This is a genomic window from Falsiroseomonas sp. E2-1-a4 (genome assembly GCF_051433165.1).
Classification (GTDB): Bacteria; Pseudomonadota; Alphaproteobacteria; order Acetobacterales; family Acetobacteraceae; genus Falsiroseomonas.
Genome location: NZ_JBHMFS010000011.1, coordinates 1 through 110194 on the forward strand (window position 1 = coordinate 1; position 110194 = coordinate 110194).

At 71.1% G+C, this 110194-nt stretch carries 106 protein-coding genes and 2 pseudogenes (1 of these 108 cut by a window edge); 55 read left to right on the forward strand and 53 right to left on the reverse strand.

All coding sequences use genetic code 11. From position 1 onward, the window contains the following. The first annotated feature begins 118 nt into the window (after nt 1-118). From dnaJ to rpsO, 13 genes and pseudogenes are all read left to right on the forward strand, one after another. Nucleotides 119-1273, forward strand: a complete 1155-nt coding sequence (dnaJ, locus tag ACFHNC_RS13350; protein ID WP_437169715.1) for a molecular chaperone DnaJ — start codon at nt 119-121, stop codon at nt 1271-1273. Nucleotides 1274-1497: 224 nt separating this feature from the next. Beyond that, nucleotides 1498-2271 carry a 4-hydroxy-tetrahydrodipicolinate reductase gene (dapB, locus tag ACFHNC_RS13355; protein ID WP_437169870.1) on the forward strand — a complete coding sequence of 258 codons (774 nt, stop codon included), beginning with the start codon at nt 1498-1500 and terminating at the stop codon, nt 2269-2271. Beyond that, nucleotides 2268-2891 carry a DUF7002 family protein gene (locus ACFHNC_RS13360; RefSeq protein WP_437169716.1) on the forward strand — a complete coding sequence of 208 codons (624 nt, stop codon included), beginning with the start codon at nt 2268-2270 and terminating at the stop codon, nt 2889-2891. The genes dapB and ACFHNC_RS13360 overlap by 4 nt, the downstream gene beginning before the upstream one ends. Before the next feature lie 143 nt (nt 2892-3034). Continuing rightward, on the forward strand, nt 3035-4222 hold the full coding sequence (gene metK / locus ACFHNC_RS13365; protein ID WP_437169717.1) for a methionine adenosyltransferase: 1188 nt from the start codon (nt 3035-3037) through the stop codon (nt 4220-4222). Nucleotides 4223-4312: 90 nt separating this feature from the next. Next, a complete protein-coding gene (trmB, locus tag ACFHNC_RS13370) occupies nt 4313-5023 on the forward strand; it encodes a tRNA (guanine(46)-N(7))-methyltransferase TrmB (RefSeq protein WP_437169718.1) in 711 nt (236 codons plus the stop codon). 142 nt (nt 5024-5165) lie between these two features. Beyond that, nucleotides 5166-5804, forward strand: coding sequence for a ribosome maturation factor RimP (gene rimP / locus ACFHNC_RS13375; protein ID WP_437169719.1), 639 nt, complete (start codon nt 5166-5168; stop codon nt 5802-5804). Between the two features lie 10 nt (nt 5805-5814). After that, nucleotides 5815-7506: a transcription termination factor NusA gene (nusA, locus tag ACFHNC_RS13380; RefSeq protein ID WP_437169871.1), complete on the forward strand. Its 1692-nt coding sequence runs from the start codon at nt 5815-5817 to the stop codon at nt 7504-7506. After that, the gene (locus tag ACFHNC_RS13385; RefSeq protein ID WP_437169720.1) at nt 7478-8194 is read left to right on the forward strand and encodes an RNA-binding protein; all 717 of its coding nucleotides are present in this window, start codon (nt 7478-7480) and stop codon (nt 8192-8194) included. The genes nusA and ACFHNC_RS13385 overlap by 29 nt, the downstream gene beginning before the upstream one ends. A gap of 181 nt (nt 8195-8375) precedes the next feature. After that, nucleotides 8376-8525 (forward strand): annotated as a pseudogene (locus tag ACFHNC_RS13390) (translation initiation factor IF-2 associated domain-containing protein); the annotation flags it as partial. Next, on the forward strand, nt 8505-11330 hold the full coding sequence (gene infB / locus ACFHNC_RS13395) for a translation initiation factor IF-2 (RefSeq protein WP_437169872.1): 2826 nt from the start codon (nt 8505-8507) through the stop codon (nt 11328-11330). The pseudogene ACFHNC_RS13390 and the gene infB, both read left to right, overlap by 21 nt. A gap of 71 nt (nt 11331-11401) precedes the next feature. After that, the gene (gene rbfA / locus ACFHNC_RS13400; RefSeq protein WP_437169721.1) at nt 11402-11965 is read left to right on the forward strand and encodes a 30S ribosome-binding factor RbfA; all 564 of its coding nucleotides are present in this window, start codon (nt 11402-11404) and stop codon (nt 11963-11965) included. After that, the gene (gene truB, locus ACFHNC_RS13405) at nt 11962-12948 is read left to right on the forward strand and encodes a tRNA pseudouridine(55) synthase TruB (RefSeq protein ID WP_437169722.1); all 987 of its coding nucleotides are present in this window, start codon (nt 11962-11964) and stop codon (nt 12946-12948) included. The genes rbfA and truB overlap by 4 nt, the downstream gene beginning before the upstream one ends. 90 nt (nt 12949-13038) lie before the next feature. Then, on the forward strand, nt 13039-13311 hold the full coding sequence (gene rpsO / locus ACFHNC_RS13410; protein WP_342449475.1) for a 30S ribosomal protein S15: 273 nt from the start codon (nt 13039-13041) through the stop codon (nt 13309-13311). Nucleotides 13312-13484: 173 nt separating this feature from the next. On the opposite strand, the gene ACFHNC_RS13415 is transcribed toward rpsO, so the two are convergent. From ACFHNC_RS13415 to purH, 10 genes are all read right to left on the reverse strand, one after another. Beyond that, nucleotides 13485-14096 (reverse strand): hypothetical protein, encoded by a 612-nt coding sequence (locus ACFHNC_RS13415; RefSeq protein ID WP_437169723.1) that lies wholly within the window; start codon nt 14094-14096, stop codon nt 13485-13487. A gap of 113 nt (nt 14097-14209) precedes the next feature. Beyond that, nucleotides 14210-14404, reverse strand: coding sequence for a CsbD family protein (locus ACFHNC_RS13420; protein ID WP_437169724.1), 195 nt, complete (start codon nt 14402-14404; stop codon nt 14210-14212). Between the two features lie 72 nt (nt 14405-14476). Further along, nucleotides 14477-15835 carry an aspartate aminotransferase family protein gene (locus ACFHNC_RS13425; RefSeq protein WP_437169725.1) on the reverse strand — a complete coding sequence of 453 codons (1359 nt, stop codon included), beginning with the start codon at nt 15833-15835 and terminating at the stop codon, nt 14477-14479. Then, nucleotides 15828-16220: a RidA family protein gene (locus ACFHNC_RS13430; RefSeq protein WP_437169726.1), complete on the reverse strand. Its 393-nt coding sequence runs from the start codon at nt 16218-16220 to the stop codon at nt 15828-15830. Before ACFHNC_RS13430 ends, ACFHNC_RS13425 begins: the two co-directional genes overlap by 8 nt. 11 nt (nt 16221-16231) lie before the next feature. Then, on the reverse strand, nt 16232-17476 hold the full coding sequence (locus tag ACFHNC_RS13435; protein ID WP_437169727.1) for a NupC/NupG family nucleoside CNT transporter: 1245 nt from the start codon (nt 17474-17476) through the stop codon (nt 16232-16234). A 196-nt stretch (nt 17477-17672) separates the two neighbouring features. Further along, complete coding sequence (locus tag ACFHNC_RS13440) at nt 17673-18641, reverse strand: DNA recombination protein RmuC (RefSeq protein ID WP_437169728.1); 969 nt, start codon at nt 18639-18641, stop codon at nt 17673-17675. Between the two features lie 123 nt (nt 18642-18764). Continuing rightward, on the reverse strand, nt 18765-19373 hold the full coding sequence (locus ACFHNC_RS13445; RefSeq protein WP_437169729.1) for a carbonic anhydrase: 609 nt from the start codon (nt 19371-19373) through the stop codon (nt 18765-18767). An 18-nt stretch (nt 19374-19391) separates the two neighbouring features. Then, nucleotides 19392-19694, reverse strand: a complete 303-nt coding sequence (locus tag ACFHNC_RS13450) for a P-II family nitrogen regulator (RefSeq protein ID WP_437169730.1) — start codon at nt 19692-19694, stop codon at nt 19392-19394. 2 nt (nt 19695-19696) lie between these two features. Further along, the gene (locus ACFHNC_RS13455; RefSeq protein WP_437169731.1) at nt 19697-20671 is read right to left on the reverse strand and encodes a sodium-dependent bicarbonate transport family permease; all 975 of its coding nucleotides are present in this window, start codon (nt 20669-20671) and stop codon (nt 19697-19699) included. Nucleotides 20672-20733: 62 nt separating this feature from the next. Then, complete coding sequence (purH, locus tag ACFHNC_RS13460; protein ID WP_437169732.1) at nt 20734-22308, reverse strand: bifunctional phosphoribosylaminoimidazolecarboxamide formyltransferase/IMP cyclohydrolase; 1575 nt, start codon at nt 22306-22308, stop codon at nt 20734-20736. Nucleotides 22309-22461: 153 nt separating this feature from the next. On the opposite strand from purH, the gene ACFHNC_RS13465 reads away from it, so the two are divergent. Next, nucleotides 22462-23283: an NADPH-dependent oxidoreductase gene (locus ACFHNC_RS13465; protein WP_437169733.1), complete on the forward strand. Its 822-nt coding sequence runs from the start codon at nt 22462-22464 to the stop codon at nt 23281-23283. Between the two features lie 42 nt (nt 23284-23325). Here ACFHNC_RS13465 and ACFHNC_RS13470 read toward each other — a convergent pair whose 3' ends face one another. Further along, nucleotides 23326-24168: a DUF4886 domain-containing protein gene (locus tag ACFHNC_RS13470; RefSeq protein WP_437169734.1), complete on the reverse strand. Its 843-nt coding sequence runs from the start codon at nt 24166-24168 to the stop codon at nt 23326-23328. Between the two features lie 198 nt (nt 24169-24366). On the opposite strand from ACFHNC_RS13470, the gene ahcY reads away from it, so the two are divergent. Continuing rightward, entirely contained in the window at nt 24367-25782 is a 1416-nt protein-coding gene (gene ahcY / locus ACFHNC_RS13475; protein ID WP_437169735.1) for an adenosylhomocysteinase, read from the forward strand. 112 nt (nt 25783-25894) lie between these two features. Continuing rightward, nucleotides 25895-26242 (forward strand): hypothetical protein, encoded by a 348-nt coding sequence (locus tag ACFHNC_RS13480; protein WP_437169736.1) that lies wholly within the window; start codon nt 25895-25897, stop codon nt 26240-26242. Between the two features lie 24 nt (nt 26243-26266). Here ACFHNC_RS13480 and ACFHNC_RS13485 read toward each other — a convergent pair whose 3' ends face one another. From ACFHNC_RS13485 to ACFHNC_RS13515, 7 genes are all read right to left on the reverse strand, one after another. After that, nucleotides 26267-27142 carry a hypothetical protein gene (locus ACFHNC_RS13485; protein WP_437169737.1) on the reverse strand — a complete coding sequence of 292 codons (876 nt, stop codon included), beginning with the start codon at nt 27140-27142 and terminating at the stop codon, nt 26267-26269. Nucleotides 27143-27191: 49 nt separating this feature from the next. After that, nucleotides 27192-28319, reverse strand: a complete 1128-nt coding sequence (locus tag ACFHNC_RS13490) for a glycosyltransferase family 4 protein (protein WP_437169738.1) — start codon at nt 28317-28319, stop codon at nt 27192-27194. Between the two features lie 84 nt (nt 28320-28403). Then, the gene (locus tag ACFHNC_RS13495) at nt 28404-30110 is read right to left on the reverse strand and encodes a heparinase II/III family protein (protein WP_437169739.1); all 1707 of its coding nucleotides are present in this window, start codon (nt 30108-30110) and stop codon (nt 28404-28406) included. After that, the gene (gene rpe, locus ACFHNC_RS13500) at nt 30107-30775 is read right to left on the reverse strand and encodes a ribulose-phosphate 3-epimerase (RefSeq protein WP_437169740.1); all 669 of its coding nucleotides are present in this window, start codon (nt 30773-30775) and stop codon (nt 30107-30109) included. Before rpe ends, ACFHNC_RS13495 begins: the two co-directional genes overlap by 4 nt. Before the next feature lie 103 nt (nt 30776-30878). Next, nucleotides 30879-31100, reverse strand: coding sequence for a hypothetical protein (locus ACFHNC_RS13505; protein WP_437169741.1), 222 nt, complete (start codon nt 31098-31100; stop codon nt 30879-30881). Nucleotides 31101-31113: 13 nt separating this feature from the next. Next, the gene (locus ACFHNC_RS13510; protein WP_437169742.1) at nt 31114-31581 is read right to left on the reverse strand and encodes an Lrp/AsnC family transcriptional regulator; all 468 of its coding nucleotides are present in this window, start codon (nt 31579-31581) and stop codon (nt 31114-31116) included. Between the two features lie 98 nt (nt 31582-31679). Beyond that, on the reverse strand, nt 31680-33002 hold the full coding sequence (locus ACFHNC_RS13515) for an RsmB/NOP family class I SAM-dependent RNA methyltransferase (RefSeq protein ID WP_437169743.1): 1323 nt from the start codon (nt 33000-33002) through the stop codon (nt 31680-31682). A gap of 49 nt (nt 33003-33051) precedes the next feature. On the opposite strand from ACFHNC_RS13515, the gene ACFHNC_RS13520 reads away from it, so the two are divergent. Then, nucleotides 33052-34731, forward strand: coding sequence for an ArnT family glycosyltransferase (locus tag ACFHNC_RS13520; RefSeq protein WP_437169744.1), 1680 nt, complete (start codon nt 33052-33054; stop codon nt 34729-34731). Next, the gene (locus tag ACFHNC_RS13525) at nt 34728-35333 is read left to right on the forward strand and encodes a DedA family protein (RefSeq protein ID WP_437169745.1); all 606 of its coding nucleotides are present in this window, start codon (nt 34728-34730) and stop codon (nt 35331-35333) included. Before ACFHNC_RS13520 ends, ACFHNC_RS13525 begins: the two co-directional genes overlap by 4 nt. A 1-nt stretch (nt 35334) precedes the next feature. Here the strand turns inward: ACFHNC_RS13525 and ACFHNC_RS13530 are convergent, their stop codons facing one another. Both ACFHNC_RS13530 and htpX read right to left on the reverse strand, forming a co-directional pair. Beyond that, nucleotides 35335-35622 carry a hypothetical protein gene (locus ACFHNC_RS13530; RefSeq protein WP_437169746.1) on the reverse strand — a complete coding sequence of 96 codons (288 nt, stop codon included), beginning with the start codon at nt 35620-35622 and terminating at the stop codon, nt 35335-35337. 78 nt (nt 35623-35700) lie between these two features. Continuing rightward, nucleotides 35701-36639 carry a zinc metalloprotease HtpX gene (htpX, locus tag ACFHNC_RS13535; RefSeq protein ID WP_437169747.1) on the reverse strand — a complete coding sequence of 313 codons (939 nt, stop codon included), beginning with the start codon at nt 36637-36639 and terminating at the stop codon, nt 35701-35703. 175 nt (nt 36640-36814) lie between these two features. On the opposite strand from htpX, the gene ACFHNC_RS13540 reads away from it, so the two are divergent. Then, on the forward strand, nt 36815-37039 hold the full coding sequence (locus tag ACFHNC_RS13540) for a DUF1674 domain-containing protein (RefSeq protein ID WP_437169748.1): 225 nt from the start codon (nt 36815-36817) through the stop codon (nt 37037-37039). Nucleotides 37040-37279: 240 nt separating this feature from the next. Here the strand turns inward: ACFHNC_RS13540 and ACFHNC_RS13545 are convergent, their stop codons facing one another. Beyond that, nucleotides 37280-38449: an MFS transporter gene (locus tag ACFHNC_RS13545; protein ID WP_437169749.1), complete on the reverse strand. Its 1170-nt coding sequence runs from the start codon at nt 38447-38449 to the stop codon at nt 37280-37282. Nucleotides 38450-38594: 145 nt separating this feature from the next. On the opposite strand from ACFHNC_RS13545, the gene ACFHNC_RS13550 reads away from it, so the two are divergent. Then, nucleotides 38595-39305: an EAL domain-containing protein gene (locus tag ACFHNC_RS13550; protein ID WP_437169750.1), complete on the forward strand. Its 711-nt coding sequence runs from the start codon at nt 38595-38597 to the stop codon at nt 39303-39305. A gap of 1 nt (nt 39306) precedes the next feature. On the opposite strand, the gene acs is transcribed toward ACFHNC_RS13550, so the two are convergent. After that, nucleotides 39307-41250: an acetate--CoA ligase gene (gene acs, locus ACFHNC_RS13555; RefSeq protein WP_437169751.1), complete on the reverse strand. Its 1944-nt coding sequence runs from the start codon at nt 41248-41250 to the stop codon at nt 39307-39309. A 120-nt stretch (nt 41251-41370) separates the two neighbouring features. Between acs and ACFHNC_RS13560 the strand changes: the two genes are divergently transcribed. Continuing rightward, nucleotides 41371-42108 (forward strand): class I SAM-dependent methyltransferase, encoded by a 738-nt coding sequence (locus ACFHNC_RS13560; RefSeq protein WP_437169752.1) that lies wholly within the window; start codon nt 41371-41373, stop codon nt 42106-42108. On the opposite strand, the gene ACFHNC_RS13565 is transcribed toward ACFHNC_RS13560, so the two are convergent. The 5 genes from ACFHNC_RS13565 to ACFHNC_RS13585 all read right to left on the reverse strand — a co-directional run bounded on the left by ACFHNC_RS13565 (nt 42092) and on the right by ACFHNC_RS13585 (nt 44847). After that, the gene (locus tag ACFHNC_RS13565; RefSeq protein WP_437169753.1) at nt 42092-43099 is read right to left on the reverse strand and encodes a Bug family tripartite tricarboxylate transporter substrate binding protein; all 1008 of its coding nucleotides are present in this window, start codon (nt 43097-43099) and stop codon (nt 42092-42094) included. The genes ACFHNC_RS13560 and ACFHNC_RS13565 overlap by 17 nt on opposite strands. A gap of 174 nt (nt 43100-43273) precedes the next feature. Next, nucleotides 43274-43636, reverse strand: a complete 363-nt coding sequence (locus ACFHNC_RS13570) for a Rieske (2Fe-2S) protein (RefSeq protein ID WP_437169754.1) — start codon at nt 43634-43636, stop codon at nt 43274-43276. Beyond that, the gene (locus ACFHNC_RS13575; protein WP_437169755.1) at nt 43633-44118 is read right to left on the reverse strand and encodes a GFA family protein; all 486 of its coding nucleotides are present in this window, start codon (nt 44116-44118) and stop codon (nt 43633-43635) included. The genes ACFHNC_RS13570 and ACFHNC_RS13575 overlap by 4 nt, the downstream gene beginning before the upstream one ends. Before the next feature lies 1 nt (nt 44119). Then, nucleotides 44120-44557: an EVE domain-containing protein gene (locus tag ACFHNC_RS13580; RefSeq protein ID WP_437169756.1), complete on the reverse strand. Its 438-nt coding sequence runs from the start codon at nt 44555-44557 to the stop codon at nt 44120-44122. Continuing rightward, nucleotides 44557-44847 (reverse strand): YciI family protein, encoded by a 291-nt coding sequence (locus ACFHNC_RS13585; protein ID WP_437169757.1) that lies wholly within the window; start codon nt 44845-44847, stop codon nt 44557-44559. Before ACFHNC_RS13585 ends, ACFHNC_RS13580 begins: the two co-directional genes overlap by 1 nt. 92 nt (nt 44848-44939) lie before the next feature. Between ACFHNC_RS13585 and ACFHNC_RS13590 the strand changes: the two genes are divergently transcribed. From ACFHNC_RS13590 to ccmI, 7 genes are all read left to right on the forward strand, one after another. Beyond that, nucleotides 44940-45740, forward strand: a complete 801-nt coding sequence (locus tag ACFHNC_RS13590) for a heme ABC transporter permease (RefSeq protein WP_437169758.1) — start codon at nt 44940-44942, stop codon at nt 45738-45740. A gap of 148 nt (nt 45741-45888) precedes the next feature. Beyond that, nucleotides 45889-46035, forward strand: a complete 147-nt coding sequence (locus tag ACFHNC_RS13595) for a hypothetical protein (RefSeq protein WP_437169759.1) — start codon at nt 45889-45891, stop codon at nt 46033-46035. After that, a complete protein-coding gene (gene ccmE / locus ACFHNC_RS13600) occupies nt 46032-46550 on the forward strand; it encodes a cytochrome c maturation protein CcmE (protein WP_437169760.1) in 519 nt (172 codons plus the stop codon). The genes ACFHNC_RS13595 and ccmE overlap by 4 nt, the downstream gene beginning before the upstream one ends. Beyond that, entirely contained in the window at nt 46547-48523 is a 1977-nt protein-coding gene (locus ACFHNC_RS13605) for a heme lyase CcmF/NrfE family subunit (RefSeq protein WP_437169761.1), read from the forward strand. The genes ccmE and ACFHNC_RS13605 overlap by 4 nt, the downstream gene beginning before the upstream one ends. Continuing rightward, nucleotides 48520-49083: a DsbE family thiol:disulfide interchange protein gene (locus ACFHNC_RS13610; RefSeq protein ID WP_437169762.1), complete on the forward strand. Its 564-nt coding sequence runs from the start codon at nt 48520-48522 to the stop codon at nt 49081-49083. The genes ACFHNC_RS13605 and ACFHNC_RS13610 overlap by 4 nt, the downstream gene beginning before the upstream one ends. 127 nt (nt 49084-49210) lie before the next feature. After that, on the forward strand, nt 49211-49681 hold the full coding sequence (locus tag ACFHNC_RS13615) for a cytochrome c-type biogenesis protein (protein WP_437169763.1): 471 nt from the start codon (nt 49211-49213) through the stop codon (nt 49679-49681). Next, complete coding sequence (gene ccmI / locus ACFHNC_RS13620; protein ID WP_437169764.1) at nt 49678-50475, forward strand: c-type cytochrome biogenesis protein CcmI; 798 nt, start codon at nt 49678-49680, stop codon at nt 50473-50475. The genes ACFHNC_RS13615 and ccmI overlap by 4 nt, the downstream gene beginning before the upstream one ends. A 59-nt stretch (nt 50476-50534) precedes the next feature. Here the strand turns inward: ccmI and ACFHNC_RS13625 are convergent, their stop codons facing one another. Both ACFHNC_RS13625 and ACFHNC_RS13630 read right to left on the reverse strand, forming a co-directional pair. After that, a complete protein-coding gene (locus ACFHNC_RS13625) occupies nt 50535-52619 on the reverse strand; it encodes a YjbH domain-containing protein (protein ID WP_437169765.1) in 2085 nt (694 codons plus the stop codon). A gap of 227 nt (nt 52620-52846) precedes the next feature. Further along, nucleotides 52847-55558 carry an SLBB domain-containing protein gene (locus ACFHNC_RS13630; protein ID WP_437169766.1) on the reverse strand — a complete coding sequence of 904 codons (2712 nt, stop codon included), beginning with the start codon at nt 55556-55558 and terminating at the stop codon, nt 52847-52849. Between the two features lie 40 nt (nt 55559-55598). Here ACFHNC_RS13630 and ACFHNC_RS13635 point away from each other — a divergent pair, with 40 nt between their 5' ends. The 7 genes from ACFHNC_RS13635 (at nt 55599) to ACFHNC_RS13665 (ending at nt 63935) form a co-directional block, all read left to right on the forward strand. Continuing rightward, nucleotides 55599-57434 (forward strand): heparinase II/III domain-containing protein, encoded by a 1836-nt coding sequence (locus ACFHNC_RS13635; protein ID WP_437169767.1) that lies wholly within the window; start codon nt 55599-55601, stop codon nt 57432-57434. Further along, entirely contained in the window at nt 57434-58312 is an 879-nt protein-coding gene (locus ACFHNC_RS13640) for a hypothetical protein (RefSeq protein WP_437169768.1), read from the forward strand. Before ACFHNC_RS13635 ends, ACFHNC_RS13640 begins: the two co-directional genes overlap by 1 nt. Continuing rightward, nucleotides 58309-59496: an O-antigen ligase family protein gene (locus ACFHNC_RS13645; protein WP_437169769.1), complete on the forward strand. Its 1188-nt coding sequence runs from the start codon at nt 58309-58311 to the stop codon at nt 59494-59496. Before ACFHNC_RS13640 ends, ACFHNC_RS13645 begins: the two co-directional genes overlap by 4 nt. Next, nucleotides 59489-60124 carry a sugar transferase gene (locus ACFHNC_RS13650; RefSeq protein WP_437169770.1) on the forward strand — a complete coding sequence of 212 codons (636 nt, stop codon included), beginning with the start codon at nt 59489-59491 and terminating at the stop codon, nt 60122-60124. The genes ACFHNC_RS13645 and ACFHNC_RS13650 overlap by 8 nt, the downstream gene beginning before the upstream one ends. 91 nt (nt 60125-60215) lie before the next feature. Beyond that, the gene (locus tag ACFHNC_RS13655) at nt 60216-61409 is read left to right on the forward strand and encodes a DegT/DnrJ/EryC1/StrS family aminotransferase (RefSeq protein ID WP_437169771.1); all 1194 of its coding nucleotides are present in this window, start codon (nt 60216-60218) and stop codon (nt 61407-61409) included. After that, nucleotides 61396-62730, forward strand: coding sequence for a glycosyltransferase (locus ACFHNC_RS13660; protein ID WP_437169772.1), 1335 nt, complete (start codon nt 61396-61398; stop codon nt 62728-62730). The genes ACFHNC_RS13655 and ACFHNC_RS13660 overlap by 14 nt, the downstream gene beginning before the upstream one ends. Continuing rightward, nucleotides 62727-63935, forward strand: a complete 1209-nt coding sequence (locus ACFHNC_RS13665) for a glycosyltransferase (protein WP_437169773.1) — start codon at nt 62727-62729, stop codon at nt 63933-63935. The genes ACFHNC_RS13660 and ACFHNC_RS13665 overlap by 4 nt, the downstream gene beginning before the upstream one ends. A gap of 16 nt (nt 63936-63951) precedes the next feature. Here ACFHNC_RS13665 and ACFHNC_RS13670 read toward each other — a convergent pair whose 3' ends face one another. The 4 genes from ACFHNC_RS13670 to ACFHNC_RS13685 form a co-directional block, all read right to left on the reverse strand. Then, nucleotides 63952-64200: a hypothetical protein gene (locus ACFHNC_RS13670; protein WP_437169774.1), complete on the reverse strand. Its 249-nt coding sequence runs from the start codon at nt 64198-64200 to the stop codon at nt 63952-63954. Nucleotides 64201-64274: 74 nt separating this feature from the next. Continuing rightward, nucleotides 64275-64472: a heavy-metal-associated domain-containing protein gene (locus ACFHNC_RS13675; protein ID WP_437169775.1), complete on the reverse strand. Its 198-nt coding sequence runs from the start codon at nt 64470-64472 to the stop codon at nt 64275-64277. Beyond that, entirely contained in the window at nt 64469-64861 is a 393-nt protein-coding gene (locus ACFHNC_RS13680) for a Cu(I)-responsive transcriptional regulator (RefSeq protein ID WP_437169776.1), read from the reverse strand. The genes ACFHNC_RS13675 and ACFHNC_RS13680 overlap by 4 nt, the downstream gene beginning before the upstream one ends. Then, the gene (locus tag ACFHNC_RS13685) at nt 64858-67308 is read right to left on the reverse strand and encodes a heavy metal translocating P-type ATPase (protein ID WP_437169777.1); all 2451 of its coding nucleotides are present in this window, start codon (nt 67306-67308) and stop codon (nt 64858-64860) included. Before ACFHNC_RS13685 ends, ACFHNC_RS13680 begins: the two co-directional genes overlap by 4 nt. A gap of 174 nt (nt 67309-67482) precedes the next feature. Here ACFHNC_RS13685 and ACFHNC_RS13690 point away from each other — a divergent pair, with 174 nt between their 5' ends. Then, nucleotides 67483-68547, forward strand: a complete 1065-nt coding sequence (locus tag ACFHNC_RS13690) for a trypsin-like peptidase domain-containing protein (RefSeq protein ID WP_437169778.1) — start codon at nt 67483-67485, stop codon at nt 68545-68547. A 9-nt stretch (nt 68548-68556) separates the two neighbouring features. On the opposite strand, the gene ACFHNC_RS13695 is transcribed toward ACFHNC_RS13690, so the two are convergent. The 7 genes from ACFHNC_RS13695 to ACFHNC_RS13725 all read right to left on the reverse strand — a co-directional run bounded on the left by ACFHNC_RS13695 (nt 68557) and on the right by ACFHNC_RS13725 (nt 74563). Continuing rightward, the gene (locus tag ACFHNC_RS13695) at nt 68557-69414 is read right to left on the reverse strand and encodes an ABC transporter substrate-binding protein (protein WP_437169873.1); all 858 of its coding nucleotides are present in this window, start codon (nt 69412-69414) and stop codon (nt 68557-68559) included. Between the two features lie 84 nt (nt 69415-69498). After that, nucleotides 69499-70491, reverse strand: a complete 993-nt coding sequence (locus ACFHNC_RS13700) for a tripartite tricarboxylate transporter substrate-binding protein (protein ID WP_437169779.1) — start codon at nt 70489-70491, stop codon at nt 69499-69501. 135 nt (nt 70492-70626) lie between these two features. Further along, nucleotides 70627-71415, reverse strand: a complete 789-nt coding sequence (locus tag ACFHNC_RS13705) for an SDR family NAD(P)-dependent oxidoreductase (protein WP_437169780.1) — start codon at nt 71413-71415, stop codon at nt 70627-70629. Between the two features lie 2 nt (nt 71416-71417). Continuing rightward, complete coding sequence (locus ACFHNC_RS13710) at nt 71418-72308, reverse strand: 3-keto-5-aminohexanoate cleavage protein (protein ID WP_437169781.1); 891 nt, start codon at nt 72306-72308, stop codon at nt 71418-71420. A gap of 4 nt (nt 72309-72312) precedes the next feature. Next, entirely contained in the window at nt 72313-72621 is a 309-nt protein-coding gene (locus ACFHNC_RS13715) for a YciI family protein (RefSeq protein WP_437169782.1), read from the reverse strand. Then, a complete protein-coding gene (locus ACFHNC_RS13720) occupies nt 72622-73470 on the reverse strand; it encodes a dioxygenase (RefSeq protein ID WP_437169783.1) in 849 nt (282 codons plus the stop codon). It abuts the gene before it with no gap. Between the two features lie 61 nt (nt 73471-73531). Continuing rightward, nucleotides 73532-74563 (reverse strand): quinone oxidoreductase family protein, encoded by a 1032-nt coding sequence (locus ACFHNC_RS13725; protein ID WP_437169784.1) that lies wholly within the window; start codon nt 74561-74563, stop codon nt 73532-73534. Nucleotides 74564-74679: 116 nt separating this feature from the next. Here ACFHNC_RS13725 and ACFHNC_RS13730 point away from each other — a divergent pair, with 116 nt between their 5' ends. The 3 genes from ACFHNC_RS13730 to ACFHNC_RS13740 all read left to right on the forward strand — a co-directional run bounded on the left by ACFHNC_RS13730 (nt 74680) and on the right by ACFHNC_RS13740 (nt 76880). Then, entirely contained in the window at nt 74680-75735 is a 1056-nt protein-coding gene (locus ACFHNC_RS13730; RefSeq protein ID WP_437169785.1) for a LacI family DNA-binding transcriptional regulator, read from the forward strand. Further along, a complete protein-coding gene (locus ACFHNC_RS13735; RefSeq protein WP_437169786.1) occupies nt 75735-76580 on the forward strand; it encodes a metallophosphoesterase family protein in 846 nt (281 codons plus the stop codon). Before ACFHNC_RS13730 ends, ACFHNC_RS13735 begins: the two co-directional genes overlap by 1 nt. Nucleotides 76581-76679: 99 nt before the next feature. After that, entirely contained in the window at nt 76680-76880 is a 201-nt protein-coding gene (locus ACFHNC_RS13740) for a hypothetical protein (protein ID WP_437169787.1), read from the forward strand. A gap of 2 nt (nt 76881-76882) precedes the next feature. Here ACFHNC_RS13740 and ltnD read toward each other — a convergent pair whose 3' ends face one another. Continuing rightward, entirely contained in the window at nt 76883-77791 is a 909-nt protein-coding gene (ltnD, locus tag ACFHNC_RS13745) for an L-threonate dehydrogenase (protein ID WP_437169788.1), read from the reverse strand. A gap of 126 nt (nt 77792-77917) precedes the next feature. Continuing rightward, the gene (locus ACFHNC_RS13750; protein WP_437169789.1) at nt 77918-78337 is read right to left on the reverse strand and encodes a MarR family winged helix-turn-helix transcriptional regulator; all 420 of its coding nucleotides are present in this window, start codon (nt 78335-78337) and stop codon (nt 77918-77920) included. 73 nt (nt 78338-78410) lie between these two features. On the opposite strand from ACFHNC_RS13750, the gene ACFHNC_RS13755 reads away from it, so the two are divergent. The 7 genes and pseudogenes from ACFHNC_RS13755 to ACFHNC_RS13785 form a co-directional block, all read left to right on the forward strand. Then, nucleotides 78411-79448 (forward strand): 2,5-dihydroxypyridine 5,6-dioxygenase, encoded by a 1038-nt coding sequence (locus ACFHNC_RS13755; RefSeq protein WP_437169790.1) that lies wholly within the window; start codon nt 78411-78413, stop codon nt 79446-79448. After that, nucleotides 79445-80146 carry an alpha/beta fold hydrolase gene (locus tag ACFHNC_RS13760; RefSeq protein WP_437169791.1) on the forward strand — a complete coding sequence of 234 codons (702 nt, stop codon included), beginning with the start codon at nt 79445-79447 and terminating at the stop codon, nt 80144-80146. Before ACFHNC_RS13755 ends, ACFHNC_RS13760 begins: the two co-directional genes overlap by 4 nt. A gap of 4 nt (nt 80147-80150) precedes the next feature. Beyond that, the gene (locus ACFHNC_RS13765) at nt 80151-81395 is read left to right on the forward strand and encodes an acyl-CoA dehydrogenase family protein (protein ID WP_437169792.1); all 1245 of its coding nucleotides are present in this window, start codon (nt 80151-80153) and stop codon (nt 81393-81395) included. Then, nucleotides 81392-82783, forward strand: a complete 1392-nt coding sequence (locus tag ACFHNC_RS13770; RefSeq protein WP_437169793.1) for an AMP-binding protein — start codon at nt 81392-81394, stop codon at nt 82781-82783. The genes ACFHNC_RS13765 and ACFHNC_RS13770 overlap by 4 nt, the downstream gene beginning before the upstream one ends. Before the next feature lie 49 nt (nt 82784-82832). Then, nucleotides 82833-84170 (forward strand): LLM class flavin-dependent oxidoreductase, encoded by a 1338-nt coding sequence (locus tag ACFHNC_RS13775; protein ID WP_437169794.1) that lies wholly within the window; start codon nt 82833-82835, stop codon nt 84168-84170. Next, on the forward strand, nt 84167-85381 hold the full coding sequence (locus ACFHNC_RS13780; protein ID WP_437169795.1) for an MFS transporter: 1215 nt from the start codon (nt 84167-84169) through the stop codon (nt 85379-85381). Before ACFHNC_RS13775 ends, ACFHNC_RS13780 begins: the two co-directional genes overlap by 4 nt. Nucleotides 85382-85395: 14 nt before the next feature. After that, nucleotides 85396-86595 (forward strand): annotated as a pseudogene (locus tag ACFHNC_RS13785) (amidohydrolase family protein); the annotation flags it as partial. A gap of 37 nt (nt 86596-86632) precedes the next feature. Here the strand turns inward: ACFHNC_RS13785 and mdoH are convergent. Genes mdoH through ACFHNC_RS13800 form a run of 3 tightly spaced genes read right to left on the reverse strand, consistent with a single transcriptional unit; the run spans nt 86633 to nt 89674 of the window. After that, entirely contained in the window at nt 86633-88462 is a 1830-nt protein-coding gene (gene mdoH / locus ACFHNC_RS13790; RefSeq protein ID WP_437169796.1) for a glucans biosynthesis glucosyltransferase MdoH, read from the reverse strand. Between the two features lie 31 nt (nt 88463-88493). Then, complete coding sequence (locus ACFHNC_RS13795) at nt 88494-89267, reverse strand: hypothetical protein (protein ID WP_437169797.1); 774 nt, start codon at nt 89265-89267, stop codon at nt 88494-88496. After that, nucleotides 89264-89674, reverse strand: a complete 411-nt coding sequence (locus ACFHNC_RS13800; protein WP_437169798.1) for an ABA4-like family protein — start codon at nt 89672-89674, stop codon at nt 89264-89266. The genes ACFHNC_RS13795 and ACFHNC_RS13800 overlap by 4 nt, the downstream gene beginning before the upstream one ends. Before the next feature lie 88 nt (nt 89675-89762). On the opposite strand from ACFHNC_RS13800, the gene ACFHNC_RS13805 reads away from it, so the two are divergent. From ACFHNC_RS13805 to ACFHNC_RS13820, 4 genes are all read left to right on the forward strand, one after another. Further along, nucleotides 89763-90383 (forward strand): TetR/AcrR family transcriptional regulator, encoded by a 621-nt coding sequence (locus ACFHNC_RS13805; RefSeq protein WP_437169799.1) that lies wholly within the window; start codon nt 89763-89765, stop codon nt 90381-90383. Between the two features lie 60 nt (nt 90384-90443). Continuing rightward, nucleotides 90444-92912 carry a membrane-bound PQQ-dependent dehydrogenase, glucose/quinate/shikimate family gene (locus tag ACFHNC_RS13810; protein ID WP_437169800.1) on the forward strand — a complete coding sequence of 823 codons (2469 nt, stop codon included), beginning with the start codon at nt 90444-90446 and terminating at the stop codon, nt 92910-92912. A 90-nt stretch (nt 92913-93002) separates the two neighbouring features. Continuing rightward, the gene (locus ACFHNC_RS13815) at nt 93003-94214 is read left to right on the forward strand and encodes a hypothetical protein (RefSeq protein ID WP_437169801.1); all 1212 of its coding nucleotides are present in this window, start codon (nt 93003-93005) and stop codon (nt 94212-94214) included. Further along, nucleotides 94211-95122, forward strand: coding sequence for an EF-hand domain-containing protein (locus tag ACFHNC_RS13820; RefSeq protein ID WP_437169802.1), 912 nt, complete (start codon nt 94211-94213; stop codon nt 95120-95122). The genes ACFHNC_RS13815 and ACFHNC_RS13820 overlap by 4 nt, the downstream gene beginning before the upstream one ends. A gap of 9 nt (nt 95123-95131) precedes the next feature. Here the strand turns inward: ACFHNC_RS13820 and ACFHNC_RS13825 are convergent, their stop codons facing one another. Further along, complete coding sequence (locus ACFHNC_RS13825; RefSeq protein ID WP_437169803.1) at nt 95132-100267, reverse strand: two-partner secretion domain-containing protein; 5136 nt, start codon at nt 100265-100267, stop codon at nt 95132-95134. 142 nt (nt 100268-100409) lie between these two features. Between ACFHNC_RS13825 and ACFHNC_RS13830 the strand changes: the two genes are divergently transcribed. Together ACFHNC_RS13830 and ACFHNC_RS13835 are read left to right on the forward strand one after the other, a co-directional pair. Continuing rightward, nucleotides 100410-101081 (forward strand): nitroreductase, encoded by a 672-nt coding sequence (locus ACFHNC_RS13830; protein ID WP_437169804.1) that lies wholly within the window; start codon nt 100410-100412, stop codon nt 101079-101081. Further along, nucleotides 101078-102346, forward strand: coding sequence for an MFS transporter (locus tag ACFHNC_RS13835; protein WP_437169805.1), 1269 nt, complete (start codon nt 101078-101080; stop codon nt 102344-102346). Before ACFHNC_RS13830 ends, ACFHNC_RS13835 begins: the two co-directional genes overlap by 4 nt. A gap of 2 nt (nt 102347-102348) precedes the next feature. Here ACFHNC_RS13835 and ACFHNC_RS13840 read toward each other — a convergent pair whose 3' ends face one another. From ACFHNC_RS13840 to ACFHNC_RS13870, 7 genes are all read right to left on the reverse strand, one after another. Next, entirely contained in the window at nt 102349-102735 is a 387-nt protein-coding gene (locus tag ACFHNC_RS13840) for a DoxX family protein (protein WP_437169806.1), read from the reverse strand. 241 nt (nt 102736-102976) lie between these two features. Continuing rightward, complete coding sequence (locus tag ACFHNC_RS13845; protein WP_437169807.1) at nt 102977-103558, reverse strand: nitrile hydratase subunit alpha; 582 nt, start codon at nt 103556-103558, stop codon at nt 102977-102979. Next, on the reverse strand, nt 103558-103845 hold the full coding sequence (locus ACFHNC_RS13850; protein ID WP_437169808.1) for an SH3-like domain-containing protein: 288 nt from the start codon (nt 103843-103845) through the stop codon (nt 103558-103560). The genes ACFHNC_RS13845 and ACFHNC_RS13850 overlap by 1 nt, the downstream gene beginning before the upstream one ends. Further along, nucleotides 103842-104141 carry a nitrile hydratase gene (locus ACFHNC_RS13855; protein ID WP_437169809.1) on the reverse strand — a complete coding sequence of 100 codons (300 nt, stop codon included), beginning with the start codon at nt 104139-104141 and terminating at the stop codon, nt 103842-103844. The genes ACFHNC_RS13850 and ACFHNC_RS13855 overlap by 4 nt, the downstream gene beginning before the upstream one ends. Nucleotides 104142-104150: 9 nt before the next feature. Further along, complete coding sequence (locus tag ACFHNC_RS13860; RefSeq protein WP_437169810.1) at nt 104151-105104, reverse strand: SH3 domain-containing protein; 954 nt, start codon at nt 105102-105104, stop codon at nt 104151-104153. A gap of 73 nt (nt 105105-105177) precedes the next feature. After that, nucleotides 105178-106593 carry an amidohydrolase family protein gene (locus ACFHNC_RS13865; RefSeq protein ID WP_437169811.1) on the reverse strand — a complete coding sequence of 472 codons (1416 nt, stop codon included), beginning with the start codon at nt 106591-106593 and terminating at the stop codon, nt 105178-105180. Between the two features lie 43 nt (nt 106594-106636). Beyond that, complete coding sequence (locus tag ACFHNC_RS13870) at nt 106637-108205, reverse strand: ABC transporter substrate-binding protein (RefSeq protein ID WP_437169812.1); 1569 nt, start codon at nt 108203-108205, stop codon at nt 106637-106639. 130 nt (nt 108206-108335) lie between these two features. Between ACFHNC_RS13870 and ACFHNC_RS13875 the strand changes: the two genes are divergently transcribed. From ACFHNC_RS13875 to ACFHNC_RS13885, 3 genes are all read left to right on the forward strand, one after another. Beyond that, nucleotides 108336-109013 (forward strand): SIMPL domain-containing protein, encoded by a 678-nt coding sequence (locus tag ACFHNC_RS13875; protein WP_437169813.1) that lies wholly within the window; start codon nt 108336-108338, stop codon nt 109011-109013. A 203-nt stretch (nt 109014-109216) separates the two neighbouring features. Further along, entirely contained in the window at nt 109217-109612 is a 396-nt protein-coding gene (locus ACFHNC_RS13880; protein ID WP_437169814.1) for a hypothetical protein, read from the forward strand. A gap of 91 nt (nt 109613-109703) precedes the next feature. Then, nucleotides 109704-110194, forward strand: the 5' portion of a protein-coding gene (locus tag ACFHNC_RS13885; protein ID WP_437169815.1) for a GntR family transcriptional regulator. The gene runs 310 nt beyond the window's last position; 491 of the gene's 801 nt are visible here — the first part of the coding sequence; its start codon is at nt 109704-109706; its stop codon lies beyond the right edge, outside the window.

Below are 110194 nucleotides of genomic sequence, written 5' to 3' on the forward strand. Positions count from 1 at the left end.
AAGAAAAAGCCCTTCGGGGGTGGGTTTTTCCCGGTTTTAATGAAGTGGCTCCCTCGGCTCAAAAAGAACCCGGGCGCTGCCATGTTGACCACGCCGCCCCGCGAGGACCCTCGGGACCATGGCCAAACGCGACTATTACGAAGTCCTGGGCGTCGCCCGGGATGCGAGCGAGGAAGACCTGAAGAAGGCCTACCGCAAGCTCGCCATGCAGCATCACCCGGACCGCAACCGGGGCGACACGAGTTCCGAAGCGAAGTTCAAGGAAGCCAATGAGGCGTATGACGTCCTCAAGGATGCCGAAAAACGCGCCGCCTATGACCGCTTCGGCCATGCCGCCTTCGAGCAGGGTGGCGGCGGTGGCGGCGGGGCCGGCATGGGTGGCAACCCCTTCTCCGGCGGCTTCGAGGATATCTTCGAGGAGATGTTCGGCGGCCTCGGCCGTGGCGGGCGCGGCGGCAGCCGGGCGGCGGCCGGGCGGGGCAATGATCTGCGCCACCAGGTGGAAGTCACGCTGGAGGAAGCCTTCGGCGGCAGCAAGAAAACCATCCGTGTGCCGTCCTCCGTCGCCTGCGAGGCCTGCAAGGGCAGCGGCAGCGAAGGCCCGGCGGCGCAATCCGCCAGCACCTGCCCGACCTGCAACGGCGCCGGCAAGGTGCGGGCGCAGCAGGGCTTCTTCCTGATCGAGCGCACCTGCCCGACCTGCTCCGGCTCCGGCCGCATCATCAAGAACCCGTGCAAGGTCTGCGCCGGCCAGGGCCGCGTGCAGCGCGACCGAACGCTCGCCGTGACCATCCCGGCAGGCGTGGAGGACGGCACCCGCATTCGCCTGTCCGGCGAGGGCGAGGCCGGGCTGCGCGGGGCGCCGGCGGGCGATCTGTATGTGGATGTGGCGGTGCGCCAGCACGCCATCTTCCAGCGCGACGGCGCCAATATCTTCGTCCGTGTGCCGCTGCGGATGACGCAGGCGGCGCTCGGCGGGGGTGTCGAAGTGCCGGTCATCGATGGCGGTCGGGCGCGCGTCACGATTCCGGCCGGCACCCAGACCGGCGACCAGTTCCGGCTGCGCGGCAAGGGTTTTTCGGTTCTGCGGTCGGCCGCACGTGGCGACATGTATGTGCAGGTAGCGGTGGAAACCCCGCAGAACCTGTCGAAGCGGCAGCAGGAGCTGCTGGCCGAGTTCGAGGCCGAATGCGAGAAGACCGGCCGCAGCAACCCGGAGACGGAGGGCTTCTTCGCCAAGGTGAAGGAGTTCTGGGACGGGCTGGGCCGCTGAGGAGGCCTCGTCCGCACCATCTTGCATGAAGCGGGAAACCCTTCGCGTGTCGCCACGTTGGTTGCAGGTCATCGCATCCCCCCTGCGATGACAACTGGCAGGCGGCGGCGCGGAACTATGGTCCCACCCGCGTCGCCGCCCGCCCCCCCAACCCGCTCGGTCGCTTGACCCTGCCACCCCCCACGGGCAGCCTCGGCGCCTTGCCTGAGGGGCCTTCACTCATGATCCGCATTGGCATCGCCGGCATCGCCGGACGCATGGGTATGCTGCTAGCCGAGGAGGTGCGGCGCGCCGGCGCCACGCTGGCCGGCGGCACCACCCGCCCCGGCAACCGCCCGCCTTCCGACGCCACCGCGCCGCTGCTGGGGGATGCGGCGGCGCTGTTCGCCGCCAGCGACGTGGTCATCGACTTCACCCATGCCGAGGAAGCCGTGCCGCACGCCATCCTCGCCGCGCACCATGGCGTGCCGCTGGTGCTCGGCTCCTCCGGCCTGTCGGCGGAGCAGACGCGAGAGGTGGCGGAGGCGGCGGCGCAGGTGGCCGTGGTGCACGCCGCCAATTTCGCCCCCGGCGTGAACCTGGTGCTGGCGCTGGCCGAAAAGCTGGCCGCCGCGCTGCCGGCCGAGGGCTACGATGCCGAGATCGTCGAGATGCACCACCGGCAGAAGGTGGATGCCCCCTCCGGCACCGCGATCGCGCTCGGCCGCGCCGTGGCGGCCGGGCGGGGCATGACACTGGAGGAGGCCGGAATGGAGAGCGGGCGGCACGGCCATACCGGCGCGCGGGCAACCGGCACCATCGGCTTCGCCGCACTCCGCGGCGGCCAGGTGATAGGGGAACACACGTTGCTGTTTGCCGCGGCGACGGAACACATCGCGCTGACGCATCGCAGCTTCGACCGACGGTCCTATGCCGTGGGCGCGGTGCGCGCGGCGCAATGGGTCATCGGCCGGAAGCCCGGGCTGTATTCCATGATGGACGTGCTGGGCATGCGATGAGCGTGCCGGGCTGGGATGCCGCCGCGCTGATCGCCGCGACCGGTGGCGTGGCCTGGCACCTGGCGCCGGAGGCTGCATTGCCCATGCTGCGCCGGCACGGCCTGCTTTCGGCGGCAGCCCTGGTGGCGTTGTTCGAGGTGCCGGAGCCGGAGGCGACCCGCCTGCTGGAGGTCAATCGGGACCGTTTCACCACGTTGCGCCACCCGCTGCACGGAGAGGTGGAACTGCGGCGCCAGCAGATGTGGGACAGCAAGCTGGGGCCGGCTCTTGCCGGCAGCGGCACCACGCCGGCGCAGTGGCGGCGCCACATCAACGGCCATGTGTTCCTCTGGCTGGACGCGGCACGGGTGGCGGGTTTGCGCGCGGCGGATCCGAAGCGGCCGCAGGTGGCTCTGCGTGTCGACCTGCGGCGCCTGCTGGAACGGCATGGCGCCGCGGCGCGGCTCACGCCGATCAATACCGGCGCCGTGCGGCATCCGCGGCATCGCCGCAGCCTGGGCGATTGGCATCGTCTCGGTGCCTATGCCGATCCACGAGGCCGCAGGCCGGTGGAACTGGCGATCCCCGACGGGGTGCCCGGGCTGGCGGAATTGCTCATCGATTCCGGGCCACAACCCTGACGTGCGGGCGGCGTATCAATTGCGGCCCACCCGCCTTGACCCCGCCACATCGCACTGCAATACGCCGCTGTCCCGGATCCACCGGGCTGACTAGCCAGGCCGGGGCGAACCGGCCCTCCCGCGACAAGAGGCCGAATCACGCCATGCGCGATAAGGGCGAATACCTTTTCACGTCCGAGAGCGTTTCCGAAGGCCACCCGGACAAGGTGGCGGATCGCATCTCGGATACCGTGCTCGACGCCTACCTCTCGGCCGACCCCTATGCCCGCGTGGCTTGCGAGACTCTCGTGACCACCAACCGGGTGGTGCTGGCCGGCGAAACCCGTGGCCCCGGCTCCGTCACGCCTGAATTGCTGATGCACCTGACGCGCATGGCAATCCGGGACATCGGCTATGAGCAGGAAGGCTTCCACTGGCAGAACGCCAGCATTGAATGCCACCTGCACGCCCAGTCCGCGCATATCGCGCAGGGCGTGGACGCGGCCGGCAACAAGGATGAGGGCGCCGGCGACCAGGGCATCATGTTCGGGTATGCCTGCACCGAGACGCCGGAACTGATGCCGGCGCCGCTGTACTACGCCCACCTGATCCTGCGCCGCATCGCCGAGATGCGCCGCGCCGGCGACCTGGCCGTGGCCGGGCTGCTGCCGGATGCGAAGTCCCAGGTGACGCTGAAGTATATCGACGGCAAGCCGGTGGGCGCGACCAGCGTGGTGGTCTCGACCCAGCATGAGGAAGGCCTCGACCAGGCCGAGATCCTGCGGATGATCCGCCCGATCATCGAGAGCAGCCTGCCCAAGGGCTGGATGTGCCCGGACAACGAGCTGTATGTGAACCCGACCGGCACCTTCGTCATCGGCGGGCCCGACGGCGATTGCGGCCTGACCGGGCGCAAGATCATCGTCGATACCTATGGTGGTGCGGCCCCGCATGGCGGCGGCGCCTTCTCCGGCAAGGACCCGACCAAGGTCGACCGTTCCGCCGCCTATGCCGCGCGCTACGTGGCGAAGAACGTCGTGGCCTCCGGCCTCGCGGATAAGTGCACCATCCAGGTGAGCTACGCGATCGGTGTCTCCAAGCCGCTGTCGGTCTATTTCGACCTGCACGGCACGGGCAAGGACGTCGATGAGACGAAGCTGGCCAAGGTGATGGACGGGCTGATGAACCTGTCCCCGCGCGGGATCCGGGAGCATCTGCACCTGAACCGCCCGATCTATGCGGTGACCAGCGCCTACGGCCATTTCGGCCGCACGCCGGATGCCGAGAAGGGCACCTTCACCTGGGAAAAGACCGACCTGGCGGATGAGATCCGCCGCGCCTTCAACCGCTGAACCATACCCGGCCCGCGCTTCGGCGTGGGCCGGTCCTGCCTGATTGGGCGGCGGGCGCAGGCCCGTCGCCCCTTTTCGTTTGAGGCCCACATGACCGCAGACCGTCCGCCACTGGCCGAGGGCGTGCCGGACCGGCTCTATGGCCGCCAGCGTGGCCATAAGCTGCGGCCGCGCCAGCAATTGCTGCTGGATGCCACCTTGCCGCGCCTGCGGCTTTCGCCTGAGCAGGCCGCCGACCCGCTGGCCGCCTTCGGCATGCCGGGCGCGAAGCTGTGGCTGGAGGTGGGTTTTGGTGGCGGCGAGCACGCGCTGGAGCAGCACCGGGCGCATTCCGAGGTCGCCTATATCGCCTCCGAAGTGTTCGAGAACGGGCTGTGTTCCCTGCTGACCCGCCTGGTGCCGGATGGCGGGGAGGCGACGGCGCCCTTGCCGCCAGGCCTGAAGCTGTGGCCGCAGGATGCACGGCATCTGCTGGGCCTGCTGCCGGAGGGCGCGCTGGACCGGCTGATGCTGATGTTCCCCGACCCCTGGCCGAAATCCCGCCATTCCAAGCGCCGCTTCGTGCATCCCGAGATGCTGCCCCTGGTCGCCCGCGTGCTGCGCCCGGGCGGCGAATGGCGCATTGCCAGTGACGACCCGACCTACCAGGCCTGGGTGGCGGAGGTGTTTGCCGATACGCCCCTGTTCACCCTGGCCGAGCGCCACACCACCCGCCCCGAAGGCACGCCCGGCACGCGCTATGAGGCCAAGGCGGTGCGCGAAGGGCGACAGCCGGTCTGGTGGGTGTTTCATCGCACCTGACTCCGCTTGCGGCGAAACAGGCCGGCGGCTATAGGAGTACGACGAGATCGCTTTCCGACCTGTCCGGGAGGCGGCCCCTAACCGGGCCGCCTTTTTTGTTGGCCGCTACCCGGCCCCGGGCTCGTCGGCCTGGAAGGCATCAATGGACGACGACCAACCCCAACACGAGGGCCTCGAGGCCCGTATCGCCACGGCGATCCTGCCCACGCTGGGCCAGCTCGGCTATGAGCTGGTGCGCGTGCAGGTCAGCGGCAAGGAACGGCCGGTGGTGCAGATCATGGCCGACCGGGTCGATGAAGCGACCTTCCGCGTGGAGGATTGCGAGATCATCAGCCACGCCGTCGGCGCGGTGCTCGATGTGGAGGATCCGATCCGCAGCGAATGGTCGCTCGAGGTCTCCTCCGCCGGCATCGACCGGCCGCTGACCCGGGTGAAGGACTGGAACCGCTACGCAGGCCAGCTCGCCACCGTGGATCTCCAGGTGCCGCAGGATAACCGCCGGCGGCTGCGCGGCATCGCGCTCGGCGCCGATGCGCAGGAAATCCGCATCCGGCTCGAGGATGGCACGGAGCTGGTGGTGCCACGCGGCAACATCCGCCGCGCCAAGCTGGTGCTGACCGATGAATTGATCGAACACAGCGCGGCGCTGGCCGCCGTCGCCGATGCCCGCCGCGCGGCGCTCGAGCCGCCCGTTGAAGTCGATGAGTCCGCTGAAGCGCCGGAGGTGGAGGAGGAAGCGCCTCCCGCCCCCCGTCGCCGCTCAACCCCGAAGAGGAACTGACGCCATGGCGATGGATGTCGCGATTGCGCGCCCGGAACTGCTGCTGGTGGCGGATGCCGTCGCCCGCGAGAAGATGATCGAGCGCGACGAGGTGCTCGAGGCGATGGAGCAGGCCATCCAGAAGGCCGGCCGCGCCAAGTACGGGCATGAGAAGGACATCCGCGCGGTCATCGACCGGAAGTCGGGTGAGGTGAAGCTCTCCCGCTGGACCGAGGTTGTGGACGCGGAGCCGGTGGAGAATGAGGCGACGCAGCTCAGCCTGCGGATCGCCCAGAAGATCAAGCCGGGCATCACGACCGGCGAATTCATCATCGACCCGCTGCCGCCGATCGATTTCGGCCGCATCGCCGCGCAGACCGCCAAGCAGGTGATCGTGCAGCGCGTGCGCGAGGTCGAGCGCAACAAGCAGTACCTGGAATACAAGGACCGCGTCGGCGAGGTCATCAACGGCGTCGTCAAGCGCACCGAATACGGGAACCTGATGGTCGAGCTCGGCAAGGCGGAAGCCCTGCTGCGCCGTGACGAGACCATTCCGCGCGAGGCATTCCGCAACGGCGACCGGGTGCGCGCCTATATCTACGACGTGCGCGAGGAACCGCGCGGGCCGCAGATCTTCCTGTCCCGCACGCATCCCGGCTTCCTCGCCAAGTTGTTCGCGCAGGAAGTGCCGGAAATCTACGATGGCATCATCGAGATCAAGGCGGTGGCGCGCGACCCCGGCTCGCGCGCCAAGATGGCCGTGATCTCCCGCGACAGCAGCATCGATCCCGTGGGTGCCTGCGTCGGCATGCGCGGGTCGCGCGTGCAGGCGGTGGTGCAGGAGTTGCAGGGCGAGAAGATCGACATCATCCCCTGGTCGCCCGACCAGGCCACCTTCATCGTCAACGCGCTCGCCCCGGCCGAGGTGACCAAGGTGGTGCTGGATGATGATGCGCGGCGCGTCGAGGTGGTGGTGCCGGATGATCAGCTTTCGCTGGCCATCGGCCGCCGCGGCCAGAACGTACGCCTTGCATCGCAGCTCACGCGCTACGATGTGGATATCCTGACGGAGGCGGAGGAATCCGAACGCCGCCAGGAAGACTTCCGCAAGCGCAGCGGGCTGTTCGTCGAGGGCCTGGACGTCGATGACGTCATTGCCGGGCTGCTGGTGACCGAGGGCTTCGGCTCGATCGAGGACATCATCAACGTCGATGACGAGGAACTCGCCGAGATCGAGGGCTTCGACGAAAATGTGGCCGCGGAGCTGAAGCGCCGCGCCCAGGCCTTCCTCGACAAGATCGAAGGCGAGATGGACGACAAGCGCCGCGAGATGGGCGTGGAGGATGCGGTGGCCGAGGTTGGCGGCTTCTCCCCCGCCATGCTGGTGGCGCTCGGCGAGAAGGGCGTGAAGTCGCTGGAAGATTTGGCGGATTTGGCCGGCGATGAGCTGGTCGAGATCCTCGGCACGGATGCGGTGGATGAGGAGACGGCGAATGCCGTGATCCTCGCCGCCCGGCAATCCGCGGGCTGGTTCGGCGACGAGGATGTGGTGGGCGCGCTGGCCGCGCAGAATGGCGAATACGATGACGCCGAGGGTGAGGAAGCAGGGGCTGAGGATTCTGAAGGCACGGAAGGCGACGCCCCAATCGAAGAAGCCGAAGACACCGGCGAAGCGGCACCGGAGGGGGAACCCGATGGGGAACGAGACGCAGCCAGGACCTGACGCGGCGCCGGCCCCCGCGCCGGAGCTTCTGCCGCAGGTCGAGGCGATCGAGCCGGACGATGCGGAGGAACTGGAAACGGGCCCTCTGCGCCGTTGCCTGGTGACGCGTGAGCGGTTGCCGAAGGAAGCGATGCTGCGTTTCGTTCTGTCGCCGGACCGGGAAGTGGTCCCCGACCTGAACGCAAGGCTGCCCGGCCGGGGAATGTGGTTGAGCGCCCGGGCCGATGTGTTAGAACGTGCCGCAACCCGCGGGGCCTTTGCGAAGGCGGCGCGCGGTCCGGTGCATGTCCTCCCCGACCTTCGCGCGCGGATCGAGACCGGCCTGCATGGGCGGGTCCGCGATCTTGTCGGCTTGGCACGGCGGGCCGGGCAGGCGGTGAGTGGGTGGCAGGCAGCCCTTGAGTGGCTGCAGGCGGGACGTGTGGCGTTGCTGGTCCAGGCTTCGGATGGCAGCGCGGCGGAACGGGCCCGATTGGTTGGGCTCCGGCAGGTGCCAGCGGTAACTCCGCTGACCGGTGAGGAGCTTGGGGCGCTGTTCGGTCGTGACCGGGCGGTGCATGTTGCGGTGGCGCCGGGAAAACTGGCGCTGGCGATCGCGGCGGAAGCCGCACGGCTCGCGGGCGTCGCCGCCGCAGCCGAAAACAGGGGCAGCGCGCCATCTGGGGGAGTTCCTCCGGCGCCGCCCTAGGCGGACCGCCCCCCGGCGGCGACCGGGGACCATCCGGCGGTGGCTGGTTGGGGTATGATCGCTGTGCTCCGCGGTTCTGGGGTGCGGTACCGACTTCACCCGCGCATGCGCGGAAGCACAGGGTGCCGCGTTCAACGCGCGGCTGGACATGACGGACGAAAGATCAGGTTCGGATCGGCGGATGAGCGACCAGAACGACCAGGATGCGGCCAAGGGCCGGCTCTCCTTGCGGCCGGGTGGGCGCTTGGAATTGGGCAAGACGGTGGATGCTGGCAGCGTGCGCCAGTCCTTCAGCCATGGGCGCAGCAAGGTGGTGCAGGTCGAGGTGCTGAAGAAGCGCGCCGCGGCCCCCGGCACACCCGCGGCGCAGCCCAAGCCCGGCGTTGCCGGGCCGGCCGCCGCTGGGCCACGCCCGGCCGGTGGGCCGCCGCGCGCGGCAGGCCCCGCCGGCAAGCCGCCCGCCGCGGCGGGTCGCCCGCTGACACAATCGGAACTCGCCACGCGCCAGCGCGTGCTCGAGGAACAGCGCCGCGCCGAAGCGCAGCGGCAGCGGGAGGAGCGTGAGCGCCAGGCGCTCCAGGTCCGCTCCGCCGCCGAGGAAGCCGCGCGCCGCGCCGAGGAAGACCGGCGCCGCGCCGAGGATGAGGAGCGCCTGGCCGCCGAGGAGGCGCGTCGCGCCGCCGAGGAAGCCCGACGCGCCCCGCCGCCGGTCGAGGAATCCGATGCGGAGCCGCAGGTCGAGGCCGACTCCGTGCCGCCGCCCGCCGTGGCGGAGACGCCGGCATCGGCCCCGGTGCGTGCCGAGGCCCCGGCTCGCGCCGAGGCCCAGACGCCCCAGCGCCGCGATGCGCCACCGGCGCGGACCGCGGAGCCGGCCCGCCAGGCTGGTCGCCCCGCCATGCCGGCACCGCCGCGCCCTGTCGCCCCGCCGCTGCGGACGGGACGCCCCGGCCCTGTGCCGTCGGCGCTCAGTGCGCGTCGCCCGGCGCCCGTTCCGGTCGCGCCGCAGGGTGCGCCTGGTGCCGTGGCGCCTGGTGCCAAGCCGGCTGCTGCCGCAACCGCCGAGACGCCCGCCGCCAAGCTGACGCTGAAGGCGCGCGCGCCGATGGCGGAGGATGAGGAGGCACCGCGCGGTGTCGTCCGTCGTCCGGGCATGCCTGGGCCGGCCGGTGCCGTGAAGAAGGCGGTCATGCCGCCGGCGAAGAAGTCGCTGGTGCCGGGTGGCGATCGTCGCCGCGACGGCCGCATCGACGTCTCGGCCGCGATCGAGGGCGAGGATGAGCGCACGCGCTCCATCGCCTCCGTCCGCCGTGCGCGTGAGCGTGAACGCCGGCAGCAGGAGCTGCAGCGTCTGCGCTCGGGCGCCGAGAAGGTGGTGCGCGACGTGGTGGTGCCGGAAGCCATCACCGTGCAGGAACTGGCGAACCGCATGGCCGCGCGTGGCGGCGAAGTGGTGAAGGCGCTGTTCCGCATGGGCGTGATGGCCACCCTGACCCAGTCGATCGATGCCGATACGGCGGAGCTCGTGGTGCAGGAATTCGGCCACCGCATCCGCCGCGTGGCGGAAGGCGACGTGGAAATCGGCCTGGAGGGCGAGGTGGATGTCGATACCGACATGCTGCCGCGGCCGCCGGTCGTCACCATCATGGGCCATGTCGACCACGGTAAGACCAGCCTGCTGGACGCCCTGCGCAAGGCCGATGTGGCGGCGCGGGAAGCCGGTGGCATCACCCAGCATATCGGCGCCTACCAGGTGACGCTGCCCGATGGGCAGAAGGTGACCTTCATCGATACGCCAGGCCACTCCGCCTTCACCGCCATGCGCGCCCGTGGCGCCAGCGTGACGGATATGGTGGTGCTGGTGGTGGCGGCCGATGACGGTGTCATGCCGCAGACGATCGAGGCGATCAGCCATGCGAAGGCGGCAAACGTGCCGATCATCGTGGCGATCAACAAGATCGACAAGGAAGGCGTGCGGCCGGAGCGCGTGAAGCAGGAACTGCTGCAGCACGAGATCGTGGTCGAAAGCCTGGGCGGCGAGACGCAGGAGATCGAGGTCTCCGCCACCAAGAAGCTCAACCTCGACAAGCTGCTGGAAGGCATCGGCCTGCAGGCTGAAATCCTCGACCTGCGCGCCAATCCGAACCGGGCCGCCGAGGGCACCGTGATCGAAAGCCGGCTGGACCGCGGGCGTGGCCCGGTGGCCACCGTGCTGGTGCAGAAGGGCACGCTGAAGACCGGCGACATCGTCGTGGCCGGCGCCGAGTGGGGCAAGGTTCGCGCCATGCTCGACGACAAGGGCCGCCAGGTGAAGGAAGCCGGGCCGTCTCTGCCGGTGGAGCTGCTCGGCCTGTCCGGTGTTCCCACCGCGGGCGAGAACTTCATCGCGGTGAAGGACGAGACGCAGGCCCGCGAGATCAGCGAATTCCGCCAGCGCAAGCTGCGGGAGAAGCAGGTGGCGGCGGTCTCCGCCGGCCGCGGCAGCCTGGTCGACATGCTGGCCCGCATCCAGGCGGGCGCGCAGAAGGAAGTGGCCGTCGTCGTCAAGGCCGATGTGCAGGGCTCGGCGGAAGCGATTTCCGTCACGCTCGGCAAGCTCGGCAATGACGAGGTGCGGGTGCGCATGCTGCATTCGGCGGTCGGCCAGATCACCGAAAGCGACATCCAGCTCGCCAAGGCGTCCAACGCCGTCATCGTCGCCTTCAACGTCCGGGCAACCACCCAGGCGCGGGATTTGGCGACGCGGGACGGCGTGGAGATCCGCTACTACTCCATCATCTATGAGGTGGCGGACGACATCGAGGACCTGGTGCGCGGCAAGCTGGCGCCGGTTCAGCGGGAGAAGTTCCTGGGCTATGCCCAGATCCTGCAGACCTTCGAGGTCAAGCGCATCGGCAATGTGGCCGGCTGCCGCGTGACCGAAGGCGTGGTGAAGCGTGGCTGTGGCGTGCGCCTGCTGCGCGACGGCACCGTCATCCACCAGGGCGAGCTTTCCACGCTTCGTCGCTTCAAGGACGATGTGAAGGAAGTGACCAACGGCTACGAATGCGGCATGTCCTTCGTGAACTACAACGACATCCGCGTTGGCGACCAGATCGAGTGCTACGAGACCGAGACGGTCGCCGGCACGCTCTGACGCTTCAACAGCCGCAAGATGGGGGGCGCGGCAGCGATGCCGCGCCCCTTCTCTTTCAGGAAAAGACCCAGATGGCCCGCAAATCCCGCGACGCCGCGGATGCCCCGCGGCGCGACCCCAAATCCGCCTTGGCCCATATCGCCCGATCGGCCCCCCGCAAGGGTGGCGCCGAGGGGCCGAGCCAGCGTCAGTTGCGCGTGGCGGAGGAAATCCGCCATGCCCTGTCCAACATCTTCGCGCGGGAGGAATTCCGCGACCCGGACCTGTTCGAGCTGAAGGTGACGGTGACGGAGGTGCGCGCCTCCCCGGACCTGCAGCACATGACCGCCTTCGTCAGCGGGCTGGGCCGCGATTTATCGCCGGCGCAGCTTGCCGGCCTCAAGCGCATCCAGCCCTTCCTGCGCAGCCAGGTGGCCAAGGCGGTGCGGCTGCGCACGGCGCCGGAGCTACACTTCCAGGCGGACACCGCCCTCGATTACGCCATGCATATCAGCAAGGTGATGCAGCAGCCGGCGGTCCAGCAGGACCTGATCCCACAAGACCCGGCCAAGCCCGCAGAACCGTCCCCCGCGGGGACCGCGAAATCCACCCCCGCGGGGACCGCGAAATCCACCGAGGACTCCGAAGAACCGTGAACCAGCCCAACCGCCACCGTCACCGCAGCAAGAAGCCCAAGGGGCGCGAGCTGGATGGCTGGCTGATCGTCGACAAGCCCTCCGGCATCGGCTCCACCGATGTGGTGAACAAGGTAAAGCGCGCCTTCGACGCGCAGAAGGCGGGCCATGGCGGCACGCTGGACCCGCTGGCGACCGGCCTGCTGCCGGTGGCCTTCGGCGCCGCGACCAAGACTGTTCCCTATGTGATGGACGGGACCAAGACCTATCATTTCACGCTGAAATTCGGCGAGGCGCGGGACACCGACGATGCCGATGGCGCCGTCATCGCCACCAGCGACGTGCGGCCGACGGATGCCGAGATCGAGGCGGTGCTGCCCGGCTTCCGTGGCGACATCATGCAGGTGCCGCCGATCTATTCCGCCATCAAGATCGGCGGGGAGCGCGCCTATGACCTCGCGCGCGACGGCCAGGTGGTGGAGATCGCGGCCCGCCCGGCGCGGGTCGATCGCTTCGACCTGATCAGCCGGCCGGACGGCGATACCGCCATCTTTCACGTGGAATCCGGCAAGGGCGTGTACATGCGGTCCCTGGCGCGGGATGTAGCGAAGGCGGTGGGGTCCGTGGGCCACATCACGGCGCTGCGGCGGCTGCGCGTGGGCCCGTTCCGCATGGAACATGCGATTCCGCTGGACTCTCTGCTCGTAACCGGCGATACGCCTCCCCCTTCCCCGGACCTCCTGCTTCCGGTGACGACCGCGCTGGCCGACATCCCGGCACTGGCCGTCACCGCAGAGGAGGCCGCACGCCTCTACCAGGGCCAGGCGATCAGCCTGGTGGACCTGATGGGGCGCGTTCCCCGTGAAGCCGATCCCGAAGGGGGCCTGCTGCGCGCGATGGCGGGGGAGCGTCTGCTCGGCCTGTGCCGGCTGGAGGCAGGTTGGATGCAGCCCGAAAGGCTGATCCAGCTTGAACCCGGGCAACAGCCAGGCGGCGAGGCTTAACCCCGACCTGGAGGATATGCGATGTCGACGACCACCGAGCAGCCGGCTGCGGCCGCTGCAACCCCCGCTGCGAAGCCTGCCGTGAAGATCATCGCGGCGACGGATAACGCGGCCCGCGCCGCGCTCATCAAGGAATACGCCACGAAGCCGGGCGACACGGGCAGCCCGGAGGTTCAGGTCGCCCTGATCTCCGCCCGCGTCACCATGCTGACGGAACACCTGAAGGCCCACCCGAAGGATTTCCACAGCCGGCGCGGCCTGCTGGTGCTGGTTGGCCAGCGCCGTGGCCTGCTGGACTATGTGAAGCGCAAGGACCAGAAGCGCTACGAGACGCTGATCGGCCGGCTGGGCCTGCGTCGCTGATCGCAACGCGACTGGCGTGCTGAAATGGGGCGGACCTTCCAGGGTCCGCCCCTTTTTTTTCCCTCAAGTGCCGGGCGGCCGCTCTGCGGTCTTGGCTCGCCGGACCGCCGGCGGGCCGCATTCGCGGCCTCGGCGGGCTTGGCCCGCCGCAGGTCGTCGTGGACGGGGCGCGCTCAGGCGCGCACCCAGGTCTCCGAAAAGGCCAGCATCGCCGTGTGGATCGACTGCCCCGCAACCTCACGCGGGATCGGCGCGCCGGGGCGCTTCTGGCCGTTGACCGTGATGGTCGCCTGCTGGCAACCGACAAAGACGGTGGGCATGTGATGACGACCCGTGGCGGATTGCGCCGGCGACAAGGCGAAGCAGAAAGGTGCGCCGAGGCCCTTCCATTCCAGCGCCACCGTCAGATCCCCGGCGCGCAGCGTTTCGCTGTAATGGGTGCGGACATCGCCGCCGACAGCCACGCTGTCCAGCTTGCGGAACTGGATGCCGCGCAGTGCCGGCAGGCCGCGCCAGGCGCCGAAATGGGTGACGTAGTTCTCGAGCAGCCAGCGGGCGAGCGGCTCATTATCGGTCAGGCATAGATTGGCGCGCTCGGCGGGCGGCGCTTCCTCCTGCGGCGATTGCGCCAGCATCAGCGCATGGCCTCGCCCGTGCGGGGACAGCATGACGCGGAAGAATGAGGCGAGGGTGGTGAAGGGGCCGGCGGGGTCCTCCTTCAGCGAAATCCCGGGATTTTCGCCGGTCCATTCGACCTCGCCCGGAAACAACACTGTCTGGCTCATCTGGCTTCTCCCTTGGTCAGGGGCGCAGCTTGCGGGCAGAGGCCGGAAACGGCAACGCCGCGCGCAGGGTTTCCCCGACGCGCGGCGCTGTTCTCAAGCCTGACCGGATAGGGTCAGACGCGGTCCTTGCCGTCCACGGCGTCACGCGCCGCGTCCTTGGTGCGGCCCAGAGCGCCCTGCGCCTTGCCCTTCACCGTGTCCAGATGGCCCTCGGCCTCCAGACGCTCATTGCCCGTGGCCTCGCCGACGGTCTTCTTCACGGAGCCCTTGGCCTCGTTGAGGGCGCCCTTGATGCGATCCTTGTCCATAACCGCTTTCTCCTGTGTGGCCCGGCCTGGTGGCTGGGCTTCGCGGATAGAACGCGTTTCGGAAGGACCGGTTCATTGCGTAACCGTCGCACCCTTCGGCAGGCTGGCAAGCGCGGCATCCACCGCGTCTCCGAAGCGCGCGACGATGGTTTCGATATCCGTGGCCGTGGCGATGTAGGGGGGTGCCAGCAGCACATGGTCGCCGTGCCGGCCGTCGATGGTGCCGCCCATCGGGTAGCACGCCAGGCCGCGGGCATAGGCTTCCTGCTTGATGCGGTCGTGCAGCTTGAGCGCCGGGTCGAAGGGCGTCTTGGTGCTGCGGTCGGTGACGAATTCGGCGGCCCAGAACAGGCCACGGCCGCGGATATCGCCGACATGGCGATGGTTGCCCAGGCGGTCCACCAGCCGCGTCTCCAGCAGCGCGCCCATCGCCTGGACATTCTCCAGCAGCTTCTCCTCCCGGATCACCTGCTGCACGGCGAGTGCGGCGGCGGAGGCCATGGGATGGGCCTGGTAGGTGTGGCCATGCATCAGCGTGCCGGAGCCGTCGCGCAGCGCGTCCATCACGCGGCGATTGGCCAGGATGCCGCCGATCGGCTGGTAGCCGCCACCGAGACCCTTGGCGATCACCTGGATGTCGGGCGTGACGCCTTCCTGTTCCCAGGCATGCATGGTGCCGGTGCGGCCCATGCCGCACATCACCTCATCCAGGATCAGCAGCGCGCCATGCAGGTCGCAGACCGCGCGCATGGCGGGGAAGTAGCCGGGCAGGGCGGTGACGCAGCCGAGCGTGGCCCCCACCACCGGCTCCGCGATGAAGGCGATGACGGTATCCGGGCCGAGGCGCTGGAATTCCGCCTCCAACTCCGCCGCCAGGCGGGCCACATAGTCGGCATCGGTTTCGGCGGGGCCGCGGTCGCGATAGGCGTAGCAGGGCGCGACATGGCTGAAGGCGTCGGACAGGATCGGCTGGTAGATCGCCTTCCGCATGGCATTCCCGCCGGCCGCCAGCGCGCCGAGCGTGTTGCCGTGATAGCTCTGCCGCCGCGCGATGAATTTTGTGCGGCCCGGCTGGCCGGCCTCGAAAAAATGCTGGCGGGAGAGTTTGAGGGCCGCCTCCATCGCCTCGGAGCCGGAGGAGCACAGGTAAAGCTGGCTCAGCCCGCCCGGCTCGCCCTCCAGCACCATATCCGCCAGCGCCTCCGCGCTTTCGCAGGAATACAGCGCGGTGTGGGCGTAGGTCAGCTTGTCCATCTGCGCCCGCATCGCCTCCAGCACGCGCGGATGGCCGTGGCCGAGGCAGGCCACCGCCGCGCCGCCGGAGCCATCGATGATGCTGCGGCCATTGCTGTCATGCAGCAGCATGCCCTCGCCCCGCAAAGCGAGCGGCGGGTCCTGCCGCAGATTGCGCTGGATCAGGTGGCTACGCATGGGCGGGCTCTCCGGCGAGGGCGATGCAGGCGAAGGCGACGCGGGCTTCGGTCGGTACGCCGAAGCGTGCCGTGTGGCGGGCCGGCAGGCCATCTGGAAAATGCTTCACATATTCGGCGTTGAGCGCGGCGTAATCGGCCGGATCGGTGATCAGCATGGTCATCTGCACCACCCGGTCCAGCCCGCTGCCGGCGCCCGCCAGGATGGCGGCGACCTTCGCCAGCGCATTGCGCACCTCCTCGGCCGGCGTCGCGCCGCGATGCACGCCGTTCGCCGGATCATGCGGCGCGGAATGGCCGGAGACGAAGACCAGCCCGCCGGCGCGCGTCGCCTCGCTGAAGGGGCGGGGGGAGCCGGGTGGTGGCGGGCCGAAGATGTCGAACATGGGCAACCCCCTCACGGTGCGGTCAGCAGGCCGACCACGGCGCCTGTCATGCAGCAGGCGATGGTCGCGGCCAGCAGTGCCGGCAGGCCGAGTTTCACGATATCCGGCCGGCGTTCCGGGCACATCGCCACCATGCCGCCCAGCATGATGCCGAGGGAGGCGAAGTTGGTGAAGCCACACAGCGCATAGGTCAGGATCAGCCTCGACCTTTCGCTCAGCCCCAGCCCGCCGGACTGCGCGAGTTCCAGAAAGGCCACGAACTCATTCACCACGAGCTTGGTGCCGAGCGAGGCGGCGACCACCCCGGCGGACTCCGCCGGGATGCCCATGGCGAAGGCCAGCGGCCAGAACAATGTCGCAAAAATGCGTTGCAGCGTCAGCCCGGTCAGCGGCTCCAGCGCCATATCGGCCAATGCCACCAGTGCCACGAAGACGATCAGCGTCGCCATGATGCCGAGCAGCAGGGTCAGGCCATCCTGCGTGCCACGCACCAGTGCCTCCATGGTGCTGTCGTACAGGCGTGGTGCGGCGGTGTCCTGTTCGGCCACCGGCGCCGCCTCGCCCGGCCGCATCAGCAGCGCCACCAGCACGGCGGCCGGCGCCGAGATCAGGCTGGCGGTCAGCAGCTGGCCCGCCGCATCCGGCACCACGGGCGCGATGATCACGGCGTAGACCACCAGCATATTGCCGGCGATGGTCGCCAGCCCCGCCGTCATCACCACGAACATCTCGCTGGCCGAAAGCCGTGCCAGCCAGGGCCGCACCAGCAGCGGCGCCTCCACCATGCCGACGAAGACATTGGCCGCGGTGGCGAAGCCGGCGGCGCCGCCGAGGCCGAAGGCGCGCGTCAGCAGGCGGGCCAGCGCCTCCACGATCACCGGGATGACGCGCCAATGGTACAGCACGGCGGCCAGCGCGCCGACCACCAGCACCAGCGGCAGGCCCTGGAAGAACAGGATGAGGGCGGCGCCGGGGAAGGGTTCGGTGAAGGGCAGCGGCCCGCCGCCGAGATAGCCGAAGACCAGGCTGGTGCCGGCCCGCGTGGCAGCGGCCAGCGCCTCCACCGCGCGGCCCATCAGGGCGAACCCGGCGCGCAGCGGCGGGATGTGCAGCAGCAGCGCGGCGAACAGGATCGGCAGCCCCAGCCCGGCCGCGACGACGCGCCAGGAAACGGGCCGCCGGAAGCCGCCGAGCGCCCAGGCGAGCGCGGTGAGCGCCAGCAGGCCAAGGCCGGACTGGATCTGCAGCGCGCTCAAGGCCCTTTCCGCCCAAAGGGGGGGTTGGACGCATGCGTCCAACGATTGGGTGAGGGGGGCTCACCAAGATGGAGCGGTAGCGTGTCTGGCTGGTGCCTGCCGCTTACCTCCGGAAATCGGAGGATTTGTTGCAAAGCCCCCCTCACCCAACCCTCTCCCCCTGTCAGGGGGAAAGGGCCTTTTCTTGTTCGCCCCCTCATTCAGCAGCCCTCGCCGTGGCGTCTTCCGGGATATCCAGCGCGCGGATCGTCTCGCTGCGGCGGATGATCTTCTCCGCCGTGATTTCGATGTCCCGCACATCCTGCTGCATATTCGCAAAGTGTCCACGCAGCGCGCCGATGCGGCGTTCGAGGCGCGCGGTGTCCTCGGCCAGCGCCTCCACCTCATGCCGGATGCGCCGCGCCTCATCCTGCAGCCGCGCATCGCGCAGCAACCCGCGCATGGTGTTCAGCACCGCCCACAGGCTGGAGGGGCCGACGATATGCACGCCGCGCCGCGCAGCCTCCGCCACCAGGTCTCCGTGCGCCGCATGCAGCGTGGCGTGCACGGCCTCGGACGGCAGGAACATCAGCGCGCCCTCCGCCGTCTCCCCGGGGATCAGGTATTTTTGCGAGATGTCTGCGACATGCTTGCGGATATCCTGCGTGAAGCGCCGGGTGGCGAGGGTGCGGGCGCCGGCATCCGTGGCGTCCTGCATCGCGGCCCAGGCCTCCAGCGGGAATTTGCTGTCCACCGCGATCGGGCCGGGCGGGAAGGGCAGGCGGATCAGGCAGTCGCAGCGCGTGCCGTTGGAGAGCGTGTGCTGCCAGGCGAAGCCCGAGGCTGGCAACCGGTCCGCCACCAGATCCCGCAACTGCACCTCCCCCAGCGCGCCGCGGGCCTGCTTGTTGCCGAGCACGGCGGCGAGCGAGCCCACCTGGCTGCCCAGCGCCTCGATATTCTGCCGCGCCGCGTCGATGACCGACAGGCGCTGCTGGATGGCGCTGGCGCTTATCTGGCTGCGCTCGGCGGCGGCATCCAGCCGCGCGGCCAGGCTGCGTTCCTGGTCCCGCGCGCGGTCTTCCGACAGGCGCGCCAACCGGTCCTGCGCCGCGGCCAGCGCCTCCATCATCGCGCCGAGCCGCGCCAGATCCTCCCCACGCCGTCCGCGCAGCGCGAGAAGCATCAGTAGCAGCGCAAGGCCCAGCGCGCCGCCGATCAGCGCAAGCGGCAGCCAGTCGGGCAGGGAAGGTCCTTTCGCGAATCGGGATGTGGCGCCTTCAGCTTCGCACCCCGCCGCGGCCGGTGGCTATGCCGCGGCGAATTCCCCATCCGCGCTCAGCAGCATCAGCCGCCCGGTCGCCACGCCGAAATGCGCGCCCTGCAAGGTCAGTCGGCCCTCGGCCACCGCATCGGCCACCCAGGGAAAAGTCATCAGGTTGGCGAGCGACAGGCGCACTGCCTCCAGCTCGCAGGCCTCCTGCGCCTGTTCCACCGGCATGCAGGACAGGACGCGGCTGCGGGCCTCGCTGGCGATCCCCATCCAGGCCTGCACGAAGTCCCGCGCCTCCGGCGGGGCGCCGCGCAGCAGGGCGGTGACGCCGCCGCACATGGCATGGCCCATCACCAGAAGCTGGGAGACGCCAAGCACCCGCACGCCGAATTCCAGCGCCGCGCTGGTGCCATGATAGGTGCCGTCGGGCGAATAGGGCGGCACCAGATTGGCCACGTTGCGCACCACGAACAGCTCCCCCGGCGCAGCACCGAAGATCACGGCCGGGTCCACCCGGCTGTCCGAACACGCGATGACCATGGTGTGCGGGCGCTGGCCGCGGGAGGCGAGTTCCTCGAATCTTGCGCGTTCCTGGGGCCAGGTGTCGGCGCGGAAGCGGCGATAGCCGTCGATCAGCCTTTGCATTCGGTATTCAGGTCCTGGTCAAAAATGATCGGCACGCAGCACGGTGCAGTCGGTGATGCTGACGATGGCGGGGCGGGCGCCGAGCAGGTCCTCGCGCGCCTCCATGACGCGTGCGGTCACCGCATCGCTGGCGATACAGAGGATGACGACGTTGTCGAGCACGCCCGAAAGATCCCCGCCCCGTCGCACGCCCTGGTGGCCGCGCCCCGACAGCACCGGCAGGATGGTCCAGCCCGTGGCGCCCAGGCGGTCGAGCAGGGTGGTCACCTCCTCCGCCCGGACGCGTTCGACCACGATCTCAATCCGCTTGCGGTTGTGCATGCTCAGGCCCCAGCCAGTTTCACCCAGAGCGGAATGCCCACCAGGATGTTGAAGGGAAAGGACACGGCGACCGAGAGCGTGACATACACCCCCGCATCGGCGCGCGGCAGGGCCAGGCGCATGGCGGCCGGCACCGCGATATAGCTGGCCGAGCCGGACAGCACCGCCATCAGCGCCACGCCCCCGGGCGAAAGGCCGATGGCCTGCGCGCCCAGCAGCCCGGCCGCGCCGCCGATCAGCGGCATGACGATGCCGAAGGCCACCAGCCCCCAGGACAGGCCGCGCCCGCCGGCCCGCAACTGGCGCACCGCCATCAGCCCCATCTCCAGCAGGAACAGGCAGAGCGCGCCGGGGAACAGCGCCTCGGTGAAGGGCGCAAGCTGCTGGCGGCCGGGGTCGCCGGCCAGGAAGCCGATCAGGAAGCTGCCCAACAGCAGCACCACCGGCCCGTTCAGCAGCACCTCATGCGCCAGTTTTCCCGCGTTCAGCCGGGGTTGGCCGGAGGCGGCACCGGCGCCGATCCGGGCCAGCAGCAGTGCGGTCAGGATCGCCGGCGTTTCCATGGCGGCCAGGACGGCCGGCATGAAGCCTTCCTGCGCTACGCCCAGCGTCGTCAGCGTGCCGGCGGCCGCCGCATAGGTGACGACGGAGACGGAGCCGTAATGCCCCGAAATGGCGGCGGCGGTGTCACGGTCGATCCGCAGCGCGCCGCGCAGGAACAGGAAGGCCGGCAGCGGCAGCAGGAAGGACAGGCCGATGCCGAGCGCCAGCGCCGGCCAAAGCCCCTCCGCCGCGCCAGGGCTGGCCAGCGCCGCCCCGCCCTTCAGGCCGATCGCGACCATCAGGTAGATGGACAGGGCGCGGGCCAGCGCCTCCGGCACCGACAGATCGGCGCGTAGAAGCCCTGCGGCAAAGCCGAGGGCGAAGAACATGACGGGCGGGGGGAGGAGGGCGAGGAGGTCGGGCACGGCGGCCATCTGGCCCACCTGCCCGCCGGATTAAAGCGAACGACCAGGCAACCTGGCCGTTATTCGCTGTCCTAGTGGCGAAAATGCCGCATGCCGGTGAAGACCATGGCGAGGCCGGCCTTGTCCGCCGCCGCGATCACCTCCGCATCCCGCATCGACCCGCCCGGCTGGATCACCGCGCTGGCGCCGGCGGCAGCCGCCGTCTCCAGCCCATCGGCAAAGGGGAAGAAGGCGTCGGAGGCGACGACGGAACCCTCCGCCAGCGGCCGGTCCAGCCCCGCCGCCTTGGCCGCCGCTTCCGACTTCCAGGCGGCGATACGGGAGGATTCGACACGGTTCATCTGCCCGGCGCCGATACCGACCGTGGCGAGGTGCTTCGCATAGACGATGGCGTTGGATTTTACGTGTTTGCAGACGCGGAAGGCGAAGATCAGGTCCTGCAATTCCTGATGCGTTGGCTGGCGGCGGGTGACGACCTTCAACTGCTCCAGGCTCACCCGCCCGGCATCGCGCGACTGTGCCAGGAAGCCGCCGGCGACCGACTTGAAGGTGGTGCCCGGCGCCGCCGGGTCGGGCAGGGAACCCGTCAGCAACAAACGCAAATTCTTCTTGCGCGCGAAGATGGCGCGGGCGGCGGCGTCCGCATCGGGGGCCACCACCACCTCGGTGAAGATGGCGGTGATGCGCTCGGCGGCTTCGGCATCCAGTACCCGGTTGGCGGCGACGATGCCGCCAAAGGCGGAAACCGGGTCGCAGCGCAGCGCCGCATCCCAGGCGGCGGCCAGGCTCTCGGCCTCCGCCACGCCGCAGGGGTTGGCGTGCTTGACGATGACGATGGCGGGTTGCTCGAACTCCGCGACGCATTCGAAGGCGGCGTCGGTGTCGTTCAGGTTGTTGTAGGACAGCTCCTTGCCCTGGATCTGGGCGGCGGTGGCCAGGCCCGGGCGCTGGCTGCCATCGGTGTAGAAGCCGGCGCGCTGGTGCGGGTTCTCGCCGTAGCGCAGGGTCTGGCGCAGCAGCCCGGCGGTGGACAGGCGCTGGGGGAATTCATCGCCGTTCTGCCCCGCGAACCAGCTGCTGATGGCGCTGTCATAGGCCGCGGTGCGGGCGAAGGCGGCTTGCGCGAAGCGGCGGCGCAGGGCCAGGGTGGTGCCGCCCTGGGCGAGCTCCGCCTGCACTTCCGCCAGCTGCTCCGGCTCCGTGACAACCACGACCGACGCAAAATTCTTCGCCGCCGAGCGGATCATCGCCGGGCCGCCGATATCGATGTTCTCGATGCAATCCTCGAAATCGGCGCCCTTCGCGACGGTCGCCTCGAAGGGGTAGAGGTTCACCGCCACCAGGTCGATCGGCGCGATGCCGTGTTGCTCCATCTGCGCCAGGTGCTCCGCCAGGTCGCGCCGGCCGAGCAGGCCGCCATGCACCTGCGGCACCAGCGTCTTCACGCGGCCGTCCAGGATCTCGGGGAAGCCGGAATGCTCCGCCACATCCTTCACCGGGATGCCGGCGATGCGGAGCGCCTGGGCGGTGCCGCCGGTGGACAGGATCTCGGCGCCGTGGGCGACAAGCTGGCGGGCGAATTCGACGATGCCCGTCTTGTCGGAGACGGACAGAAGGGCGCGGCGGATGCGGGTGGTGTCGGACATGATGCGGGGGGACCTGGCAGCTTTTCGCGCCGGGGTATGGACCCGGCGCGGGGCCGCTTCAACCGATGTGTCGGGAAGGCTGCCCTGCGTGTGCCCCTGGACCTCGCCCCCGCATTCACGTTACGCGGCGTCCAGATGCTGAGGAGTTGCCGCATGGACCAGTCCCCGATCGAGACCGTTCGCGCCCGCTACGGCGCCGGCGCCGGCCCGGATACCGCGCTGGAAGCGACCAACCCTGTGCTGGAGACGATGCTGAACCATCGCTCCATCCGCAGCTTCACAGAGGAGAAGCTGGCGCCGGGCACGCTGGAGACGCTGGTGGCCGCGGCGCAATCCGCCCCCACCTCCTCGAATTTGCAGGCCTGGAGCGTGGTGGCGGTGGAAGACCCGGCGCGGCGCGACCGTCTGGCCGATCTGTGCGGCAGGCAGGGCTTCATCCGCCAGGCGCCGCTGTTCCTGTGCTGGATCGCCGACAATTCGCGCCTGACCCGGCTGGGCGAGGCGCATCAGAAGAAGATGGAGGGTCTGGACTACCTGGAATCCTTCATGGTGGCGCTGGTCGATGCCGCACTCGCCGCGCAGAACGCGCTGGTGGCGGCGGAATCGCTCGGTCTCGGCACCGTCTATATCGGCCAGTTGCGGCAAAGCCCGGAGAAGGTCTCGGCCGAGCTGAACCTGCCGCCCGGCGCCTTCGCCTGCTTCGGCATGGCGGTGGGCCACCCGGCCGTGCAGGGCGCGGTGAAGCCCCGCCTGCCGCAATCCCTGGTGCTGCACCGGGAACAGTATGGCGTCGCCAGCGAGGATGCGGCGATCACCGGCTATGACCAGGCGCTGGGCGATTTCTCGGTGGCGCAGGGCATGGGGGCGCAGGATTGGACGCAGCGCATGATGTCCCGTGTCGGCACCGCCGCCGGGCTTTCGGGGCGCCACCGGATGCGGGATGCGCTGACGGCGCTGGGCTTTCCGCTGAAGTAGCGATCGCGAAGCCTCGCCCCCGATGGGGGCGAGGCGCGCGGCTCAGTTCGCCGCGGCTCGGCGGGTGCCGTAATAGTCCTGCACCGTGGCCCAGGCTGTGCGTTGCAGGAAGGCCACCGTATCCTCATCCAGCCCCGCGGTGTGACGGTTGCCCTCGGGTGAACGGCCGAACAGCGCGGCATAGGTGGTGGCGGCCGCCAGATAGGTGCCAGCCAGGCTTGGGTGGCGCTTGTCCGCCACATACAGGTCGAGCCCCGGTCGCTCCGCGATGGCGCGGGCGAAGGCGAGGCCAGCGGGGATAACCAGGGCGTTGTTGGCGTTGCCGGCGACCGTGTAGGCCTCGGCCAGTTGCTGCGTCATCTCCGGCTGGTCGGCATAGGCCCAGGACATGAAGAACACCGGTTGCGCGCCATGCCGGCGCACCGTCTCACTGTGGCGGCGTGCGGTTTCAGTGAACACGCTGCCCAGCCGGGGATGGATCGGGCACTGGCTGCAATCCATCATGATCGCGATTTCGAACAGGCGGTCATTGGTGTTGAAGACGATGTTGTTGTTTCGATCGAAGGAATAGGAGCGCAGCGCCTCCCGCCTGAAATAACTCTCCACATCATGCCAGTTGAGGCCGGAGCCGCTGATGGTGACGGAGGTGGTGGCGAAGCCGGCATGGGCGGGCGCCGGTGCCAAGCGGATCATCCGGTTCACATGACCATGCATGCTGTTGTTATAATAGAAGAAACTGTTGCCGATATAGATCGCGGAACGCGGCGCTTCCGGCCCCACTTCGCGCACCTGCGGGCGCGTCTGCGCCTCGGCGGGTGCGGCGACCAGTGCCATCAGGCAACCGAGCGCCAGCGCCACGCGTCGGCCAGGTAGAATTTTGGACATATTTTTCCTCCAAGGACTGCGGTGAGTGCTCGGGGAGCACGCACCGCGAGCCTAGACCCGACATTGCCGGCCAAGCCACTGGGACAAACGCATCTGATATAAAGATATCCTTATGAATATAGGGATATGCCTTGGCCCAAGCTTGGCAGGCTGCTAAAGCAGGCCGGAGCTAAGTCAGACGTTACACAAGGATTTCCCATGCCCGACGCCGCCGGCCAGACCCAGGACTTCATCGTCAAGGACCTTTCCCTCGCCGCCTGGGGCCGCAAGGAAATCAACATGGCCGAGGACGAGATGCCCGGCCTGATGGCCGTCCGCGCCGAATACGGCAAGCAGCAGCCGCTGAAGGGCGCGCGCGTCGCCGGCTGCCTGCACATGACCATCCAGACCGCCGTGCTGATCGAGACGCTGAAGCATCTCGGCGCCGATGTCCGCTGGTCCTCCTGCAACATCTTCTCGACCCAGGACCACGCCGCGGCCGCCATCGCCGCTGCCGGCACGCCGGTCTTCGCCATCAAGGGCGAGACGCTGCCGGAATACTGGGACTATGTGCAGAAGACCCTCGAATGGGCCGATGGCGGCACGCCGAATGTGCTGCTCGATGACGGCGGCGACATGACGCTGCTGGTGCATTACGGCCTGCGCGCCGAGCAGGGCGACGTCGCCTTCCTCGAGAAGCCGACCAATGAGGAAGAGGAAGTCTTCTACGCCCTCATCAAGAAGCTGGTGAAGACGAAGCCGGGCTGGTTCGCCGAGCTCGCCAAGAACATCGTTGGCGTGTCTGAGGAAACCACCACGGGCGTGCACCGCCTGTACGTGATGGCCAAGGAAGGCAAGCTGCTGTTCCCGGCGATCAACGTGAATGACAGCGTCACCAAGTCCAAGTTCGACAACCTGTATGGCTGCCGTGAGTCGCTGGTGGACGCGATCCGCCGCGGCACCGACGTGATGATGGCCGGCAAGGTCGCGATGGTCGCGGGCTTCGGCGATGTGGGCAAGGGCTCCGCCGCCTCGCTCCGCAATGCCGGCTGCCGCGTGATGGTCTCCGAAGTCGACCCGATCTGCGCGCTGCAGGCGGCGATGGAGGGCTACCAGGTGGTCACCATGGAAGATGCCGCGCCGATGGCCGACATCTTCGTCACCGCCACGGGCAATGTGGACGTCATCACCGCCGACCACATGCGGGCCATGAAGCACCGCGCCATCGTCTGCAACATCGGCCACTTCGATAGCGAGATTCAGGTCGTCGCGCTGCGCAACTACAAGTGGGACAATGTGAAGCCGCAGGTCGATGAGATCGAATTCCCCGACGGCAAGCGCATCATCCTGCTGTCCGAGGGCCGCCTGGTGAACCTCGGCAACGCCACCGGCCACCCCTCCTTCGTCATGTCCGCGTCCTTCACCAACCAGACGCTGGCGCAGATCGAGCTGTGGGCGAACCCGGGCAAGTACGAGAAGAAAGTTTATGTGCTGCCGAAGCATCTGGACGAGAAGGTCGCCGCCCTGCACCTGGACAAGGTCGGCGCCAAGCTGACCAAGATCACCAAGCAGCAGGCGGACTACATCGGCGTGCCGGAACAGGGCCCGTTCAAGGCCGAGCAGTACCGCTACTGACCAACTCCGTCGCCACCCTTTCCCCGCAGGGGGAGGGGGTGGCCGCGGCGCGGCTTGCATCCCGTCTTGTCTTCAGCGCAAATGCGGCGCGTTTCATCCGAGGGTCGCCGCCATGTGGGTCTGGGTTGTCGTTGCGGTGGTCTTCCTGTTCCTGATCGCCCGGACCATGCAGGAAAATGCCGGCAGCACCCGATCCGGCGCCGCCGCGCTGATTGGCACGGTGGCGGATGGGGCCGGTCTGGTGGCGCTGACGCTCGGCGTGTTCGGCCTGCTGCTGGCGCTGGTCTTCGGCTTCATTCCCGGGACCGGGCCGCGCCTGGCGGGTGACAGCCTCTACGCCACCTTGCTGTGGAGCATCGGATTGCTGGCGGTCGGCGCCTTGCTCATCCTGTTGAGCAGCGGCATCCGCCGCCTGGGTGGCTCGGCCACGCCGGTACCGGCGCTCCGCGGCGGGCACTGAAGCCCGCCACGCAGCACCCGCGCTTCAGTTGAAGCGACGGCTGGCCAGCAGAACCGTCTTCCGCGTGCCGACCTTGGCACCGATCACCGCCGCCGCGGCGCCCAGCAGCAGGGTCGCGAAGATCCAGTAGGCGCCGATCGACGCCGCCTGCGCCGTCGCTTCCGCCGCACGCCGCGCCTCGGTCTCGGCACGCTGCGTCACCTGGGTCGCCTCGGCCTCCAACTCCGTGATGCGCTGCGCCGCCTGGTCCTGCGGGATGCCGAACTCGACGGCGGCCAGCGCCGTCAGCCGGTCACGCGCCGCCGGGGTGAAGGCGCCGCTGCGGGCGCGTTCTGCCACCAGCCGCGTCATCTCGGCGCGGCGCTGGTCTTCCGTCATCGTGGCCGGATCGCCGCCGCCCTGCAGGCTGGATTGCAGCCGCTCCGCCAGCGCTTCCGGGTCGAAGGACAGGCTGCCGGCCTGCGGCATGGCTTCCACCATGGCGGAACCTGCGGTGCTGGCCGCGCCCTGCACCAGGGAACCGACACCGCGCGCCGTGCCGGCCGCGACATTGCCCAGCAGCACGGCCGAGATCAGGAAGGCGATGGCCCAGACGGACAAGCCGTGCAGCACGCCATCCGTATCATCCGCCGTGCCGGACAGCCGCGCCGCGACATAACCGCCGGCAGCCAGGCCGAGCAGGTTCGAGACCATCAGCCAGGCGGCGCCGGCGATGCCGAAGGTGCTCGCATCCGGCGTTTCGCCGGCGATTGTTGGCTCGATGGTCCCGGCGCCGATGGCGACGCCCAGGATGTTGAACATGGCCCCCACCGTCACGGCGACGAGGCCGCCGGAGAGGATGGCGCCCCATGAAACGCGTGAGGGCAGCTTGTCTGTGGTGGCGACGACGGTCTGCGACATTTCTGTTACTCCGGTGACGCGGCGTCAAACGTCCCGAAGTGATTGGAGTTCAGGCGGGAGTTGCGCCGGCCTCGAGAAGTTCCATGGTGTGGCGCAAAACCTTCACCTCATCAAAGCGGTCCAGCGCCCGCGCCCGGCTGGCCTCGCCCATGGCGCGCCGCATCCCGGGATCCTCCGCCAGGCGGCGCAGCGCCTGCGCCAGCGGGGCCACCTGCATCGGCGGCACCAGCAGGCCGGTCTCCCCCGGCACCACCTGTTCGCGCGGGCCGCGGATGTCGGTGGCGACCACCGGCAGGCCGGTGAGCATCGCCTCGATGATCGACATCGGCAGCCCCTCGAAGTGGGAGGGCAGGGTGAAGACATCCGCCGCCGCCAGCACCGCCGGCACATCGGTGCGGTAGCCCAGCATCACCAGCCGCCGGCCGAGCGTGGCGGCGGCACGCTCGAAAAGCGGGGTCAGATCCTCGCCATGGTCGCTGGCCAGCCGGTTCCCGGCCACCCACAGCACGCAGTTCGGCGGCGTCTCCGCCATCGCCGCGAGCAATTCGCAGAACCCCTTATGGCGAACGAGGCGGGAGATGGCGACCACGACGCAATCCCCCTCCGCCACGCCCATCTCTGCGCGCAGCCGGGCGCGGGCGACGGGGTCCGGGCGGAAGCGGGTGGGGTCGCGGCCGTTCAGCACGGCGACCGGGTTGGGGTGGATACGCAGCCGCCGCGCATCCTCGGCTTCTTCCGCGCTGACGGTCAGGTAGGTGTGGGTGATGCGCCCGGCGGCGCGTTCCAACCCCAGCGCCAGGCGGCCGCGCCACCACGGGCCGGGCTGGTTGAACAGGAAGCCGTGGCAGGTATAGGCGATGCGCGGAACGCCGGCGATGCGCGCCGCGGTGCGTGCCAGCAGGCCGCTGATCGGCATGTGGGCATGCACCATATCGGGCTTTTCGGCCCGCATCACCGCCACCAGTTCCGCCAGGGCGCGGGCCTGGCGCAGCGGGTGCAGGCTGCGGGCGAGCGCCACCGGCACCACCCGGAACCCCTCCGCCCGCGGCCCTTCCAGCAGCGGCCCTTCGGCGCAGACGCCGACCACCTCATGCCCCCGGTCCCGCAGCCCGCGCATCAGCGGCAGGATGAAGTGCAGCAGCGCGAAGTCCACATTGGTGACTTCGAGAATCTTCATTGCAGCCTCACGCGGCACGTGCCGCGGCGGCCATTCGGCCGCTCGGCCGGCAAAAGAGCCGGCCGCCACATGACGCGCGAGGCATTACTCCGGCTGCGGCTCGGGTGCTGCCGGGGCGGTTGCGCTGATGCGGGCCAGTGCCCATTGCAGCGCCGTGGCGCCGGCCCCGCTATGCAGGGCCACCTGCTGGCTGCGGCGCGGCTCGCCGCCCAGATAGATGCTCTCCTCGATCGCCACGCGGATGTCCTTGCCGACGCGCAGCCGCCAGCCGGCGCCGGAGGGCAGGCGCAGCAGCGCGCCCTGTTCATCCTGTTGCAGGCTGGCGGCGACGGCGGGGTGCAGATGGAAGCGCACGATGAAGCCGGGCACCGCCACATCCTTGGCGCCTTCCAGCAGATCCTCCCCGATCAGGCTGTCGCCGGATTCGGACAGGAACAGGCGGCGGCGGTGGCGCAGGCCGAATTGCCGCAGCCAGCCATCATGCGTCGCATCCAACCACAGCTTGCCGTCTTCCTCGAAGCGGTCCGTGGTGACCGTCTCGACCCGCCGGCCGAGGCCCTCGGGCCTGAGTTCGGAGGAATTGGTATCCGCCAGCACCAGGGTGGAATGCGCCGCGGTGGCGCGCAGCGCGTCGCGCCATTCGCCCTCCGCGGCCGGCGCCGCACCGCAATTGACGATCAGCCTTTCCCGCCCGGCGGACATCTCGAAGGCCAGCGTCCCGGCATGGGCGTTGCGGTCGGCGCCGCGCGGCAGGCCGCCGGGGGAGGCCTCGCGCCGGGCGGTGGCGGGGGCGCCACAATCCATCACCACCAGCGTGCGGCTGGCGGCCAGGCGGTGGAAGCCGGTATCCGGCAATTGCGTCGGCGCCCGGCCGCGCGACTGGCCCTGCGTCAGCACCAGATCGATGAAGGCGGCCTGTTCGTCCCGCGTGCCGTTGAACAGCGCGAGGCCGCCATCGGCATGGCGCATCATCCGCAGCGCCGGCGCGGCGCGGTCCAGGGTGGTGGCGAGCTGGGGCGGCGCCTCCACCCCCGCGCCATGCAGCAGGTTGCGAATCTCGATCAGGTCCTGCACCGCGGCAAGCTGCATGCCGGGGCTGCGCTCCACATGGCCGCCATCCGGGCGGAACTGCCGTTCCAGCTCCTGCGGCAGGAAGCGGACACAGCGGGCGAGCCAGGTTTCCTCCTCCAGCGCCACGGCGCCGGCCATGCCGCCCTTCAGCGCGACCAGCGCGCCGCGATGCGCGGCCTCCGCCGGCAGGCCGGCGACCACGCCGCGGGCATCCTGGGCCAGGCGCTGCATCAATTGGCGGCGCAGCCCGTCCTCCGCTGTCGCCGCAAGGAAATCCCAATGGCCGAGCCAGGCGGAAATGCGGGCGCCTGCCACTTCCGGCGCATCCGCCAGCGGGTCATGGGCGCCATGCGCCAGCCAATCCGCCGCCAGTGCCCGGCCGCGCAGCCGGGCTGCATCCGTGCCCAGCGCGCGCAGGTCGCGCAGCCAGGCGAAGGCGTGGGCGGCGGCGTACCAGGTCTGGCTGCCGCCGGGCTGGGTCTGGCTGCCGCCGGCTTGGGCCGGGCTCCAATCCGGGCGGCCGGGGGCCTCCTCGCCATCCTGTGGGCGCAGCGGGCGGGTGGTGCCGAAGGCCTCGAATTCGCCGCGCAGCAGGCGGGCGCCGCGCGCGGCATCGCCGGGCCAGAGGTCGCGGAAGGACCGGGCCGGGCCGTCCGGCACCTTGATCGGCTTGAGGTTGGCGATGATGCGGCGTGCGCCGCGCAGGACCCCCCCGATCATTTGGCGTTCCCTCCCCCGCGCAGCCCGGCGATCGCGGCTGCGTAGTCAGACGTCCCGAACACGGCGGTGCCGGCGACCAGAACATCCGCCCCGGCGGTCAGGCAATCCGGCGCCGTGGCGGCGGTGACGCCGCCATCCACCTGCAGCGCGATGGGCCGGCCGGTGGCTTCAATCATCGCGCGCAGCGCCGCGATCTTGGCGAGCTGGCTGCGGATGAAGGATTGCCCGCCGAAGCCGGGGTTCACCGACATCACCAGTACCAGGTCGCACAGGTCGATGACCGGCGCCACGGCCTCCACCGGCGTGCCGGGGTTCAGCACCACGCCGGCCTGCTTGCCCAGCGCGCGGATGGTCTGCAGCGAGCGGTGCAGATGCGGCCCGGCCTCCGGGTGCAGGCTGATCAGATCCGCGCCGGCCTCCGCGAAGGCGGCCAGGTAGGGGTCCGCAGGTGCGATCATCAGGTGCACGTCGAAGAACATGGCGGAGGATTTCCGCAGCGCCTTCACCAGCCCCGGGCCGAAGGAGATGTTGGGCACGAAATGCCCATCCATGATGTCGAGGTGCAGCCAATCGGCGCCGGCGGCCTCGATGGCGGCGACTTCCTGGCCCAGCCGGGTGAAATCGGCGGCGAGGAGGGACGGGGCAATGCGGATGGGTGCGGACATGTCCCGGCGGTTCTAGCCTTCGCCGCCCCCTGGGGGAACCGGCCCTCGTCGCAATAACGGGAGGGTTGAACGCCGCCGCGCCGGGCTTTCGCCAGGAGTCAGGCTAGGTCCTTCGCAGGATGGGTCCCGGTTCCCGGCCAGGGTGGGGAAACTCCCCGGGGCCCGGTACGCCTTCGGCGGGAAGGCCCGGGGCAGGACAGGTGCGCGGCGTGGCGCATTCGCCGTGCAGATAGCGCGCGATCGGCATCTGCTGGATGCGCGGCCAGCCGAACCACAGCGCCGCGGCCAGCAGGACCGCGAGGATCAGCCAGTCCTGCCGCCGCATCGGACCCGCCGGGTCAGATCGGCAGCGCCGTGGTGCTCTTCACCCGTTCCATGGCGAAGCGGCCGGTGACCTTGCGGAGCGAGGGCACGGCGGCGACGAAGCGGCGGTAGAAGGCATCGTAGCCCGCCATGTCCGGCACCACGACGCGCAGCAGGTAGTCCACATCGCCGCCGAGCCGCCAGCATTCGACGATCTCCGGCAGGGACGCGACCGCCTCCGCGAAGCGGGCAATCCAGTCGCCGGAATGGTCGCCGGTCTCTACCGCGACAAAGACCGAAATCGGCAGGCCGACACGGGCTGGATCGACCAGCGCGACGCGGCCGGTGATGATGCCGGCTTCCTCCATCCGGCGGATGCGCTTCCAGCAGGGGGTTGGCGTCAGCCCCACCTCCTGTGCGATCTCGGCCAGGGAACGGGCCGAGTCCTGCATAATCAGGCGCAGGATCTCGCGGTCGATACGGTCCAGTTCGGCGGCAGCCATGATGCGGATTTCATCCCCTGACTTGCGGGATATGTAGCATGATCCTCTCCCGCGCCAAGATGCGGGCGGGGTGCGGGAAATGTTCTGCTATGCGGCGTTCAGGCGCGCCGGAAGCGGGCGGCGAAGAAACCATCCAGGCCGCCCTGGTCCGCCCACATGTCGGGCCGCGTCCGCAGCGTGCCGCCGCGGACCAGCGCGGTGCGCAGGCCGGGCAACTCGATCGGCGCGATCGGGTCCGGCACCAGGCCGAGGGCGGCGGCGCGGGCCAGATGCGCCTCCCCTTCCTCCGGCTGCAGGGAACAGGTGGCGAATACCAGCCGCCCGCCGGGACGCAGCAGCTTCGCCGCCTGCGCCAGCAGCCGCGCCTGGGCTTCCACCAGCGCCACCACATCCTTCGGGCGCTTCAGATGCGGAATGTCCGGGTGGCGGCGGATGATGCCGGTGGCGGAGCAGGGGGCATCCAGCAGCACCGCGTCGAAATTGGCCTCCGCCGGCATCCAATGCGCCGCATCGGCTTCCTCCACCGTCACGGACAGCTTGAGGCGGGCCAGATTCTCCCGCAGCCGTGCCGCGCGCTTGGGGTCGCGCTCCACCGCCGTGACGATGCCGCCGGCGGTGGCGAGCTGCGCGGTCTTGCCGCCGGGTGCCGCGCACAAATCCGCCACGCGTTCGCCCGGCTTCACCGCCAGCAGGCGGGCGGGCAGGGCGGCGGCGGCGTCCTGCACCCAGAACTGGCCCTCCGCCAGGCCGGGCAGATCCGTCACGCGGGTGCCTTCCGGCAGGCGCCAGGACCCGGTGGGCAGTAGGGTCGCGCCTTCGGGCGGGGTGGCGCCGGGGGCGAGGGTCAGGTCCAGCGGCGCGGCGGATTGATGCGCGCGGGCGATGGCGCGAGCGCCGCCCGGTCCATAGGCGGCATGCCAGGCGGACCAGAGCCAGGGCGGCGTATCCAGCCTTTCCCGGTCCAGGCCTTCGTAGATCTCGGCGCCCTCGGTCGCGACCTTGCGCAGCACGGCGTTCACCAGCCCGGCGAAGGGCCGCGGCACCACGGCGACGGTGGCGGCGACGGCCGCATGGGCCGGCGTGCCGAGCAGCAGAAGCTCCGCCGCGCCCATCCGCAGCGCGGCGCGCACCACGGGCGGCGGCTCCCGCCGCAGATGGGGTTCCAGCACGGCATCGATGCTGCCGGCATGGCGCAGCACAGCAGCGGCCAGGCGGTGCGCGGCGGCGCGGTCGCGCGGCTCGATCGCGGCGGGAAGCTGGTCCAGCGCCTCCTCCAGCGGGCGGCGGCGGTCGAAGACGGCGGCGAGCAGCAGCAGCGCGGCAGACCGCGTGCCCGGCGGCGGCGCGCCACGGTTGGCGCGGGCATTGGGGGGCTTGGCGTTCCGCTTCGGGGCGGCGTCCGGGGGATTTGTGGGGGGCATGCGATGGGGTTTATGGCCGCCCGCGGCGCGCCATGCTAGGGCCGCGCGCATGCACGGGCTCCGCGATTTCCTTGATCGGCTGCCGGAGACGCGGCGCCCGCTTCCCTGGCTCGTGCTGCTATGCCTGCTGCTGTGGCTGCCGGGCTTCTTCAGCATTCCCGCCGGCGACCGCGACGAAAGCCGCTTCGCCCAGGCCAGCCGGCAGATGGTCGAGACCGGCGACCTGGTCCGCATCCGCTTCGGCGAGGTGGAGCGCAACAAGAAGCCCGCCGGCATCCATTGGCTGCAAGCCGGCTCGGTGCGGATGGTGGAAGCCTTCCGGCTCGGCGACCGCGACGATATCTGGGCCTATCGCATTCCGTCCCTTGCCGGCGCGATGCTGGCGGTACTGGCCACGGCGCATCTCGGGCGGGCGCTGGTGGGGCGGCGGGCGGCCTTTCTTGGCGCGGCGATGCTGGCGGGATGCTTCGTGCTGGGCGTCGAGACCCACATCGCCAAGACGGATGCGGCGCTGCTGGGCACCATCGTCGTCGCCATGGGGCTGATGGGGCGGGCCTATGTGCAGCCCATCGGCTTTGGCGCGGGGGCTGCGGCCGTCTTCTGGCTGGTACTCGGTGTCTCGATCCTGCTGAAGGGGCCGATCGGGCCGCTGGTGGCGGCGCTGGCCGCACTCACCCTGGCCATGGTGGATCGCGCCTGGACCGCTGGCGCCCCCTGGCTGCGCGCGCTGCGCCCCGGCTGGGGCGTGCCGCTGATGGTGCTGGCCGCCGCCCCCTGGTTCATCGCCGTCACCATCGCCACCGAGGGCCGCTTCCTGACCGAGGCGCTGGGCGGCGACATGCTGAGCAAGGTGGGCGGCGCCGATGAGAACCATTGGGGGCCGCCCGGCTACTACCTGCTGAGCTTCGGCATCGCCGCCTTTCCCGCCGCCTTCCTGGTGCTGCGCGCCGCGCCCGGCATCTGGGCGGACCGGCTGCAACCGGGCACGCGTTATCTGCTCGCCTGGGCCATTCCGGTCTGGCTGATGTTCGAGGCGGTGACCACCAAGCTGCCGCACTACGTGATGCCAACCTACCCGGCGCTGATGCTGCTGGCCGCCGCCTGGGCGCTGGACCCGCTGCGCCGGGCACCGCCGCGCTGGCTGGCGCTGCTGGCGACGGTCGGCGCCATCGCCACCGCGACCGGGCTTGGCATCGCCTCGGCCGTGCTGCCGGTGCTGGCGGATGGCGCGGTGGACCCGCTGTCGCTGCTCGGACTGCCGGCGGCGGCGCTGTTTGGCTGGGGCCTGCTGCGGATGCTGCGCGACGGTGCCCCGGCGCGGGCCGCGCTGCTCGCCGTGCTGCTGGCGGTGCCGTTGCAGGCGGTGGCGCTCGGCCTGGTGCTGCCGCGGCTGGAGGCGCCCTGGATCTCGCCGCGGCTGGCCGAGGCGGTGCGGATCGCCGCACCCGGCCTGCCGGATGACCGCTTCGGCGTGGTCGGCTACCACGAGCCGTCCCTGCTGTTCGCGATGGGCGGGGAAATCCGGCTGTTGCGGAACGCCGCCGCGGCGGTGGATTTCCTGGCCGGCGAACCCGGGCGGCTGGTCGCAGTCGGAGACCGCGATCTGGCCCGTTTCCGGACGGATGCCGCCACAAGCGGCCTGGCGGTGACCGAGCACGGCACCGTCGCCGGCTTCAACTATTCGCGCGGCCGCAGGGTCACGCTCACGCTGTATCGGATTGCGCCATGATCGAGTGGGTGACGAACATTGTGGCCGCCGGTGGCTGGCCAGGCGTGATGGCGCTGATGTTCATGGAGAACCTGTTCCCGCCGATCCCGTCGGAGGTGATCATGCCGCTGGCCGGCTTCGCCGCGGCGCGCGGCCAGATGTCGCTGACCCTGGCGCTGATTGCCGGCGTCATCGGCACGCTGCTGGGCAATGCGGTCTGGTACGAGCTGTCACGCGCCATCGGCGCCGACCGGATCCGCCCGCTGGTCGGCCGCTACGGCCGCTGGTTCGCGGTGGGAGAGGACGACCTCCGCAAGGCGGAGGCGACGCTGGCGAAATACGGCCCCATCGCGCTGTCCTTCGGCCGGCTGCTGCCCGGTATCCGCACGCTGATCTCCATCCCCGCCGGTCTGATCCGCATCCCGCGCCCGGTCTTCTACCTGTACACGACGCTGGGTACCGCAGTCTGGATCACCTTCCTGACCATGGCCGGCTACCTGCTGGAGGATCAGTACGACCAGATCGAAGGCTGGCTGGAGCCGCTGGCCTACGTCGTCGTCGGCGGCTTCATAGCCACCTATGCCTGGCACATCTGGAGCACGCGGGTGCGCCGGAAGCCGTAAGTCAGCGGCGACGCATGACGGCGGGGACGGCCACCCGGACCGGCATCGGCCGGCCGCGCGGCCGCTGCGGCGGGTCCGGCGTTGCCAGCAGCATGGTCGCCACGCCGATCTGCACCGCGCCGAAGGTCAGCCCCAGGAACACCCACAGCAGCGCGGCCGGCCACCAGTGCCCGGCCGCCTTCAGCAGCAGGCTGCGCGCATCGCCAGGATCGGCCAGCAGCAGCCCGGTCATGGCCAGGGTGGCGATGCCGAAGCCGGCCGCACCCTGGATCAGGAAATGTCGGATCAACCGGGGCATCCTTCGCCAGATGAGGGGTGACCACATGGCGGAACCTCCATGAAAGGAGAGGTCCCACGCAACGCGGCTTCAGCCCCAGGGGTTGCGGCGCGGCGGGTTGCTCCAGGGGCCACCAGCCTGGCGCGGTGCTGCCTGGCGCGGTGGCGGCGCCGCGGGCGGGCCCATCCGGCCGGCCAACTCCCGCAGCGCGGCGACGCGGTTTTCCGTCTTCGGATGGGTGGAAAAGAGCCCATCCATGCGCAGGCCGGATAGCGGGTTGATGATGAACATATGTGCGGTTGCCGGATTGGCCTCGGCGGCCTGGTTGATCCGGCCGGCCTTGTAGCCCTCCAGGTGCAGTAGGGCGGAGGCCAAGCCCTCGGCATCGCCGGCGATCTCGGCACCGATGCGATCCGCCTCATATTCGCGCGATCGGCTGATCGCCATCTGCACCACCATGGCGGCCAGCGGCGCCAGCACGATCATCAGGATCGTGCCGATCATGCCGAAGGGGTTCTGGCGATTGTCGCCGCGGCCGAACAGGAAGCCGAATTGCGCCAGCATGCCGATGGCGCCCGCGATGGTCGCGGTCATCGTCATGATCAGCGTGTCGTGATTCTTGATGTGGGCCAGTTCATGCGCGATCACGCCCGCCACCTCACGCTCCGGCATCATGTCCAGCAGGCCGGTGTTCAGCGCCACCGCCGCGCGCTCCGGGCTGCGGCCGGTGGCGAAGGCGTTGGGCTGGTCCTCATGGATCACATACAGCGCCGGCATCGGCAGGCCTGCATTGGCGGCCAGCTGCTGGGTCATCTGGTACAGGCGCGGCGCATCGTTCGGCCCGATCGGCTGCGCATTGTGCATCCGCAGCAGCATGCGGTCGCTGTTCCACCAGGCGAAGACGTTCATGCCGCAGGCGACCAGGAAGGCGATCACCATGCCCTGCTGCCCGCCGATCATGAAGCCGACGCCGACGAACAGGGCGGTCATGCCCGCCAGCAGGATCGCCGTCCGCAGATAGCCGCTCATCTCGTGTCCATTCCTCCGCGCAAACTTCGGCTGATGCCGACCTGGCCCTCCGAAGCGGGCAGGGACCACCTACATGTGGTGCATGAACAACGCGATTCACGAGGGCCGGCTCCTGCCGCCCGAAAGCAACCCCCTCTCGGCCCAGCAGGTGCCCCTGCCACCGACGGATCCCACCATGCCGCCGCCCGGGATGCCGGTGCCGGAGGTGCCGCCCGCGCCGGTCGAGCCGCCGCCGGACGGCATCCCGATTCCGGGCGAGGCGCCGCCGCCGCCGGTTGGCGATCCGCCGGCCGAGAAGCCGATCCGCCTGGCGCTGCCGCCCGAGATCGGCGGGCCGAAGGGGCCGGAGCCGACACGCTATGGCGATTGGGAACAGAAGGGCCGCGTCACCGACTTCTGATTGTCACGGCGTGTTCCGCGACTCGGCCGCGACTCGGGGAACGCGCTTGTGGCCCGGCGGCGGTGCAACCCCCAGGGCTTGTGGTGGGAGAACGGATTCAGCGCGTCAGCGATTCGTTCGCGCGACTCGGGCCAGGGGCTTGATTCGGAACGGCGGGCGGGCGGGCCGGCAGGTCCACGATTCACCCTGCGTTCCAAATTGGGGCGAATCGCGAACCGGAACATCCGGGCGGACGCGGCCTCAGCGGCCGCGGCGGGACAGCCAGAAACCCAGCCCCAGCACGCCCAGCGCGGCGATCACCAGCGCCCATTCGGCGCCGATCGCGGCCCGGCCACCCCCCATCACGGCCGGGCCAAGCGACTGGCCGAGGAAGAAGCTGAAGGCATGCAGCGCCACCGCGCTGCCGCGGGCCATCGGCGCCACCTCCGTCACCCGGGTCTGGATGGAGCTGTGCATCATGTAGAAGCCGAGGCCGAGCAGCAGGCAGCCCGCCACCAGCACCGCCGCATGCGCCGCCGCCGCCTGGGCCACCAGGCCGAGCGCCGCCAGCACGCCGCCCAGCAGCACCATGCGGGACTGGCCCATGCGCCGCAGCATCAGCCCGGCGAGTGCGGCGAAGACGAAGCCGCCGATGCCGAAGGCGGCCACCGCGAAGCCGGCTTCCGTCACGCCGCCCTGGCCACGCTCCGCCAGCAGCGGCGCGATGAAGGGGAAGATGCCGAAGATCAACATGCCCTCCAGGAACACGCAGGCATACAGCACGCGTGCCGCCGGCAGGGCGATGATCTGGCGGTAGCGTTGCAGCGAATCCGCCAGGTTCAGCTTCGGCCCACGCTGTTCCGGCTTGCCCGGCGGCGAACGCAGCATCGGCAGGGCGGCGAGCGCGGCGCCAGCGCAGACCAGCGTCACGCCGCGCCAGCCGATCCAGGGCTCCAGCGCCGCCGACAGCAGGGCGCCGCCGGCCGAGCCGGTGAGCCCCGCCACCAGCAGCCGTGACAGCGCCACCTGCCGGCGTTCCATCGGCACATGGTCGCCAATGGCCGCGATGGCGAGCGGAAAGATGCCGCCCGCCGCGGCCCCGGCCAGGATGCGCAGCATGGTCAGCGTGCCAAGGTCCGGCGCCAGGGCGGCGGCGGCGAGTGCGACCGCCAGCGCCACCAGGCAGATCCGGATCACCCGCCGCTTGCCCGCCGCATCGCCCAGCGGCCCGAGCACGGGCTGCACCAGCGCATAGGGCAGGGCGAAGGCGGTGGACAGCAGCGCGATGGTGGCGGGGCTGGCCGCGAAATCCTCCGCCAGCACGCCGACCAGCGGGTCATAGGCGCGGGTCGCCAGGTTCGAGGCAAGGCAGGCCAAGCCGAGCACGAGGATCAGGCGGCGCGTCTGTCGCCTATCGGGAGGGTCGGCCATTTGGCGGGATGCTGCGGGCAAGCGGGCCGTTCCGCAACCGCGCCTTGTGCAACCCTGATGGGCGACGAGAGGTGATGCGATTGGTGCTCGACGGGCGCCGCGTAAAAATTTATGAATAATTTATCTTTTACTGGATGAGCCCACCGTGACCCCCCGCTTCGCCATCGCCTTCCAGCCCATCGTCGATGTCGAGACCGGCCTGACCCTGGCGCAGGAAGCGCTGGTGCGCGGTCCGGCGGGCGAAGGCGCGGCCACCGTGCTGGGCGCCATTCCGCTGGAGGCGCGCTACGCGGTGGATGTGGAGATCCGGCGGGTGGCGCTGGCGGAGGCGATGCGCCTCGGCTTGGCCGCAACCGGCGCCGCGCTGACGCTGAACATCTTCCCCGGCTGCATCGGCCAGCCCGAGTGCTGCGCCAGCCGCACGGTGGCGGAGGCGGAGGCGATGGGTTTCCCGACCGATCGCCTGGTGTTCGAAATCAGTGAGATGGAGCCGGTACAGGACCCGGAAGCGCTGGCCCGCGCCCTGGCGGCGCTGCAACGGCGCGGCATTCGCATCGCGCTGGATGATGTCGGCACCGGCCATGCCCGCATGCCGCTGCTGCTGCTGTGGCGCCCGGACGGCGCCAAGATCGCCCGTGAGGTGATCATGGGCCTGGACCAGGATGCGGCACGCTTCGAACGGGTGCGGGCGACGCTGGCGCAGCTGCACGCCTTCGGCATGGCGCCGGTGGTGGAGGGGATCGAGACGCCGGGCGAACTGGCGGCGCTGCGCCGCCTAGGCGTGCGCGCGATGCAGGGATTTCTGTTCGCCCGCCCTGGATTTCGCGCGCTGCCGGTGCCGGTGGTGCCGCGGTAGCTCAACCCACCCGGTTGTCCACCAGATCCTGCACCACGCCGGGGTCCGCGAGCGTCGAGGTATCGCCCAGCGCATCCGTCTCATTCGCCGCGATCTTGCGGAGGATGCGGCGCATGATCTTGCCGGAGCGGGTCTTGGGCAGGCCCGGTGCCCACTGGATGGCGTCCGGGCTGGCGATCGGGCCGATTTCCTTGCGGACCCAGGCGATAAGCTCCTTCCGCAGTGCCTCGGACGGCTCCTCGCCGGTCTTCAGGGTGACATAGGCGTAGATGCCCTGGCCCTTGATCTCATGCGGCATGCCGACCACCGCGGCCTCTGCCACCTTGGGGTGCGCCACCAGCGCGCTTTCCACTTCCGCCGTGCCCATCCGGTGCCCGGCGACGTTGATCACGTCATCCACCCGGCCGGTGATCCAGTAGTAGCCATCGGCATCGCGGCGGGCGCCGTCGCCGGTGAAGTAGGTGCCCTTGAAGGTGGCGAAATAGGTCTGCACGAAGCGGTCATGGTCGCCATAGACCGTGCGCATCTGGCCCGGCCAGCTATCCAGCAGCACGAGGTTCCCCTCGGTCGCGCCCTCCAGGAAGTTGCCGTCATTGTCCACCAGCGCCGGCTTCACGCCGGGCAGCGGCAGGGTGGCGGAGCCGGGCTTCTGGGCGATGGCGCCGGGAAGCGGGCTGATCAGGATGCCGCCGGTCTCGGTCTGCCACCAGGTGTCCACGATCGGGCAGCGTTCATCACCCACCACGCGGTAGTACCAGAGCCAGGCTTCCGGATTGATCGGCTCACCGACGCTGCCCAGGATTCGCAGGCTGGCGCGGCTGGTGCGCTGCACGGGTGCCTCGCCGTCCCGCATCAGGGCGCGGATGGCGGTCGGCGCCGTGTAGAAGATGTTGACCTGGTGCTTGTCCACCACCTCCCAGAACCGGGACACGGTGGGGTAGTTGGGCACCCCCTCGAACATCAGCGTGGTCGCGCCATTCGCGAGCGGGCCATAGACGATGTAGGTGTGGCCGGTGACCCAGCCGACATCCGCCGTGCACCAGTAGATCTCGCCCTCGCGATAATCGAAGACGTTCTGGTGCGTGAAGCTGGCCCAGACCAGGTAGCCGCCGGTGGTGTGCAGCACGCCCTTCGGCTTGCCGGTGCTGCCACTGGTATAGAGGATGAACAGCGGGTCCTCCGCGTTCATCTTCTCCGGCTCCGCCGTTTCCGGCTGGGTGTCACAGGCGTCCGACCACCAATGGTCGCGCTCCGCCAGCATCTGCACCGCGCCGCCGGTGTTCTTCGCGACGATGACGTTGCGGATGGAAGGGCAGGTCCGCAGCGCCTCATCCGCATTGGCCTTCAGCGGCACCTTGCGGCCACCGCGACGGCCCTCATCGGCCGTGATCAGCAGCACGCAATCCGAATCCTGGATGCGCGACGCCAGGCTGTCCGGCGAGAAGCCGCCGAAGACGATGGAATGCACCGCGCCGATGCGGGCGCAGGCCAGCATGGCGACCGCGGCCTCGACGATCATCGGCAGGTAGATGCAGACCCGGTCGCCCTTGGCCACGCCCATGCCGCGCATGGCGTTGGCCAACTGGCAGACCCGTGCGTGCAGGTCCTTGTAGGTCACCTTGGCGTCGCTGTTGGGGTCATCCCCCTCCCAGATGATCGCCACCTGGTCGCCGCGGGTCGCCAGATGCCGGTCGAGGCAGGAGACGGAGGCGTTGAGCACCCCATCCTCGAACCACTTGATCGACACCTTGCCTGACTCGGCGCCGAAATCGACGTTCTTGATGACCGTCGGCGCCTGCATCCACGCGATGCGCTGCGCCTCCTTCGCCCAGAAGGCGTCCGGGTTGGCGGCGGCTTCCGCATACATCGCCTTGTAGCCCGCCTCATCCACATGGGCGCGCGCGGCAATGCCGGGCTTCACGGCGATCAAGGTTGTTTCGGTCATTGGGCGTTCCCCCGGTCCCTTAGGCACAGTCTTCTCGGCGCATCGCGTTCCGGCCTATTGGCCGGTTTCTGAAGCATGAATGGGGCACGCGGCATTGCGCTGCGTCAACCGGCAGGAAGGATGACTATGGAGGATGGCTGGCGCGACTCGGCCGCGGCCTGGATCGCGAGCCAGGGCGAGGCCGGCGATTACGGCCGTCGCTTCGTGCTGGATGCGCCGATGCTGGCGCGGGTGGATGCGGCGCCGGCCCGCCTGGCGCTCGATGTCGGCTGCGGTGAGGGCCGCTTCTGCCGGATTCTGCGCGCCCGCGGCATTGCAGCGATCGGCCTCGACCCGACGGAGGCGCTGCTGGATGAGGCCCGGATGCGCGATCCGCAGGGCGATTACCGGGCCGGGCGGGCAGAGTCGCTGCCGCTGCCGGATGGCACCTGCGACCTGGTGGTCAGCTATCTCAGCCTGATCGACATTCCGGACGCCGCCGCCGCCATCGCCGAGATGGCGCGCGTGCTGACCCCCGGCGGCCGCCTGCTGATTGCCAACCTCAACCCCTTCTTCACCGCCGGTATGCCGGCGGGCTGGGTGCGGCAGGATGGCGAAGAAGCGCATTTCGCCATCGACCACTACCTGGAGGAGCGCGCTGAATGGGTCGGCTGGCGCGGCATCTGCATCCGCAACTGGCACCGGCCGCTGAGCCAGTACATGGGCCTGCTGCTGGGCCAGGGCCTGGTGCTGTCGCATTTCGCCGAACCCACCGCGGCGCCGGGCGGCGACCCGCACGCGGCGGCGCGCTACCGCCGCGTACCCTATTTCCACATCATGGAATGGCGGAAGCCGGGCGCTGTCAGCTCCCCGCCGTGATCCCCCGTTCCCGCGCAATGGCGGCGAAGGTGGTGATGGTGCTGTCGAACTGTGCGCCGAACGCGCTGGCGCCGAGGCCGGAGGGGGTGAAGCCCAGTCCGGCCAGCCTTTCCCGTATCTCCGGCTGGGCCAGGATGGCGCGGATGGCCTGGTCCAGCCGCTCCGTCGCGGCCACCTGGGTGCCGGTGGGGGCGAACAGCCCGATCCAGGTATCCTGCACGAAGCCCGGCGCGATGCTCTCCCCGGCCGTCGGCACCTCCGGCAAGGCGGGCGGCCGTGCGGCGCTGGTGACGAACAAGGGCAGCAGCGTGCGATCGCGCGCATGCGGCACGCCGGCAGAGAAGGTCACCACGCCGACATCGATGTTTCCCGCCAGCAGGTCCTGCAGAACCGGCCCGCCGCCGCGATAGGGCACATGCTCCACAAGCAGCCCACCGGCGGCGCGCAGCAGCAATTCGCTGGTCAGGTGCTGGGAGGCGCCGATCCCCGGCACGCCGACATTCAGCGCCCCCGGCCGCGCCCGGGCGGCGGCGGCGAAATCCTGGATGGTCTTCAGGCCGGAGCGCGGATGGGTGAAGAAGCCATGCTCCGCCGTGACGATCTGGGAAAGTGGCCGCAGCGCGTGGCGGACAGATGGCGCGCCGGTCACGGGCACCGCCTCGGTCGCGGCGAAGGTGTCGTTGGCCAGCAGCAGCGTGTGGCCATCCGCCGCGGCACGGGCCGCAGCCTGGCCGCCGACGCGGCCGGAGGCGCCGCCGGTATTCTCGATGACGATGGGCTGGCCAAGCTCGGCGCTGAGCGCCTGCTGGATGGCGCGCGCCAGCACATCCACCGCGCCGCCGGGCGGCCAGGGCACGATCAGGCGGATGGGGCGGTCCGGGTAGCTCGACTGGGCGCTGGACTGGGCGCGGGCGATGGCCGGGGCGCTGGCGAAGGCGAGCGTCTTCAACAGAAGGCGCCGGCGCAGGCGGCCGGCAGGGGCGGAAGTCATGCGGTATCTCCGAGGGTCAGGGGCGGGTAGGGCGATGGCCTGGAGAGGGGCGACATCGCGCACCGGACGGAGGAAGGACGTTGTTCATGGAAGTTTTTTCCACGAATGCGGCCGTGCCTGTCAACAAGAAGAAAATTAATCTCCTGACCGCCGCCCAAAGGGCAATCGTCGCCGCTACAGCCCGGCGCCCGCTGGCACGATCACGCGCCCTTCCGCATCCACCCGCGCCGGCACCGATTCGAGGCTCTCGCCATAGCAGGGGCCGGAGGTGCATTCGCCATCCTCGATCCGGAACCGCGCGCCATGGGCGGAACAGACGATGGCGCTGCGCTTCGAATCGAGGAATCGGTGTGGCGCCGGGTCCAGCGGCAGGCCGATATGCGGGCAGGAATTCACATAGACGAAGACCTGGCCGCCCCGACGAATGGCGAACAGCCCGGTGAAGGCGCCCGCCGCCGGGGTGAAGCCGCGGCTTTCGCCATCCGGGATCTCCTCCAGCCGGCACAGCACCCGTTCATCGGCCGAAACCTCGCTCATGTCTCCAGCCCCAGCCGAGCATGCCATTCGGCGATGCTCTCTTTGGGATAGGCGCGGTGGCGGCGGTCGCCCTCCGCGAAGCAGGGTTCCACCCAATTCGCCTTGGAGCCCAGCAGCAGGTGGGTGTGCTCCGGCGGCACCGGCAGCTTCGTGTCGATGGCGGAGGCGAAGGGGTGCACCAGCTCCGGCCAGCGCGGGTCGAACAGCCACAGCGCGCTGCCGCATTCGGCGCAGAAATGGCGCTGGCCGGGGCTTTTGCGGGCGCGCTGGCCCGGCTCCCGAAGCCGCGCCTGATACACCTTCAGATGCTTGGCGCCGCGCACCTTCAGCGTCGCCATCTCAGCCGAGAGGTTGATGGTGTAGCCGCCGCCCCCCTGGGTCTTGCGGCAGATCGAGCAGTAGCAGCGCTGGTATGGGTAGGGATGCGCACTCTCGCACCTGAACCCCACCTTGCCGCAATGGCACGAGCCTTCCAGCCGCATCCTACTTGCCCTTCCAGCCGCCCAGCTTGCTCAGCTTCTTCCAGTGCTCCGCCGAGACCGGCATGACCGAAAGCCGCGACATCCGCACCAGGGCGAATTCGGCGAAATCCGGGTCCGCCTTGATCTCGGCCAGCGTCACCGGCTTCGGCATCGGCCCCACCGCCTTCATGTCGACGCAGACCCAGCCGCCCTTGGTGCCCGGCTCCACGGATGGGTCGGGGTAGGCTTCCTTCGCCACCTCGACCACGCCGACAATCTCCTTGCCGATGTTGGAGTGGTAGAAAAAGGCCAGGTCGCCCTGCTTCATGGCCGCGAGGTTGCGCTTGGCCATGTGGTTCCGCACGCCGGTCCAGGGTTCGGTGCCGTTCGCCACCTGCTGGTCCCAGGAAAACGCGTCCGGCTCCGATTTCACCAACCAGTACTGGCGTGCGGGGGGCATCAGACCATCGCCCCGTCCTTGAAGACCATGCGGAACGGCCGCACCTGCACCGTCTCGAACAGTCCGGCCTTGGCGTAGGGGTCGCCGGCGGCGAAGGCCTCCGCCGCGGCCTGGTCCTCGGCTTCCACCACCAGCAGGCTGCCGCAGGGCTTGCCCTCGGCGTCCAGCACCGGGCCGACGACGACGAAATTGGCCATCTTGGACTTCAGGTATTCCAGATGCGTCGGCCGCGTGGCCATGCGGAGTTCCAGGGAATTCGGCTTGTCGGTGCAGGTGATGGCGAACAGCATGGACGTCTCCCGGCGGCGTTGTTGCAAGATTCAGACGTAACGCCCCCAGGCGATGGCTTCAATCCGGGGCGAAGCACCCTTACTCTAGAGGTGTGGACGCCAGACCCCTCACGCCCCGCAAAGCGGGCCAGCCCCTCACCGCCCCACCAGCGCGGTCCCTGCACCGATTCGCCAATCCGGGGCAGTTCCTGCGCTGGACCGGGCGGATCATGCCCTGGCTCTGGGCGCTGGCGCTCGGCGTCACCGCCTGGGGCACGATCTGGGCGCTGGGCTTCGCGCCGGCCGATTGGCAGCAGGGCGAGACCGTCCGCATCATGTATGTCCATGTGCCGATGGCCTGGCTGGCCATGGGCGGGTATCTGGGCCTCGGCATCCTGTCCCTGATGTCGCTGATCTGGCGGCACCCGCTGGCGGATCTCTCGGCGCGGGAGCTTTCGCCCGTGGGTGCGGCCATCACCGCGCTCTGCCTGGCCACCGGCAGCCTGTGGGGCAAGCCGATGTGGGGCACCTGGTGGGTGTGGGATGCGCGGCTGACCAGCGTGCTGGTGCTGTTCTTCCTCTGGCTCGGCCACGCCGCGCTGGTGCGCGCCTTCGACGAGACCGATCGGGGCGCGCGGGCCGGCGCCATCCTGGCGCTGGTCGGGCTGGTGAACCTGCCGGTCGTGAAATTTTCCGTCGACTGGTGGAACACCCTGCACCAGCCGGCCAGCGTCACCCGGCTGGATGCGCCGGGGATGCATGTGGACATGCTGTACCCGCTGCTGGTCTGCACGCTCGGCTTCTCCCTGCTGCTGGCCGCGGTGGTCCTGGCCCGCACCCGGGCCGCGGTGATGGAACGCCGCATCTGGGCGCTGGAGACAGCCCGCGCCCGGCGCGCGGATGTCGCGGCATGAATTTTGTTTTCCCTCAGACGTGCCGCAGGCACGCCAGTGGCGTGACGGGCGGAAACCTCCGGTTTCCTTGGCTTCGCCGCATAAGCGGCGGGCCGCATTCGCGGCCTCAGCCCGGTCAGCAGACCGATCCGCAGTCTTGGATTGATCCATGACAAGCCATTGGATTCACATCACGCTATCCTGGACCGGCACCCTGGCCGCGTTTGGCGGCCTGGCGATTGCCGCCGTGCTGCGGCAGCGGCAGGCGGTGGTGAAACTGAAGCGCCTCGACCCCCGGGGTGAGAGAGAGACATGACCCGCAAGCGCCGTCGCCTCTGGATCCTGTTGCTCTGTGGCATTGGCGTGGGCAGCGCCACCGCCCTGACCCTGACCGCCTTCCAGGACAACATCGTCTTCTTCCGCTCCCCATCCGACATCATCGCCGAGCGCCCGGCGCCGGAGCGGTCCTTCCGCCTCGGCGGGCTGGTCGAGGCAGGCAGCGTGGAGCGTGAGCAGGCCGCCACCGGGGAAAGGCCGACCATCCGCTTCCGCGTGACGGATGGCGCCAACACCATCCCCGTCACCTATCAGGGCGTGCTGCCGGACCTGTTCCGGGAGGGTCAGGGCGTGGTCACCGCCGGCCGCTTCGGCACGGACGGCATGTTCCGCGCGACCGAGGTGCTGGCGCGCCACGATGAAACCTACATGCCGCCCGAGGTCGCGGATGCGCTGAAACGCGCCGGCCATTGGCAGCCCGAGCAGGGCACGCCGCCGCCAGCCGCCACCTGGAACACGATGCAGCCGACGCGGGTGGGGGGCAGCGGCTCATGATTGCGGAACTCGGCCATTTCGCCCTGGCGCTGGCGATGATCCTGGCGCTCGCGCAATCCGTCCTGCCGCTGCTCGGCGCCGAAATGCGCAACGGGCGGATGATGGCGACGGGCGCGCCGCTGGCGCTCGGCCAATGCGTGGCGATTGCCACCGCTTTTGCCTGCCTGATGTATTCCTACGCGATCAACGACACGACGGTGGTGAACGTCGTGCAGAACAGCCATTCGGCCAAGCCGATGCTGTACAAGATCACCGGCACCTGGGGGAATCACGAGGGTTCCCTGGTGCTCTGGATCATGATTTTGGGGATCTGCGGCGCGGCCGTTTCCGCCTTCGGGCGGGAATTGCCGACGGCGCTGCGTGCGCGCGTGCTGGGCGTGCTGGGGCTGATCTCGCTCGGCTTCCTCGCCTTCACCATCAAGACCTCGAACCCCTTCGAGCGCGTCTGGCCGCCGGCGCTGGATGGCGAGGGGCTGAACCCGATCCTGCAGGATATTGGCCTCGCACTGCATCCGCCGCTGCTCTATCTCGGCTACGTCGGCTACGCCGTGACCTTCGCCTTCGCCATCGCCGCCCTGATCGAGGGCCGCGTTGACGCCGCCTGGGGCCGCTGGGTGCGGCCCTGGTCGCTGGCCGCCTGGTCCTTCCTGACCATGGGCATCGCGCTGGGGTCCTGGTGGGCCTATTACGAGCTGGGCTGGGGCGGCTACTGGTTCTGGGACCCGGTCGAGAACGCCTCGCTGCTGCCCTGGCTGATTGGCACGGCGTTGCTGCACTCCGCCATCGTGGTGGAGAAGCGAGAGGCGCTGAAAACCTGGACCATCCTGCTGGCGATCATCGCCTTCGGCATGTCGCTGCTCGGCACCTTCCTGGTGCGCTCGGGCGTCCTGAACAGCGTCCATTCCTTTGCCAATGACCCGGAGCGCGGGTTGTTCATCCTCGGCCTGCTGATGTTCTACCTGGCTGGCGCCTTCCTGCTGTTCGCCTTCCGGGCGCGGGCGATGATCCCGACCGGAGTCTTCGCGCCCGTCTCCCGCGAAGGTGCGATCGTGCTGAACAATCTCCTGATCTGCTCGATCACCGCGGTGGTTTTCGTCGGCACGCTGTGGCCGCTGTTTGCCGATGCGCTGTTCGGCAGCAAGGTTTCCGTCGGCCCGCCCTTCTTCAATGCGGCAAGCTTCCCGCTGGTGGTGCCGCTGCTGCTGGCGATGGCGGCGGGGCCGCTGATGCCGTGGAAGCGGGCGCAGTTTTTTCCAGTTGTGATGAAGCTCTGGTGGGTCGCTGTCATCGGCTTTGCCGCCTTCTTCGTGGCCCTGCTGGCCTCCGGCCAGCGCGTGCTGCCGGCGGTAGGCTTCGCCTTTGCGGCCTGGGTCGTGGGTGCCGCCTTCGCCGATATCGCCGACCGGACCGCGCTGTTCCGCACGAATCTCGGCAATGCCTGGAGCCGTGCGAAGGGCCTGCCGCGCGCGGCCTGGGGGGCGGCCATCGCCCATGCCGGCATCGGCATCACCGCGGCGGGCATCGCCGGCATGGGGCTGGCGCAGGAACGGCTCGTCTCCCTGGCGGCCGGCGAATCCACCACGATGGCTGGCTATGAATGGCGCCTCGATGCCGTGCGGGATGAGGTCGGCCCGAACTGGACCGCGCGCCGCGCCTACATCACCGTGCTGCGCGACGGCCAGGAGCTACGCGTGATGACCCCCGCACGCCGCTACTTCCCCGTGGCACGCATGCACACCACGGAAGTCGCCATCCACACCAACCTGATGGCCGACCTCTACGCCGTGGTGGGGGAGGAGGAGGCGGCGACCGGCCGCGCCGTGGTCCGCGTGCATTACAATCTGCTGGCGCCGTGGATCTGGATCGGCGCCGGCATCATGTCGCTCGGCGCCGCGCTGTCCCTGGCGGACCGGCGGGTGCGGGTGTCCGCGCCCAATCGCGGGGCCGTCCGCAACCCGACGGTGCGGGCATGACGCCCACCTCCCGCCGCCTGCTGCTGGCCGCGCCGTTTGCCATCGCGGCGGCGGGCGGTGTCGGCTTCTACACCGCGCTCGATCGCCAGCGCAGGGGTGCCTACAACCCGCGCGGCGTGCCCTCCGCCCTGATCGGCCAGGCGCCGCCGGATTTCACCCTGCCGGCGCTGCCGGACTCGGGCGTCGAGCCTTTCGGCGCGGCCGATCTGCGTGGCATCGGCCGGCCGGTGTTGGTGAATTTCTGGGCGAGCTGGTGCGTGCCCTGCATCATCGAACACCCGCAACTGATGCGCCTTTCGCGCGAGGGCGTGCCGGTGTTCGGCATTGCCTACAAGGACAAGGCGCCCGACAGCCTTCAGTTCATCCGCCGCCACGGCAACCCGTTCAATCGCCTGGCACAGGACATGCCCGGCCGCGTCGCCATTGATTGGGGCGTCTTCGGGGTGCCGGAGACCTATCTGCTGGATGCGCAGGGCATCATCCGCTGGCGCTATGCCGGCCCCATCACCGACGAAGTGTTGGAACAGGACCTTCGCATCCTGCTGCGCCGACATGCGTAAATCTTGCCCTCAAACGGCGGGCGGCGGCTCAGCCGCCTTGCCTTCGCGCCTTGCACGGACGTGCCGAGCCGCACAGTGGGTCTGGGCGCGGCGCGCCTTCGCGCGCTCGGCCCGCTTTGCGGTCCGCATGTTGTTCTGTTTGCTACTGCTGGCGCCCCTTTCAGCCGCCGCTGTCACCAGCCCCGGCGACATGCTGCCCGATCAGGCGCTGGAAGACCGCGCCCGCACGCTGGGTCGCGAGATTCGCTGCATGGTCTGCCAGAACCAGTCGATCGAGGACAGCGAGGTCGGCCTGGCCCGCGACCTGCGCCTGCTGGTGCGCGAACGCATCACCGCCGGCGACAGCGACCGGGAGGTGAAGAGTTTCCTGCACGCCCGCTACGGCGATTTCGTGCTGCTGCGGCCGCCCTTCGCCTGGAACACGCTCATCCTGTGGGCCACGCCGCTGGTGGCGCTGCTGGTGGGCTTCGGGCTGATCCTGCTGGCCCGCCGCGGCACCGCCACCACGCCACCCCCCGCGCCCCTGAACGCGGAAGAACAGCGCCGCCTCGCCGAGATCAATGCGGCGCTCAAGCTGAAGGACGGAACCAAGGCGTGATCTGGCTTTTGCTCGGCGGCCTTGCGGTGTTCGCCTTGGCGCCGCTTGCCTGGATGTTGATCCGCCCCGCCCGCCTGCGCGGCCGGGCGGAGGCGGATCTCGCCTTGTACCGGGCGCAGCTTGACGAGCTGGACCGGGAATTGGAGACCGGGCGCCTCGATGCCGCACAGCACCAGGCGGCGCGGCTGGAGGTGCAGCGCCGCATCCTGGCCGCACCGGGCGATGCCAGGGATATCGAGGCACCCGGCCGCACCCCGGCGCTGCTCGCCGCCCTGGTCTTCCTGCTGCCGGCCGCGGCGCTCGGCCTGTATATGGTGCGCGGCACGCCGGACATGCCCGCGGTGCCCTTCGAGGAACGCCAGCGGATGGCGGAGGCGGAGAACCTGATGCTGGAGACGCTGCGCTCACGCGTCGCCGCGCTGGACCCGGCCAGCGAGACGGGCCGCCAGGGCCAGATCCTGCTCGGCAATGCCGAACGGTCCCGCGGCCGCCTGGCCGAGGCCGCCACCGCCTACCGCGTCGCGCTGGATGCGCGCTTCGATGCACAGCTCGCCGGGGACCTGGCGGAGCTGGAGATCGAGCGCGGCGAACACGCCGCCGCCGCCGCGCTGATCGCCCGCGCGCTTGGCTCCGCGCCGCAGGAGCCGCGGTTGCGCTTCCTGTCCGGCCTGGCGGAAGCGCGTGCCGGCCGGGCGGAGAATGCCCGCCGCATCTGGCAAGCCCTGCTGTCCGAGGCGCCACCCGGGGCACCCTGGCGCAGCGTGGTGGAGCGGCAACTGCAGACGCTGCCGTAGGGTTGGCCCGGTCGCATTTTCCGAGTCGTCAGGCGAAGCCGCCTGACTTGAAAATGCTCCTACCTGAGAAAATCCCGAAACCCATCCTGCAGCGCCCGGCTCCGCCCCTCCCGCGTCACCTCCCACAGCGGGTTGTCCACCGAAAGCCGGGCGCCGCCATCGCGCGTCACGCTTCGCACCACCACAGGCGCCACGGTCCGCGTCTCGATCCCGAATACATCGAGCGGGATGCGGATGAAGATGCCGCGGTCGAAGCTGCCCTCGCCGAACTTGCTGAAGGGCACGTCGGTCAGTGTGGCGAAGCCGCCGATCTCGATGCCGCTGGCAAAGCGCCGGCCGAGCTCCACCGTGCCGCCCCAATCCCCCGCCAGATACCGCCCGGCGCGAGCCACGCCATACAGGTTGAACCAGGGCAGGTCGGCATAGGCCGAGACATGGCCGGTGGTCACCTGATAGTCCCGAACGCCGAATTGCTGGTCGTAATCCCGCTGCGCCACCCGCGCGACATCCACGCCCAGCGCCCAGGGCCGGTCATGCGGCCGCCACAGCACCTCCGCCGAGATGCCGGCGAACATTGGCTCCAGATACCCCGCGGTGACCCGGCCAAACAGGTCCGGCCCCAACGCCCTTATGCCTTCGCCATACAGCGCCGGGATCGCCGTCTGCCCCTCCCGCGCATAGCGCGCCACGTCGGAGCGCACGCGCGGCAGCACGCTGTCGGAGGGCGGCGCATCGGCCAGATTGCCGACCAGGGCACGCGAAAGGCTGCCCGCGATGGCCAAACCCTGCCCGATCTCCCACCGCCCGCCGACCACGGCGGCGGCCTGCCAGCGCACGGTGCGGGAGGGATCGCCAAGCAAAAGGGAGAATTGCGGCTCCGCGCCCCAGGACAATCCGGCGCCGCCGGCCATCAGCCCGAAGCGATCGGCACCCACCGGCTCCAGCGTGCTGGCGAAAAACACTTCCTCCGCACTGCCGTCGCCACGGCTGGCGGCCTCCATCGCACGCCGTGGCAGCGTCAGCCGCGCCACCTCCACCCCGGCCTGGCGCCAGGACAGGCGCAGCCGTTCCACCTCACCCGGCAGATGTGGCTGCACCGCGCGCAGCACCCGCCCCGCGGCGCCTGCCAGCCGGCGCTGCCGGCCGCCCGCCACGGCAATCCGCGCCTCCGCCCCCACAATCTCCACCGCCACCGGGCGGAAACCGGCCTGGCGCAGCGCGTTCCGCACCGCCTCCTCCGGCGCCGGGGCCGCCGCCGGGCGCGGGCCGAGGGCGGGTAGCCTCTCAAGCTCCGGCACCCTGTCCGGGTCGAAGCGGGCGGAAATCCGGAACAGCAGGTCCGTGCCATGCACCCAGTCCAGCCCGGCATCGAGCCAGCCATTCGACCAGTGCAGCCCGTAATTCACGCGGCTGCGCGCCTCGCCCCGCAACCCGGTGGTCCGCGCCGGCCAGCCGCCACGTTCGTCGCGCAGCGCATCGCCGGAATACTCGACCTTGGCGCGCAAACCCTCGACGCCGCCAAACGGCGTCCACACCTCCGGCAGCGAATATTCCAGCCCGCCGAAAACCGCCGCCTGCTCGCCGCGAAAGAAGGGAATGGTGTTGATCGAACCACCCTGGCCCACATCACGCGGTCGATCCTCGAACCGCGGCGATACGGCCGTCAGCGGATTGCCGAAATCATCCCCGGTGCCCAGCCGCCCCCAGCCCACTCCGACCGTCGCATCCCAGCGCCCGAACCGCTTGGACGCCACGACATACTCGCCCGAATACAACCCGGTTCCGATGAAATCCTGCAACCCGATCGCCAAGGCCGGCGCCCAATCCGATTCCGCCACCAGCCGCAGCTTCACATCGAAGGACCGATCCGTGGTCATCCCGGCGCCCCGGGTCCCATCCAACCGCTCCGCCACCCGGAACGTCGTCTCCAGCCACGGCAAGGCCTGCCAATTGATGAAATGAAACCGCCGCTGATGCCGCAACGACGACCCCGCCTCCACCACCCCATCCGGCCGAAACCGCGCATTCCGCATCTCGATGAGCCCAACCCCGCCATAATTCGACCCGGTCCCCGGCACCTCCTCCGCCACGGCGATGGCGGGCAGGAACAGCGTGAGGAGAAGGGCGGCGCGGGTGGTTCGCAAGGAGGGCTCTGCCCTCCCTGCACCCTCCCGCCAGGAGGCAGTGGCCTCCTGGACCACGGGGTCTTTGAGCAGGAGAGGAGAGGGGGCCGCAGCAAGCGCTTGTTCCGCGGTACCGCTTGCCCCCTCTCCACTCCTGCTCATGATTCGAGGGTTCCAAGGGGCCACTGCCCCTTGGCAGGGGGTGCAGGGGGACAGCGTCCCCCTGCAATCACCCACGCCCCCCTCCCTCAACGCAGCTCCCGCGCGATCACGGCCAGGGCGGCGGAGGAGATGGTGACTTGGCTCAGCACCTGGGTCAGGTCGCGGATGAAGCCCCAGGTTTCGTAGGGGGAGGGGTCTTGCGGCACGACGACCAGGCTGCCGGGTGGGATGGGTGGGCCGCCGGACTGCCAGCCTGAGAGTCCCGCTGGGGCGGCCTGGCCGTTCGGCAGCACGACGAAGGCGCGGCCGGTATCGGCGAAGCGTTGTGCGCCGCCGGCGGCACGGGCGTAGTCGTTGGCGCGCCAGCCGGAGCGGAATTGCAGGCTGCCCGGGTTCAGCACGGCGCCGACGACGGTGACTTCGTTGGGGCGTTTCGGAATGACGATCAGGTCGCCGGGTTCCAGCAGCACGTCGCGGTCCGGGTGGGCGGCGAGTTGCACCGGGTCTGCCTCCACCACCATGCGACCGGCGGCCTGGGCCTGGCGGAGGGAGGCGGCGAGTTCGCGCCCGGCGGTGATGGCGCTGCCCACATCCACGCCCTGCGCGCGCCCGCCCGCCACCGCCTGCCCGGCCGCGACCTGGACCAGGGAGGTTTCGAGGTCTCGTGCGGCGCGTGCGAAGCCTTCCTGCTGGCGGCGGCGCACGCTGTCGCGGGTGAAGACGGCGCCGTAGGGGTAGGCCTGGGGGGTCAGCCCGCCGGCGCGGGCCAGCAATTCGGACAGGCGTTCGCCGCGACGGATGTCATAGCTGCCGGGACGCACGGCTTCGCCTGCCAGCACCACCGGCCCGCTTTCACGGTCGGAGAAGCCGCGCGGCACGCGCAGCACGTCGCGCGGTGAAAGCCGCACCGCCCGGAAGTTGCGGGACCGCAAATCCAGCAGCAGGCGGGTCAGCGGCTGCGCGCCGGCCTGGTCCACGGGTTCGCGCGCCAGCTCCACGGCGGACAGGTCGGCGCCATCGGTGGCGCCGCCGGCAGCGGCCAGCAGCAGGTCGAGCCCGGTATCGTCCAGCAGCGGGAACAGGCCGGGCTGGCGCACTTCGCCGCTCAGCAGCACGGCCGAGTCCAGCAGGAAGCCCAGAAGCTGCGGGTAGTCGAGGAACAGCTGCGGGCAGGCCGGCGCGCCGATATCCGGGAAGCCGGCACCGCGCGCATGGGCGAAGCGGGCGGGGGCGCTGCGGCTGGCGATGGCGAGCTGGGTCAGCGCCGCGCAGGCTGTCTCCTGCGGCGCTTCGCCGCGCAGTGCGCGCTGCACGGGCGGGCTGGCGAGCCAGGCGATGTCGGCATTGCCGAGCACGATCACCTCATCGCCCTCGGTCAGCGGCAGGTCGGTGGTGCCTTCCAGGGTGCGGGCCAGGTCGAAGGGCACGAAGTGGCGGCCGCGCGTCGCCGGGTCCAGCCGCAGGATGACGGACAGGCGCGGATAGGGGTCCGGCCGCACCAGCCGGGCGTCGCGCAGCAGCGATCGCAGCGTGGCGCCGCCGCGGCCGATCGCGCGGGTGACGGGGGCGGAGACGTGGCCGGCCAGGCGCAACTGGTTCGCCACCACATCGGCGCCTGGCTGCACCAGCACGCTGTCGCCGCGGCGCACGGCATCGCGCGGGCCGATTTCGGCGAAGCTGCGGCCACCGCCGGCTTCCGTGCCCTGCACCAGGAAGCGGTTGCCGGCCGGGCGCAGCGGGTCTCCGGCCAGGCGCAGCAGGGTGGCCAGCGGCGCACTGGTGGCGCGGGCGGGCAGTTCGTAGATGCCCGGGCGCGTCACCTGCCCGGCCACCGCGACCACGCTGCCGAGCGGCGGCACGATGATGCGCTCCCCCTCGCGCAGCGCCAGATCCACCTCCGCGCCTTCGCCGGTGATGACCGTGTAGAGGTCGATGGTGCGGCGGCCATGCGGGCCTTCGACGCGAATGGCGCGCAGGCTGCCGGTGCGGCGCGGCCCGCCGGCCTGGGCCAGTGCATCGAGCACGGAGGACAGGGCGGTGACGGTCTGCATCCCTGGCCGCTGCACCTCGCCGGCCACGAAGATGGCGATCTGCCGCACCTGGCCCACGGACAGGAAGACTTCGGTGCCCGGCATGTCCCGCGCGACGCGAGCTTCGAGGTCCGCGCGCAGCGCGCCGAGGGTGCGGCCGGCGGCGGGAATAGGCGGCAGGTCGGGGGTCAGGATGGTGCCGTCGCGTTGCACCCGCAGGTTCAGCGTGGCGCGGGTGCGGCCGCGGAGCGCCAGGACCAGCTCATCCTCCCGCCCGATGAGGTAGTTCTCCGGCAGGGCGCCGGATTGGCTGGGGGCGCGGCTGGTGCTGGTGAAGCTGTCATAGCCGAATTGCCGCAGCGCCAGGCCGAGGCGTTCGGCGAAGAAGATCTCGGTATGGGACAGCGGCTCCGCCGTGGCGCCACCCGCCAGCGGCGCGGCGGCTGCGGTGCCAGGCGGGGCGGCACCAGGCGTGGCGGTGCCAGGCGGGTTGGGAAAGGCGGGGGCGCTGGGTGCGGGCAGCGGGCCGCCGGGGGGGCGCCCGGTGGCGGCGTCGCGCATGCGTTGCAGAATGTCCTGCTGCACCGACTGCGGCAGGGTCGGCACTGGAAGCCCGCCGGGCAGCAGGGAGGGCAGGGAGGGCGGCGCCAGCGCGGCGCCTTCGGAGCCGGGTCCGGAGAATTGCGCGCGCGCGGGTGCATTGGCCGCCAGCAGGCCCAGAAGCAGGCCGAAACGGCCACAAAATTTCAACCCCAGGATGAATTGCATTTTCATTGTTCAGCCTGGGTGTAGCATAAGCATGTGATTCATGTCTGACCAACTCCCATTCAATCCTGAACAGGACGCCTGGGTTGTAACCGCGCCGGACCGCATCCGCGCCGGGGGCCGGCTCGGCCGTCTGTGGCTGATGGCGGATGCGGCCTGGCGGCTGGGTGCCCGGCCGGTGGGGCTGATGCTGCTGCACCGGGCCAGCCTGGCCGCCGGCCTGCCGCAGCGCCGCCTGGCCGATGCCGCCGCCCCGGAAGGCCGCTTCCTGCCCATCAAGGCCCCGCCCGCCCCGGCACTGCCCGCGACGATGGTGTCCCGGCTGCGGGAAGCCGCCGCCGCCCTGCCCGCGCGACCGGACTGGCATGGCGGGCACGACCCCACCGCCCCCGCGATTGGGCTGGACCTGTTCGCAGGCGGCGACGTCCGCCCGGTCTGGGAGGTCAGCCGATTCGCCGATGTACTGCTGCTGGCCCAGGCCGCGCGGATCGACCCCGGCGGCGGCCATCTGGCGCGGGCGGAGGCGCGCCTGGTTGCCTGGTGCGCCGCCAACCCCGCATTCCGCGGCCCGGCCTGGGCCTGCGGCCAGGAAGCCGCGCTGCGGGCGCTGTCCCTGGCGCTGGCGCTGGCGCTGCTGGATGCGGACCGCAACCCGCCACCGGCCGCGCGGGCCTTGCTGGCGCTGTGCGAGCGCCGCATCGCCGCGACGCCGGCCTATGCCGCGGCGCAGGACAACAACCACGCCATCTCCGAACCCGCCGGCGCCTTCGCCTGCGCGCTGCTGCGGCGGGATGCGACCGCGGCAGACCGGGCGTCGCGGCATCTGGCAGCGGCGTTGGCGCGGCTGGTGGCGCCGGATGGCGGCTTCGCGCAGGTCTCGGCCGGCTATGCGCGGCTGGCGCTGGATGTGCTGTCCATCACGGAGTGGCTGCGCCGCCGCCATGGCGCGCCGGAATTCCCCGCCCCGCTCGCCGCCCGCGCCGCCGCGCTGGCCGGCTGGCTGCACCGGGTGGTGGCGCCGGAGGATGGCAGCGGCCCGGCGCTCGGGGTGGAGGATGGCTCCGCCTTCGCCGATCTCGGCCTGCATGGGCCCTTGGATGCGCGCGGTAGCGTCGAACGGGCGGCGCGGATCTTCGCCGGGGCCGGCACCGACCTGCCGGAGGATGCGGGCTGCGCCTGGCTCGGCCTGCCCACCCCCGCAGCGCGGCTGCGGCGCCCGGCGCGCTGGCGGGCGGAAGGCAGCCAGGGCTGGGCGGCCGGTGGCGCCACCGCCCTGCTGCGGACCGGGCCGCTGCGCTTCCGCCCGACCCAGCCGGACCTTTTGCATGTGACGCTGCGCGATGGGCCGCGGACGGTGCTGCGCGATGGCGGCACAGGTGCCTACAACCCGGCCGCCCCCTGGTGGTGGCCGGCACTCGCCAGCGGCGCCGCGCACAACGCCGTGCTGTTCGACGAGGCCGAGCCGATGCCGCGCCTCGGCCGCTTCCTGTTCGCCCGCTGGCCGCGGCTGCGCGACCTGCCGGATGGCGCTGCACGGCGGGATGCCGCCGGGCACCATCATGCCCGCCGCGTGCAGGTGGAGGGCCGGTGCTGGAGCGTGACGGATGATCTGGACGGCCGTTTCCGCATCGCCACCCTGCGCTGGCGGCTGCCGGATGGCGATTGGCGCCTGCGCGGTGAGATGGCGGAGGATGGCCGGCTGCAATTGCGGATCGAGACTGATGCCGCCCCCGGCGCGCTGGCCCTGGCGCTGGAGCGTGGCTGGCACAGCCCCGCCTATGGCGCCATCGCGCCCTGCCCGGTGCTGTGCGTGACCGTGCGCGCCCCGGTCTCCCGGCTTGTCACCACCATCACGCTGCCTGCCGTGGGTCCGGCCTGATGCCGCTGGAAAAGCTGACCCTTCGCCTGTGGCAGTGGCGTGGGCGGGTGCTGCTGCTGGCGCTGCTGCTGTTCGGCACCGGCGCCTTTACGGTGTTCGGCCTGCCGCGCAGCTTCGTGGCGGAGGCGGTGGTGGCGCCCTCGGAGACGACGGGCATCGCCACCTCCTCCCTCCTCTCGGTCTCACCCGCCATATCCGGCCTGCTGGACCCGCGCCCGGCTGGCAATTTCGCCATCTATCTCGGCGCGCTGCGCTCCGCCGAGGCGGCGATGCGGCTGGTGGAGGCGACGCCGCTGCTGGCGGTGCTGGCGGAGCGCCGCGCCGCCGGCCCGATGGGTACACTGCGCCAGGCGCTCGGCCTGCAGCGGGAGATGGATCTGGACGATGCGCGCAATTGGCTGGCGCGCAACCTGGCGGTGACGCAGACGCTGGGCTCCGTTACCTGGACGCTGTCGCTGGCGCATCCGGATCGCGACCAGGCGCTGGCCACGCTGCGCCACCTGCACGCCTTCGCCGAGGCCAAGGTCCGCGCCGATCTGGAGGAGATGGCCCGTCGCCGCGTGGTGGCGCTGGAGGCGCGGCTGGCGCGGGAACAGGATCTTTACATCCGCCAGTCACTGTATGAGGTGCTGGCCCAACAACAGCGCGTCGGCCTAGTGGTGGCGGCGGATGAGGCGGTGGCGGCGCGGCTGGTCTCCGCACCCCTGGTCGAACAGCGCGCCTCCCTGCCCAACCGGTCCCTGCTGCTGCTGCTGCTGCTGGTGACGGCGCCGCTGGCGGCGCTGGCCATGGCCGCTGCCGCAATCCTGCTGTCCGGCCTGCGCCGCGCATCCGCGATGCCGCCTCGCGCCGCCTACCGGATGGAGCCCGCGGAATGACCGGCGGGCTGCTGGCCTGGCTCGCCGGGGCGCTGGCGGCCGTGCTGCATCTGGCCGGCGCGCTAAAGACCACGCCGGCCTTCTCGGCGCTGCCCTTCGATCTGACGCTAGCCAGCCTGGCGCTGCTGCTGCCGCTGCTGGCGCTGTTGCTGGTGACGAGGCGCTGGGCGGTGGCGCCCGCCTTGGCGCTGCCGGTGGCGGCGGCGGCGCTGCTGTGGCTGTGGCTGGTGGTGGCCGGAAGCTGGTCCGCCTCCCGCCTCATCCTTGTGCAGAAACTGCCGGAGGTGGCGATCGCGGCACCCCTGATGCTGGCCGCCGGGCTGCTGGTAGGGGCGGAGCCGGTGGCGCGGGCCGCGCTGTGCCGGGTGACGCTCGGCATCGGGCTGCTGCTGGGCCTGCTGGTCGGCTGGTCCGCCCTGGCGGGCTGGCAGGCGCAGGATGTGGCGCAAATGCGGGTGCACCATCAATTGGCCGGCCTCGCTTTGGCCACCGCGGCGGCGCTGGCGGCGGTGGAATCGCGCGGCCTGTGGCGGCTGGCCTGGCTGGCGGCGGTGCTGGGCCTCGGCGCCACCTCGCTGTTGCCCGGCGGGCGCACGGCGCTGGCCGCGCTGGTGCTCGGCGTGGCGCTGGCGCCGGCCTTGCGGCTCGGCCGCCAGGCCGGGTTGGCCTGGCTGCTGGCGGCGCTGGCGGTGCTGGCGCTGGGCGGCCTGTGGCTGTTGCTGAACCCCGGCCTGGCGGAGGGGCTGCGCACATTGGAACGCCTGACCTCGGAACCGGCGGGGCTGGAGGCGCGGCAGGGGCTGTGGCAGGCGGCGCTGGGCTGGGCTGGGCTGGCGGCGCCCTGGGGTCTTGGTACCGGGGGTTTCACCATCGCCGCCGGGCATGGCGAATGGCGCGGCCTGTACCCGCACAACCATGCGCTGGAGGCGCTGGCGGAGGGTGGGCTGCCGGGGCTGGTGCTGTGGCTTGGCGCCTTCGGCGGCGCGGCGCTGGCGATGCTGGCGCTGGCGCCGGGCGTGGCGCCGGCACGGCTGGCGCGGATTGCGGCGCTGGTGCTGCCGATGGCGATGACCATCCTGGTCTCCACCGACCTTGGCAATCGCATGGCGTGGTTCGCACTTGGCCTGGCGCTCAGCCTGGGGCTGACGCTGCGCGCGCCGGTGGCGAGACACGGCCATGTATGAACGCTTCGGCAAGCGATGGCTGGATGTGGCCGGCGCGCTGCTGCTGCTCGGGCTGCTGACACCGGTGATGCTGGCGGTGGCGCTGGCGGTGCGGCTGCGGCTGGGGGCGCCGGTGCTGTTCGTGCAGCCCCGCGCCGGGCGCGGCGGGCGGCCCTTCACCCTGCTGAAATTCCGCTCCATGGCGCCGGGCGCGGCGCCCGATGCCGAAAGGCTGACGGGCTTCGGCCGCAGGCTCCGCGCCAGCGGGCTGGATGAGCTGCCGCAACTGGTGAATGTGCTGCGCGGGGAGATGAGCCTGGTCGGGCCGCGGCCGCTGCCCCTGTCCTACCTGGCGCATTACTCGGCCCGCCAGGCGCAGGGGCTGCGGGTGCGGCCGGGGCTGGTGGGACCTGGGGTGGCAGCCGGGCGCAACGCCGTGGCCTGGCCGCAACGGCTGGAACTCGGCGCCGAATACGCCAGCGCCCCGCTGCGGCTGGACCGGGATGTGTGGCTGGCGCTGCGCAGCCTGTGGGTGCTGCTGCGCGGCCGGGGGGCCACGGCGCCTGGGCATGCCACCATGCCCGCCTTCGCCGCGCAGCCGCCCGGACCGCCGCGGCGCGACGCGTGCGGGCAGGTCTGGTTGCGTTAAGCTATCGTTGTACAGGGAATGCTTGATTTTTCGTTAATCAATCAACCATGATGGGAATCTAGAACGGTATAATTCAATCATCTGGTTCACGATGGCATTCCAGCACGCCTCCCCCGCCGCGGCTGCCGTACTGCCCTTCCCGGGCCGCCTCGCGCCGCCGCGGCTGGCGCTTTCCCCGCCGCATCTGGCAGGCACGGAGATCGAGGCGCTGCGCGCCACGCTGGACTCCGGCTGGCTCGCCCCCGCCGGGCCGGCACCCGCGGCCTTCGAGGCGGCGCTCGGCCAGACCACCGGCTTCGCCGCCAGCCTTGCCACTTCATCCGGCACCGCGGCGCTGCATCTGGGCTACCGGGTGCTTGGCGTGCAGCCGGGGGATGAGGTCTGGGCGCCGGCGCTGACCTTCGTCGCCACCGTGGCGCCGGCCGTGCAGATGGGCGCGGTGCCGCGTTTCCTGGACGTGACGCCCGCCGGCTGGGGCATGGACCCCGGCCTGCTGGCGCAGGAACTGGCCGCGGCGGCACGGCGCGGCAGGCTGCCGCGGGTGGTGGTGCCGGTGGATCTGTACGGCCAATGCTGCGAGCTGGATGCCATCATCGCCGCCTGCGACCGCTGGGGCGTGCCGGTGCTGTGCGACAGCGCCGCCGCCATGGGCGCGCAGCAGCGCGGCGGCCGCCATGCCGGGCATGGCGCGCGGCTGGCGGTGTATTCCTTCAACGGCAACAAGATCATCACCGCGGCCGGCGGCGGCGCGCTGGCCAGCGACGACCCGGCGCTGATCGCCCGCGCCCGGCATCTGGCGGGCCAGGCGAAGGAAGCGTGGCCGCATTACGAGCATGAGACCACCGGCTACGCCTATGGCATCTCCTCCGTCCTGGCGGCGATCGGCCTGGCGCAATTGCCGGCGCTGGAGGCGCGGGTGCAGCGCCGTCGCACCATCTTCGCAACCTATGTCGAGGCGCTGGCCGACCTGCCCGGCCTCGGCTTCATCGCCGAGCCTGGCTGGGGCCGTGCCAATCGCTGGCTGACCGTGCTGCGCGTGGACCCCGCCGGCTTCGGTGCGGACCGGGAACATCTGCGCCGGGCGCTGGAGGCGGCAGGGGTGGAAAGCCGCCCGGCCTGGAAGCCGCTGCATCTGCAGCCGGCATTCCGGGATGCGCCGAGGGCCGGCGGCGGCATCGCGGCGGCGCTGTTCGAGACCGGGCTGTGCCTGCCCTCCGGCAGCGGCATGGCACCGGCGGACCAGGACCGCGTGATCCAGGTGGTGCGCCAGCATGCACGCGCCTGAAGGCCGCCCTCCGGATGGCAGCGGGTGGCCGAGGGCGGGGCTTCGCATCCTGTACCTGCACCAGCATTTCTCCACCCCCAACGGCACCACCGCGACCCGCGCCTGGCACCATGCCAGCGCCCTGGCCGCCGCCGGGCACAGCGTGACGCTGGCCTGCGGGCGTTATGACGGGGCCATCACCGGCCTCGACGGACCCTTCCGGCGCGGCCGGCGCCAGGGCCGCGTCGGCGGGTTCGAGGTGGTGGAGTTCGACATTCGCTGCGGCAACAGCCAGGGCCTTGTCGCCCGCACCGGCGCCTTCCTGCGCTTCGCCGCAGCCGCCAGCCGGATGGCGCTGGGCAGGCGCTGGGACCTGGTCATTGCCTCCTCCACGCCGCTGACGGTGGCGATTCCGGCGCTGCTGGCGCGGCGGCTGCGCGGCACCCCCTTCATCTTCGAGATCCGCGACCCCTGGCCCGAACTGCCGGCGGCGCTGTCCCGGCGCGATGGGGCGGCCCGCCAGGGCGGGGCCGTGCCGCGCCCGGTGCTGCGGCTGATGGGCCTGCTGGCCAATGCCGCCTGCCGCGAGGCCGCCGCCGTGCTGGCCCTGACCGAGGGCATGGCCCGTGTCGCGCTGACGCGGGGCGCGGAGCCGGACCGGCTGCGCGTGCTGCCGCAGGGTGCCGACCTGGCGCTGTTCCATCCCGGCATCGCCCCCTGGCGACCGCCGGGCATCGCGGTGCAGGAATCGATGGCGGTCTATGCCGGGGCGCATGGCCGGGCGAATGGCCTGCACCAGCTGCTCGATGCCGCCGTCAGGCTGCGGCGCACCGGCCTGCATTTGGTGCTGGTGGGGGAAGGGTCGGAAAAGCCGGCGCTGATGGCGCGCGCCGCGGCCGAGCAGCTTCCCGTCACCTTCCTGGAGCCGATGCCGAAGGCGCATCTGGCCCGGCTGCTGGCGGCGGCGGAGATCGGGCTGCTCTGCCTGGCGCCAGTGCCGGAATTCGCCGAATGGACGGCGCCGAACAAGCTGGTGGAGGGGCTGGCCGCCGGCCTGCCGATGGTCACCAACGTGCCCGGCCGCGCGGCACGGCTGCTGGCCGAGGGCGGCTGCGGGCTGACGGTGCCGCCGGGCGATGCCGATGCGCTGGCCGCGGCGCTGCTGGCGCTGGCGACCGACCCGCCGCGCCGCCTGGCCATGGCGCGGGCCGCGCGCATCGTCGCGGAACGCCAATTCGATCAGCGGCGGATCGCCGCGCGGATGGTTGCGGTGGTGGAGGCGGTGGCCGGCCATCCGCCGCGCCGGGCGACCTGGCAGCATGACCAGGCGCGCGCCGGATGAGCGAACCATTGCTGCTGATGCTGTCCGCCGCGCACCCCGCCACGGATGTGCGGATCGTCGCCAAGGAAGGTGCCGCCCTGGCCGCAGCCGGCTTCCGGCTGCGCCATCTGGCGCCGCGCCTGTCCGGCCCCAACTCGACCGGCCCCCATTCAACCGGCGCCGTGCCCGAAAGTCTGCATGGCGTGGCGCTGGAGACCTTCCCCGCGCCGCGCGGCTGGGCCGGGCGGCTGCGCGGCATCCCGGCGCTGGCACGCCGCGCCGCGGCGCTGCGGCCGGCGGTGATCCACGCGCATGAGCCGGATAGCTGGCTCGCCGCACTGCTCGCGGCACGGCGCTGCGGCGCGCTTGTGGTGCTGGATGTGCACGAACACTATCCCTCCCGCCTCGACCCCGCCCTGCCGGCAGTGCTGCGGCCGCTGGTGGCACCACTGGCACGGGCGGCGATGCGGCTCGCCTGCCGGGTGATGGCGGCGCGGGCGGATGCGGTGGTGCTGGCGAAGGACGGGCTGGCGGCGGATTTCGCCTCGGCACGGCGCAGCATTGCGGTGCGGAACTATGCGACGCCGGTGGAGGTCACGCCCCGCCTGCACGCCGCCGGGCCGCCGGTTCTGCTGCATCTGGGGGCGCTGACCGCCAGCCGTGGCGCGCTGCTGCTGCCGGCGCTGCTGGCGCGACTGCCGGGCGCCCGGCTGCGGCTGGTCGGCCGCTTCACCGATGGTAGCGAGGCCGAATTCTGGGACCGCGCCAGGGCGCTCGGCGTCGCTGGGCGGATCGAGGCGCTGGGCTGGATGGAGCGGGAGGCGGCGCTGCGTGTGGCGGCGGAGTGCGACATCGGCCTGGTGCTGTTCCAGCCGGGGGTCGAGAACCATCGCCTGGCGCTGCCGCACAAGCTGTTCGACTGCATGCTGGCCGGCCTGCCGGTGATCGTGCCCGATTTCGCCGAGGAAGTCTGCGCCGTGGTGCGGGAGGCCGATTGCGGCCTGGCGGTGGATGTGGCCGAGGTGCCGCGCATTGCGGAGGCTGTGCGCGTGCTGGCCGACCCGGCTCTGCGCGCGGCGCTGGGGGCGCGTGGCCGCCAGGCGGCGCTGCGCCGCTTCGGCTGGGCGGCGGAGGCAGCGCGGCTGGTGCGGCTGTATCGCGGGTTGCTGGCGGAGGCCGTGCCCGCAACCCCCGCATCGGCGGAGCCCGTGCGGCTATCTGGTTGAAAGGGGCTGGTTGAGGCTAACCTGCGGATGGCGCCTTGCGGACCAGCCAGCGATAGACCCCGGCCGCGTTCAGCACCAGCAGCACGATATTGGTCAGGCCGAGCTGGCTCTCCCGTTCCATCTGCGCCGAGGTCAGCCAGAAGGCGGAGCCGGCGGCCAGTACGGCAAAACCCCAGCCGGTGGCGCGCCGGCCGAGATCGGCCGCGGTCATCCCGGCGCCGCAGATGGTGCAGCCCATCGCCAGCCATTTCAGGATATCGGCCAACCCCATCTTCGCACGCCCGCTTGCCGGTGGAGCGGGCCGAACGCGGGGCCAGGCGGTGCGTTGCCGCCGCCGGTTCAGCCGGTGACGGCGTAGCCCTCCGCCGTCACCAGCGCCGTCAGCTCGGCGCGGTCCAGTGTGGTGTCGGCGCGGACCAGCCCGGCGGGCAGGTCCACCTGCACCCGGGCCTGCGGGTCACGGGCCTGGATGGCCAGCGTCACCGCGCGCACGCAATGGCCGCAGGTCATGCCGGACACCTTGAGTTCCTCCGTCATGCGCGGCTTCCCTCCAGCCCCGCCAGGATCGGGCAATCTGGCCGGTCGTCGCCCTGGCAATGCTGCGCCAGGTGCCGAAGGCTGTCAGCCACCGCCTGAAGCGAGGCCGCCTTACTCTCCAGCGCCGCCACATGGTCCAGCGCCATCTGCTTCACTTCGGAACTGGCGCGGGACCGGTCGCGCCACAGCGCCAGCAGCCGGCGGATATCCTCCAGCGGGAAGGCGAGGTCCCGCGCATGGCGGATGAAGCGCAGCACCGCGACATCCTGCGGGCCGTAGCTGCGATAGCCGTTCGGCCGCCGCGTCGCCTCGATCAGCCCGATCGCCTCATAATGGCGGATCATCTTGGCGGAGACGCCGGAGCCGGCCGAAGCCTCGCCGATATTCATGCCCCCGGGGATGGTCCGGCCCAAGCGCCCGCCACCGCTCGCGGGTGCCAGCGGGACAGCAGCAGCGCGTTGGTCAGCACCGAGACCGAGGACAGCGCCATCGCCGCCCCCGCGAAGGCCGGCGACAGCATCCCGGCCGCTGCCAGAGGTATGCCGAGCAGGTTGAATGCGAAGGCCCATGCCAGATTCTCCTGTAGCTTGCGATAGGTTCGACGGGTGATGTCGAGGGCGGCCGGCACCAGCGCCGGGTCCCCCCGCATCAGGGTGATTCCTGCGGCCGCCATGGCGACATCGGTGCCGGTGCCCATGGCGATGCCGAGATCGGCGGCGGCCAGCGCCGGCGCGTCGTTCACGCCATCGCCGACCATGGCGACGCGCGCGCCGCCGGCCTGCCAGCGCGCCAGGGCCTCCAGCTTGTGCTGCGGCAGCATCTCGGCCTCGACCTGGGTGATGCCGAGCGCGCGGGCGGCCGCCTGCGCGGCGGCGGGGCTGTCGCCGGACAGCATGGCGACCTCCACCTTCAGGTCGCGCAGCGCCTGCACGGCGCCGGCCGCCTGCGGCTTCAGCGCATCCTCGAACGCCAGCAGGCCGAGAACGCGGCCTTCTTCCGGCGCCATCAGCCAGGCGAGGCTGCGCCCGGCGGTGGCCTCGGCGCGGCCCCATTCGGCCAGCTCCCGCGCCTCCAGCGCCTGCTCGGTCAGCATGCGGGGGGAGCCGAGCAGCAGGCGCTGGCCCGCAACCACGCCCTCGACGCCACGGCCGGGCAGGGCGCGGAAGCCGGTGACCGCCAGGGGGGCGACCGGGGTCGCGCCGCCATCACGGCCCTGCGCTGCCAGCACGGCGCGGGCGAGGGGGTGTTCCGAGCCGGTCTGCAGGGCGGCGGCGCGGGCCAGGACATCGGCCTTCGCCACGCCCTTCGCCGCATGCAGCGCGGCCAGGCGGGGCTGGCCCTCGGTCAGCGTGCCGGTCTTGTCGAAGGCGACCAGGGTGATGCGCTTGCCGCGCTCGATCGCCTCCGCATCGCGCACCAGGATGCCGGAGCGGGCGGCCGCGCCGGTGCCGGCCATGATGGCGGCGGGGGTCGCAAGACCCAGCGCGCAGGGGCAGGCGATGACGAGGACGGACACCGCATTCAGCAGCGCCGCCTCCACCCCCGCGCCGGCCAGCAGCCAGAAGCCCAGCGTGCCAGCGGCGATCAGGATGACGACGGGCACGAAGACCGCGGCCACCCGGTCCACCAGCTTCTGCACCGGGGCGCGGCTGGCCTGGGCGGCGGAGACCAGGGCGGCAACACGGGCCAGCGTGGTTTCCCCGCCTACGGCGGTGGCGCGCAGCACCAGGCGGCCATCCAGCACCACCGTGCCGGTGGCGAGCTTGGCGCCGGGCGCCTTTTCCACCGGGCGGCTTTCGCCGGTCAGCGCGCTTTCATCGACGCCGGCCTCGCCGTGCTCCACCGTGCCATCCACGGGCACGCGTTCGCCGGGGCGCAGCACCACCACATCGCCCACCACCAGGGACGCCGCCGGAACCTCCCGCTCCGTGCCGTCCTCGGCGCGGAGGCGGGCGGTGCGGGGGCGCAGGTCGAGCAGGGCGCGCAGCGCGGCGCCGGTGCCGCGGCGGGCGCGGGCTTCCAGATGCTTGCCGAGCATCACGAACAGGATGACGACGACGCCGGCCTCGAAATACAGGACATGGGCGTGCCCGCCGCCATGCTGCAGCAGCAGAACCAGAGACAGGCCGAAGGCGGCGGAGGTGCCGATGGCGACCAGCAGGTCCATGTTGCCGGTGCCGGCGCGTAACGCCGCCCAGGCGGCGCGGTAGAAGCGGGCGCCGAACCAGAATTGCATGGGCAGGGCGAGCGCGAGCTGGACCCAGCCATTCGGCATCCAGTCCTGGCCGATGCCCATGCCGACCATGCCCAGCAGGAAAGGCGCGGCCAGCAGCGCGGCCAGCAGCAGGTCGCGCCGCTGGGCGGAGAGTTTCGCCGCCGCCGCCGCGTCTTCCGCCGCGCCATCTTCCGCGAGCGCCGCCAGGCGGTAGCCGGCGCGGGCGAGCGCCGCGGCCAGCACGCTGTCCTCCACCGGCAGCAGCAGCCGCAGATTGGCCTGTTCCGAGGCGAGGTTGACCGAGACCGCCGCCACCCCCGGCACCGCGGCCAGCGCGCGTTCGACGCGGCCGGCGCAGCTGGCGCAGGTCATCCCCTCCACGCCGATGCTGCGCGACACCTCCGGCACGGCATAGCCGGCGCTGCGGACCGCGGCGGCCAGCGCCTCCGCCGGCGCACTGCCCCGCACCAGCGCCCGCTCCGAGGCGAGGTTCACCTGCGCCTCCACCGTGCCGGGCACGGCGAGCAGTGCACGCTCCACCCGCCCGGCGCAGCTCGCGCAGGTCATCCCCTCGATCGGCAGGGACAGGCGGGGGAGGGTCTGGGGCGAGGCCTCAGGCATCAGGGTCTGGTGTTCCATGAAATGGAGATGGGGATTACCAGCATAGGAAGGTCAAGGACCGTGTCGCGGCGCCGTGCCATAGGAGCAAGGATGCCGCCGCGTGGGCGCGCGCGCATTGATCCAGCGCAGGTTTACGGTTGACGGCGCCCTGCGTCGCGACGACATGCCTCGACCATGTCCCAGACGCTGCGTGTCGCCCTTGCCCTGGCCTGGCTGCTGCCGGTCCTCGGCCCATCCCCCGCGCCCGCCCAGGCGCCCGCTCCCGCCCAGGCGCCAAGCCAGGCGCAGGATGCGCCGGTCCGCATCATCAACCGCACCGGCCAGCCAGCCACCGCGCTGCATGCGGTGCGCAGTGGCCGGACGGATTGGGGCAGCAACCTGCTCAATCGCGGCCCGCTGCCGAACAATGCCGGCTTCCCCATGCGCCCCAGCGCCGCCGCCGGTTGCCGCTTCGATGTGCGCCTGGTGCTCGCCGATGGGCGGGAGGCGGTGGCGCGCGACCAGGACATCTGCACCACGCCACGGGTCGAGCTGTATACCGCGACCGCCGCCGCGCCGCCCGGCATCATGGCCACGCCGACACCCGGCGTGGCGCAGGCGCGGCCGAATACGCAGGCCCGCCGCGTTTCAACCGGCACCGGCTTCGTCGTGGCGCCGGACCGGGTGCTGACCAACCAGCATGTGGTCGATGGCTGCGACCGCATCCTGGCCCGCACGCCGGATGGCCGCTGGCTGGCCGCGGTGCCGCCGGCGCAGGTGGACCGGGCGCTGGATCTGTCGATCCTCACCATCCCCGGCAACCCCGGCCCGGCGCTGGCCTTCCGCGACGGGCCGGCGGTGCGGCGCGGTGAGAGTGTGGTCGCCTACGGCTTCCCGCTGAGCGGCCTGCTCTCGACCGACCCGAAGCTGACGCGTGGCGAGATCAATGCGCTGGGCGGCATCCGCAACGACCAGAACAATTTCCAGATCAGCGCGGAGGTCCAGCCCGGCAACTCCGGCGGCCCGCTGCTGGACATGCAGGGGCATGTGGTCGGCGTGGTGGTGGCGAAGCTGGACAGCCGCCGTGTGCAGAACGTGGACAATGTGAATTTCGCGGTGAAGGGAGATGCCGCGCAGACCTTCCTGCGCCGCGCGGGCGCCACCTTCCGGACCGCGCCAAGCCGCGGCGCGGATCTCAGCGCCGCGGATGTGGGCGACATCGCCAACCGCTCCACCCTGCTGCTGCGCTGCGAGCGGTAGCGGGTAAATCTACCCAAGGGCCGCCGCGCGGATCGACAGGTCGAGGTAGCGCGCCGGGTCGGTCAGCTCCTTCGCCGGCTGCGCGAATTTGCTGCGCAGCCGCAGCACCGTCCGCAGCCCCGCCTCATCGATCCGCAGATCGCGATAGATGCCGCGATCGGCGTCCAGCAGCGCCGTGGCGGCGCGGGCGGCGACCGGGGCCGGCATGTTCGCCCGCGCGGTGAGGATGGCGGCGGCCTCCGCCCGATTGGCATCCAGCCACAGAAGGCTCTCGCTGAAACCGCGGGTGAAGCCGATGAGCTGGTCCCGCTTCGCGGCCAGCGTGCCGCGCCGCGCGGCGGCGACGATGCCCTGATAGGCGCCGACCGCATCCCGCCCGCGCGCCAGGCGCCGGAAGCCGCGCGCTTCCGCCGCCAGGTCGAGCGGCGTGTTCAGGAGCGTGGCCGCCTGCTTTCCCTCCAGCAGCGCCGCCAGGCGCTGGGCGCCGCCACCCACGGCCACCCATTCCACCTGGTCCGCGATGCCGGCTTGGCCCAGCACTTCGCGCAGCACGAAGGCGAAGCCGGTGGTCATGGCGTCCACCGACACCGTCCGGCCGCGCAGCGCCGCGAGATCCGGCACATCCGCCGCCGCCATGACGGAGAGCATGCCGTCATCGACGCCGAAGAAGGCGGTGAAGTCGGACGGCCCCGGCAGTTGCGCTTCGCCCTGGCCTTCGTTGTAGGCGACGATGTTGTCCACCGAGGTCAGCGCCAGGTCGTACTTCCCCGCATAAAGGTCGGACGCCATGGCGCGGGAATTCGGCGTGAGCTCCAGCACCACCTCCAGCCCATGCCGGGCGAAAATGCCCTGGCCTGCCCGGCCCAGAGGACGAGGTTCGAGGCACCGGCGAAGGCCACCACATCCAGCCGGGTCTGTGCGGTCATGCGGCGGCTCCGGGGCGGGTGGTCTTCAATCGGCGAACTGGCCGGCGGCCTGCAGCACCGGGCGCCAGCGCTCGATTTCGGCGGCCAGATGCGCGCGATGCACCTCGCCATTCTGGCGCTCCACCGGCTCCGGCTGGCTGCCGAGGCCGGTCATGCGTTCCACCACGCGGGCATCGGCCAGGGCGAAACGCAGCGCGGCGTTCAGGCGGTCCTGCACCGGCTTCGGCGTGCCGGCTGGCGCATAGAGGCCGTGCCAGATCGCCACCTCGAACCCCGGCAGCCCGCCCTGGATGGCGGTGGGCACGTCCGGCACGGCGGGCAGCGGCTGCGGCGTGGTCACGGCCAGCGCCTTGATCTGGTTCGCCCGGATGAAGGGAATCGCGCTGGTGGTCTGGTCGCAATAGATATCGAGGCGGCTGGCCATCAGCTCCGGATAGATCGGCCCCGATCCGGCGAAGGACACGGCGGTGAAGCGGGTGCCGAGGCTGGCCTGCAGCAGCGTGCCGCAAAGCTGGCTGGCGGAGCCAAGGCCGGCATTGCCGAGATTGATGCGCTCCCCGCCTTCGCGAATCAGGCGGATCATCTCGGCGAAATTGGTGGCGGGGAAATCCGGGCGGGTCAGCCAGACCATCGGTGTGGCGGTGACCAGGCCCAGCATCTCGAACGCCGTCAGCGGGTTGTAGGGCAGGCGGCGATACAGCGTCGGCGCGGTGGACATGCCGATGTTGTGCAGCAGGATGGTGTGGCCATCCGGCCGGGCCTGCGCCACGCGGTTCACGCCGATGGTGCCGCCGGCGCCGCCGACATTCTGCGCCACGACGTTGACGCCGAGGTCACGCGACATCGCCTCCGCCAGCATGCGCCCCACCGCATCGGTCGGCCCGCCGGGGGCGAAGGGGATGACCAGCGTGATGGGCTGGCTCGGCCAGTTGGACTGCGCGCGCGCGGTGCCGGCGAGCAAGGCGGGGGTGGCGAGTGCGGCGCCGAGCAGGGCGCGGCGGGTGGTCTGGATTTTCATTGATTTGGGTCTCCCTTGGACGTTGTGAGGCAGCCGGTTTGCCGGCCTGGTTTGTCTTGATCCTGCGCGGCCCTCTCCCCCCGACCGGGGGGGAGAGGGTTTGGGTGAGGGGGGCGTGCCTCCTCTCGCGTAACCTCAGCGACCGCCGCCGATATCCACCAGCGTGCCGGTCATGTAGGCGGCGCCCGGCGAGAGCAGGAAGGCGACCAGGCTCGCCACCTCCTCCGGCTCCCCGGGCCGCCCCAGTGCGATGGCGGCTGTCATCGCCTTCAGCTTGTCGGCCCCGGCGCGCGCCTCGTGGCTTTCGGTGCGGATCACGCCCGGCCGCACGCAACACACGCGGATGCCGAGTTTTCCCACCTCATTGGCGAGACCGGCCGTGAACCCATCCACCGCGCCCTTGGCGGCGGCATACATCACCCGCCCCGGCTGGCCGCCGAGGACGGAGGCGCGCGAGCCGATATTCACGATGACGCCGCCCAAACCGCCACGATCCGTCGCCATGCGCTGCACGGCGGCGGAGGCACAGAAGACGGTGGTGCGGAGGTTGCCGTCCATCATGCGGTCGTAATCGGCCGCGGTGATGTCGGCGATCTTCGCCTCCGCGCTGCCGCCGGCATTGTTCACCAGGCCCTTTACCGGGCCGATGGCATCGGCGGCGGCGAACAGCTCCGCGATGCCGGCCTCTGACTGCACATCCGCCTGCACCGCCTGCGCACGGCCACCGGCCTGCGTGATGGCGGCGACGGTTGCCTCGGCGGAGGCTGCGTCCCGCGCGTAGTTCACCACCACGTGCCAGCCATCCGCCGCGGCGGCCTTGGCGATGGCCGCACCGATGCCGCGCCCGGCACCGGTGACGATCAGCACGCCCTGATCCTGGAGCGGCCGCGCGGCATGGCCGGCGGCGCCACGGTCATCGGACATGCTCACCGCGACCACCCGCCTACCTGCGCGAGTTCCGCGCGGGCTTCCGCCGCATTCATCGGCTCCGCGCCCAACTCGCGCAGGATGCGCACGGCGCGCTCCACCAGCACGGTGTTGCTGACGGCGAGTTCGCCCTTGTTCAGGTAGATGTTGTCCTCAAGGCCCACGCGCACATGCCCGCCCAGCAGCCAGGCCTGCGCCAGCATCGGGAATTCCATGCGGCCGATGGCGAAGGCCGCCCAGGGGCTGCCGGCGGGCAGGATGGACTTGGCGTAGTTCAGCGTCGCCGGATCCCAGTCGAAGCCGTAGCGGATGCCCATGCAGACCTGGAACAGGCAGGGACCCTTCAGCACGCCATCGGCCATCAGCTTCTTCGCCAGACCGATATCGCCGGAATCGAAAACCTCGAGTTCCGGGATGGTGCCGACGGAATAGATCAACTCCGCCATCTTCGTCACCGACCAGGGCGCGTTGATCACCACGGCGCTGCCGGACCACATGGTGTTCAAATCGAGCGTCGCGATTTCCGGCTTCAGCTCGACGATATGCGCCACGCGCTGTTCCGGCGGCAGCAGGGTGGACCCCGCCGCAGCCTCACGCGGATTGTCGAGCGAGGGCACGAAGCGGCCGCCCGGGCCGGTGGTCAGGTTGATCACCACATCGGTGCCGGAGGCGCGGATGCGGTCCATCACCTCCCGGTACAGATCGATCGACATGGAGGGCTTGCCCGTCACCGGGTCCCGCACATGGATGTGGGCGACGGCGGCGCCGGCCTTGGCGGCCTCGATCGCGGCATTCGCGATCTGCTCCGGCGTGATCGGCAGATGCGGCGTCTGTTCCGGCGTGGTGATGTTGCCGGTGACGGCGCAGGTCAGCATGTATTTGCGGCGCATGATGTTAGTCCTTGGCCGGGCCGAAGGCGGGCGTGCCGCGGGTGATGTCGAGGAAGCGGGTGACGATCACCTGCTCGAACAACCCGTTCTGCGCGAAGGGGTCGCCGGCGGCGAAGGCCTCGGCCGCCGCGCGGTCCGGCACATCGACGATGAAGACGGAGCCGATCCGGGCCTCCCCGTCATCGGCCACCATCGGCCCGGCCAGCTTGATGTCGACGGGGCTGGCCTTCAGATAGGCGCGGTGCGCGTCGTAATGCGCGTCGCGGATCGCGGCGCCATCGGCGACCTGGGTGCAGTGGATCAGGAACAACATTTATGCGGCGTCCTCTCTTGGAATCCGGAACTCGTAGCTGAGTTTGGCCGGCTTGCCTGCCGCCTTGGGCGCATCCCAGTCCGTCACCAGGCTCGCCTTCACGCCGAACACCGCATCGTCATGCAGATAGGGGTCGCCATCCTTGAAGATGTGCGTGATCAGATCCCGGTAGCCGGGCTTCTTGATCCAGAAATGCACATGGGTCGGCCGCATCGGGCTGCGGCCCATGGATTCCAGCACGCGGCCCACCGGCCCGTCATGCGGCACCGGGTAGCTGGCCGGCATCACGGTGGGGAAGGCCAGAAGCCCGTCCGCGCCCGTGATGAAGCGGCCGCGCATGTTGTGTTCGTCGCCGAGCTGGCTGTCGTAGAACCCCTCCGGCGAGGTGTGCCACACATCCACCTGCGCGCCTTCCAGCGGCTGGCCGGCCTCATCCAGGATGCGGACTTCCACATCCAGCGGTTCCCCCGCCACGCCGGGCGACATGTTCTGCCCGTTCTGCAGCACCGGCGGATTCTCGCGGTGGAAGGGGCCGAGCACGGTGGTCTCGCTGACGCTGGCATGGGTGCGATGCGCGATGGCGTCCACCAGCATCGACACACCGAGAATGTCCGACAGCAGGATCACTTCCTGCCGCTTGTCGTCGCACCAGCGGCCGAGCTCGCTGACGAAGCCGACGCCCTGTTCCCATTCCTCCGGCGTCAGCTCCACCTCGCGCACGAAGTCATGCACATGTGTCACCAGAGCGGTCATGATCTGGCGGATGCGCGGGCTGGCCTCGGGCGAGATGCGCGCCAGCACCGCCTCGGTCAGGTTCTCGCTGGTATAGGTGATGTGGCCTTCGGGCATGTCGGGATCCCTTCTTGCGTGATTCAGACTTTTCGGTGAGTCCGCCTCAAGTCGTCACGCTTTAATCGCCCATGGTCAGCACGACGCGGCCGCGCGTGCCGCGGGCGACGGCGGCATAGGCCTCGGTGCCCCGGGTCAGGTCATAGGTCTCGGCGATGGCGGGCGCGGGGTAGGCGCCGGATTCGAAGCCGGGGCGCAGCGCCTCCATCATCGGCGCGCAGGCGGCGGCGCTGCGCTTCAGGCTGTCCACGCCCAGCAGCCGGCATTCGCGGCGGTAGAAGGGGATCAGCTCGAACTTCAGCTGTTCGCCCGGCGTGCCGGCGATGACGATCATGCGGCCGCCGAAGGCCAGCGCGCCGAGCGCCGCCTCGGTCAGCGACGGCTTGCCGACGCAATCATACACCACATCCACGCCGCGCGCGCCGGTAGCGGCTGCGATCTGGGCGGCCACATCATCGCGGTTCACATCGATGAAGCTGGCGGTGGCGTGCCGGGCCGGGCTGTCCGCCGGGGCCTCCCCGCGCACCGCCGCGATCACCCTGCAGCCGCGCGCCGTGCCGATGCCACAGGCCGCGCCGCCGACGCCACCGGTCGCACCCAGCACCAGCAGCGTCTCCCCCGGTTTGAGCTGCGCATAGTCCAGCCCGATCCAGGCGGTGACATAGTTCACGCCGACTGCGCCGGCCTCGGCGAAGCTGAGATTGGCCGGCTTGCGCGCGAGTGCCGCCACCGGCAGGTGGAGGAAGCGGGCATGGCTGCCATCCCGCGTGAAGCCGATATCGCCGCCGGTGCCCCAGACCTCCGCACCCATCCATTCCGCCGGACCGGCCACCACCACGCCCGCGAAGTCACGGCCCGGCGTGCGCGGCGGCACGGTCTGGCGCATGCGGCCGGCGACGTTCTTCACGTCCGAGGGATTCACGGACGCCGCATGTACCCGCACCAGAGCCTCCGCCGCGCCGGGGCTGCCCACAGGCACATCCTGGCATTCCAGCACCTCCGGCCCGCCAAAGGCGGCGAAGCGGAGCGCGGGGGCGTGCATCAGGCGGCGGGCAGCAGTGGCCTGTCCCGCATCCGGTGGGGCGTCGTTCATCGTTGGTCGAATCCTCCGTCGCCGCATCGGTTAAGCTTCGGCGTGGGGCGGGTCAAGAAAAATCTGCAATCGATTGCAGCGCCCCAGTCGCAATCGGTTGCGCTATAGCGGGCCGGATGCAGCCTCCCGCCCCATTGCCGGTTCCGTCCCGCGCGACCATCGCCGATGTCGCCCGAGAGGCCGGTGTCCATGCCTCCACCGTCTCCCGCGCCCTGAACCCGGCGACGCGCGGCATGGTGACCGACGCGGTGGCCCAGCGGGTGACGGAGGTGGCGGACCGGTTGGGATGGCGGCCTTCCGCGGTGGCCGCCGGGCTGCGGACGCGCAAATCCCGCACCATCGGCATCCTGGTGCCGGACCTGATCAACCCGATCTTCCCGCCCATCCTGCATGCGGTGGAAACCGTGCTGGCGGCGCAGGGCTACGTCACGCTGGTGGCGAATACGGATAATGACGCGGCGCGCGAATCGCTGCTGATCGAGCGCATGGCGACGCATCTTGTGGATGGGCTGATCCTGGCCTCCGCCGCCGCCGGCACCGATGCGCTATCGCTATGTGCTCGCTTCGGCATTCCGGCCGTGCTGATCAACCGGCGCATGCCGGAAGGCGCGGACTGCGCCGCCGTCTCCGCCATCACCAATGACGACCTGCACGGCATCGGCCTGGCGGTGGACCACCTGGTGGCGCTCGGGCACCGGCGCATCGCGCATCTGGCCGGGCCGCAGGGTGTCTCCACCGCACGGGACCGCCGCGCCGGCTTCCTGGAGCGGATGCGCCACCACGGGCTGGCGCCGGTCGCGGTGGTCGATGCGGCCGCCTACACCCGGGATGCGGGCCGCGCGGCGATGGCGCTCCTGCTGCAGGGGCCGCACTGCACCGCGGTGGCGGTGGCGAACGACATGCTCTGCCTCGGCGTCTATGACGCGATGGAGGCGGCCGGGCGCCGGGTGGCGGTCGATATCTCCGTCACTGGCTTCAACGACATGCCCTTCGTGGACCGCATCCACCCGGCGCTGACCACCATCCGCATCCAGCACGATGCCATGGGCCGCCAGGCGGCCTGCATCCTGCTGGCGGAAATGGCCGATCCGGGCCTCGCGCGCCAGGATATCCGGCTGGCGCCGGAACTGGTCATCCGCGCCTCCACCGCACCACCCGCAAAGGGCGCCTGATGCCGCTGATCGTCGCCCAGGTTTCGGATGCCCATCTCGGGCCGCGCACCACTGTGTTCCAGGCCAACATGGCGCGGATCGAACAGGTGCTGCATGCGGCGCCGCCGCAGGCGCTGGTGGCCAGCGGCGACCTGTCGCTGGATGGCGCGGATCGGGATGCGGATCTGTCCTTCGCCGCGGCCGCCTTTCGCCGCATGGCCGGAAGCGCGCCGCTGCTGGCGATCCCGGGCAACCACGATGTCGGCAGCGACTTACGCACAATGCCGGGCCAGCCGGTGGATGCGGTGCGGCTGGCGCGCTGGCAGGCGGCGCTCGGCGCCGATCGCTTCGTGCAGGATCTGGACGGGCCGGGCGGGGAGGCCTGGCGGCTGATCGGCCTGAACACGGAAATCATGGGCACTGGCCTGGCGGAGGAAGTGGCGCAGGCGGCCTGGCTGGTGCAGGCGCTGGCCGGACTCGGCCGCCGCCGCATCGCCGCCTTCCTGCACAAGCCGGTCTTCTTGAACGGGCCGGAGGATGGCCTGGACCCATGGTCCGTGCCGCCGGAGGCCCGGCCCGCGCTGGCGCCGCTGCTGGACCATCCGGCGTTGCGGCTGGTTGGCTCCGGCCATCTGCATCTGCACCGTATTGCGCGGCGGGGGGAGGTGGTGTTCGCCTGGGCGCCCCCGGTCTCCTTCGTCTGCGAGCCGGAGATCCAGCCGGGCCTGCCGGGGGACCGCGTCGGCGGCTTCCTGCGCCACACCCTGCACGCCGATCACGTGGAGACCGAATGCGTCTGCCCCGCCGGGCTGCGGGCGCCCTACCTGGAGGAAGTGCGGGCCGAGACCTATCCGCGCCCGACATGATTTCGGTTGCGTTTCGAGCATGGGGTACACAACCCTGGGTTGGTTTTCTGTTCATGGCGTGATCGTTAGGATCAACTAAGTTTAATCCCAAAGGGCGCCATGTCGCAGGCTCAAAAGCCGCGGTCGGAGTTTCTGGGTCTGCACGATCCCTATGGCGATGCGCCAGCCGGGACGCCGGCCCCGCGTCCGCCGCCGGGCCCGCTGGTGACCCGGGAAAAGGCAGGCGAACTGGCCCGGGCGGCCGGGGCGCTGGCCGCCCTGTTCATCCTCATCGCCCTGATCATCGCCGCGCTGGGCTGACCTCAGCCCTTCGGCTTGTCGCCGGGCAGGGCAATGCCGGTCAGCGCCTGCCAGACCCTGATGACGAAGCCATCATCGGCCCGGCCATGCCCCATGGCGCTGGCGGCCGTGAACAACTGCTGGGCCTGGCTGGCCAGCGGCACCGGGTGGTCCAGCCCACGCGCCATCTGCGCCACCAGGCCGAGATCCTTGACGAAGATATTGACCGCGGAGCGCGGCGCATCGTCGCCGGTCAGCACGCGGGCCATGCGGTTCTCGAACATCCAGCTATTCCCGGCGGCGCTGGTCACCACGTCGTACAGCTTTTGCGGATCGGCGCCGGCGCGGATGCCAAGTGCCATCGCCTCCGCCGCCACTGCGATGTGTACGCCGGCCAGAAGCTGGTGCACCACCTTCACCGTGGCGCCGATGCCGGGTGCGTCGCCAAGCTCCCACACCTTGGTGGCCACCGCATCCAGCACCGGCTTCGCCTTGGCGAAGGCAGCTGGGCTGCCCGAGGCCATGACCGTCATCTCCCCCGTCGCGGCCTTCGCCGCACCGCCGGAGACGGGCGCATCGAGGTAGAGGAACCCCGCCGCTTCCGCCCGCGCCGCCAGGCGGCGCGCATCATCCGGGCCCATGGTGGCGGAGGCGATGATGACGGCGCCTGGTGCGAGACGCGCGGCACAGCCTGCCGGGCCGAACAGCGCGGCTTCGGTCTGCGCGGCGTTCACTACCAGCAGCAGCACCGCCTGCGTCCCGTCCGCGATGGCGTCCGCGCTGGCTGCGACCTGGCCGCCAGCCTGGGTAAAACTGTCGCGCGCGGCTGCCGAAAAATCACAGCCCGTGGTCGCAAGCCCTGCCCGCAGGCAGGACAGCGCCGCCCCCATGCCCATGGCCCCAAGGCCGATCACCGCCACCTGCATCGTCATCTCTCCCTGATCGCGCAAGGCTGGCGGCCTGCGGCGTTCAGCGCAAGACGAGTACCAGGATCTGCACCAGGGCGGAGACCACCAGCAGCAGCAGGACGATCTTGGAGAGGTTGGATATCGGCGGCATCAGCCGGAGATGATCGCGCGCAGCAGCGCCTTCAAGGCGGGGGCTGACTTCGCATGGCGGGCGAGCAGCGCCGCCTCATGCGCGCGCGCCTCCGCCACAAGCGAATCGGCCAGGGCAGCGCCGGCGGGCGTCAGGGTGATGCGGGTCTGGCGGCCGTGGCGGGCGCGGGCCAGCAGGCCCTCCGCCTGCATGCGGTCCAGCAGCTTGGACATGGTCGGCTGCTGCATCAGGCAGATCTGCCCGAGTTGCCCGACCGTGGCGCCCTGGTCCGCGCCATGCAGCGTGGCCAGCACGCGCCAGGCCGGCACCGCCACACCGCGCGCCTTCAGCCGCGCATGGAAGGCCGCGGAGGCCGCATGCGAGGCCTGGGCCAGCAGGGCCAGCAGGTAGTCCTCGACGAAGCGGGGCTGGGTGGTCACGGCGCGAATATATGACTTTTCATGGATCGACGCCATCGCTAGCCTTGCGGCGGACCCAGGGAGGGCAGCGGCCTTGCGCGACGACCGGATGGAGCCGCACTGGATCGACGCCTTCGAGGCCGTGCTGCGGCTTTGCGCGGCGCAGCCGGGGGAGACGGTGTGCCTGCTGTCCGAAAGCCAGTCGCGGCGGCTGAACATCGATCTGGCGGAGCTGGCGGCGCACCGCCTGGGCTGCCGGACCTTCCGGCTGGAGGTGCCGACGCCGCCGCCGACCGCGCCGGTGCCGGTGCGCTCCACCGGGGCATCGCGCGCCCTGGCGGGGCATCCGGCGGTGCTGGCGGCGCTGGGCGCTTCCTCGCTCATCCTGGATTTGACGCGGGAGGGGCTGCTGCATGCGCCGGAACTGCGCGGCATCCTGGCCAGCGGTGCGCGGGTGCTGATGGTGAGCGACGAGCATCCGGATGTGCTGGAACGCTTGGTTCCCCGCGCGGAGGATGCGGCGCCGGTGAAGGCGGCGGTGAAGCGGCTGCGGGCGGCGCGCGAAATGCGCGTGACCAGCGCGGCGGGCACCGACCTGACCGTGGCGATGGCGGGTGCGACCACCGCCGGCGTCTGGGGTTTTACGGACCGCCCCGGCACCATCGCGCACTGGCCGGGCGGCGTGGTGGTGTCCTTCCCCGCCGCGGGCAGCGTGGCGGGTACGCTCGTGCTGGCGCCGGGGGACGCGAACCTGACCTTCAAGCGCTACATCGAGCAGCCGGTGCGGCTGACCCTGCGCAACGATCATGTGGTGGCGGTGGAGGGCGAGGGCGCCGATGCGCGGATGATGCGCGCGTATCTCGCCGCCTGGGGCGACCCCGCCGCCTATGCGGTCAGCCATGTCGGCTGGGGGATGAACCCGCGCGCGCGGCGTGAGGGGCTGCTTTTCCACGACCGCCGCGATCTGAACGGCACGGAGCTGCGCGCGGCGGCCGGCAACTTCCTGTTCTCGACCGGCGCCAATGAGTTCGCCGGCCGCTTCACCGAGGGACATTTCGACATCCCCGTCTTCGGCTGCACCATCGCCCTGGATGGCGAGGTGGTGGTCCGCGAAGGAGTTTTGGTCGCATGAGTATCATCCTGCTGCATGGCATCGGTGGGCCTTCCTGGAACGGCATGGTGCCGGGCGCCATCGACTGGCCGATGCCGGGTTTCTGCGGCACGGCAGCCCTACCTGAGATGACCTTTCCCGCACTGGCGGACGCGCTGCGGGACGCGCTGGATGCGCGCGGGCTGGATCGGGTGACGCTGGTCGGCCATTCGATGGGCGGCATGCTGGCACAGGAATTCGTCGCGCGGTTTCCGGAGCGCGTGGCGAAGCTGGTGCTGTATGGCACGACGCCGGCCTTCGGCGGCCGCGACCCGTCCTTCGCCGAACAATTCCTGGCCGCACGGCTCGGCCCGCTGGCAGGGCGTAGCATGGAGCAGGCGGCGTTAGAGCTGATGGCGGGAATGCTGCCGGATACCGCGCCACCGGATGCGACGCCGCGCGCGCTCGCCGCCATGCGCGCAATTCCGGAGGATGTGTATCGCGCCACGCTACGCTGCCTCACCACCTTCGATCGCCGTGCCGATCTGCCGAAGATCGCCGTGCCGACGCTGCTGATCGCGGGCGAACGTGACCAGGCGGCACCATCGAAAACCATGCAGCGCATGGCGGATGCGATTCCCGGCGCGGAATTCGTGCTGATCCCCGGCGCCGGCCACCTGATCCATCTGGAAGCGCCCGCACCGTTCCTCGCCGCGTTGCTGCCGTTCCTGGAGCGGTGAGCGCATGAGCGACGCGCCGATCTTCGACGCCAGGGCGTTTCGCCTGACGCAGTTCGAGGCCGATCTCACCGCCCGCGCCCGTGATTTCGGCGCCCGCGTGCTGGCGCCGCGCGCTGCGCGGTGGGACCGGGAGGCGAGCTTCCCGATCGACAATTACCGCGACATGCACAGCGAAGGTCTGCTCGGCATCTGCATCCCGGCGGAGGAGGGCGGGGTGGGTGCCGATTTCCGCGCCTATTGCCTGACGGCGGCGGAGCTCGGGCGGTATTGCGGCGCTACGGCGCTGACTTGGAACATGCATGTCTGCAGCACGCTCTGGACCGGCGCGCTGACCGAAGATCTTGAAATGGACGATGCGACGCGGGCGGAACATCGGCGGCGGCGGCGCCTGCACTACGACACCATCCTGCATCACGGAAAAATCTTCTCGCAGCCCTTCTCGGAAGGCGGCGCGGCAGCAGCTGGCGCGGTGGCCTTCGGCACCACGGCGGAACGCGTGCCAGGTGGCTTCCGCATCAACGGCAAGAAGATATTTGCCAGCCTCGCCGGCCACGCCGACACCTACGGCATCCTCTGCACCGAGATGCTACCGGGCGAAAAGGCATCGCGGAGAAACACGCTGTATCTCGGCGTGCCGGCGGATGCGCCGGGTGTGACGGTGACGGGCGAGTGGGATCCGCTGGGGATGCGCGGCACCGTCTCCCGCACCCTGATTTTCGAGAATGTCTTTGTGCCGGAGGATGCGGCGCTGATGCCGCCCGGCCTGTATTTCCAGGCGGCGATGCGCTGGCCGCACATGTTCCTCACGCTGTCACCCACCTATATGGGCCTGGCGCAGGCCGCCTATGATTTCTGCGTGCGCTATCTGCGGGGCGAGGTTCCCGGCACGCCGCCCGTGAAGCGCCGCATGTACCCCACGAAGCAGATCGCGGTGGCGCAGATGCGGGTGATGCTGGAACAGACCAAGGCGCTGTGGTTCCAGGCCATCACGGAAGCCGGGCCTGATCCCTCCAAGGAACAGATGCTGCGGGCGCTCGCCGCGCAGCACACAGTGATGGAGAATGCGCAAGCCATCGCCAGCCTCGCCATCCGCACCTGCGGTGGCCAGGCGATGCTGAAATCCCTGCCGCTGGAACGCATTTTTCGCGACAGCCGCTGCGGCGCGCTGATGCTGCCCTGGACGGCGGAGCTGTGCATCGACCGTATCGGGCGCGATGCGCTGTATGAGAAGGGCGAGACGGACCAGTGAGGCACTGGCTCGCCGCGCAGCCGCCCGATCGTGTGGCGTTGCGCTTTGGCGATGTGGCTCTGACCTATGGCGCGCTGCACGCGCAGGCCGAGGCGATGGCGGCGGCGCTTGCCGCGCGCGGCGTGCGGCATGGCGACCGTGTCGGCTTCCTCGGCCAGAACCACCCCGCGCAGATCGTGGCGCTGTTCGCCTGCGCCCGGCTCGGCGCGCTGCTGCTGCCGCTGAACTGGCGCCTGGCCGCGCCGGAATGGCGTTTCATCCTCGACGATGCCGGCGTGAAGCTGCTGCTGGCGACGCCTGAGATGCTTTCCGCCATGCCTGGCCAGGCGCTGGATGCCACCACGCTTGCCGCGCCGGGCAATGCGCCGGATGATGGCGATGAACAAAGCCCGGTGCTGCTGGTCTATACCAGCGGCACCACCGGCCGGCCGAAGGGCGCGGTGCTGGACCAGCGCGCGCTGCACCACAATGCGCTGAACGCGGCGCATGCTTTCGAAATGACGGCGCAGGACCGCGTGCTGACGGTGCTGCCGCTGTTCCATGTCGGCGGCCTCAACATCCAGACCACGCCGGCCCTGCACGCCGGCGCGGAGGTGCTGCTGCATCCGCGCTTCGACGCCGACGCCTTTTTCGACGCCGTGGCGCGCAACTGCCCGACGCTCACTTTGCTGGTGCCTGCGGTGATGCAGGCCCTCGTCAGCCATCCGCGCTGGGCCGGCGCCGATCTCTCCAGCCTGCGCGCCGTCGGCGCCGGTTCCTCCGACGTGCCCCTGCCGCTGATCGAGGCGTTTCATGCGCGCGGCATCCCCGTGCAGCAGGTTTATGGCGCCACCGAAACCTGTCCCATCGCCATCATCCAGAACCGCGCGGAGGCGCTGGCCGCCCCCGGTTCGCTCGGCCGCCCGGCTCTGCATGCGGAAGCGCGCATCGCTGGCGGCGCGACGGAGGGCGAAATCCAGATCCGCGGCCCCGCCACGCTGCGCCGCTACTGGCCGGACCTGCCGGCGCTGGATGAGGAAGGCTGGTTCGCCACCGGCGATGTCGGCCGCCTCGACCCGGAGGGTCGGTTCTGGTTCACCGACCGCCTCAAGCACGTGATCATCTCGGGCGGCGAGAACATCTATCCGGCGGAGGTGGAGCGCCTACTGCGCACCGCGCCCGGCATCACCGAGGGCGCCATCATCGGCCGCCCCGATCCGCGCTGGGGCGAGGTCCCGGTTGCCGTCGTCGTCCCCGCGCCCGGCTTCGACGCCGCCCGCGTGCTGGCGCATTTCGAGGGCCAGATCGCCCGCTTCAAGATTCCCCGCGCCGTGATCACCGTGCCCGCTTTGCCGCGCACGGCGCTCGGCAAGGTGGAGGTGGCAAAACTGCACAGCCTGCTGGCCTGACGCCGCAACTCGGGCATGATCGGTCGAACCGCCCGAGGAACCGCCCCGCATGATGCGCCTGAACGCCTTCGACATGGCGACGCCTGGCCATATCCAGCAAGGCCTATGGCGCCATCCGCGCGACACCGCGGCCAACTACACCAGCCTGGAGCATTGGACCGCCCTCGCCCGGCTGCTGGAGCGCGGCTTGTTCGATGGGCTGTTCCTGGCCGATGTGCTCGGCATCTATGATGTGCATGGCGGCAGCCCAGCTGCGGCGCTGCGCGGCGGCGTGCAGGTGCCGCTGCTGGACCCGGTGATGGTGGTGCCGGCCATGGCTGCCGTCACGCAAAACCTGGGCTTCGGCGTGACCTGCAACCTGGCCTACGAGCCGCCCTATCTGTTCGCGCGGCGAATGAGCACGCTGGACCATCTGACCGGCGGCCGCATCGGCTGGAACATCGTCACCGGCTACCTCGACAGCGCCGCCCGCGCGCTGGGCCATGCCGAGCAGATGCGGCACGATGACCGCTACGACCTGGCCGATGAATACATGCAGGCCGTCTATGCGCTGTGGGAGGGGAGCTGGGCCGGGGATGCGGTGCGGCGCGACCGCGAGGCCGGCCTCTACACCGATGCGTCCCGCGTGCGCCGCATCCACCACGCCGGCCCGCAATACCGGATCGACGCGATCCACCTGGCCGAACCCTCCCCACAACGCACGCCCGTGCTGTACCAGGCCGGCGCCAGCGAACGTGGCCGCCGCTTCGCCGGCACCCATGCCGAATGCGTCTTCGTCAATGGCACCAACGCATCCGTTGTCGCGCGGCTGGTGGCGCAGTTGCGCGCCGCGGCCGCACCGCGCCGCATCCTGGTCTTCGCCGGCGCCACCGTGGTGGTCGGACGTACCGAGGCGGAGGCGCGGGACATGCTGGCGGATTACGCAAGCTGGGCGAGTGCGGAAGGCGCACTGGCCCATGCCTCCGCCTCGCTCGGCATCGACCTGGCAAAGTTCGGGATGGATGAGCCGGTTCGGGCCGGGGAGAGCCAGGCGATCCGATCCAACGTCGAAGCCATGGCCAAGGTCGCCGGGCCGGACTGGACGCCGCGCATGCTGCTGGCGCAATCCGTCCTCGGCAGCCGCCAGCCGCCCATCGTGGGCGATCCCGTGCAGGTGGCGGATTCGCTGGCCGGTTGGATGCAAGCGGCCGATGTCGATGGCTTCAACCTGTCCCGCACCGTGATGCCGGAATGCCTGGAGGGCTTCATCGACCTGGTGGTGCCGGTGCTGCAGGAACGCGGCCTGTACAAGACCGGCTACGCCCCCGGCACCTACCGCGAGAAACTGTTCGGTGCGGGCCGGCTGCTGCCGGAAGGCCACCCCGCCGCACGGCATCGCTGGGCGTGACCGGCAAGGCCCGCAACGTCGCGCTGATCACCCTGGCGCAGGTACTGGCGCTGTCGCTGTGGTTCTCCTCCACCGCCGCCGGGCCGGGCATGCTGCTGGAGGCGCCCTGGCGCGGCGATGGCTACCAGGCGCTGCTGACCAGCGCGGTGCAGGCAGGCTTCGTGCTCGGCACGCTGGTGAGCGCCGCGCTGGCGCTGCCGGATCGCTTCGATCCGCGCCGCGTCTTCGCCCTCGCCGCCCTGCTCGGCGCCGCGGCCAACGGCGCCATCCTGCTGCTGCCGCCGGGGGCGGATGGGGTGATCGTGGCGCGCTTCGTCACCGGCATGGCACTCGCCGGGGTCTATCCGGTGGGGATGAAGCTGGCCGCCGGCTGGGCGGATCGCGGCGATATGGGGCTGGTGGTGGGGCTGCTGGTGGGCGGGCTGACGCTGGGCTCCGCCGCGCCGCATCTGGTCTCCGCGCTCGGCGGCGTCGCGTGGCGGCCGGTGCTGGCGGTGGCGTCACTGACAGCCGTCGCGGCGGCGCTGCTGGTGGGGGTGGTGCGGCTCGGCCCGCGCCACGCGCCGGCGCCACCCTTCCGGCCGGCCACGGCGCTGGGGCTGTTCCGCAACCGCGGCACGCGGCTCGCGACGCTCGGCTACCTTGGGCACATGTGGGAGCTCTATGCGATGTGGGCCTGGATCGGCCTGTATTTCGCCGCCAGCTTCGCCGCCTGGCGCGGCACCGGCGGGCCGGTGGCCAACGAGGCGGCGCTGGCCACCTTCGCGGTCATCGCCGTGGGCGCGCTGGGCTCCGTCGCGGCCGGGCTCGCGGCGGACCGTGTGGGGCGGGTGCGGGTGACGGTCGCCGCCATGGCCGTCTCCGGCGCCTGCTGCCTTTTGGCCGGCCCGGTCTTCGGGGTGCATCCGGCACTGGTGATGCTGCTCGGCCTGGTCTGGGGTGTCTCCGTGGTGGCGGATTCGGCACAATTCTCGGCCAGCGTGGCGGAGTTGGCGGAGCCGGGGCTGACCGGCACCATGCTGACGGTGCAGACCAGCCTGGGTTTCGCGCTGACCCTGGTGACAATCCACCTGATGCCGCCGATGGTCCAGGCGCTGGGCTGGGGCGGTGCCTTCGCCGTGCTGGCGCTGGGGCCGGCGCTGGGGTGCCTGGCCATGCTGCGCCTCGGCCGCAGCGCCGATGCGGCGCGGCTGGCGGGCGGACGGGGATAAAGGGGGCTTAGACCATGACGCTGCTGATCCGCGACACCACCATCGTCACCGGCGACGAGGCCGGCACCATCCACTACGCCGCGGCGCTCGCCATCGAGGGCAATCGCATCGCTGCCATCGGCCCGGATGCGGAACTCGCCGCGCGCTTCCCCGAAGCCGAGACGGTGGATGGCAGCGGCCGCGTGGTCTTCCCCGGCTTCGCCAACATCCACACCCATCTCGGCATGACGCTGGCGCGCGGCGTGTTCGAGGATCTGTCGCCGCCGCACCACCCGCCCTTCTGCGGCGGCCTGTCGCCGATCCCGCTGCCCGTGCTGGCGCCGGCCGAACAGGCGGTGATGTGCCAGCTGGGCGCGCTGGAGGCGATCCGCTCCGGCACCACTGCGCTGCTGGAGGATGCCTCCGGCATCGCGGATTACGCGCAGCAGATGGTGGAGACCGGGCTGCGCATGGTGCTGGCGGAGCGCTGCTGGGACCGCGCCGGTGGTGAAAGGGGGGGCGCCGGCATCGGCGACCCCGCCGCCTTCCGCCGCGACGCGGCGCTGGGCCAGGCCGGGCTGGCGCGGGCGGAGGCGCTGCACCGTCGCTGGCACGGCGCCGGTCACGGCCGCATCCAGGTCGGCATCGCCGCCTGGGCGCCGGACATGTGCTCCCCGGAACTACTTCGGGCGGTGGATGCCCTGCGCCAGAAACTGGATGCGGTCTGCACCATCCACCTCAACCAGATCTGGGGCGAGGTCGCGGCGGTGCAGGCGCATCGCGGCATGCTGCCGAGCGAATACCTCGACAGCATCGGCTTCCTGAACGACCGGCTGGTCGCCGCGCATTGCCGCTGCATGGCGCCGCTGGAGGAGAAGATCCTCGGCAAGCACCGCGTGCACGTCGCCTTCAACGCCGCCATCGCCGCGCGGCGCGGCCTCAGCCCGCGGGTGTGTGAGCTGGAGCAGGCCGGCTGCAACATCGGCATGGGCACCGACAACATGGCGGAGGACATGGTGGAGGTGATGCGCACCGGCCTGTTCATGGAACGCATCCGCCGCCAGGACGGCCGCAGCCCGACGCCGGAGGAGGCGCTGCGCTGGGCGACCCGCAACGGCTACCGCGCCATGGGCGTGGCGGATGGAGGCTGGCTGGCCGAGGGCAATCTTGCGGATCTGGTGATGCTAAGGACCGACCGCGCGCATCTGGCGCCCTTCCTGCGCGCCGTCGCCGGCTTCGTGCATCAGGGCCAGGCGGCGGATATCGACGATGTCATGGTCGATGGCGCCTGGGTGATGCGCGACCGCGTGGTGCTGACGATGGATGAGGCGCGCGTGGTGCGGGAGGCGGAGGAGATTGCCGGGCGGGCCTGGGCGCGGCTGTTCGCGGAAAATCCGGGGATCGCGGTGCCGCCGGGCTTTCGGCCGCTGTAGCCTGCGGCGCGCCCAATTCCTCCGGCGTCGCGGCAATGCCGCGGGCGCGCAGCCGGGCGGACAGGCGCGGATCGGCGGTCAGCACACATAGCGGCACGGCCAGGATCAGCCCCGCCGTGAAGGGCAGCGCCAGGGCCAGGGCGGGCCAGGACAGGCTGGCGAAGGCGGCGGTCAGCAGCAGGCCGATGACGGTATGCGGCCACAGCATCCGCATCGCGTCGCCCCAGGTGACGCCGCGATCGGCCCGGTTCTGCGGCAGCCAGCCGGGCTTGGCGCCGAAGGGCAGCAGGGCCAGGAAGATCGCCTTGTTGAGGTTCGACAGTGGCTCGAACAGCTGCGTGAAGACCAGCTCCACCAGCGCGCCGCGGGCGAAGGCGGCGCGGCCGCCATAGGTCTCGGCGACGCGGCGCTGGATCAGCACCTGCGCATAGCCGGCCAGTTTCGGCGCGAAGTAGCACAGCCAATGCGCCAGGATGGCCAGCGCCAGCGTCGCCATCGGCGTGCCCGCCCCGCCGCCGCTCAGCCCGTTCGCCGCCGCCAGCAGCAGCGCCAGCAGATAAAGCGGCGCGCCCAGGAACAGCAGGATCGCCTGCGCCAGTTGCAGCCGCCCGAGGGCCGTCATGCCGGGCAGGCGAAACAGATGGATGTACTGCATGTTGCCGGCGCCCCAGCGTTCGTCGCGGCGCAGGAATTCCGGCAAGGCGGGCGGGTTGGCTTCCAGGCTGCCGTCTTCGGCCGGCAGGCAGCGCACGGCCCAGCCGGCGGATTGCAGCCGCACGGATTCCACCATGTCGTGGCTCAGGATGCGGCTGCCATCGGGCAGCGCCTCCAGCTTCGCGTGCTCCCGGAAGGGGGCAACGCGCAGGATGGCGTTGTGGCCCCAATAGGGGCCGGCATCCATCTGCCACCAGGCTTGGCCGGTGGCCCAGGCGCGCATGCCGGCGCGCATGCCGAACTGGAACAGGCGCGGGAAGGCGGCCGTGGCCGGGCGGCCGACGATGAGCTGCTGCACGATGCCGAGCTTCGGATCGGCCTCCATCACCGCGACCAGGCGCAGCACCGCGTCCGGGGTCATCACGCTGTCCGCGTCCAGCGTCAGGAAGAAGGCCTCCTCCGTCAGGTGATGGTCCAGCGCGTCCATGACGTTGCCGGCCTTGTAGCCGATGTTTTCCGTGCGGCGGCGGTAGCGGGCTGTGGGGTGGGCGGCGAGGAAGGGGCGGATCGCGGCGTCCTCCGCCGCCACGGCCTGCGGGTCCTGGGTGTCGGAAAGCAGCCACAGCCGGAACCGGTCGCCGGCGCCTTCCTGCTCCAGCCCGTGCAGCAGGGTGGTGAGCGGCGGCAGCACCGCCTCCATCGGCTCGTTCCGCAGGCAGACCAGCAGCGCGGTGGTGGAAGCGGGCGGGCCAGCTTTGGCGCGGGCCAAAGCGGGCAGCACGGCGGCGGCCGGGTCCGGCGCGCGCAGCAGGATCACGAGGCCGACCAGCGCATTGGCGGCGGACAGCGCCGCCCAGGGCGTTGTCAGCCCGATGCAGGCCAGGATCGCCCATTCCAGGGCACTGAGGCCGCCGGGCAGCAGCGCCCGCAGCAGCAGCACCAGCAGCAGCGCGGCCAGCGCCGCGACCAGCAGGCCAAACAGGGCGCGGCGAAGCAGGGGCGATTCGGGTGACATGGGCACCCCATGCCGCCCGATGATGGCGCCCTTACGGCGAAAGCGGCACGCCCGCCTGCGCCAGGCGCAGCGCCGCCACGGACAGCCCCGCCCAGCCCGCCGTCGCCAGGCCAACGGGCCAGGCGGAGGCACGGGTCAGCAGCCAGAAGCCGGGCACCACCTGCATGGCGTGAATGGCGAGGAAATGCGCCACCCGCAGGTCGCCGCCATCGCGCGACCAGTAGAAGGGGGGGAAGCCCGGGGCGCCGCTGCCGCCGATGATCGGGCTGCCGGCGCCGCCGATAGCGAAGCCGGTGACGCCGCCGAGCACCCCCGCCACCACCAGGCCGAGCCCCACCGCCAGCCGCCAGCCGCGCGGCTGCGCCGCATCGCCGCGCGCCAGCACCAGAAGCCCGAGCAGTGCCGCCAGCGCCACCAGCACCGTGGCCCCCAGCCCCATCAGGGAGAACATGATCTGTCCGAAGCCATCCTCTGCGAAATGGCTCGGCAGGCCGGCCGCGGCGCGGAGGGTGATCCAGCCCTGTTCGAAGCCTGCCGCCGCCAGGGTGCCCCACAGCACCAGCCCGGCCAGCACGCCCCGCCGCGCCGTCGGCGCCAGCACGCCCCAGGCCCAGGCGAGGGTCCAGAACCAGGGGATGAAGGAGGCGGCGAATTTCGCCGGCTTGATCCAGACCGAGCCACCATAGATCTGGCGCGGGTCCACCGCCATGGCGGCCAGGCTGAACACCAGGCAGCCCAGCGCCACCCAGCCGGCCCAGGCCAGCAGGTTCTGCCGCCGGTGCAGCTCCGTGACGAGGGCGTTCATCGCCGCACCAACCGCACACCGAGGAACAGCAGCAGCCCCGCCGGCCCGGCCAGGAAGGTGGGCGGCAGGCACAGGCGCAGCGCCCAGGGGTTCACCCCCTCCGCCGTGCCGCGCCGGCAGATCCAGGCGCCGATGAACAGGTCGAAGGCCAGGTAGTGCACCCAGCCGGCCAGCAGCACGCCCGGGTTGCGGAACAGCGCCGCGACCTCCGCCAGCGACCCGAAGCCGCCCTCCGCGCTGCCCCAATGCGTGGCCAGCAACACGATGTAGAGCGCGGCCAGCAAGGACGGGATGGTCAGGCCGGCCAGCATCCAATTCGCCCAGCGCCGCCCGGGTGCCACCAGCAGGGCGAGCCAGCCCGCCATGGCGATGGCGCCGGCGGCGGAGAAGATGGTTTCGAGCGGCATGGCGCGACCCTCAAACTTGACGATGGTCAGTTTTTCGCAAGCCAATCTGACCGTTGTCAAGTTCATTTCGGCAGGTCAGACTCCCGCCATGTCCGTCACCCCGAAAACCCGCGGCCGCCACCATCACGGCGACCTGCGCCGCGCCCTGCTCGATGCCGTGGCGGAGATCGTCCAGGAGGCCGGGCCGGAGGCGGTTTCCCTGCGCGAATGCGCCCGCCGCGCCGGCGTCTCCCATTCCGCCGCCACGCCGCATTTCGGCGACAAGCGCGGGCTGATGACCGCCTTCGCGACCGAGAAGGCGCAGCGCCTGCGCGGTGCCATGGAAGCCGCGCTCGCCGCGTTGCCGGAGGGCGCCAGCCCCGCCGAACGCCTGGCCGCCACCGGCCGCGGCTACATGGAATTCGCTCGCGAGAACCCCGCGCATTTCCGCCTGATGTTCCGCACCGACCTGATCGACGCGGAGGACCCCGCCTGGAACGAGGCCTCGCGCCAGTCGCGGGCGCCGCTGGACGCGGCGATGCGGGCGGTCGCACCCGCCGCCGGTGACCGCGCCTTGCGCGCCCGGCTGACCCTCGCCTGGGCCGGGGTGCACGGCTTCTGCACCCTGCGGGCCGAGGCGCCGCGCAGCGATCTGTGGCACCCCGAGTCACGCGGGGCGGAGGTGGCGGAGGATCTGCTGGCCCTGCTGGTCATCGCCTGCCGGCCCTGAAGGCGGGGAAACCTTCGCTGGTTGCGACGTTGGCGATGCAACCGGTCCGGAGCCGCCATCATGCCGCAATCCCGCCCTCTTCTGCTGCCCCGTCTGATGGCGGCGCTGCTTCTGCTGTTTGGCCTGGGCTTGGCCGGGGGCGGTGCCTGGCTGGTGCTGCTCGGCGGGTCCTGGTTCTACCTGCTGGCGGGCCTGGTGCTGCTGGCCTGCGGCGTGCTGCTGTGGCGCGGGCAGGATGCCGCGCTGGTGATCTTCGCCCTGTTGCTGGTGGGCACGCTGGGCTGGGCGATCTGGGAAGTCGGCATGGATTGGTGGGCGCTGGCGCCGCGTGGCGGCATGCTGGTGGTGCTGGCCCTGCTGCTGCTGACGCCCTGGATCACCCGCCCGCTCGGCACCAGCCCGCTGCGCGGCGGCGGCGCGGCGCTGAGCCTCGCGGTGCTGGCCGCCCTGGTCACCGCGCCGCTCGCCATGCTGCGCGACCCGCATGACATCGCGGGTGCGCTGCCGGGGCCGCGCCTCGCCATAGCGCCGAATGCAGCCACGAATGCCGCCACGGACGCCGTGCCGGATGGCGAATGGCACGCCTATGGCCGCACCGGCTTCGGCCAGCGCTTCTCGCCGCTGGACCAGATCACCCCCGCCAATGTGGCGCGGCTGGAGGTGGCGTGGCAGTACCGCACCGGCGACATGCGCGGCCAGCCGGGTGAGCCGACGGAGACCACCTTCCAGGTCACCCCGCTGAAGATCGACAACCGCCTGTACCTCTGCACGCCACACCAGGCGGTGATCGCGCTGGACGCCACGACCGGCGCCGAGATCTGGCGCTACCGGCCCGCCATCCTGGGCGAGCTGGCGCTGCAGCACCTGACCTGTCGTGGCCTCGGCTGGCTGCCGGCGACGGAAGCGGCGGCCGCGCCGCCCACCCCGCTGAACCAGGCACGCGTCGCCGCGGCGCGGGCTGCCGTGCCCGGCCTGCCCATCGCCGCCGTAGGGGCCGCGACGGTGGAATGCGGCGCCAGGCTGTTCATGCCGACCGCGGATGGCCGCGTCATCGCGCTGGATACCGAAACCGGCGCCGTGTGCAGCAATTTCGGCGACGGCACCGGGCAGATCAACCTGTGGGCCAACATGCCGAATGCGCGGCCGGGCGGGTATTACTCGACCTCGCCCCCCGTGGTCGCCAATGGCGTGCTGGTGATCGGCGGCACCGTGCTCGACAACGTCTCCACCAACGAACAGTCCGGCGTGATCCGCGGCTATGACGCGCGCAGCGGCGCGCTGCTGTGGAACTGGGATTCCGGTGCGCCGGAGACCACCGCGCCGATCGCGCCGGAGGCCTTCTACACGGCCAATTCGCCCAATGCCTGGTCGATCCTCAGCGTCGATGCGGCGCTCGGCCTGGTCTATGTGCCGCTGGGCAACCAGCCGCCGGACCAGTTCGGCGGCAACCGCAGCGCGAATGTGGAACGCTTCTCCTCCGCCGTCGTGGCGCTGGACCTGACCGATGGCAGCCTGCGCTGGGCCTTCCAGACCGTGCACCACGACCTGTGGGACTACGACGTCCCCTCCCAGCCCACGCTGATCGACCTGACGGTGGATGGCCAGACCGTGCCGGCCCTGGTGCAGCCCAGCAAGCAGGGCGACCTGTACGTGCTGGACCGCCGTACCGGGGAGGCGATCCTGCCGATCCGCGAAGTCGCCGTGCCGCAGGGCGCCGCGCCGGGCGATACCACCGCGCCGACGCAGCCCGTCTCCGCGCTCACCTTCAACCCGCCGATGCTGCGCGGGCGGGACATGTGGGGGGCCACGCTGTTCGACCAGCTCGCCTGCCGCATCCAGCTTCGCCGGCTGCGCTATGAGGGCCGCTACACACCGCCATCGCTCGAAGGCTCCATCGTCCATCCGGGCAATTTCGGCGTCTTCAACTGGGGCGGCATCGCGGTGGACCCGGAGCGGCAGATCGCCTTCACCACGCCCTCCTACCTCGCCTTCGTCTCCCGCCTGATCCCGCGCGAGGACAACACCACCCTGCATGTGCAGGGCGACAGCCCCCCGCCGGGCAGCCTGCCGCCGCTGAACGAGAATTTCGGCGCGCCCTATGCGGTGGAGCTCTACCCCTTCCTCTCGCCGATCGGCCTGCCCTGCCAGCAGCCGCCCTGGGGCTATGTGGCTGGCGCCGACCTCACCACCGGGCGGATCGCCTGGCAGCATCGCAACGGCACGGTGCGCGACTCCTCGCCGCTGCCGCTGCCCTTCAAGCTCGGCGTGCCCGATCTCGGCGGGCCGATCATGACGCGCGGCGGCGTCGCCTTCATGTCCGGCACGCTGGACAACTATGTCCGCGGCTATGACGTGACCACTGGCGCGCAGCTCTGGGAATCCCGCCTGCCGGCCGGCGGCCAGGCAACGCCGATGACCTATACGGGGGCGGATGGCCGGCAATACCTGCTGGTCATCGCCGGCGGCCATGGCTCGCTCGGCACCACGGCGGGCGACCATGTCATTGCCTATGCGCTGCCGGGGGGCTGAGGATCGAAATGGCCTGAAGCCGGCCTGCCCTTGCACGCGGCGCCGCGCCTCCGCATTCTCCGGTCCTTCTCACAACGGGACAGGCTGTGCATGCGCGGTGTTCGGGCCTGGCTTTTGGCCGGGGTGGTGCTTCTCGCGCTCGGCCCGGCGCGGCTGGCCGAGGCGCAGCAGGCTTCCACCAGCCGCCAGGTGACGGTGCAGAACGAGACCGACCAGAAGCTGGACCATCTGTATCTGTCCCCACCGCATCTGTCCCCACCGGCGGCGGCGGAACGCGGCCCGGACCGGCTGGGCGACGCGGCGCTGGCGCCTGGCAGCAATTTCCGCCTCCGGCTCAACCGCGAGGCCGGCTGCAGCTTCGACGTGGTGGCGGTGTGGCAGGATGGGCGGGAGGAAAGCCGCAGCGCGGTCAATATCTGCCGCACGCCGCGCCTTGTTTTCGGCGACCCGGCGATGCCGCGACGGGACGCGGCCATCACCAACCGCGCGGAGGTGGCGCTGCGCGAATTCTACGCCAGCCCCAACGGCCTGGAGGGCTGGGGGCCGAACAGGCTTGGCGACCAGGGGCTCGCGCCCGCCGGCAGCTTCCCACTCCGCCTCCGCAGTCGCGACTGCGTCTTCGACCTGCGCGCCGTCTATGCCGATGCGCGGGAGGAGGTGCGAAACCGCCATGACCTCTGCGCCGAACCGGCCATCGCCTTCGACCGCAGCACCCTTCCGCGCCCGGTTGCCCATGCGCTGGTGCTGGTGAACCGGCATCTGGAGGTGGTGCAGGAGGTCTATGTCTCAGCCAGCATGGACGCCGATTGGGGGCCGGACCGCCTCGCCGAGCCGCTGCCGGTGGGGGAGGAGGCGACGGTGACGCTGGAAGCCGCCTGCCAGGCGGATGTCCGCATCGTCTTCCCCAATGGCGGCGCGGAGGAACGGCGGGAGTTGGATCTCTGCACCACGCCGCGCCTTCTGCTGGCGCCGGGCTGGGTGCTGGGCGCGGAAGCACCGGTTGCCGCTGCGGCCGGGATGGACCCGGCCTCGGCCGATCCGGAAACCGCGGAGGCCCCGGTGCTGAAGCTCCGCAATGCCGGCACGCTGCCGATCATCGAGATCTACGCCGCACCGCCGGGCGAACCGCGCGGCGAAGACCGGCTGGGCGCCGATGTGCTGGGGGTGGGGGAAAGCCTGGAACTGGAAGCCCCCGATGGTGACGCCTGCATCGCCGATCTGGTGGCGCTGTTCCGCGATGGGCGGGAGGTGACGCGCAGCGGGGTGGATCTGTGCCAGGGCGAGGAGATCGAGATCCGATGAGCCGCTTTCGCATCTGGCTGCGGCCGCTTGCCGCCACAATGCTGCTGGCCTCCGCCGCCCAGGCTCAACCTGCCCCAACCCAACCTACCCCGGCGAGCGTGCCCGAGGCGCTGCGCGGCGCCTGGTTCGCCGGTGCCTGTGCCGACCCGGAGGCGATGCTGCTGCTGACCGCCCGCGCCGCCGCGCGGCTGGAGGCGGAGGAACCGGCCCGGCTGTACCGCTTCCGCCAGATCCGCCTGCAGGATGGCTGGACCATCGGCACCGCCGGTGGCGCCGAGGCACCACGGCTGATGCTGCGCCCCACCGCGGAGCGGCTGGAGCCCACCGCGGAGCGGCTGGAGCCCGCCGCGGAGCGGCTGGAGACGGCAGAGCCAGAGGCCAAGCTGCGGGAGGACCGGCTGCCGGGGGACAGCGTGGTGGCCGCCTGGCACCGCTGCCCCGCACCCCCCGTGGCGCTGGCCGCGGTGCATGGGGAGGGCGCGGCCTTCCTGGCGGCGCTGGAACATCTGGAGGCCGGTTGCGGCAGCGGCACGCCGGGCGCCTGCGCCGCCGCCATCGTGGCGCAGGCCGATGTCAGCGGCGATGGCCGGCTATCCGTGGCCGAGCTTGCCCGGCTGCTGCGCGGCGCCGCCTGGGTCGCCGCGGTGCAGGAAGGTGCGACGCAGGATGTGATCGCGGCGGCGGTGGGGGCGGGTGGCCTCGCCGGCATCCTGGCCGCCCGGCTGCTGATGGAAAGCCTGGACTATGACGGCGATGGCCGGATCTCGGCGGCGGAACTGGCGCAGGACCGCGTCGGCTTCGCCACCGCCCCCGGTACGGCGGCGGGTCGCCCGTTGCGGATGGATGGCCTGACCGAAGGGGCCGGCATGCTGCGCGGGTTGATGGAGGGGCTGGCCGACTGGCGCTGAGGCGGCCGGCTACTCCTCCTCCTCCCGCCGGGGCGCGACCAGCACGCTCGGCGCGCCACGGCGCAGATCCCATTCGGACAGGCGCGGCGCCGCATCATTCGCCGCCAGCGCCACCCCCGGCCCCTCGATGCCGGACGGCAGCACGACGAGGGGCGATTCGACCACCGGCGGCTCGACCACGATCGGCGGCAGGACGGGCGGGTCCACCGGGGGATCCACCACGGTGGGGGGATCCACCACCGGGGGCGGGTCCAGGATGGGCGGTACGCCGCTGCAGGTGGCGGCCGCCATGACGCAGTTGTTGAACTGGTAGCCGGCCCCGGTGGCGGGCAGGCTGACAAGCTGTGCCGCGGCCGCCCCGCCCACCCCGCCCAGCGTGCCGAGAATGAAGGCCGACCCGCCCTGGCCCAGCACGCCAAGCCGCCCGGCCTCCAGCACGCCGAGCACCGCGGCGCCGTCCAGCAGCAGGAAGACCGGCGCGTCGCCAGCCGCGAGGTCGAACACCGCGGCACCCGCCGGCGCCGTCTGCACCGGGCCGAAGCTGGCCAACTGCGTCGCCTGCTGCGCCGGTGCCAGGCCGGGCAAATCCGCCGCCAGGCCCGCCGGCAGCGCCGCCAGCCCGGCGGCGCGGCTGTCCAGGATCAGCACCGGCAGCAGCGCGGCATCGCGCGCCAAAAGCCGGCTGCCGGCGCCGGCCGTGAAACCCCGCGGGCTGGCCAGCAGTACGCCGCGATCCGCCTCCAGCACCGTGCCGTCCAGCCGCATCGGCCCGGCGGCGCGCAGCACCACATCCGCGCCGCTGGCGGTGCCGGTCAGCGCCAGGCTTCCGGCGGCGAGCAGGCCGAGCGCGCCCTGCGCGCGGGCGCCCAGCAGCAGCGGCACCGCATTGCCCGCGCCTTCCAGCGCAATCGCTCCGCTGGCGGCCAGGCGCAGGCCGCCATCGCCGAGGACCAGCCTGGCACCCTCCGCCGCCTGGGTGATGTCCCCGGCCAGCGCCACCAGCTCCGCCCCGCCGGCCCGCACCGGCGCGGCGAAATGCAGGGTGGGGGCGGCGAGTGACAGGGCGCCCCGCACATCCAGCGCTTCCTCCGCCGCCAGGGCCTGGCTGCTGGCCAGGGTCAGCGCACCCATTTGCCCGCCGATGCGGGTGATGGCGTGGGTTTGGCCGAAGATCGCCTCGCCCGGCGTGTCCAGCCGCAGCAGCCCGGCGGCGAGTGTGGCGCCGGGGCTGTCCAGGATTCCGGTCTCGGCCCGCAGATAGATGGTGCCGGCCGCGATCGGCGCGGTCAGCCGCAGCGGTGCGCCACCCTCCTGCGCCAGCGCGAAGCCGCCCGCGGCGGCGCCGGCACCGAGCGCCACCACCCGGTTGCCCTGCCCATCCAGCAGCACCTGCCCGGCCATCGCACGGGCGGAGAGCAGGGTGGCGGAGAGCCCGGCGCCGCGCAGGGTCTGGGTGATGTCGCCTTCCGTCGCCTCCAACTGCGCGGTGCCGGCGGCGACGGGGGCGAGGAGGCCGAGCGAGGCGGCGGACAGGCTCAGCGCGCCCGGCGCGGTCAGCGTATCCGTCACCTCCAGCGCACCCTCCACCGCCAGCGCCAGGCTGCCGGCGCGGCCGCCCACCGCCTGGATGGCATGACCGGGACCGTCCAGCCGCACCGGGCCATCCGTCTCCAGCCGCAATGCCGCGCCGCGCAGCGTGCCGCCGGCCACATCGGTCAGGCCGCTTTCGGTGCGGAAGGCGAGGCTGGGGGCTGCGATCGGCCCGGCCAGGCGCAGCGCCAGCGGGCCTTCCTGCGCCACGGCGAAATCCCCCGCCGCGCCGCTGGCGCCGAGCGCCGCGAAGCTGTTGCCGGCGCCCTGCAAGGTCACGCTGCCGAAGATCGACCGCGCCAGCAGCATTGGCGCCGCCAGCCCGGCGCCGGTTGCCACCTGGCCGATGTTGTCGAAGGCAAGCAGGGACAGCGTGCCCCCGGCCGAGACCTGCCCCTCCAGCGCCAGCCCGCCGCCGGTGGCCAGCAGGAAGTCGCCCGCGGCCTGGCTGGTGCCGAGCGATGCGAAGGCGTTGCCCGGCTCCGTCAGCACCACGGTGCTGCCACGGGCGCGCAGTTGCGCGGCGGAAAGCCGGGCGCCGAGGGTCTGGGTCAGGCTGCCGCCGGCCGCCAGATCGAGCACGCCATTCGTCGCCAGGGATTCCGTCAGCAGCAGGTCGCCATCGGTCCGCAGCGCGAAGCCGCCCGGGGCGGTGACGGCGCCGATTTCGCCGATGCTGTTGCTGGCGGCGGCCAAGGCCACGCTGCCGCCGGCGGTGATCTCCAGCCGCGGCGCGACCACCCCGGCGGCGGCCTGATCCTGAAGGAAGCTGCCGTCGAATTGCAGTGCGAGGCGGGCGGCTTGCAGACCCGCCACCGGGTCCGGCGCCGCATCGCCGCTGCCGCGGAAGGCGAAATCGCCCAGGGCGCGGCCGCCGAGCAGGCCGGCCGCATTGGTGGCTTCGGCCAGACGCACATGCCCACCCGGCGCTTCCGCCAGGAGCCGCGTGGCGGTGATGACGGCGGCGGCGGTCTGCATGAGGTCGCCGGAAATCGCCCGCAGCGTCGCGGATTGGGCGGAGACCGGCGCTTCCAGCGAAAGGCTGGCCGCCTCCAGCGCCAGCGCGCCGCCGACGCCGAGCACGCCCCGCACCGCCAGCGCATCCCCCACCGCGAGCCGGAAATCCCCCGTGGCGCCGCTGGCGCCGAGCACGCCGAAGCGGTGCCCGCCACCCTCCACCACCACGCTGCCGCCCTGGATCGACAGGCGATCCGTCACCAGCGCCGACCCTGCCCCGGCCTGCAAGGCACCGCCCGCCGCCAGCGTCACCTCGGGCGCCGTCACGCTGTCCAGCACCGTCAGCGCGCCGGAGGTCGCCAGATGAAAGGCGCCGTCGCTGCGGACATGGCCCAGCGTGGCGACGGCATTCGTCGGATCGTCCAACACCAGTGCGCCGCCGGCATCGAGCGTCAGGCGCAGCGTGGTCAGGCGGCCGCCCTGGTCCTGCGTCAGCCCACCGCCGAGGCGCAGCGCCACCTCCGGCGCGCTCAGCGCCGCGGAGAGCATCAGCGCGCCGCTGGTCACCAGGCTCAGCCCCGCATCAGCCCGGCCATACAACTCGGCGATCTGGTTCTGCGTGCCATCGAGCCGCACCGCGCCCTCCGGCACCAGCACCTGCAACGTGTCTGCGACGAGGCGGGAGGTGCCCGATTGCACCAGGTCGCCCTGTTCCAGCGTGAGCGACAGCAGCCCGGCGCGGACATTGCCCACCACCTCCAGCGCCGTGTCATTCACCAGGGACAGGCCGCGCGGGGCGAAGGCGTCGCCAAGCTGCACGACGCGGTTGCCCTCGCCTTGCAGCCGCACCTCGCCCAGCGCCGAATCGAGGCGCAGCAGACCGGCCGAAAGGGCGGCTCCGCTGGGCTGCTGGATGGTGCCGCGCAGGGCGAACAGGTCCAGCCCGCCACTGGCCGTGATCGGCGCGAATAGGCTGAGGGTCTGCGGCGTGCTCAGCGCGATGTTGGCCGCTACCAGCCGGCCATCCACGGACATGTCGAGCAGGCTGTTCACGTCGAGGCGCCCGGCCGCGCTGCCGCCGGCAATGGCGCGGATCTGGTTGGCGGCGGCATTCAGCCGCACCGCGCCGCCGCTGCTGCGCGCCTCCAGCGTGCCGGCATTCAGCACGGCGCCCGTTGCCGCCTGGGTGATATCGCCCGCCGAGCGCAGGATCAGGTCGCCGGTCACGGTGACAGCGCGCAGGATCTGGATGCCCTGGCCGGCGGTGGCGGTGGCGTTGGTGGTCTCCAGCGTCAGCGGGCCGAAATCCTTGAAGACCGGGGCCTCGACGCGGATGGTCTGCTCCGCCTGCAAGGTCAGCGCGCCGGTGACGGCGGCGATGGTGGCGGCGGTGATCTCGGCGGGTTCGGTGGCGCCGGACAGGGTTTCCACCACGCGCAAGGTCACCGGGTCCACCAGCACCTGGGCGGCGTCCAGCAGCCCATCCAGTGCCAGGGCATTGCGGGAGGAAACCTCGATGGTGCCGCCCGCCGCCCGGATGGCGCCGCGCATCTCGGTGCGCTCCGCGGCATGGACGATGACGGTGCCGCCGGGCGCATCGATTCGCGCGCCGCGGTCCACCACCGTGCGGGCGGCGAGGCGGGAAGGGGCGCCGATGCGGCTTTCCGCCCCGGCGCCGAGGGTGACGCGCCCGCCCGGTGCGCTGATGCGGGAAGTGGCGGTGGCGTGGACGGTGCCGCTGGCGGTGACCTCGATCACCTGGCCGGCCAGCGCGCCGTCGATTCGCACGCCACCCCCCTGCGCCCGCAGCGCGACCTGCGCGGCGCTGCTGGTGCCGCCCGACTGCACCAGGGTTTCCAGCACGCCGGAGGCGGCCCGGGCGGTCAGCAGCACGCTGCCGCCCTCGGCCTCGATCGTGCCGGTCTGGGTCACCAGCGCGGTGGCGCCGGAGGGGGCCGTGGCAACCTGGCGCGTCACATCCAGGGACAGCAGGCCATCGCCCGCGAGATCCAGCGTGAAAGCCTCCCCCCCCGCCAGCGCGACTCGGCCGAGCCGGGCGCGGATACTGCCGGAATTGGCCACCTGCGGGCCAACCAGTGCCGCCAGCCCCTGCTGCGCAACGGTGATGCTGCCGCGATTCTCGACGCGGGCGCCGGGGCGCGGGGCGCCATCGAACACCATCCGCCCCTGCTGGAAATTCTGGTTGGTGATGTCGGAGGTCGTCGCGATCAGCGCCGCCACATCCACCTGTGCCCCCTGGTGGAACAGCACCCCCGCCGGATTGACCAGCGCCACCCCGCCATTGGAGGTGACGCGGCCGGCAATGGCGGAGGGATCGCCGCCCGTGACCCGGTTCAGCGACCAGGAGGAGGCGGCGGGCTGGCGGATATCGACCTGGTGGTTCTTGCCGACATCGAAGCGCTGCCACTCGATCACCGCGCGGTCGCTGCCCTGCTGCACCTGGGTGCGGCCGGCGGTCTGGCTGATGCTGGCCTGGCCGGCGACGACCGCCCCGCCGGTCGGGCGGGCATCGGGCGCCTGGGCGGCAGCCAGGCCGGGTGCGGCCAGGGCGGCGAGAAGAATCGTGGGGCGGCGCATCGCGGCCGCATCCTGCGTCAGAGGTTACTCAATCGGAAAGCGAATATTTCGCCCACCATGCACGCGGATCACCCACCGCCCCCGAATTGCCTGCGGCCCGCGCACAGGACAGGATGCAGCGCAACAGAGGACGCGGCAGACCATGGATGTGTTCGAGGCCCTGGCCACGCGCCGCAGCCTGCGCGGCTTCCGGCCGGACCCGGTTCCGCGCGAGACGCTGGAGCGCATCCTGGCCGCCGCCGCCCGCGCCCCCTCCGGCTCCAACATCCAGCCCTGGCGGGTGCGGGTGACGCAGGGCGCGGAGAAGGCGCGGCTGAGCGCCGAGGTCCACGCCGCGAACGCCGCCGGCATCCGGGCGGCGCGGGAGTACCACTACTATCCGCGCACTTGGCGCGAGCCCTATCTGGCGCGGCGCCGCAAAGTGGGCTTCGGGCTGTACGAGCTGGCCGGCGTAGCGCGCGGCGATACGGCCGCGGCGGCGGCGCAACAAGCGCGGAACTTCGATTTCTTCGGCGCCCCGGTCGGCCTGTTCTTCACCATCGACCGCGACCTGGAGCAGGGGTCCTGGCTGGATTTCGGCATGTTCCTGCAATCCATCATGCTGGCCGCGCGCGGCCTCGGCCTGGATACCTGCCCCCAGGCCGCCTGGTGTGACCGGCATGATGTGGTGCGCCGGGTGCTGGCGCTGCCGGAGGACCAGGTGCTGGTCTGCGGCATGTCCCTGGGATTTGAAGACCCGGACGAACCGGCCAACCGCCTGGTGACGGAGCGCGCGCCCCTGGCCGATTTCGTGACCTTTGGGGAGGAAACGTGAGTCCCGATCCGGCCGAGGCCGTACTCGACAGCCGGCAGAGCTGGATCCGGCTCGCCGCCATCGTTGGCCTCGCCACGCTCGGTGGCGCCGGCATGTGGTCCGTGGTGGTGGTGCTGCCCTATGTGCAGGCGGAATTCGGCGCGACGCGGGCCGAGGCCTCGCTGCCCTACACCCTGACCATGATCGGCTTCGCCACCGGCGGCATCCTGATGGGACGGCTGGCGGACCGGTTCGGCATCATGGTGCCGGTACTGTTCGGCACCGTGATGCTGGCCGCCGGCTATGTGCTGGCGGCGATGGCGCCCACCCTGCTGGCCTTCGCCCTGGCGCAGGGCGTGCTGATCGGGGCGCTGGGGTCGTCTGCCGCCTTCGGGCCGCTGATGGCCGATGCCTCCCTGTGGTTCCGGCGGCGGCGCGGCATTGCGGTGGCGCTGGCGGCCTCGGGCAACTACCTGGCCGGCACCGTCTGGCCGCCGATCCTGCAAGGGCTGATCGTGGCGCAGGGCTGGCGGATGGCGCATGTGCTGGTGGGGATCGGGCTGCTGGTGACCATGCTGCCGCTGGCCCTGCTGCTGCGCGCCCGGGCGCCGGTGCTGCGCGTGGCGCCCCGGGTGGCCGGCGCGCCGCCGCCCGCCACGGCACGGCCACTGGGAATGAGCCCGAACAGCCTGACCGCCTTGCTGTGCATCGCCGGGGTCTGCTGTTGCGTCGCCATGGCGATGCCGCAGGTCCATATCGTCGCCTATTGCGGCGACCTCGGCTACGGCGTGGCGCGGGGGACGGAGATGCTGTCCCTGATGCTGGCCTGCGGCATCGTCTCCCGCATCGCATCGGGCTTCATCGTGGACCGGGTCGGCGGGCTGGCGACGCTGCTGCTGGGATCGGTGCTGCAGGCGGTGGCGCTGGCCTTCTACCTGTTCTTCGACAGCCTGGTGTCGCTGTACCTGATCTCCGCCATGTTCGGCCTGTTCCAGGGCGGCATCGTGCCGGCCTACGCCGTGATCGTGCGGGAGTATTTCCCGGCGCGGCAGGCCGGCACCCGGGTCGGCATCGTGCTGATGGCGACCCTGCTCGGCATGGCGCTGGGCGGCTGGCTTTCGGGGGTGGTGTTCGACTGGACCGGCACCTACGCCATGGCCTTCCTGAACGGCATGGTCTGGAACGGGCTGAACGTGGCGATCGTCGCCTGGCTGCTGTGGCGGTCGCGCCGAACCATGATGCGCTCACCCTCGGTGACGCATCCTGGCCCAGCTTTGCCTGCGTGACTCTACTTGCGCGCGGCGTCCACGCTCCACGGCCCGGCTCCGGCGGCGGCGAGGTAGAGGAAGACGAAGCAGAACAGGATCGCCGCGTCGCCGCCATTGTTTACCGGGTAGAAATCGCGCGGCGCGTGGGCGAGGAAATAGGCGAAGGCCATGGTGCCGGAGGCGAGGAAGGCTGCCGGGCGGGTAAACAGGCCGATGGTGATGAGGATGCCGGTGACCAGCTCGATCACCCCGGCGATCCAGCCCATCGACATCATCGCGGGCGCGCCGCCACCGATCGGGAAGCCGAGCAGTTTCTGGGTGCCATGGGCCAGGAACAGCAACCCCGCCATGATCCGCAGGACGGAGAGCAGTTGCGGCGCGTAGGGCGCGAAGCGCGTCGTCGGCATTGTTTACGGTCCCGTTGTGAGTTCACGCTGCAACGCGGGCGCCACCGTAACGGTGGCGACGCTCGCGCAGCCGTGATGGGGCCGGGTCATACCAAATCCCGCAGATCGTGACGGGTTGGAGCTATAGCTCCAACGCTCTCAGGCGCCAGCGCTTCGCTTGGCTCGCCGCACTTGCGGCGGCGGCCATTCGGCCGCTCGACCGGCGTCGCCGGCCGCAGGTTCCGATCAATGGGATTTGGTATCAGGCGGTGGGCAGGCGGGTCCCGACCAGCACGTCGCGGGTCACCAGCCCGGCCAGCCGCGCCGCATCCCAGCCCTCGGTGCCGGCGGGGCGGGTGGGCAGGACCATCCAGCGGTAGTCGGCGGTGCTGTCCACCACGCGGATCTGCGTGCCCTCCGGCAGGGTGGTGCCCCATTCAGCCAGCACGCCGCGCGGGTCCCGCACCGCGCGGGACCGGTAGGCGGCGGATTTGTACCAATGCGGCGGGTAGCCGAGCACGGCGCGCGGGTAGCAGGAACACAGGGTGCAGACGACCAGGTGATGCAGCCCCGGCGCATCCGCCAGCACGCCGAGCGGCGGGGCGCCGGCCATGGACACGCCCATTTCCTCCGCCGCCGCGCTGCCGTCCTTCAGCATCAGCGCGTGGTAGGCCAGGTCGGTCCAGGCGCGGGCGACCATGGCGGCGCCGATGCGCGGATCGGCGCGATCGGTGCGGGCGATCTGCTCGGCGATCTGGTCCTCGGTGACGATGCCGGCGGCGGCCAGCGCCGCGGTGAAGCGCGCCAGCAGCGCGACGCTTTCCGGGGTGGGGGCGTGCGCCATCAGGCGGCGGGCTCCAGCCAGTGTTCATACAGCTCGACCAGCACCGTGTCGCCCGCTTGCCCCTCGTTCCAAAGACCGCGCTGGTCGAAGCGCACATGGTACAGCGGGATGGTGGCGGCCGGCCGCGCGAAGGCCAGGTCCTCCGGATTGCGGAAGGCGCCGAGCGGGCGTTCCACCACGCCTTCGCGGCCGCGCAGGTAATGCGGCGTGCGGATGTGGCAGGGGCCGCGGGTCTCGGGGTAGTCCGCCTTCACGCGGATGCGGGCGCCGGGGGTGAAGCTGGTCATCCGCGCGAATCCTCCGGTTGCACCACGCCCTTCTCCAGCATCAGGCCGGAGATCGAGCGCAGCCAGCGTTCGTAGTAGCCGAGCGCGTGGTATTCGCCCTCCGGGATCGCCTCCACCCCGCGGCGCAGCTCATCCACCGTCATCAGCTTGCGCTGGGCGAGAAGCTGGCGCAGCGCGTCCACGCGCTTGCCGAATGCGTCCGGCGGCGCTTCGTCATCCGGCTCCACCGGTGTGCAGCGGAAGCGGGCGGCGCCGCCGATATCATGCGTGGCTGGGTTGGGGGCGTCTTCGGGCATGGAGGGAGCCTATTTGATCTCCTCCTCGAGTCCCACACCCCAAAGCTCCGTCCGGCGCAGGAATCCGCGATGGGTGGCGACCTGCACCTCGCACCAGGGGGCGCCGGCGGGGCATTCGCGGATGCGGGCGATGACACCGGGATGGATGCGGGCGACGGCCGCGGCGGCCTCCTCCGCCCGGCGGCGCAGCGTGGCGTCCGGCGTGGCGGTGGGGCGCACCAGCACGGTGCGGCGGCCGGCGAGGGTGGAGGAATGCACCCAGCCCTCCGCCCCATCGGCATCGCGGATGCGGCGCCAGAGCTGGAATTCGCCGATGATCTGCACCGGCAGGTCGCGGCGCTGGAAGGTCCATTCGATCGGGTAGCTGGTGGAAGGCCCGACCCGCATGTTCACCTCATCGGAGCGCAGGGAGGCGAAGCGCGGCAGCGGCAGGCCGGTGACGGAACCGGTGCTGGGCAGGGCGGGCGGCGGGGTGGGGCGGGCCTGCTCCGGCGCGCGGGCGGCAGCCGCGGTGGCAGCGGCCGCGGCGGCGGCTGCGCCGGCCGCGGTCCCGGTGGCGGCCGCACCCGGGCGCCGGCTGGGCGGCGGCGTGGCCCGGCCGACCGTGGGCGGGGTGGTCGTGGCGCGGCCGGGCGTGCTCGCGGCGGGTTGGCTGGCCCGGGGCGGGCTGGCGCGGGGTGCCGGTTGGGCGCGGGCCGGCGCCTGCGCCTGCGCTGGCGCCCGTGGCGTGGCCGCGCGCGGCGGCTGGCCCGGCTGAGCCAGCTGGGTGGCGGGGCGGTTGGGCACGGCGAGGGAGCGCGGCTGCTCGGATGGCACCAGCCGCGGCGCCGCCTGCCCGGCGGGCCGTGGCGGCGGCAGGCTGCCCTGGCTGGGCGCCAGGCTGGATTGCGCGGCCGCACCCTGGCCGAGGGCGAACAACGCCAGCAGGGCGGCGGCGGGAATGGCACGGCGGAATGGAACCATGCCCGATCCCTCCCCCATTCCGCCGCGTCGGGTCAAGCGCGGGCTGGCGAAACCTGCCTCACATGCCGCGGCGTCAGCGGCGCGTTTGGCCCCAGCCCGGATTCTCCACCACCATGTGGCGCAGCTTGGCGCGGTCCAGCATCGCGTCCGTCTCCCGCCACGCCACCGTGGCGATTTCCGTGGCGTCCAGATGCGGGCAGAGGCGGTCGCGCATCAGCACCTGGCCATCCACCACCACATCCAGCACGTCCTGCCCATTGGCGAAGTAGACCACGCGCGCCACCGGCATGTTGGCCGGCACCATATGCGGGGCGGAAAGATCGACGGTGATCACATCCGCCTTCTTGCCCACCTCCAGGCTGCCGATCTCATGCCCCAGGCCGAGGCCGCGCGCGGCATCGATGGTCACCATCTCCAGCGCCTTGCCGGGCGGCATCATCGTCTCGTCGCGGTAGTGGCGCTGGTGGTAGCGGATGCACTGGAACATGTGGCGGAACATGTCGCCCGAGCGGTCCGGCGCCGTGGCGTCGGAGCCGATCATCACCGTGACGCCCGCCTCGATCATCTTCGGCGCCGGGCAATAGCCGCGCACGGCGGCGATGGCGGAGGGGTTATGCACCACGGATGTGCCCGTCCGCACCAGCGTGTCGATATCCGCATCGGTCAATTCGGTGCAGTGGCTGAGCCAGGCATCGGGGCCGAGCAGGCCGAACATGCGGTCCGCCATCTCGATGCTGCCGCCGCGATGCCCGTCCTGGTGGAAGGGCGCGCCGCGGGACCGCCCGGCCTCGCGCACCAGATGCCCCTGGCGTTCGATTTCGCGGACCTTGGCCGGGTCGTGCTTCGCTTCCCGGTACACCGGCATCAGCGTCGCCACCTTCACGCGGCCCTTGTTGTGCCAACGCTCCACGCCGGCTGTGATGACATCGAGCTGCTGTTCGAAGGACACAGGCCGCTCCACCCCATCCGGCCCGACATAGGGGCGCGGGAAGGGCGGGCGGGTCGGGCCGAGCACCAGCAGGCTGCGGATGCCGACTTCTTCCGTCGCCTCGGCATGGGCATCGGTGAAGGCGGTGTCGTCCACCCGGCCGATGCTGTCGCCGCCGCCGAGCAGCGACACGCCGGTGGTGACGCCGAAGCGCAGCCGCTCGAACGCCGCCAGCTTCGCCTCCGCCCGCCAGAAGCTGGGTGGGGAGGCCAGGGTGTAGATGACCCGGCAGGCTTCCATCCAGGCAGCGCTGTCATTGTTGCCCATCGTCTTCACCAGCCCGTGGCCGGCATGGGCGTGGCCGTCGATCAGCCCGGGCAGGATGGCGCGGCCGCGCGCCTCGATCACCTGCTTCGCATGGGGATGGGCGGCCTCCACCTCATCGGTCGGACCGACGGCCTGGATGCGGCCATCCTTGATGGCGACCGCGCCATCCGGCAGCACGCGGCGCTGGGCATCCATGGTGATGAGCACGCCGCCGCGGATGAGAAGATCGGTCATGGAAGTCCCTTGATTGGGGGTCACTGAATCGGCGCGGTGCGGCTCAATCCACCTTCACCAGCCACAGTCGCAGCCGGTTGTCCGGCGCCTGGCGCAGATCGATTCCGCGCCGGGACGCCCAGGCGATGGGCTGCTGGAACAGCGGGATATGGGCGATCTCCCGGCGCTCGATCTCCAGCGCCTGGCGGATCAGCCCGCGGCGGGTCGTCTCATCCGCCGCTTCCGCCGCCTGCGCCACCAGCGCGTCGAATTCCGCATTGGACCAGCGGCCATAATTCAGCCCGCCGGTGGTGCGGCTGTTGGTGCGCAGCACGTCGTTCAGCGTCGAATAGGCATCCGCCAGCGGCAGCCCGGCATGGCCCAGCATGTACATGGAGAAGTCGCGCGTCGCGGTGCGGCGGGACCAGATGTTGGTGGGCTCGCTCTGCAATTGCAGCCGGATGCCGACGCGGGCCAGCATGGCGGCGACCGCCTGGCAGGTGCGCTCGTCATTCACGTAGCGGTCGTTCGGGCAGACGATGCCCACCGAGAACCCGTTGGGGAAACCGGCCTCCGCCAGCAGGCGCTTCGAGGCCTCGGGGTCGTAAGGCAGGCGCTCGTTCAGGTCCTGCGGCGCGCCGGTCAGGAAGGGGCTGACCATCATGCCGGCGATCCACGCCTTCTCCCGCATCACGGTGCGGCGCAGCGCGTTCACGTCGATGGCGCGATAGATCGCTTCCCGCACCCGGCGGTCGCGGAACGGGTTCTGGCCGCGCACATCGGAATACAGCAGCTCGTCACGCTCAAAGTCGAAGCCGAGATAGATGGTGCGCAGCTCCGGCCCCTCGATCACCTGCACGCGGTTGTCCTGCAGCAGGCGCGGAATATCCTGCAGCGGCACTTCCACATTCGCGTCGATCGCGCCCGAGAGCAGGCTGGCCGTGCGGGTCGCGGCGCTGCGGATCGGCTGGAAGTTGACCCTTGTCAGGTTGTGCACGGGCCGGTCCCACCAGCGCGCATGCGGCTCCAGCACCGTGCGCTCATCCGGGCGGCGTTCGGTGATGCGGAAGGGGCCGGTGCCGTTGGCCACGCGGGTCGCGCCCGATTCGGTCTGCGCGGACAGGTTCGCCGCGTTCTCGGCATTGTTCGCGCGCGACCAGCCTTCATCCATCACGAAGAACTGCGTGATGGAGGCGAGCAGGATGGGGAAGGGGCGATGCGTCTCGATCTCGATCGTGTGGCTGTCGAGCTTTCGGATCTCCTTGATCGCGCCGAGCAGGCCGCGCGCCAGGGACCCCGGCCCGTTCACCCGCGCCCAGGTGAACAGCACATCATCCGCGTCGAAGCTCTCGCCGTTGTGGAACACCACGCCGCGGCGCAGGTTGAAGCGCCAGACGGTGGGGCTGGTGCGCTCCCAGCTCTCGGCCAGCGCCGGCTCGATCTCGATGCGGTCATTGTGGCGCACCAGCGCCTCATAGACATTGCCGAGGAAGGTGTTGGTGAAGGTGTTGTTGGAGGAGTGCGGATCCAGCGTCAGCACATCCGCGTTGTACGCCCAGGTGAAGGGCTTCGCCGCCGCCGGTCCGGCCAGGGTGAGACTGCCGAGCAGGGCGGCTAGGGCAAGGCGACGCATGGCGGGAGCCTCCGTTACGGATACGCCAGCGTCGATCCGCCCGGCGGGGCCGTCAATCGGCCAGCAGGAATTTGCCGTGATCCTGCCGCAGGAATTTCCGAGGCTGACGGCGTCTTGAGGAACAAACCGTATGTTGAATCCCATCCGTGCCTTGGTGCTGTCCACGGCACTGCTGGCGCCCCCTGCCCTGGCCCAGCCGGCGGGCCTGTCCGAGACACTGCTGCACATCGCCGAAACGGCGGAGGTGACCCGCGCACCGGATGAGGTGGTCGCCACGCTGCGCGCCGAGGCCCGCGCCGGCACCGCGGCCGCGGCGCAGGAGGCGGTGAACCGCAGCATCGCCGCCGCCGTCGACCGCGCCCGGGCGGTGGAAGGCGTGCAGGTCTCGACCGGCGGCTACTGGACCGCGCGGGTGGAAGACGCCCGCGCCTGGCAGGCCAGCCAAAGCGTGACGCTGCGCGGCCAGGCCGCGCCCACTTTTCTGGAACTCGCCGGCGCCCTGCAGGGGCAGGGGCTGGCGATGGTCTCGCTCGATTGGCGGCTGACGCGGCAGACGGCGCGGCTGGCGCGGGAGGAAGCCTCGGGCCTCGCCCTCGATGCCCTGCGCCGCCGCGCGGCCGCCGTGGCCGGCCAGCTCGGGCTGGAACTGGTGGGGCTGCGGGAGGTGCGGATCGATGTGCCGGAGGGCGGCGGGCCGCGGCCGATGATGATGGCCGCCCGTGCCGCCGGCCCCGCGCCGGTCGCGGTGGCGGAGGATGCGGTTGTGTCCGCCACCGTGGCCGCGGTGGCGGTGCTGCGCCCGCGCTGAGCGTGTGCGCGGAATAACCAGGATCAGGGCGCCCAGGGCAATGAAATGGCGTCAACGACCGCAAAGCCGCAACGAGTATACGTAGCACGGGGTCCGGATCGACCAAAAACGCAGGGCGGCCCTGCCGATTGAATGGCTGCGCCCCGGCGACTTATACGCTAGACCGCCTGGATGGTGGCAACTCCGTGACGGAAACTAGACGAATGGGCGTTGTAATCGGGGAGGTAGCGCGCAAGCTCGGCTACCGCCCAGGCATGGCCTGCGCTGTATTGGGCAACCCTCCGGGGATGACCTTCGGCCTGCCAAACGGGGCGACCGCTGCGGCCGACCTGATCCTCGCCTTCGCCGCGGACAAGGTGGCGCTGCGCGCCATCGCGCCGCGTGCGCTCAACCTGTACGGCATCGGGGCGCGTCTCTGGCTCGCGTACCCGAAGAAGACCGGGCCGGTGCGGTCCGACCTCGACCGTGACCATGGCTGGGACCCGCTGACCACCGAGGGGCTGCTGCCGGTCACGCAGGTAGCTCTGGACGATACCTGGTCCGCGCTGCGCTTCCGCTTCCGGGAGGAAATCCCGAAGGTCATGCGCGCAGGCGCCTAATTCGCGCATACAGGCCGCCATTCCTTATGGCGGCCGGCTGCGGTAGCCTCCGCCGTATGCGCCCCGTCCGGCGCACCCGACCGGATACCGCATGACCCAGAGCAGCAGCCCGACCGGACAGGCGACGACACGGCCTGCCGGCCGACCCACCACCCGCCCTTCAGCCGCCGCGCCGGATCTCAACCGCAGCGCGGTCGCGCGCTATCTGCAGCTTGCCACCCTGTTCCGGCACCGGGTGGAAAAGGGCGTCTGGCTGCCGGGCACGCAGATTCCCACCGTCGATGAACTGGCCGCCGAATACGGCGTGGCGCGCGCCACCATCCGCCAGGCGCTGGACCAACTGGCAGACCAGGGGCTGATCGAGCGCTTCCGCGCCAAGGGCACCTTCGTCAGCACCACCCCGCCGCAGCGCCTGTGGTGCGATGTGGAAACCGACTGGACCGGGCTGCTGCGGTCCCGCGAGGGCGCGCAGATCGAAATTCTGTCCGACACGCCGGGCCAGCCAGGCAGCAGCCTGCCGCCCAGCATCGGCCACCCCGCACCGCTGTATCGCCACCTGAAGCGACGCCATTGGCGCGACAA

What these genes read in the sequence shown, in the direction of transcription:
- ACFHNC_RS13825 (WP_437169803.1), bottom strand. Translation starts at nt 100,267, where the DNA reads ATGCGCCGCCCCACGATTCTTCTCGCCGCCCTGGCCGCACCCGGCCTG.
- ACFHNC_RS13805 (WP_437169799.1), top strand. Translation starts at nt 89,763, where the DNA reads ATGTCCGTCACCCCGAAAACCCGCGGCCGCCACCATCACGGCGACCTG.
- ACFHNC_RS13775 (WP_437169794.1), top strand. Translation starts at nt 82,833, where the DNA reads ATGATGCGCCTGAACGCCTTCGACATGGCGACGCCTGGCCATATCCAG.
- ACFHNC_RS13515 (WP_437169743.1), bottom strand. Translation starts at nt 33,002, where the DNA reads ATGCCCCCCACAAATCCCCCGGACGCCGCCCCGAAGCGGAACGCCAAG.
- ACFHNC_RS13570 (WP_437169754.1), bottom strand. Translation starts at nt 43,636, where the DNA reads ATGAGCGAGGTTTCGGCCGATGAACGGGTGCTGTGCCGGCTGGAGGAG.
- ACFHNC_RS13490 (WP_437169738.1), bottom strand. Translation starts at nt 28,319, where the DNA reads ATGAAGATTCTCGAAGTCACCAATGTGGACTTCGCGCTGCTGCACTTC.
- ACFHNC_RS13580 (WP_437169756.1), bottom strand. Translation starts at nt 44,557, where the DNA reads ATGCCCCCCGCACGCCAGTACTGGTTGGTGAAATCGGAGCCGGACGCG.
- ACFHNC_RS13415 (WP_437169723.1), bottom strand. Translation starts at nt 14,096, where the DNA reads ATGAGCCAGACAGTGTTGTTTCCGGGCGAGGTCGAATGGACCGGCGAA.
- ACFHNC_RS13655 (WP_437169771.1), top strand. Translation starts at nt 60,216, where the DNA reads ATGGCATTCCAGCACGCCTCCCCCGCCGCGGCTGCCGTACTGCCCTTC.
- ACFHNC_RS13870 (WP_437169812.1), bottom strand. Translation starts at nt 108,205, where the DNA reads ATGCGTCGCCTTGCCCTAGCCGCCCTGCTCGGCAGTCTCACCCTGGCC.
- ACFHNC_RS13740 (WP_437169787.1), top strand. Translation starts at nt 76,680, where the DNA reads ATGTCGCAGGCTCAAAAGCCGCGGTCGGAGTTTCTGGGTCTGCACGAT.
- ACFHNC_RS13485 (WP_437169737.1), bottom strand. Translation starts at nt 27,142, where the DNA reads ATGTCGCAGACCGTCGTCGCCACCACAGACAAGCTGCCCTCACGCGTT.
- ACFHNC_RS13875 (WP_437169813.1), top strand. Translation starts at nt 108,336, where the DNA reads ATGTTGAATCCCATCCGTGCCTTGGTGCTGTCCACGGCACTGCTGGCG.
- ACFHNC_RS13520 (WP_437169744.1), top strand. Translation starts at nt 33,052, where the DNA reads ATGCACGGGCTCCGCGATTTCCTTGATCGGCTGCCGGAGACGCGGCGC.
- ACFHNC_RS13385 (WP_437169720.1), top strand. Translation starts at nt 7,478, where the DNA reads ATGGGGAACGAGACGCAGCCAGGACCTGACGCGGCGCCGGCCCCCGCG.
- ACFHNC_RS13480 (WP_437169736.1), top strand. Translation starts at nt 25,895, where the DNA reads ATGTGGGTCTGGGTTGTCGTTGCGGTGGTCTTCCTGTTCCTGATCGCC.
- ccmE (WP_437169760.1), top strand. Translation starts at nt 46,032, where the DNA reads ATGACCCGCAAGCGCCGTCGCCTCTGGATCCTGTTGCTCTGTGGCATT.
- acs (WP_437169751.1), bottom strand. Translation starts at nt 41,250, where the DNA reads ATGACCGAAACAACCTTGATCGCCGTGAAGCCCGGCATTGCCGCGCGC.
- dnaJ (WP_437169715.1), top strand. Translation starts at nt 119, where the DNA reads ATGGCCAAACGCGACTATTACGAAGTCCTGGGCGTCGCCCGGGATGCG.
- htpX (WP_437169747.1), bottom strand. Translation starts at nt 36,639, where the DNA reads ATGAGCGGCTATCTGCGGACGGCGATCCTGCTGGCGGGCATGACCGCC.
- ACFHNC_RS13735 (WP_437169786.1), top strand. Translation starts at nt 75,735, where the DNA reads ATGCCGCTGATCGTCGCCCAGGTTTCGGATGCCCATCTCGGGCCGCGC.
- ACFHNC_RS13845 (WP_437169807.1), bottom strand. Translation starts at nt 103,558, where the DNA reads ATGGCGCACGCCCCCACCCCGGAAAGCGTCGCGCTGCTGGCGCGCTTC.
- ACFHNC_RS13765 (WP_437169792.1), top strand. Translation starts at nt 80,151, where the DNA reads ATGAGCGACGCGCCGATCTTCGACGCCAGGGCGTTTCGCCTGACGCAG.
- ACFHNC_RS13720 (WP_437169783.1), bottom strand. Translation starts at nt 73,470, where the DNA reads ATGCCCGAAGGCCACATCACCTATACCAGCGAGAACCTGACCGAGGCG.
- ACFHNC_RS13760 (WP_437169791.1), top strand. Translation starts at nt 79,445, where the DNA reads ATGAGTATCATCCTGCTGCATGGCATCGGTGGGCCTTCCTGGAACGGC.
- ACFHNC_RS13360 (WP_437169716.1), top strand. Translation starts at nt 2,268, where the DNA reads ATGAGCGTGCCGGGCTGGGATGCCGCCGCGCTGATCGCCGCGACCGGT.
- ACFHNC_RS13610 (WP_437169762.1), top strand. Translation starts at nt 48,520, where the DNA reads ATGACGCCCACCTCCCGCCGCCTGCTGCTGGCCGCGCCGTTTGCCATC.
- ACFHNC_RS13650 (WP_437169770.1), top strand. Translation starts at nt 59,489, where the DNA reads ATGTATGAACGCTTCGGCAAGCGATGGCTGGATGTGGCCGGCGCGCTG.
- ACFHNC_RS13605 (WP_437169761.1), top strand. Translation starts at nt 46,547, where the DNA reads ATGATTGCGGAACTCGGCCATTTCGCCCTGGCGCTGGCGATGATCCTG.
- ACFHNC_RS13635 (WP_437169767.1), top strand. Translation starts at nt 55,599, where the DNA reads ATGTCTGACCAACTCCCATTCAATCCTGAACAGGACGCCTGGGTTGTA.
- ACFHNC_RS13850 (WP_437169808.1), bottom strand. Translation starts at nt 103,845, where the DNA reads ATGACCAGCTTCACCCCCGGCGCCCGCATCCGCGTGAAGGCGGACTAC.
- ACFHNC_RS13665 (WP_437169773.1), top strand. Translation starts at nt 62,727, where the DNA reads ATGAGCGAACCATTGCTGCTGATGCTGTCCGCCGCGCACCCCGCCACG.
- ACFHNC_RS13565 (WP_437169753.1), bottom strand. Translation starts at nt 43,099, where the DNA reads ATGACTTCCGCCCCTGCCGGCCGCCTGCGCCGGCGCCTTCTGTTGAAG.
- ACFHNC_RS13615 (WP_437169763.1), top strand. Translation starts at nt 49,211, where the DNA reads ATGTTGTTCTGTTTGCTACTGCTGGCGCCCCTTTCAGCCGCCGCTGTC.
- ACFHNC_RS13830 (WP_437169804.1), top strand. Translation starts at nt 100,410, where the DNA reads ATGGATGTGTTCGAGGCCCTGGCCACGCGCCGCAGCCTGCGCGGCTTC.
- ACFHNC_RS13795 (WP_437169797.1), bottom strand. Translation starts at nt 89,267, where the DNA reads ATGAACGCCCTCGTCACGGAGCTGCACCGGCGGCAGAACCTGCTGGCC.
- ACFHNC_RS13430 (WP_437169726.1), bottom strand. Translation starts at nt 16,220, where the DNA reads ATGTTCGACATCTTCGGCCCGCCACCACCCGGCTCCCCCCGCCCCTTC.
- ACFHNC_RS13860 (WP_437169810.1), bottom strand. Translation starts at nt 105,104, where the DNA reads ATGGTTCCATTCCGCCGTGCCATTCCCGCCGCCGCCCTGCTGGCGTTG.
- ACFHNC_RS13640 (WP_437169768.1), top strand. Translation starts at nt 57,434, where the DNA reads ATGCCGCTGGAAAAGCTGACCCTTCGCCTGTGGCAGTGGCGTGGGCGG.
- ACFHNC_RS13440 (WP_437169728.1), bottom strand. Translation starts at nt 18,641, where the DNA reads ATGCTTCTCGCGCTGCGCGGACGGCGTGGGGAGGATCTGGCGCGGCTC.
- ahcY (WP_437169735.1), top strand. Translation starts at nt 24,367, where the DNA reads ATGCCCGACGCCGCCGGCCAGACCCAGGACTTCATCGTCAAGGACCTT.
- ACFHNC_RS13700 (WP_437169779.1), bottom strand. Translation starts at nt 70,491, where the DNA reads ATGAAAATCCAGACCACCCGCCGCGCCCTGCTCGGCGCCGCACTCGCC.
- ACFHNC_RS13730 (WP_437169785.1), top strand. Translation starts at nt 74,680, where the DNA reads ATGCAGCCTCCCGCCCCATTGCCGGTTCCGTCCCGCGCGACCATCGCC.
- ACFHNC_RS13800 (WP_437169798.1), bottom strand. Translation starts at nt 89,674, where the DNA reads ATGCCGCTCGAAACCATCTTCTCCGCCGCCGGCGCCATCGCCATGGCG.
- ACFHNC_RS13660 (WP_437169772.1), top strand. Translation starts at nt 61,396, where the DNA reads ATGCACGCGCCTGAAGGCCGCCCTCCGGATGGCAGCGGGTGGCCGAGG.
- ACFHNC_RS13465 (WP_437169733.1), top strand. Translation starts at nt 22,462, where the DNA reads ATGGACCAGTCCCCGATCGAGACCGTTCGCGCCCGCTACGGCGCCGGC.
- ACFHNC_RS13470 (WP_437169734.1), bottom strand. Translation starts at nt 24,168, where the DNA reads ATGTCCAAAATTCTACCTGGCCGACGCGTGGCGCTGGCGCTCGGTTGC.
- ACFHNC_RS13710 (WP_437169781.1), bottom strand. Translation starts at nt 72,308, where the DNA reads ATGCGCCGCAAATACATGCTGACCTGCGCCGTCACCGGCAACATCACC.
- ACFHNC_RS13425 (WP_437169725.1), bottom strand. Translation starts at nt 15,835, where the DNA reads ATGCGTAGCCACCTGATCCAGCGCAATCTGCGGCAGGACCCGCCGCTC.
- ACFHNC_RS13685 (WP_437169777.1), bottom strand. Translation starts at nt 67,308, where the DNA reads ATGCCTGAGGCCTCGCCCCAGACCCTCCCCCGCCTGTCCCTGCCGATC.
- ACFHNC_RS13810 (WP_437169800.1), top strand. Translation starts at nt 90,444, where the DNA reads ATGCCGCAATCCCGCCCTCTTCTGCTGCCCCGTCTGATGGCGGCGCTG.
- rpe (WP_437169740.1), bottom strand. Translation starts at nt 30,775, where the DNA reads ATGTCCGCACCCATCCGCATTGCCCCGTCCCTCCTCGCCGCCGATTTC.
- ACFHNC_RS13675 (WP_437169775.1), bottom strand. Translation starts at nt 64,472, where the DNA reads ATGACGGAGGAACTCAAGGTGTCCGGCATGACCTGCGGCCATTGCGTG.
- ACFHNC_RS13880 (WP_437169814.1), top strand. Translation starts at nt 109,217, where the DNA reads ATGGGCGTTGTAATCGGGGAGGTAGCGCGCAAGCTCGGCTACCGCCCA.
- ACFHNC_RS13540 (WP_437169748.1), top strand. Translation starts at nt 36,815, where the DNA reads ATGCCGCCGCCCGGGATGCCGGTGCCGGAGGTGCCGCCCGCGCCGGTC.
- ACFHNC_RS13560 (WP_437169752.1), top strand. Translation starts at nt 41,371, where the DNA reads ATGACTATGGAGGATGGCTGGCGCGACTCGGCCGCGGCCTGGATCGCG.
- ACFHNC_RS13840 (WP_437169806.1), bottom strand. Translation starts at nt 102,735, where the DNA reads ATGCCGACGACGCGCTTCGCGCCCTACGCGCCGCAACTGCTCTCCGTC.
- ACFHNC_RS13855 (WP_437169809.1), bottom strand. Translation starts at nt 104,141, where the DNA reads ATGCCCGAAGACGCCCCCAACCCAGCCACGCATGATATCGGCGGCGCC.
- ACFHNC_RS13705 (WP_437169780.1), bottom strand. Translation starts at nt 71,415, where the DNA reads ATGTCCGATGACCGTGGCGCCGCCGGCCATGCCGCGCGGCCGCTCCAG.
- ACFHNC_RS13545 (WP_437169749.1), bottom strand. Translation starts at nt 38,449, where the DNA reads ATGGCCGACCCTCCCGATAGGCGACAGACGCGCCGCCTGATCCTCGTG.
- ACFHNC_RS13865 (WP_437169811.1), bottom strand. Translation starts at nt 106,593, where the DNA reads ATGACCGATCTTCTCATCCGCGGCGGCGTGCTCATCACCATGGATGCC.
- ACFHNC_RS13450 (WP_437169730.1), bottom strand. Translation starts at nt 19,694, where the DNA reads ATGCACAACCGCAAGCGGATTGAGATCGTGGTCGAACGCGTCCGGGCG.
- trmB (WP_437169718.1), top strand. Translation starts at nt 4,313, where the DNA reads ATGACCGCAGACCGTCCGCCACTGGCCGAGGGCGTGCCGGACCGGCTC.
- ACFHNC_RS13420 (WP_437169724.1), bottom strand. Translation starts at nt 14,404, where the DNA reads ATGGACAAGGATCGCATCAAGGGCGCCCTCAACGAGGCCAAGGGCTCC.
- ACFHNC_RS13725 (WP_437169784.1), bottom strand. Translation starts at nt 74,563, where the DNA reads ATGAACGACGCCCCACCGGATGCGGGACAGGCCACTGCTGCCCGCCGC.
- purH (WP_437169732.1), bottom strand. Translation starts at nt 22,308, where the DNA reads ATGTCCGACACCACCCGCATCCGCCGCGCCCTTCTGTCCGTCTCCGAC.
- ACFHNC_RS13815 (WP_437169801.1), top strand. Translation starts at nt 93,003, where the DNA reads ATGCGCGGTGTTCGGGCCTGGCTTTTGGCCGGGGTGGTGCTTCTCGCG.
- rimP (WP_437169719.1), top strand. Translation starts at nt 5,166, where the DNA reads ATGGACGACGACCAACCCCAACACGAGGGCCTCGAGGCCCGTATCGCC.
- ACFHNC_RS13510 (WP_437169742.1), bottom strand. Translation starts at nt 31,581, where the DNA reads ATGGCTGCCGCCGAACTGGACCGTATCGACCGCGAGATCCTGCGCCTG.
- ACFHNC_RS13645 (WP_437169769.1), top strand. Translation starts at nt 58,309, where the DNA reads ATGACCGGCGGGCTGCTGGCCTGGCTCGCCGGGGCGCTGGCGGCCGTG.
- ACFHNC_RS13680 (WP_437169776.1), bottom strand. Translation starts at nt 64,861, where the DNA reads ATGAATATCGGCGAGGCTTCGGCCGGCTCCGGCGTCTCCGCCAAGATG.
- ACFHNC_RS13820 (WP_437169802.1), top strand. Translation starts at nt 94,211, where the DNA reads ATGAGCCGCTTTCGCATCTGGCTGCGGCCGCTTGCCGCCACAATGCTG.
- ACFHNC_RS13630 (WP_437169766.1), bottom strand. Translation starts at nt 55,558, where the DNA reads ATGCAATTCATCCTGGGGTTGAAATTTTGTGGCCGTTTCGGCCTGCTT.
- ACFHNC_RS13525 (WP_437169745.1), top strand. Translation starts at nt 34,728, where the DNA reads ATGATCGAGTGGGTGACGAACATTGTGGCCGCCGGTGGCTGGCCAGGC.
- ltnD (WP_437169788.1), bottom strand. Translation starts at nt 77,791, where the DNA reads ATGACGATGCAGGTGGCGGTGATCGGCCTTGGGGCCATGGGCATGGGG.
- ACFHNC_RS13585 (WP_437169757.1), bottom strand. Translation starts at nt 44,847, where the DNA reads ATGCTGTTCGCCATCACCTGCACCGACAAGCCGAATTCCCTGGAACTC.
- ACFHNC_RS13715 (WP_437169782.1), bottom strand. Translation starts at nt 72,621, where the DNA reads ATGTTGTTCCTGATCCACTGCACCCAGGTCGCCGATGGCGCCGCGATC.
- ACFHNC_RS13455 (WP_437169731.1), bottom strand. Translation starts at nt 20,671, where the DNA reads ATGGCCGCCGTGCCCGACCTCCTCGCCCTCCTCCCCCCGCCCGTCATG.
- metK (WP_437169717.1), top strand. Translation starts at nt 3,035, where the DNA reads ATGCGCGATAAGGGCGAATACCTTTTCACGTCCGAGAGCGTTTCCGAA.
- nusA (WP_437169871.1), top strand. Translation starts at nt 5,815, where the DNA reads ATGGATGTCGCGATTGCGCGCCCGGAACTGCTGCTGGTGGCGGATGCC.
- ACFHNC_RS13690 (WP_437169778.1), top strand. Translation starts at nt 67,483, where the DNA reads ATGTCCCAGACGCTGCGTGTCGCCCTTGCCCTGGCCTGGCTGCTGCCG.
- ACFHNC_RS13505 (WP_437169741.1), bottom strand. Translation starts at nt 31,100, where the DNA reads ATGCGGCGGCAGGACTGGCTGATCCTCGCGGTCCTGCTGGCCGCGGCG.
- ACFHNC_RS13445 (WP_437169729.1), bottom strand. Translation starts at nt 19,373, where the DNA reads ATGCAAAGGCTGATCGACGGCTATCGCCGCTTCCGCGCCGACACCTGG.
- ACFHNC_RS13595 (WP_437169759.1), top strand. Translation starts at nt 45,889, where the DNA reads ATGACAAGCCATTGGATTCACATCACGCTATCCTGGACCGGCACCCTG.
- mdoH (WP_437169796.1), bottom strand. Translation starts at nt 88,462, where the DNA reads ATGTCACCCGAATCGCCCCTGCTTCGCCGCGCCCTGTTTGGCCTGCTG.
- ACFHNC_RS13495 (WP_437169739.1), bottom strand. Translation starts at nt 30,110, where the DNA reads ATGATCGGGGGGGTCCTGCGCGGCGCACGCCGCATCATCGCCAACCTC.
- ACFHNC_RS13575 (WP_437169755.1), bottom strand. Translation starts at nt 44,118, where the DNA reads ATGCGGCTGGAAGGCTCGTGCCATTGCGGCAAGGTGGGGTTCAGGTGC.
- rbfA (WP_437169721.1), top strand. Translation starts at nt 11,402, where the DNA reads ATGGCCCGCAAATCCCGCGACGCCGCGGATGCCCCGCGGCGCGACCCC.